This is a genomic window from Cohnella hongkongensis (genome assembly GCF_042654645.1).
In the GTDB taxonomy this organism is placed as follows: domain Bacteria; phylum Bacillota; class Bacilli; order Paenibacillales; family Paenibacillaceae; genus Cohnella; species Cohnella hongkongensis.
The window spans coordinates 115,025-230,367 of sequence record NZ_JBHSEP010000007.1 but is presented as its reverse complement, the minus strand read 5'-3'; the positions used below and the strand labels follow the sequence as shown (position 1 = coordinate 230,367).

The 115,343-nt window shown below is 58.6% G+C and carries 110 protein-coding genes and 1 pseudogene (2 of these 111 running past the window's edge); 4 read left to right on the top strand and 107 right to left on the bottom strand.

Annotation, left to right across the window (positions count from 1 at the left end; translation table 11 throughout):
• The 29 genes from miaB to dpsA form a co-directional block, all read right to left on the bottom strand.
• Positions 1 to 918: the 5' portion of a tRNA (N6-isopentenyl adenosine(37)-C2)-methylthiotransferase MiaB gene (gene miaB / locus ACFO3S_RS12305; RefSeq protein WP_378096004.1), read on the bottom strand. The gene continues 675 nt to the left of window position 1, outside the view; only the first 918 of its 1,593 coding nucleotides appear in the window; it begins with the start codon at positions 916 to 918; the stop codon falls past the left edge of the window.
• 178 nt (positions 919 to 1,096) lie between these two features.
• Positions 1,097 to 1,687, bottom strand: coding sequence for a phosphate propanoyltransferase (pduL, locus tag ACFO3S_RS12300; protein ID WP_378096001.1), 591 nt, complete (start codon positions 1,685 to 1,687; stop codon positions 1,097 to 1,099).
• A gap of 103 nt (positions 1,688 to 1,790) precedes the next feature.
• Positions 1,791 to 2,657 (bottom strand): 2-oxoacid:ferredoxin oxidoreductase subunit beta, encoded by an 867-nt coding sequence (locus ACFO3S_RS12295; protein WP_378095998.1) that lies wholly within the window; start codon positions 2,655 to 2,657, stop codon positions 1,791 to 1,793.
• A gap of 1 nt (position 2,658) precedes the next feature.
• Positions 2,659 to 4,395 carry a 2-oxoacid:acceptor oxidoreductase subunit alpha gene (locus ACFO3S_RS12290; RefSeq protein WP_378095995.1) on the bottom strand — a complete coding sequence of 579 codons (1,737 nt, stop codon included), beginning with the start codon at positions 4,393 to 4,395 and terminating at the stop codon, positions 2,659 to 2,661.
• A gap of 182 nt (positions 4,396 to 4,577) precedes the next feature.
• On the bottom strand, positions 4,578 to 5,525 hold the full coding sequence (locus tag ACFO3S_RS12285; protein WP_378095992.1) for a dipeptidase: 948 nt from the start codon (positions 5,523 to 5,525) through the stop codon (positions 4,578 to 4,580).
• A gap of 145 nt (positions 5,526 to 5,670) precedes the next feature.
• Positions 5,671 to 5,931: a stage V sporulation protein SpoVS gene (gene spoVS / locus ACFO3S_RS12280; RefSeq protein WP_027084382.1), complete on the bottom strand. Its 261-nt coding sequence runs from the start codon at positions 5,929 to 5,931 to the stop codon at positions 5,671 to 5,673.
• 173 nt (positions 5,932 to 6,104) lie between these two features.
• Entirely contained in the window at positions 6,105 to 6,899 is a 795-nt protein-coding gene (locus tag ACFO3S_RS12275; RefSeq protein WP_378095989.1) for a TIGR00282 family metallophosphoesterase, read from the bottom strand.
• A 96-nt stretch (positions 6,900 to 6,995) separates the two neighbouring features.
• Entirely contained in the window at positions 6,996 to 8,537 is a 1,542-nt protein-coding gene (gene rny / locus ACFO3S_RS12270) for a ribonuclease Y (RefSeq protein ID WP_378096091.1), read from the bottom strand.
• Positions 8,538 to 8,784: 247 nt separating this feature from the next.
• Positions 8,785 to 9,720 carry a regulatory protein RecX gene (locus tag ACFO3S_RS12265; RefSeq protein ID WP_378095986.1) on the bottom strand — a complete coding sequence of 312 codons (936 nt, stop codon included), beginning with the start codon at positions 9,718 to 9,720 and terminating at the stop codon, positions 8,785 to 8,787.
• A gap of 89 nt (positions 9,721 to 9,809) precedes the next feature.
• Positions 9,810 to 10,868 (bottom strand): recombinase RecA, encoded by a 1,059-nt coding sequence (gene recA, locus ACFO3S_RS12260; RefSeq protein WP_378095983.1) that lies wholly within the window; start codon positions 10,866 to 10,868, stop codon positions 9,810 to 9,812.
• Positions 10,869 to 11,596: 728 nt separating this feature from the next.
• Positions 11,597 to 12,856: a competence/damage-inducible protein A gene (locus ACFO3S_RS12255; protein WP_378095981.1), complete on the bottom strand. Its 1,260-nt coding sequence runs from the start codon at positions 12,854 to 12,856 to the stop codon at positions 11,597 to 11,599.
• Positions 12,857 to 12,912: 56 nt separating this feature from the next.
• A complete protein-coding gene (gene pgsA / locus ACFO3S_RS12250; RefSeq protein ID WP_378095978.1) occupies positions 12,913 to 13,491 on the bottom strand; it encodes a CDP-diacylglycerol--glycerol-3-phosphate 3-phosphatidyltransferase in 579 nt (192 codons plus the stop codon).
• Positions 13,488 to 14,816: a 30S ribosomal protein S12 methylthiotransferase RimO gene (rimO, locus tag ACFO3S_RS12245; protein ID WP_378095975.1), complete on the bottom strand. Its 1,329-nt coding sequence runs from the start codon at positions 14,814 to 14,816 to the stop codon at positions 13,488 to 13,490. The genes pgsA and rimO overlap by 4 nt, the downstream gene beginning before the upstream one ends.
• Before the next feature lie 85 nt (positions 14,817 to 14,901).
• Positions 14,902 to 15,393 (bottom strand): YajQ family cyclic di-GMP-binding protein, encoded by a 492-nt coding sequence (locus ACFO3S_RS12240; RefSeq protein WP_378095972.1) that lies wholly within the window; start codon positions 15,391 to 15,393, stop codon positions 14,902 to 14,904.
• 127 nt (positions 15,394 to 15,520) lie between these two features.
• Positions 15,521 to 16,381 (bottom strand): helix-turn-helix domain-containing protein, encoded by an 861-nt coding sequence (locus ACFO3S_RS12235; RefSeq protein WP_378095970.1) that lies wholly within the window; start codon positions 16,379 to 16,381, stop codon positions 15,521 to 15,523.
• A 55-nt stretch (positions 16,382 to 16,436) separates the two neighbouring features.
• Positions 16,437 to 17,207 carry a DUF3388 domain-containing protein gene (locus tag ACFO3S_RS12230; protein WP_378095967.1) on the bottom strand — a complete coding sequence of 257 codons (771 nt, stop codon included), beginning with the start codon at positions 17,205 to 17,207 and terminating at the stop codon, positions 16,437 to 16,439.
• 225 nt (positions 17,208 to 17,432) lie between these two features.
• A complete protein-coding gene (locus ACFO3S_RS12225) occupies positions 17,433 to 17,687 on the bottom strand; it encodes a DUF3243 domain-containing protein (protein ID WP_378095964.1) in 255 nt (84 codons plus the stop codon).
• A 112-nt stretch (positions 17,688 to 17,799) separates the two neighbouring features.
• The gene (ymfI, locus tag ACFO3S_RS12220; protein WP_378095962.1) at positions 17,800 to 18,534 is read right to left on the bottom strand and encodes an elongation factor P 5-aminopentanone reductase; all 735 of its coding nucleotides are present in this window, start codon (positions 18,532 to 18,534) and stop codon (positions 17,800 to 17,802) included.
• Positions 18,531 to 19,814 (bottom strand): EF-P 5-aminopentanol modification-associated protein YfmH, encoded by a 1,284-nt coding sequence (yfmH, locus tag ACFO3S_RS12215; RefSeq protein ID WP_378095959.1) that lies wholly within the window; start codon positions 19,812 to 19,814, stop codon positions 18,531 to 18,533. Before yfmH ends, ymfI begins: the two co-directional genes overlap by 4 nt.
• Positions 19,815 to 19,816: 2 nt before the next feature.
• Positions 19,817 to 21,097, bottom strand: a complete 1,281-nt coding sequence (gene yfmF / locus ACFO3S_RS12210) for an EF-P 5-aminopentanol modification-associated protein YfmF (RefSeq protein WP_378095956.1) — start codon at positions 21,095 to 21,097, stop codon at positions 19,817 to 19,819.
• Positions 21,098 to 21,280: 183 nt separating this feature from the next.
• Complete coding sequence (sleB, locus tag ACFO3S_RS12205; protein WP_378095953.1) at positions 21,281 to 22,063, bottom strand: spore cortex-lytic enzyme; 783 nt, start codon at positions 22,061 to 22,063, stop codon at positions 21,281 to 21,283.
• A 96-nt stretch (positions 22,064 to 22,159) separates the two neighbouring features.
• The gene (locus ACFO3S_RS12200; RefSeq protein WP_417286506.1) at positions 22,160 to 24,961 is read right to left on the bottom strand and encodes an FtsK/SpoIIIE family DNA translocase; all 2,802 of its coding nucleotides are present in this window, start codon (positions 24,959 to 24,961) and stop codon (positions 22,160 to 22,162) included.
• Between the two features lie 64 nt (positions 24,962 to 25,025).
• Complete coding sequence (locus tag ACFO3S_RS12195) at positions 25,026 to 25,298, bottom strand: YlzJ-like family protein (protein ID WP_378095947.1); 273 nt, start codon at positions 25,296 to 25,298, stop codon at positions 25,026 to 25,028.
• Positions 25,295 to 26,041, bottom strand: coding sequence for a ClpP family protease (locus tag ACFO3S_RS12190; protein ID WP_378095944.1), 747 nt, complete (start codon positions 26,039 to 26,041; stop codon positions 25,295 to 25,297). Before ACFO3S_RS12190 ends, ACFO3S_RS12195 begins: the two co-directional genes overlap by 4 nt.
• 128 nt (positions 26,042 to 26,169) lie before the next feature.
• Positions 26,170 to 27,849: a ribonuclease J gene (locus tag ACFO3S_RS12185; RefSeq protein ID WP_378095941.1), complete on the bottom strand. Its 1,680-nt coding sequence runs from the start codon at positions 27,847 to 27,849 to the stop codon at positions 26,170 to 26,172.
• Positions 27,850 to 28,050: 201 nt separating this feature from the next.
• Entirely contained in the window at positions 28,051 to 28,929 is an 879-nt protein-coding gene (gene dapA, locus ACFO3S_RS12180; protein WP_378095938.1) for a 4-hydroxy-tetrahydrodipicolinate synthase, read from the bottom strand.
• A gap of 14 nt (positions 28,930 to 28,943) precedes the next feature.
• Positions 28,944 to 30,176, bottom strand: a complete 1,233-nt coding sequence (gene dapG, locus ACFO3S_RS12175; RefSeq protein WP_378095935.1) for an aspartate kinase — start codon at positions 30,174 to 30,176, stop codon at positions 28,944 to 28,946.
• Between the two features lie 71 nt (positions 30,177 to 30,247).
• On the bottom strand, positions 30,248 to 30,844 hold the full coding sequence (locus ACFO3S_RS12170) for a dipicolinate synthase subunit B (RefSeq protein ID WP_378095932.1): 597 nt from the start codon (positions 30,842 to 30,844) through the stop codon (positions 30,248 to 30,250).
• Positions 30,841 to 31,740, bottom strand: a complete 900-nt coding sequence (dpsA, locus tag ACFO3S_RS12165) for a dipicolinate synthase subunit DpsA (protein ID WP_378096088.1) — start codon at positions 31,738 to 31,740, stop codon at positions 30,841 to 30,843. The genes ACFO3S_RS12170 and dpsA overlap by 4 nt, the downstream gene beginning before the upstream one ends.
• A gap of 365 nt (positions 31,741 to 32,105) precedes the next feature.
• On the opposite strand from dpsA, the pseudogene ACFO3S_RS12160 reads away from it, so the two are divergent.
• Both ACFO3S_RS12160 and ACFO3S_RS12155 read left to right on the top strand, forming a co-directional pair.
• Positions 32,106 to 32,276: pseudogene (locus ACFO3S_RS12160) on the top strand (transposase); the annotation flags it as partial.
• A gap of 36 nt (positions 32,277 to 32,312) precedes the next feature.
• Positions 32,313 to 33,035 carry a hypothetical protein gene (locus ACFO3S_RS12155; RefSeq protein ID WP_378096093.1) on the top strand — a complete coding sequence of 241 codons (723 nt, stop codon included), beginning with the start codon at positions 32,313 to 32,315 and terminating at the stop codon, positions 33,033 to 33,035.
• Between the two features lie 439 nt (positions 33,036 to 33,474).
• Here the strand turns inward: ACFO3S_RS12155 and dut are convergent, their stop codons facing one another.
• From dut to sucC, 69 genes are all read right to left on the bottom strand, one after another.
• On the bottom strand, positions 33,475 to 33,918 hold the full coding sequence (gene dut, locus ACFO3S_RS12150; RefSeq protein ID WP_378095929.1) for a dUTP diphosphatase: 444 nt from the start codon (positions 33,916 to 33,918) through the stop codon (positions 33,475 to 33,477).
• Positions 33,881 to 35,161, bottom strand: coding sequence for a M16 family metallopeptidase (locus ACFO3S_RS12145; RefSeq protein ID WP_378095926.1), 1,281 nt, complete (start codon positions 35,159 to 35,161; stop codon positions 33,881 to 33,883). Before ACFO3S_RS12145 ends, dut begins: the two co-directional genes overlap by 38 nt.
• A 65-nt stretch (positions 35,162 to 35,226) precedes the next feature.
• Complete coding sequence (locus ACFO3S_RS12140) at positions 35,227 to 36,222, bottom strand: polysaccharide deacetylase family protein (protein ID WP_378095924.1); 996 nt, start codon at positions 36,220 to 36,222, stop codon at positions 35,227 to 35,229.
• A gap of 160 nt (positions 36,223 to 36,382) precedes the next feature.
• On the bottom strand, positions 36,383 to 38,482 hold the full coding sequence (locus ACFO3S_RS12135; protein WP_378095921.1) for a polyribonucleotide nucleotidyltransferase: 2,100 nt from the start codon (positions 38,480 to 38,482) through the stop codon (positions 36,383 to 36,385).
• A gap of 210 nt (positions 38,483 to 38,692) precedes the next feature.
• The gene (gene rpsO / locus ACFO3S_RS12130) at positions 38,693 to 38,962 is read right to left on the bottom strand and encodes a 30S ribosomal protein S15 (RefSeq protein WP_378095918.1); all 270 of its coding nucleotides are present in this window, start codon (positions 38,960 to 38,962) and stop codon (positions 38,693 to 38,695) included.
• A gap of 155 nt (positions 38,963 to 39,117) precedes the next feature.
• Positions 39,118 to 40,098, bottom strand: coding sequence for a bifunctional riboflavin kinase/FAD synthetase (locus ACFO3S_RS12125; RefSeq protein WP_378095915.1), 981 nt, complete (start codon positions 40,096 to 40,098; stop codon positions 39,118 to 39,120).
• A 15-nt stretch (positions 40,099 to 40,113) separates the two neighbouring features.
• Entirely contained in the window at positions 40,114 to 41,073 is a 960-nt protein-coding gene (truB, locus tag ACFO3S_RS12120) for a tRNA pseudouridine(55) synthase TruB (protein ID WP_378095912.1), read from the bottom strand.
• Positions 41,070 to 42,068 carry a DHH family phosphoesterase gene (locus tag ACFO3S_RS12115; RefSeq protein WP_378095910.1) on the bottom strand — a complete coding sequence of 333 codons (999 nt, stop codon included), beginning with the start codon at positions 42,066 to 42,068 and terminating at the stop codon, positions 41,070 to 41,072. The genes truB and ACFO3S_RS12115 overlap by 4 nt, the downstream gene beginning before the upstream one ends.
• Before the next feature lie 22 nt (positions 42,069 to 42,090).
• Complete coding sequence (gene rbfA / locus ACFO3S_RS12110; protein WP_378095907.1) at positions 42,091 to 42,447, bottom strand: 30S ribosome-binding factor RbfA; 357 nt, start codon at positions 42,445 to 42,447, stop codon at positions 42,091 to 42,093.
• Between the two features lie 30 nt (positions 42,448 to 42,477).
• Positions 42,478 to 45,381 carry a translation initiation factor IF-2 gene (gene infB, locus ACFO3S_RS12105; protein WP_378095904.1) on the bottom strand — a complete coding sequence of 968 codons (2,904 nt, stop codon included), beginning with the start codon at positions 45,379 to 45,381 and terminating at the stop codon, positions 42,478 to 42,480.
• On the bottom strand, positions 45,374 to 45,706 hold the full coding sequence (locus tag ACFO3S_RS12100) for a YlxQ family RNA-binding protein (RefSeq protein ID WP_378095901.1): 333 nt from the start codon (positions 45,704 to 45,706) through the stop codon (positions 45,374 to 45,376). The genes infB and ACFO3S_RS12100 overlap by 8 nt, the downstream gene beginning before the upstream one ends.
• Positions 45,690 to 46,007: an RNase P modulator RnpM gene (gene rnpM / locus ACFO3S_RS12095; RefSeq protein ID WP_378095898.1), complete on the bottom strand. Its 318-nt coding sequence runs from the start codon at positions 46,005 to 46,007 to the stop codon at positions 45,690 to 45,692. The genes ACFO3S_RS12100 and rnpM overlap by 17 nt, the downstream gene beginning before the upstream one ends.
• 11 nt (positions 46,008 to 46,018) lie before the next feature.
• Complete coding sequence (nusA, locus tag ACFO3S_RS12090; protein WP_378095895.1) at positions 46,019 to 47,116, bottom strand: transcription termination factor NusA; 1,098 nt, start codon at positions 47,114 to 47,116, stop codon at positions 46,019 to 46,021.
• 70 nt (positions 47,117 to 47,186) lie between these two features.
• Entirely contained in the window at positions 47,187 to 47,648 is a 462-nt protein-coding gene (gene rimP, locus ACFO3S_RS12085) for a ribosome maturation factor RimP (RefSeq protein ID WP_378095893.1), read from the bottom strand.
• Positions 47,649 to 47,852: 204 nt separating this feature from the next.
• The gene (locus tag ACFO3S_RS12080) at positions 47,853 to 52,166 is read right to left on the bottom strand and encodes a PolC-type DNA polymerase III (protein WP_378095890.1); all 4,314 of its coding nucleotides are present in this window, start codon (positions 52,164 to 52,166) and stop codon (positions 47,853 to 47,855) included.
• Between the two features lie 223 nt (positions 52,167 to 52,389).
• Positions 52,390 to 53,838: a proline--tRNA ligase gene (proS, locus tag ACFO3S_RS12075; protein ID WP_378095888.1), complete on the bottom strand. Its 1,449-nt coding sequence runs from the start codon at positions 53,836 to 53,838 to the stop codon at positions 52,390 to 52,392.
• A gap of 64 nt (positions 53,839 to 53,902) precedes the next feature.
• Positions 53,903 to 55,165 carry an RIP metalloprotease RseP gene (gene rseP, locus ACFO3S_RS12070; protein WP_378095885.1) on the bottom strand — a complete coding sequence of 421 codons (1,263 nt, stop codon included), beginning with the start codon at positions 55,163 to 55,165 and terminating at the stop codon, positions 53,903 to 53,905.
• A 136-nt stretch (positions 55,166 to 55,301) separates the two neighbouring features.
• Positions 55,302 to 56,444 carry a 1-deoxy-D-xylulose-5-phosphate reductoisomerase gene (locus tag ACFO3S_RS12065; protein WP_378095882.1) on the bottom strand — a complete coding sequence of 381 codons (1,143 nt, stop codon included), beginning with the start codon at positions 56,442 to 56,444 and terminating at the stop codon, positions 55,302 to 55,304.
• 47 nt (positions 56,445 to 56,491) lie between these two features.
• A complete protein-coding gene (locus ACFO3S_RS12060; protein ID WP_378095880.1) occupies positions 56,492 to 57,283 on the bottom strand; it encodes a phosphatidate cytidylyltransferase in 792 nt (263 codons plus the stop codon).
• 4 nt (positions 57,284 to 57,287) lie between these two features.
• Positions 57,288 to 58,085: an isoprenyl transferase gene (locus tag ACFO3S_RS12055; protein WP_378095877.1), complete on the bottom strand. Its 798-nt coding sequence runs from the start codon at positions 58,083 to 58,085 to the stop codon at positions 57,288 to 57,290.
• 92 nt (positions 58,086 to 58,177) lie between these two features.
• Positions 58,178 to 58,732, bottom strand: coding sequence for a ribosome recycling factor (gene frr, locus ACFO3S_RS12050; RefSeq protein WP_378095875.1), 555 nt, complete (start codon positions 58,730 to 58,732; stop codon positions 58,178 to 58,180).
• Positions 58,732 to 59,460 carry a UMP kinase gene (pyrH, locus tag ACFO3S_RS12045; RefSeq protein WP_378095870.1) on the bottom strand — a complete coding sequence of 243 codons (729 nt, stop codon included), beginning with the start codon at positions 59,458 to 59,460 and terminating at the stop codon, positions 58,732 to 58,734. Before pyrH ends, frr begins: the two co-directional genes overlap by 1 nt.
• Positions 59,461 to 59,529: 69 nt before the next feature.
• Positions 59,530 to 60,180, bottom strand: a complete 651-nt coding sequence (tsf, locus tag ACFO3S_RS12040; RefSeq protein WP_378095867.1) for a translation elongation factor Ts — start codon at positions 60,178 to 60,180, stop codon at positions 59,530 to 59,532.
• Between the two features lie 143 nt (positions 60,181 to 60,323).
• A complete protein-coding gene (rpsB, locus tag ACFO3S_RS12035) occupies positions 60,324 to 61,022 on the bottom strand; it encodes a 30S ribosomal protein S2 (protein ID WP_378095862.1) in 699 nt (232 codons plus the stop codon).
• 205 nt (positions 61,023 to 61,227) lie between these two features.
• Positions 61,228 to 61,815: a hypothetical protein gene (locus ACFO3S_RS12030; RefSeq protein WP_378095860.1), complete on the bottom strand. Its 588-nt coding sequence runs from the start codon at positions 61,813 to 61,815 to the stop codon at positions 61,228 to 61,230.
• Positions 61,808 to 62,413, bottom strand: a complete 606-nt coding sequence (locus ACFO3S_RS12025; RefSeq protein WP_378095858.1) for a hypothetical protein — start codon at positions 62,411 to 62,413, stop codon at positions 61,808 to 61,810. The genes ACFO3S_RS12030 and ACFO3S_RS12025 overlap by 8 nt, the downstream gene beginning before the upstream one ends.
• A gap of 37 nt (positions 62,414 to 62,450) precedes the next feature.
• Complete coding sequence (locus ACFO3S_RS12020; RefSeq protein WP_378095855.1) at positions 62,451 to 62,765, bottom strand: hypothetical protein; 315 nt, start codon at positions 62,763 to 62,765, stop codon at positions 62,451 to 62,453.
• Positions 62,766 to 62,787: 22 nt separating this feature from the next.
• Positions 62,788 to 64,203, bottom strand: coding sequence for a DUF342 domain-containing protein (locus ACFO3S_RS12015; RefSeq protein ID WP_378095852.1), 1,416 nt, complete (start codon positions 64,201 to 64,203; stop codon positions 62,788 to 62,790).
• Positions 64,204 to 64,216: 13 nt separating this feature from the next.
• Positions 64,217 to 65,005, bottom strand: a complete 789-nt coding sequence (locus ACFO3S_RS12010; protein WP_378095849.1) for a FliA/WhiG family RNA polymerase sigma factor — start codon at positions 65,003 to 65,005, stop codon at positions 64,217 to 64,219.
• Between the two features lie 16 nt (positions 65,006 to 65,021).
• The gene (locus ACFO3S_RS12005) at positions 65,022 to 65,450 is read right to left on the bottom strand and encodes a hypothetical protein (protein ID WP_378095846.1); all 429 of its coding nucleotides are present in this window, start codon (positions 65,448 to 65,450) and stop codon (positions 65,022 to 65,024) included.
• Position 65,451: 1 nt separating this feature from the next.
• Positions 65,452 to 65,949, bottom strand: a complete 498-nt coding sequence (locus ACFO3S_RS12000; protein WP_378096085.1) for a chemotaxis protein CheD — start codon at positions 65,947 to 65,949, stop codon at positions 65,452 to 65,454.
• Positions 65,946 to 66,563 (bottom strand): chemotaxis protein CheC, encoded by a 618-nt coding sequence (locus ACFO3S_RS11995; RefSeq protein WP_378095843.1) that lies wholly within the window; start codon positions 66,561 to 66,563, stop codon positions 65,946 to 65,948. The genes ACFO3S_RS12000 and ACFO3S_RS11995 overlap by 4 nt, the downstream gene beginning before the upstream one ends.
• A gap of 3 nt (positions 66,564 to 66,566) precedes the next feature.
• The gene (locus tag ACFO3S_RS11990) at positions 66,567 to 67,028 is read right to left on the bottom strand and encodes a chemotaxis protein CheW (RefSeq protein ID WP_378095840.1); all 462 of its coding nucleotides are present in this window, start codon (positions 67,026 to 67,028) and stop codon (positions 66,567 to 66,569) included.
• 29 nt (positions 67,029 to 67,057) lie between these two features.
• Positions 67,058 to 69,145 carry a chemotaxis protein CheW gene (locus ACFO3S_RS11985; protein ID WP_378095837.1) on the bottom strand — a complete coding sequence of 696 codons (2,088 nt, stop codon included), beginning with the start codon at positions 69,143 to 69,145 and terminating at the stop codon, positions 67,058 to 67,060.
• Positions 69,146 to 69,182: 37 nt separating this feature from the next.
• Complete coding sequence (locus ACFO3S_RS11980) at positions 69,183 to 70,718, bottom strand: protein-glutamate methylesterase/protein-glutamine glutaminase (RefSeq protein WP_378095835.1); 1,536 nt, start codon at positions 70,716 to 70,718, stop codon at positions 69,183 to 69,185.
• Positions 70,719 to 70,788: 70 nt separating this feature from the next.
• Complete coding sequence (locus tag ACFO3S_RS11975; protein ID WP_378095832.1) at positions 70,789 to 71,655, bottom strand: MinD/ParA family protein; 867 nt, start codon at positions 71,653 to 71,655, stop codon at positions 70,789 to 70,791.
• Positions 71,648 to 73,099: a flagellar biosynthesis protein FlhF gene (gene flhF, locus ACFO3S_RS11970; protein ID WP_378095829.1), complete on the bottom strand. Its 1,452-nt coding sequence runs from the start codon at positions 73,097 to 73,099 to the stop codon at positions 71,648 to 71,650. The genes ACFO3S_RS11975 and flhF overlap by 8 nt, the downstream gene beginning before the upstream one ends.
• Positions 73,096 to 75,129 (bottom strand): flagellar biosynthesis protein FlhA, encoded by a 2,034-nt coding sequence (flhA, locus tag ACFO3S_RS11965; protein WP_378095826.1) that lies wholly within the window; start codon positions 75,127 to 75,129, stop codon positions 73,096 to 73,098. The genes flhF and flhA overlap by 4 nt, the downstream gene beginning before the upstream one ends.
• A 43-nt stretch (positions 75,130 to 75,172) precedes the next feature.
• The gene (gene flhB, locus ACFO3S_RS11960) at positions 75,173 to 76,261 is read right to left on the bottom strand and encodes a flagellar biosynthesis protein FlhB (RefSeq protein ID WP_378095823.1); all 1,089 of its coding nucleotides are present in this window, start codon (positions 76,259 to 76,261) and stop codon (positions 75,173 to 75,175) included.
• A 35-nt stretch (positions 76,262 to 76,296) separates the two neighbouring features.
• Positions 76,297 to 77,076 (bottom strand): flagellar biosynthetic protein FliR, encoded by a 780-nt coding sequence (gene fliR, locus ACFO3S_RS11955; RefSeq protein WP_378095820.1) that lies wholly within the window; start codon positions 77,074 to 77,076, stop codon positions 76,297 to 76,299.
• A gap of 6 nt (positions 77,077 to 77,082) precedes the next feature.
• Complete coding sequence (gene fliQ, locus ACFO3S_RS11950) at positions 77,083 to 77,352, bottom strand: flagellar biosynthesis protein FliQ (protein ID WP_378095817.1); 270 nt, start codon at positions 77,350 to 77,352, stop codon at positions 77,083 to 77,085.
• A 31-nt stretch (positions 77,353 to 77,383) separates the two neighbouring features.
• Complete coding sequence (fliP, locus tag ACFO3S_RS11945; protein ID WP_378095814.1) at positions 77,384 to 78,130, bottom strand: flagellar type III secretion system pore protein FliP; 747 nt, start codon at positions 78,128 to 78,130, stop codon at positions 77,384 to 77,386.
• Positions 78,127 to 78,672: a flagellar biosynthetic protein FliO gene (locus ACFO3S_RS11940; RefSeq protein ID WP_378095811.1), complete on the bottom strand. Its 546-nt coding sequence runs from the start codon at positions 78,670 to 78,672 to the stop codon at positions 78,127 to 78,129. Before ACFO3S_RS11940 ends, fliP begins: the two co-directional genes overlap by 4 nt.
• Before the next feature lie 20 nt (positions 78,673 to 78,692).
• Positions 78,693 to 79,055: a response regulator gene (locus ACFO3S_RS11935; RefSeq protein ID WP_094043389.1), complete on the bottom strand. Its 363-nt coding sequence runs from the start codon at positions 79,053 to 79,055 to the stop codon at positions 78,693 to 78,695.
• A gap of 21 nt (positions 79,056 to 79,076) precedes the next feature.
• Positions 79,077 to 80,306: a flagellar motor switch phosphatase FliY gene (fliY, locus tag ACFO3S_RS11930; protein WP_378095808.1), complete on the bottom strand. Its 1,230-nt coding sequence runs from the start codon at positions 80,304 to 80,306 to the stop codon at positions 79,077 to 79,079.
• Positions 80,296 to 81,297, bottom strand: coding sequence for a flagellar motor switch protein FliM (gene fliM, locus ACFO3S_RS11925; RefSeq protein ID WP_378095804.1), 1,002 nt, complete (start codon positions 81,295 to 81,297; stop codon positions 80,296 to 80,298). The genes fliY and fliM overlap by 11 nt, the downstream gene beginning before the upstream one ends.
• Before the next feature lie 80 nt (positions 81,298 to 81,377).
• Positions 81,378 to 81,857, bottom strand: a complete 480-nt coding sequence (locus ACFO3S_RS11920; protein ID WP_378095801.1) for a flagellar basal body-associated FliL family protein — start codon at positions 81,855 to 81,857, stop codon at positions 81,378 to 81,380.
• Positions 81,854 to 82,087: a flagellar FlbD family protein gene (locus ACFO3S_RS11915; protein ID WP_378095798.1), complete on the bottom strand. Its 234-nt coding sequence runs from the start codon at positions 82,085 to 82,087 to the stop codon at positions 81,854 to 81,856. The genes ACFO3S_RS11920 and ACFO3S_RS11915 overlap by 4 nt, the downstream gene beginning before the upstream one ends.
• Before the next feature lie 61 nt (positions 82,088 to 82,148).
• Positions 82,149 to 82,973 carry a flagellar basal body rod protein FlgG gene (gene flgG, locus ACFO3S_RS11910; RefSeq protein WP_378095795.1) on the bottom strand — a complete coding sequence of 275 codons (825 nt, stop codon included), beginning with the start codon at positions 82,971 to 82,973 and terminating at the stop codon, positions 82,149 to 82,151.
• Positions 82,974 to 83,061: 88 nt separating this feature from the next.
• Positions 83,062 to 83,448 carry a TIGR02530 family flagellar biosynthesis protein gene (locus ACFO3S_RS11905; RefSeq protein ID WP_378095792.1) on the bottom strand — a complete coding sequence of 129 codons (387 nt, stop codon included), beginning with the start codon at positions 83,446 to 83,448 and terminating at the stop codon, positions 83,062 to 83,064.
• Entirely contained in the window at positions 83,441 to 83,932 is a 492-nt protein-coding gene (locus ACFO3S_RS11900) for a flagellar hook capping FlgD N-terminal domain-containing protein (protein ID WP_378095789.1), read from the bottom strand. The genes ACFO3S_RS11905 and ACFO3S_RS11900 overlap by 8 nt, the downstream gene beginning before the upstream one ends.
• Before the next feature lie 26 nt (positions 83,933 to 83,958).
• Entirely contained in the window at positions 83,959 to 85,383 is a 1,425-nt protein-coding gene (locus tag ACFO3S_RS11895; RefSeq protein WP_378095784.1) for a flagellar hook-length control protein FliK, read from the bottom strand.
• A 33-nt stretch (positions 85,384 to 85,416) separates the two neighbouring features.
• On the bottom strand, positions 85,417 to 86,328 hold the full coding sequence (locus ACFO3S_RS11890) for a MotE family protein (RefSeq protein WP_378095779.1): 912 nt from the start codon (positions 86,326 to 86,328) through the stop codon (positions 85,417 to 85,419).
• Positions 86,329 to 86,365: 37 nt separating this feature from the next.
• Positions 86,366 to 86,812 (bottom strand): flagellar export protein FliJ, encoded by a 447-nt coding sequence (gene fliJ / locus ACFO3S_RS11885; protein WP_378095774.1) that lies wholly within the window; start codon positions 86,810 to 86,812, stop codon positions 86,366 to 86,368.
• 12 nt (positions 86,813 to 86,824) lie between these two features.
• On the bottom strand, positions 86,825 to 88,126 hold the full coding sequence (gene fliI / locus ACFO3S_RS11880) for a flagellar protein export ATPase FliI (RefSeq protein WP_378095770.1): 1,302 nt from the start codon (positions 88,124 to 88,126) through the stop codon (positions 86,825 to 86,827).
• Positions 88,113 to 88,955, bottom strand: a complete 843-nt coding sequence (gene fliH, locus ACFO3S_RS11875) for a flagellar assembly protein FliH (protein ID WP_378095768.1) — start codon at positions 88,953 to 88,955, stop codon at positions 88,113 to 88,115. Before fliH ends, fliI begins: the two co-directional genes overlap by 14 nt.
• On the bottom strand, positions 88,948 to 89,958 hold the full coding sequence (fliG, locus tag ACFO3S_RS11870) for a flagellar motor switch protein FliG (protein WP_378095765.1): 1,011 nt from the start codon (positions 89,956 to 89,958) through the stop codon (positions 88,948 to 88,950). Before fliG ends, fliH begins: the two co-directional genes overlap by 8 nt.
• 11 nt (positions 89,959 to 89,969) lie before the next feature.
• Positions 89,970 to 91,538, bottom strand: a complete 1,569-nt coding sequence (gene fliF / locus ACFO3S_RS11865) for a flagellar basal-body MS-ring/collar protein FliF (protein WP_378095762.1) — start codon at positions 91,536 to 91,538, stop codon at positions 89,970 to 89,972.
• Positions 91,539 to 91,639: 101 nt separating this feature from the next.
• On the bottom strand, positions 91,640 to 91,948 hold the full coding sequence (gene fliE, locus ACFO3S_RS11860) for a flagellar hook-basal body complex protein FliE (RefSeq protein WP_378095759.1): 309 nt from the start codon (positions 91,946 to 91,948) through the stop codon (positions 91,640 to 91,642).
• A gap of 58 nt (positions 91,949 to 92,006) precedes the next feature.
• Positions 92,007 to 92,450, bottom strand: coding sequence for a flagellar basal body rod protein FlgC (flgC, locus tag ACFO3S_RS11855; protein ID WP_378095756.1), 444 nt, complete (start codon positions 92,448 to 92,450; stop codon positions 92,007 to 92,009).
• A 3-nt stretch (positions 92,451 to 92,453) separates the two neighbouring features.
• On the bottom strand, positions 92,454 to 92,867 hold the full coding sequence (flgB, locus tag ACFO3S_RS11850) for a flagellar basal body rod protein FlgB (RefSeq protein ID WP_378095754.1): 414 nt from the start codon (positions 92,865 to 92,867) through the stop codon (positions 92,454 to 92,456).
• Positions 92,868 to 93,135: 268 nt separating this feature from the next.
• Positions 93,136 to 93,909: a GTP-sensing pleiotropic transcriptional regulator CodY gene (gene codY / locus ACFO3S_RS11845; RefSeq protein ID WP_378095750.1), complete on the bottom strand. Its 774-nt coding sequence runs from the start codon at positions 93,907 to 93,909 to the stop codon at positions 93,136 to 93,138.
• Positions 93,910 to 93,990: 81 nt separating this feature from the next.
• Complete coding sequence (gene hslU, locus ACFO3S_RS11840) at positions 93,991 to 95,415, bottom strand: ATP-dependent protease ATPase subunit HslU (protein WP_378095747.1); 1,425 nt, start codon at positions 95,413 to 95,415, stop codon at positions 93,991 to 93,993.
• Positions 95,412 to 95,957 carry an ATP-dependent protease subunit HslV gene (gene hslV, locus ACFO3S_RS11835; RefSeq protein ID WP_378095744.1) on the bottom strand — a complete coding sequence of 182 codons (546 nt, stop codon included), beginning with the start codon at positions 95,955 to 95,957 and terminating at the stop codon, positions 95,412 to 95,414. The genes hslU and hslV overlap by 4 nt, the downstream gene beginning before the upstream one ends.
• Positions 95,958 to 96,122: 165 nt before the next feature.
• Positions 96,123 to 97,454 (bottom strand): FADH(2)-oxidizing methylenetetrahydrofolate--tRNA-(uracil(54)-C(5))-methyltransferase TrmFO, encoded by a 1,332-nt coding sequence (trmFO, locus tag ACFO3S_RS11830; protein ID WP_378095742.1) that lies wholly within the window; start codon positions 97,452 to 97,454, stop codon positions 96,123 to 96,125.
• Between the two features lie 91 nt (positions 97,455 to 97,545).
• Positions 97,546 to 99,639, bottom strand: a complete 2,094-nt coding sequence (gene topA / locus ACFO3S_RS11825) for a type I DNA topoisomerase (protein WP_378096082.1) — start codon at positions 99,637 to 99,639, stop codon at positions 97,546 to 97,548.
• Between the two features lie 61 nt (positions 99,640 to 99,700).
• Positions 99,701 to 100,900, bottom strand: a complete 1,200-nt coding sequence (dprA, locus tag ACFO3S_RS11820; RefSeq protein WP_378095739.1) for a DNA-processing protein DprA — start codon at positions 100,898 to 100,900, stop codon at positions 99,701 to 99,703.
• A 137-nt stretch (positions 100,901 to 101,037) separates the two neighbouring features.
• Complete coding sequence (gene sucD / locus ACFO3S_RS11815) at positions 101,038 to 101,964, bottom strand: succinate--CoA ligase subunit alpha (protein WP_378095736.1); 927 nt, start codon at positions 101,962 to 101,964, stop codon at positions 101,038 to 101,040.
• A 32-nt stretch (positions 101,965 to 101,996) separates the two neighbouring features.
• A complete protein-coding gene (sucC, locus tag ACFO3S_RS11810) occupies positions 101,997 to 103,157 on the bottom strand; it encodes an ADP-forming succinate--CoA ligase subunit beta (protein WP_378095733.1) in 1,161 nt (386 codons plus the stop codon).
• A gap of 471 nt (positions 103,158 to 103,628) precedes the next feature.
• Here sucC and ACFO3S_RS11805 point away from each other — a divergent pair, with 471 nt between their 5' ends.
• Positions 103,629 to 105,173, top strand: coding sequence for a YifB family Mg chelatase-like AAA ATPase (locus tag ACFO3S_RS11805; RefSeq protein WP_378095730.1), 1,545 nt, complete (start codon positions 103,629 to 103,631; stop codon positions 105,171 to 105,173).
• Here ACFO3S_RS11805 and ACFO3S_RS11800 read toward each other — a convergent pair.
• Genes ACFO3S_RS11800 through ACFO3S_RS11790 form a run of 3 tightly spaced genes read right to left on the bottom strand, consistent with a single transcriptional unit; the run spans position 105,136 to position 107,076 of the window.
• Entirely contained in the window at positions 105,136 to 105,630 is a 495-nt protein-coding gene (locus ACFO3S_RS11800; protein WP_378095727.1) for a YhjD family protein, read from the bottom strand. The two genes, ACFO3S_RS11805 and ACFO3S_RS11800, sit on opposite strands and share 38 nt — an antisense overlap.
• On the bottom strand, positions 105,627 to 106,886 hold the full coding sequence (locus tag ACFO3S_RS11795) for a DNA polymerase IV (RefSeq protein WP_378095724.1): 1,260 nt from the start codon (positions 106,884 to 106,886) through the stop codon (positions 105,627 to 105,629). The genes ACFO3S_RS11800 and ACFO3S_RS11795 overlap by 4 nt, the downstream gene beginning before the upstream one ends.
• Positions 106,876 to 107,076: a hypothetical protein gene (locus ACFO3S_RS11790; protein WP_378095721.1), complete on the bottom strand. Its 201-nt coding sequence runs from the start codon at positions 107,074 to 107,076 to the stop codon at positions 106,876 to 106,878. Before ACFO3S_RS11790 ends, ACFO3S_RS11795 begins: the two co-directional genes overlap by 11 nt.
• A gap of 382 nt (positions 107,077 to 107,458) precedes the next feature.
• Here ACFO3S_RS11790 and ACFO3S_RS11785 point away from each other — a divergent pair, with 382 nt between their 5' ends.
• Positions 107,459 to 108,706, top strand: a complete 1,248-nt coding sequence (locus ACFO3S_RS11785; RefSeq protein WP_378095718.1) for an RICIN domain-containing protein — start codon at positions 107,459 to 107,461, stop codon at positions 108,704 to 108,706.
• A 209-nt stretch (positions 108,707 to 108,915) separates the two neighbouring features.
• Here ACFO3S_RS11785 and ACFO3S_RS11780 read toward each other — a convergent pair whose 3' ends face one another.
• The 6 genes from ACFO3S_RS11780 to ACFO3S_RS11755 all read right to left on the bottom strand — a co-directional run.
• Complete coding sequence (locus tag ACFO3S_RS11780) at positions 108,916 to 109,611, bottom strand: GTP pyrophosphokinase (protein ID WP_378096079.1); 696 nt, start codon at positions 109,609 to 109,611, stop codon at positions 108,916 to 108,918.
• Positions 109,612 to 109,711: 100 nt separating this feature from the next.
• On the bottom strand, positions 109,712 to 110,578 hold the full coding sequence (gene hflC, locus ACFO3S_RS11775) for a protease modulator HflC (protein ID WP_378095715.1): 867 nt from the start codon (positions 110,576 to 110,578) through the stop codon (positions 109,712 to 109,714).
• Positions 110,575 to 111,609, bottom strand: coding sequence for an FtsH protease activity modulator HflK (gene hflK, locus ACFO3S_RS11770; protein WP_378095712.1), 1,035 nt, complete (start codon positions 111,607 to 111,609; stop codon positions 110,575 to 110,577). The genes hflC and hflK overlap by 4 nt, the downstream gene beginning before the upstream one ends.
• Positions 111,610 to 112,048: 439 nt before the next feature.
• Complete coding sequence (locus tag ACFO3S_RS11765; RefSeq protein WP_378095709.1) at positions 112,049 to 113,458, bottom strand: extracellular solute-binding protein; 1,410 nt, start codon at positions 113,456 to 113,458, stop codon at positions 112,049 to 112,051.
• 42 nt (positions 113,459 to 113,500) lie between these two features.
• Positions 113,501 to 114,328, bottom strand: a complete 828-nt coding sequence (locus tag ACFO3S_RS11760) for a DUF4367 domain-containing protein (RefSeq protein WP_378095706.1) — start codon at positions 114,326 to 114,328, stop codon at positions 113,501 to 113,503.
• Positions 114,329 to 114,440: 112 nt separating this feature from the next.
• A protein-coding gene (locus tag ACFO3S_RS11755; RefSeq protein WP_378095703.1) for a hypothetical protein crosses the window boundary here: on the bottom strand, positions 114,441 to 115,343 show its 3' portion. Its footprint extends 99 nt past the window's final position; only the last 903 of its 1,002 coding nucleotides appear in the window; the start codon falls outside the window, past its right edge; it ends in the stop codon at positions 114,441 to 114,443.

Below are 115,343 nucleotides of genomic sequence, written 5' to 3'. Positions count from 1 at the left end.
GATATCGTCCATCAAATCCCCGAAGCGGTAATTCCGGTCGGTGAAATCTTTCCCGTAGGCGTTCACGTTCTGCCCGAGCAGCGTAATCTCCTTAAAGCCTTGACGCGCGAGATCCCGGACCTCGGCAATGACGTCCTCCGGCAGCCGGCTTCGCTCCTTGCCCCGCGTGTAGGGCACGATGCAGTACGTGCAGAACTTGTCGCAGCCGTACATAATGTTCACCCAGGCTCGCAGCCCTTCGGTCCGCTTCTTGGGCAGATTCTCGATGATGTCGCCTTCCTTGGACCAGACGTCAATGACCATCTCCTTACCGAAGTGCGCTTCCTGCAGCAAATGCGGCAGACGATGAATGTTGTGCGTGCCGAAAATCAGATCCACGTGCGCATGCTTCTGCATCAGCCGATTCACGACCGACGCTTCCTGCGACATGCAGCCGCATACGCCGAGAATCAGTTCGGGACGCTGCTGCTTCAGCACCTTCAGATGCCCGAGCTCGCCGAACACCTTGTCCTCCGCATTCTCGCGCACCGCGCACGTATTCAGCAGAATGACGTCAGCGTCCGTCCGGTCTTCCGTCGGCTCGTAGCCCATCTCCTCGAACAGGCCGCGCATCACTTCCGTGTCGTGCTCGTTCATCTGGCAGCCGTACGTATAAATCAAATATTTCCTCCCGAGCCCCAGCGTCTTCAGCTCGGCGGGCACGGCATTGTCGTAGAGGACTTTGACCTCCTCCTTGCCGCGCTGCTTCTCCTGCCGGTAGTTCGGTTCGGAGACGATATGAATATCCCGTCCGTTCAGACGGATCGTTCTGCCGCTGGCATCCTCGGAAATGACTTTGGCGCCGGAGAAGTCGAAGTATTTGCTGTAATCCTTGGCCTGATCCGCCGGCTTCGATCGATTGGAGGCCTCCTGCGTCATTCGGATCCCACTTCCTTCTATGATTAATTCCTTAATCGGTTCATTATGCAAGAGGAATGCATCAATAAAAAATTATAGCACAATCGCCCGACCTAATCCATGATCGAACTGCGATGACGGTCAATGTGAAGCAGAATCAAAGAAAGGCCGTCCCGAAGACGGCCCATGACTTGATGCTTCAACGCTCGTCGAGAATTTCCGCATAGTCGCCGGTGCTTACGCCTGCCGCATTGCCTTCGTCGGTGTCGATGTGCATGTCGAGCGCGAAAGCGTCGGAGACCCGGGCGACCACCTGCTCGAAGACGACGCCGCGTTCGCCGCCGACTCTCACCTTCAGCAGCTGTTTATCGCGAATCCCCCACCGTTCTGCATCGGTCGTATGAAAATGAATATGGCGGGCGGCGACGATGACGCCCTTGTCCACGGTCACTTCTCCTGCCGGACCGACGATGCGGATGCCGGGCGTTCCCTCGATGCTGCCGGATTCCCGAACGGGCGGATTCAGGCCAAGCGCGAACGCGTCCGTGCGGGACACTTCCAGCTGCGTCGCCTTGCGGGCCGGCCCAAGAATGCGTACTTTAGGAAAAGAACCTTTCGGTCCGAACACGGCAACGGTTTCGTTGGCTGCGAACTGTCCCGGCTGCGACAGCGGTTTGAACTCCGTCAGCCTCGCCCCCGCGCCGAACAGCGCCTCCACGTGCTCCTGGGACAGATGAATATGGCGGGCCGATACGCCTACGGGAACTTTTCTGCTCTCCGCTCCACTCATGAACAACCCAACCTTTCTAAGAATCTAGCGTCTCTCCCCAGTATAACGCAAGAAGCGCACGGGACAAACCCGCGCGCTTCCTTTCGGCGGCCCGAATCGGGCCTTATTTGAATTCCGCCAACAATTTGTCAAAGTCTTCGCGGGGCAGCGTCAAATCCTGCTTCACGATCGCTTCCTCCTTAAAGCCCACCGCGAGCTCCTCGTACGACTTGCGCTCTTTGTTCTGATAGATAAGGCCGGTCAGCATGCCGCCCGTCTCCATAATTTTGTTCATCGCCGCGATCCGGTTGGATGGATCGTAATCCGGGAACTGATCCAGATTCACGATGTTCTCCTTAAACCAGTCGTACGTGTTCACCTTGTTGAACGTGACGCACGGGCTGAACACGTTAATCAGCGAAAAGCCTTTATGCGCAATGCCTTGCTCGATCAGCGAAGTCAGCTGCTTCAGATCGCTTGAGAACGACTGGGCGACGAACGTCGCGCCCGCCGAGAGCGCGATCTCCAGCGGAGACAGCGTCGATTCGATCGAGCCCTCGGGCGTCGACTTCGTCTTGAAGCCCTCCGCGCTGCGCGGAGAAGTCTGCCCCTTCGTCAAGCCGTAGATCTGGTTATCCATCACGATGTACGTAATGTCGAGATTGCGGCGAATCGCATGAACCGTATGGCCCATCCCGATCGCGAAGCCGTCCCCGTCGCCCCCGGATGCGATGACCGTCAGCTCGCGGTTCGCCAGCTTTACGCCCTGCGCGATCGGCAGAGCTCGGCCGTGAATGCCGTGCAAGCCGTAAGCGTTAATGTAACCGGAAATCCGTCCCGAGCAGCCGATACCCGAGATGACCGCAAGCTGTTCGGGCTCCAAGCCGACGTTCGCAGCCGCGCGCTGAATCGCCGCCTGTACGGAGAAGTCTCCGCAGCCGGGGCACCAGTTCGGCTTTACGTTGTTGCGAAAGTCTTTAAATGTGGCCATCTTAGTTCAGCTCCTTGCAAGCTTTGTGAATTTCCGAAGGCAGGAACGGCGTCCCGTCGTATTTCAGCACATTGCGGATTTTGCCGTGATACCCGAGATGAAGCTTGATCAGGTTGGCCAGCTGTCCTGTCGCATTGTTTTCCAGCACGACGATTTGCTTGGCAGCATCGAGATGAGGCTTGAGCAGTTCGCTTGGGAACGGATGCATCTGGCGAACCATCATCTGGTTCGTCGTCATTCCGTCCGCGGTCAACCGGGCGCGAGCCTCCTCGATCGTGCCGCCCGTCGACCCCATCGAGACGATCAGCAAATCCGGGCTCGCGTGCGGCGCATCGACCTTTACCGCATCCGTAATGCGCATATTCTCGATTTTGCCGAGGCGTTTGTCCATCATTTTCTCGCGGTTAAGCGCGTTCTCCGACGGACGCCCCTCCTGATCGTGCTCGACCCCCGTCACATGATGAATGCCGTGCTTCACGCCCGGCAGCACGCGAGGCGAGATGCCGTCCTCGGTAAACTCGTAGCGCTTGAACAGACGGTTGTCCTCGTTAGGAGGCAGATCTTCCGTCACGAGCTTGCCCCGCTTGATGGCGATTCGATCGTAGTCGAGCGGTTCCGAAGTCTGCTTGCCGAGCGACAGCTGCAAATCTGTTGCGACGATGACGGGAATTTGATATTCCTCCGCCAGATTGAACGCTTCGATCATATCGTAGAAGCATTCCTCGATCGTGCTCGGGGCGACGACCAGCTTCGGAATTTCGCCGTGCGTTCCGTTGATCAGCGCATTGATGTCGGATTGCTCCTGCTTGGTCGGCAAGCCGGTGGACGGGCCGCCGCGCTGCGTATCGACAATGACGAGCGGCGTCTCCGTCATGCCGGACAGGCCGATCGCCTCCATCATGAGCGATAGTCCCGGACCCGCTGAGGCCGTCATCGTGCGGGCTCCGGCATAGTTCGCTCCGATCGCCATCGTTACCGCGGCGATCTCGTCCTCCGTCTGTACGACCGTGCCGCCGAACTTCGGCAGCTTCTTGATCAAATATTCCATAATCTCGGACGCCGGCGTAATCGGGTACGCCGACATCAGACGGCAGCCTGCCGCGATCGATCCGAGCGCCAACGCTTCGTTGCCGATCATGAACAGCTTCATTTTGCCGTCCGCATCCTCCAGCTTGAACTCGTCAAGCGGACCTCCGGCCTGCTCCAGAATAAATTCCGCGCCGCGGCGTACCGCCTCCACGTTTTTCTCGACGATGGCCGGACCTTTGCGTCCGAATTCTTCTTCTACCGCTTTATTGAATACTTCCATGGGCAAACCAAGCAGCCCCCAGGATGCCCCGGAAGCGACCATGTTTTTCATGAGGGAAGTGCCTAGCTCTTCTGCGATGGCTGTAATCGGTACTGCGAATAATCGCGCTTGCACGCCTTCGGGAATCGTCGGCGAGAACTTCGCGTCCGCGATCACGACACCTCCTGGACGAAGCTCGCCTGCGTTCAGGTCGATGCTCTCCTGGTCGAAAGCGACCAGAATGTCCAAGTCATCAGAGATTGCCCGAATCGGTTTCGTGCTGATACGGATTTTGTTGTTCGTGTGTCCGCCCTTGATCCGCGAGGAAAAATGCCGGTACCCATACAGGTAATAACCCAGACGGTTGAGGGCTGTAGAGAAGATTCGGTCCGTGCTTTCCACGCCTTCCCCTTGCTGGCCGCCAATTTTCCATGACAGTTGACTGATCACAGTGCCCATCTCCTCTTAATCTCTGGTTCGTCCATTTTCGACAGATTTACCCAATATTATTTTATTACCCGTATAAATCTTATGTTTTACGAACGTAAAATGCAAGACATATTCGCTTGGTGAACGCATAACAGTTTGCGATGAAAACGTTCCCAAATAGAGATCGATTTTCCTCATACAGTTCAATTAGGTAGATTTGTTACCAGAAAACGAGTCGCGTTGTCCCCCATAATATCATGTACGAACGTGGCCGGATAGCGTTTCAGCATCTCCTCCATTAAGTCCGGATAACGTCCGGGGTGCTCGAGCCCGTGCACATGCGTGGAGATGCCGTCGAAGTCGGAGCCGAACGCCACCTGCTTCTCCCCGCCAAGCGCGCAGACGTGATCGACATGCCGAAGAACGTCCGCGATCCGGGCCGGCCTGGAGGCCGCCGCGAACCATGGAACGAATGTGATTCCGATCAGCCCGCCGGCCTCGATAATTGCCTTGATCTGCTCGTCCGTCAAATTCCGCGGATGGTCGACGATCGACCGCGCGTTGGAGTGGGACGCCAGAAACGGGCGGGTCGCCTTCTCCGCCAGCTCCCAGAAGCCCCGATCGGACAGATGCGACACATCCAGCAGAATGCCCATCCTTTCGCATTCCGCCACCAGCTGCCGGCCGGCCTTCGTAAACCCGCCGCCGCGCGGCTCCGTCGCGCCGTCGCAAGCCCAGTTCGCATGATTCCAGGTCGGTCCGAGAAGCCGCAGCCCCAGCCGATGCAGCAGCCGCAGCGCCCACATCTCTCCTTGCAGCGCGCCCGCGCCCTCCAGGGCAAACAATGCGCCGATCCGGCCTTCCTTCCGGGCCGCCTCCAGATCGGCGGAGAAGCGAATCAGCTTAAAGCCTTTTGCCGTCAAGACGTCGTTCCAGAACAATTCCGCGCCGCGAAATACCGTCTCCACATTTTGCGGCAGCTCCTCAGGCAAAAACAATGGAAAGACCTGCAGTCCGACCCCGGCTTGCCGCAGCCTCTCCGGCGTCGCGTCGAACGGCGAGCTTTCGCCCGCCCTCGGTTCCCGCCATCGGGTTCCCGGGTTTTCGAGCAGCTTGCAAAGCACATCGGCATGCAAATCCACGATTCTCATTCGCCGTTCCTCCCGACATACCTGATCTTTCGGCCGCCGCTTTCAGACACAAAAAAACCTGTCGAATCGATCATGCTCCGCCCGGCGCCCCTCGCGCCAACGCCCGCATCATCAAACAACAGGTCAACCACATACTCTCCGCCGATTATCTCGGCTCTACGATCAGCTTAATCGCCGTCCGGTCTTCTCCGTCGATCACAATATCCGTGAATGCCGGGATGCAGATCAGGTCTACTCCGCTCGGCGCCACAAAACCGCGGGCGATCGCCACTGCTTTAACCGCCTGGTTAAGCGCTCCGGCCCCGATCGCCTGCAGTTCGGCTGCGCCCCGTTCGCGAAGTACGCCTGCCAGTGCGCCTGCTACGGAATTTGGATTGGACTTTGCGGAAACCTTTAATACTTCCATGACCAGTACCTCCTCTTATGACAACCCGCCTAAGTCGGCACATCGGTTGCATCGGGAATTCATCGGAAATGAAGGCTGGGCCCACTAAGGCATACTTATTCGGTAACCCGCCCGATAATTCCTTCTTTTCCCCAAAGGCACGGCCTCAAAAAGTCCGACAATTCTGACAACGGCTATACAGCGATCCAGCTATCCTCGTCCACGCTAATCTTCTGCACTTGGACCGCCTTCCCCGTCGCTTCGTCGATGTCCACGAACACGCCGTTCAGCGTCCATTTGCCCTCGGCCACCGTGAAGCGACCCGGCATTCCGGTAATGAACCGGCGCAGCACCGTCTCCTTCTCCATGCCGAGTACGCCGTCCCGAGGCCCGGTCATGCCCGCGTCCGTCAGGTAAGCCGTTCCTTCCGGCAAAATCCGCGCATCGTTCGTCTGCACGTGCGTATGCGTTCCGACGACAAGCGATGCATAACCGTCGAGATGCCAGCCCATCGCGATCTTCTCGCTCGTCGCCTCTGCATGAAAGTCGACAAGCACGCACTTCGTCTGACGGCGAAGCGCTTCGATCTCCTCCTCCGCCGTCCGGAACGGACAGTCTGACGGCGGCAGGAACGTGCGGCCGATCAGATTGACGACGCCGAGCTCCTTGCCGCCGACTTTGACGATCATGCTGCCTCGACCGGGCGTGCCCGGCGGCAAATTCGCCGGCCGGACCATGCGCGGCTCGTCGTCGATGAATTCGAAGATGTCGCGGTTGTCCCAAGTGTGGTTGCCCATCGTAATGCCGTGAACGCCCCATTCGAACAGCTCGCGGGTGATCGACGCATTAATGCCCCGCCCGCCCGCCGCGTTTTCTCCGTTGGCGATAATGATGTGCGGCTGATATTTGTCCTTGATCCAGGGCAGCAGCCTTTTCACTGCGTCTCTGCCTATATTGCCGACGATATCGCCGATAAAGACGATCTTCATCCTCTTCACGCTCTCTTTCCGTATCCCTTTCATAAAAGGGAAGAAGCGGCTGCGTGTTGCCGCAGCCACTTCTCAGCCTTCCCTGCTTTGCGTACCTTATTTCGCGTATTCGACCGCCCGGGTTTCGCGAATGACCGTTACCTTGATGTGTCCCGGGTAGTCCAACTCGCCTTCGATCTTCTTCGTAATGTCGCGAGCGAGGCGGAACGCCTCCGTATCGTCGATCTTCTCCGGTTGAACCATGACGCGCACTTCGCGCCCGGCTTGAATCGCGTAAGACTTCTCGACGCCCTCGAACGATTCCGAGATCGCCTCCAGCTTCTCGAGCCGGCGAATGTACGTCTCGAGCGTCTCGCGCCGCGCGCCCGGTCTCGCGGCGCTGAGCGCATCCGCGGCCCCTACGAGCATCGCGATAACCGAAGTCGCTTCCTCGTCTCCATGGTGAGACGCGATACTGTTAATGACAACGGGATGTTCCTTGTATTTCTTGCCCAATTCCACTCCGATCTCGACATGCGAGCCTTCCACTTCGTGGTCGAGCGCTTTGCCGATATCATGAAGCAAACCCGCGCGCTTGGCAAGCGTGATGTCTTCTCCCAGCTCTCCGGCCATTAGACCGGTCAAGTAGGCGACTTCCATCGAATGCTTGAGCACGTTCTGTCCGTAGCTCGTCCGGAACTTCAGACGGCCGAGAATTTTGATCAAATCCGGGTGCAGGCCGTGAACGCCCACCTCGAATGTCGCTTGCTCTCCGTATTCCCGAATCCGTTCGTCCACTTCCTTGCGAGATTTCTCGACCATTTCCTCGATGCGGGCCGGATGAATCCGTCCGTCCGCGACAAGCTTTTCGAGCGCGGTTCTGGCAATCTCCCGGCGAATCGGATCGAAGCCCGACAGGATGACCGCTTCCGGCGTATCGTCGATAATGAGATCGATACCCGTCAACGTCTCCAGCGCGCGGATGTTGCGGCCTTCCCGACCGATAATCCGCCCCTTCATCTCCTCGTTAGGCAGCGCGACGACGGATACCGTCGTCTCCGCCACGTGATCCGCGGCGCAGCGCTGGATGGCGAGCGAAATGATGTCACGCGCTTTTTTGTCGCCTTCTTCCTTCGCCTGCTGCTCGATTTCCTTGATCATCTGAGCGGTCTCGTGACGCACTTCCTGCTCCACGCTCGACAGAATCAACTGCTTGGCGTCTTCGGTCGTCAGATTGGAAATCCGCTCCAACTCGGCAATTTGCTGCTTATGCAGCACTTCGATCTGGTCTTGAATCTCTTCGACTCGCTTCTCTTTGTTGGCGACTTGCTCCTCTTTGCGTTCCAACGCTTCGAGCTTGCGATCCAGCGACTCTTCCTTCTGCAACAGCCGCCTTTCCAGGCGTTGAATTTCGTTGCGGCGCTCGCGAATATCGCGTTCCGCTTCGTTACGGAGTTTGTGCACCTCGTCTTTGGCTTCCAGCACCGTTTCCTTGCGTACCGCTTCCGCTTCCTTCTTGGCCGCTTCCACGATCTGTACCGCAGCCGCTTCGGCGCTGGAGATTTTGGCTTCCGCAATGGATTTGCGTACGACATAACCGATCCCAAAGCAAAGGACGCCAACAACGAGAACGATCAAGAACCAGATCCATGTGTCCATCATGGTCTCTCACCTCCTCGTTGCATCACCAAGGCAACCGCTTGGGGATACTTATTCAATTGATTTTCCGGTTTCCAAACCGTTTAATTACGTGTAAACAAAGCAAAAAGTGTCGTAAAAACGCGCTCCGAATCGCTTCTTGGAAGGAAAAAGCGCCCGGAGTGGGAAGATGGAATACAAAATCATTTTATCTTTTGCGAAATTAGATTGTCAAGCAACGTCCGTAAGCGGATTCGCGATCGCTCCTTCAATCCTCCATATCATAAAGATCATGGAAAGACCGTTCTCCGTCCGTTTCCTCTCCTTCCGGTTCGCCGGATTCCTCCGCAGCCTGCTGTACCGCCATTCTCGCGACGCCGGAAGGGAAGCCTCTGCGCAGCAGCATGCCCATCAGCTTCATTTTCCGTTCCCTGTCATTCCCTTTCGTCGAAGGCCAGCGCTTGCGGGCGAGCGCAAGCGCGGATTCCTTCTCGACGTCCCCGTCCAGCTCGCCGAGCGCCTGCTCCACGTCCCGGCGATCGACGCCGCGCTGCAGCAGCTCCTGCCGGATCAGCATCCGTCCCTTGCGCTGCCCCGTCGCCCGCTGCTCCGTAAACCGCTTGGCGTACGCGGAGTCGTCCAGCATCCTTCTCTCCCGCAGACGCTTCACGCACGCCTCCACGACCTCCGGGCCGTACCCTTTGCGCTTCAGCGCAAGCGACAGCTCCGCCGTCGTCCGCGGCTTTCTCTCCAGCATGAGCAGCGCCGCTCGATAGGCGTCCTCCTTCAGCTCATCTTGCCGGAGCGTCTCGACCTCCGCTGCCGTCAGTCTTCTCCCCTTCAGCAGGCGCCAGCTCACGATCGTATCCTCATGAACGGTGAACACCGTCTCCTCGGCCTGCTTTGCCGTCTTCGCCCCGGCAATCAGCGCGTCGACCTCCGCGTTCCAGTCCGCCCCGCCAGCCTGCTCGCCGACCTTCGCGTTCCAGTCCGCCCCATCCTCGCTTTCTGAAGCCGCGCCGTCCCGCCCGTCCGCGTCGGCGTCCCTTGGATCAGCATTCCCTCGGTCTGCAGCTATCCTTAGCGCCACCCGATACATGTGCGGTTTCTTCGGATGAGCCTCTATGCCAACAACAACCGCTCCCCCGATTGGCTGCTTCCTCATCGATTCCTTGAGCCTGTCTTCTTTGCGGATTCGTTCCATTCGTTTCGTCTATCCCCTTTCTCAAACGCAAAGGGCGGCATCGCTTATGCCGCCCCTCGCTTATTTGGATGATTTGGCCTGCTTCGCGGTTAAATCTCTTCGGCGAATTCGGCATCTTCCTCGTCCTCATCGGAAGAGAAGGAAGCCGGATTGGCTGTCGTCGAAGAAGTAAGCAGAAGCTCGCGAATTTGCTTTTCGATCTTGTCCGAAATTTCCGGATTGTCCTTCAAGTACTGCTTCGCATTTTCCCGCCCTTGGCCCAGCCGTTCGTTGTTATAGGAGAACCAGGCGCCGCTCTTCTGTATAATATCCTGTTCGGTGCCGATGTCCACGATGCTGCCGACCTTGGAGATCCCTTCACCGTACATAATGTCCACCTCCGCCTGCTTGAACGGAGGGGCCACCTTGTTCTTCACGACCTTGATCTTCGTCCGGTTGCCGACCACGTCGTTGCCCTGCTTGATCGACTCCACGCGGCGCACGTCAAGACGCACGCTGGCGTAGAACTTCAAAGCCCGTCCGCCCGGCGTGACCTCCGGGTTGCCGAACATGACGCCCACCTTCTCGCGCAGCTGGTTGATGAAGATCGCCAAGCACTTCGACTTGCTGATCGCGCCGGAAAGCTTGCGCATCGCCTGCGACATAAGCCGCGCCTGCAAGCCGACGAACGAGTCGCCCATGTCTCCCTCGATTTCCGCCTTCGGAACGAGCGCGGCCACCGAGTCGACGACGATAATGTCGACCGCACCGCTGCGAACGAGCGCTTCCGCAATCTCCAGCGCCTGCTCGCCCGTATCCGGCTGAGACAGCAGCAGCTCGTCGATATTGACGCCCAAGCTTCGCGCGTATGTCGGGTCAAGCGCGTGCTCCGCGTCGATGAAGGCGGCCGTGCCGCCCGTACGCTGCACCTCCGCGATGGCGTGCAGGGACACGGTCGTTTTACCGGACGATTCCGGTCCGTATACTTCTATAATCCGTCCGCGGGGGTAGCCGCCGATTCCAAGCGCGATATCGAGCGCCAGCACGCCGCTGGACACCGTCTCAACCGTACGCTGGGCGCTCTCTCCCAACTTCATTACCGAACCTTTACCGAATTGCTTCTCGATCTGGCGCAAGGCCATGTCTAATGCGGCGCGACGATCCGACAACACACCCACATCCTTATCTCTTTTGATAGTTTAATCATACCGCGTTTCCATTCGTTTGCCAAGCATTTTAGGAACATTTGTTCGATTTTTTTATAAAAAAGAACCGCAGCAAAGTAATCTTCGCTACGGTTCTTCCGCAACTTTCTAGTAAACTTTAACACACTGCCGCGCCGCTTGACAAGCCTTGACAAACTTCTGTCACAATTAAGCAGGGGCCATTATCCCCGCTGCTCAAGCGGCTCCGTACCGCTCACGATCCGACTTCCGCCCGCCTCCGCCCATTATCCCTTTCATTCAGGAAAGGATTCACTCTTTTAACGGATTGCCGCAGATGACGCCATAGGATACGAAAATTCATGCCGCCACCGTTTCGTTCGCTCTCACTCCTGATCCGAAGGGATAATGACCATACACCCGCCACGTCCGCGTCCGTCATGCAAGCATCAGTCGTCCTCCTGGTCCCACTGAGCAAACGGGATAATGGCCGCAGCCACCCAAGCGCTTCCCCTCAACTCTCCTGACTCAAGGGGATAATGACCATACACCCGCCACGTCTGCGTCCGTCATGCAAGCATCAGCCGTCCTCCTGGTCCCACTGAGCAAACGGGATAATGGCCGCAGCCACCCAAGCGCTTCCCCTCAACTCTCCTGACTCAAGGGGATAATGGCCATACACGCCAAAAACCGCAAAGTCCGCGCCATCCCCGCTCAGCCCGCAGAAAAGAGGACTATACCGTCCGCTGCCCCGACAGAGACTGCCACAGCATGTAAAGAGCGCGTTTCGCCGCCCGCAGCCGGATGCCCTCGCGATCTCCGGACAGCTGCAGCTTCTCCACTCTCGTCTCGCGCCCGCGTTCGGCCAAGCCGACATAGACCAAGCCGACGGGCTTATCCTCCGCCGCGCCCGGTCCCGCGTTGCCGGTTACCGACAGAGCGAAATCGGCGTCCATGGCCGCCCGCGCGCCCTCCGCCATCGCCTGAGCCGTCTCGGCGCTGATCGCCCCGGGCGCCTCCGCTCCTTCCAGCAGCCGGCTCGGCACGCCGAGCTGGCGCATCTTCGCCTCGTTGCTATAGGAGACGAGGCCGCCCCGGTAGACGACCGCGCTGCCCGGGATCGTCGTAATAAGCTCCGAGACCATCCCGCCGGTGCAGCTTTCCGCGAGCGAAAGCGTCATTCGGTGCTCGGTCAGCTGACGAACGACTGCCGCCTCGATCGGCACGTCTTCTTCGGCGTACAGATAGGCTTTCGTCCGGGCGCGAATTTCCGTTAACGTCGCCTCCAGCTTCCTGACGGCTTGCTCGGCGTTCTCGGCTTTGGTCGATACGCGAACCGCAACCTCTCCTTCCTTGGCGTAAGGAGCGATCGTAGGGTCCTGCTGAGCCTCGATCAGATCGAGCAGCAGATCTTCGAGCATCGACTCGCCGATGCCGGCGAACTTGAGCATGACGGAATGAAGCGAATAAGCCGGTCCCAGCCGCTCCCTCAGCCAAGAAGCGCCGTCGTTGTCGAACATCGGCTTCATCTCGCGCGGCGGACCCGGCAGCAGCATATAGCTTGTTCCGTCGACGCTGAGCGCGTTGCCGACGGCCAGTCCCGTATCGTTGCGAAGCGGCGTTGCCCCCTCGATCAGCATCGCCTGACGGCGGTTGCTCTCGATGAAGTCGCCTCCCCGACCGGCGAACATCTTCATGATTTTGGCCATCGTCGGCTCGTGAAGGCCAATCTCCCTGCCTAAATACTCGGCAAGCGCATCCCTCGTCAGATCGTCCTGAGTCGGTCCCAGTCCGCCTGTGAAGACAAGGAGATCCGCTCGTCCCCGGGCAATGCCGATCGTCTCTATCAATCTTTGCTTGTTGTCTCCCACCACGGTCTGGTAATAAACATCAATGCCCAGCTCTGCCAACCCGCGCGACAGATACTGGGCGTTCGTGTTTACGATCTGACCGAGGAGCAGCTCCGTGCCAACGGCAATAATCTCTGCTCTCATGAAACCGCACCCCATGCGGTCCGGAAGGAACGGAAGGCTCTTCGCCCGCAGCCCGTTCAGTCCGAGACCGGAATCAGATTTTTGTTCTTCAGGAAATAGTCGACGCCCGAATAAACGGTAATGAGCACCGCCGCCCATACGACGACCAGATCGATGCGCAGGTCGATGAAGTTAAACGGAAAGTTGTTCAGCAGCAGCACGATAATCATCGTGATCTGGATCGCCGTTTTCCACTTGCCCCACTTGCTCGCGGCCAGCACCGCGCCTTCGAGAAGCGCGACCTGCCGGAGTCCCGTTACCGCCCATTCGCGGCTGATGATAATAATCGCCACCCATGCGCCCAGCTTCTCCATCTCGACCAGGGCGATCAGAACGGCGGCCATTAGAAGTTTGTCTGCGAGCGGATCCAACAGCTTGCCGAGATTCGTCACGATTTTGCGCTTGCGCGCGATATAACCATCCAATCCGTCGGTGCTTGCCGCGATAATGAAAAGCAGCAGCGCGCACACTTGATTGTAAGAAATGGAATATTCGCCGATCGTGAGCGTTCCGAGGTTCACTCTGACCAACAGAAAGATCGCGACGATCGGCACGAGAAAGATTCTGACAAGCGTGATCCGGTTCGCGAGGTTCACGCGATTCCCTCCCCCGACAAATCATACTCGTATGCATGGGTAATCCGAACCTTGCTCATCTGACCAATCTCCACGGGACAATTCGTAATGAAGACTTCCCCGTCGACTTCCGGCGCATCGTACTGGCTGCGGCCGATGTAGACGTCGCTGCGGCCGTCATAACGCTCGACCAGCACGTCGAGCGTCCGGCCGACATACTTCGCCGAATTCTCCGTGGCAACCTGCCGCTGAATTTCCATCAGCGTATTGGCGCGAAACTGCTTCACTTCATCCGGCACCTGGTTCGGCAGCCGATTCGCCGGCGTGTCCTCCTCCTGCGAGTATGTAAACACGCCCAGGCGGTCGAACTTCATCTCCCGGACGAAATCGCACAGCCTCTCGAACTCTTCCTCGGTCTCTCCGGGAAAGCCGACGATCATGGACGTGCGAAGGGCCACGTTCGGTATGCGCGCGCGGATCTTGCCAATCAGCTCGCGCACGTCGCGCTGCCGGCCCGGTCTGCGCATTCTTTTCAAGATCGTGTCCTCGCTGTGCTGCAAAGGCATGTCGATATAATCGCACACTTTCGAATTCGCCGCGATCGTCTCTATCAGTTCGTCCGTGAAGAAGCCCGGATACGCATAATGCAGCCGCACCCACTGAATGCCCGGCACCTCGCTCACCCGATTCAACAGTTCCGGCAGCTTGAAGCCTTCGTACAGGTCGGTGCCGTAGTTCGTGGAGTCCTGAGCGATCAGGCTGACCTCCTTGACCCCTTGCTTCGCCAGATTTTCTACCTCAGATACGATCGATTCAATAGAACGGCTGCGGAATTTCCCTCGCATAATCGGAATGCTGCAGAACGTGCATGCGTTATCGCAGCCTTCGGCGATTTTAACGAAAGCCGTGTGGCGCGCCGTGCTGAGGATTCGCGGCATCGCCTCTTCGTAGTTGAACACGGGGTTGCCCACGTAGACCGGCTTCGCTCCGCGAAGCGCCTCGTCGATAATGTCGTTAATCCGGTGGAAATCGCCGGTTCCGACGATTCCGTCGATCTCCGGCATTTCGTCCATCAGTTCCTTCTTATAGCGCTGCGTCAAACAGCCCGACACGATAAGCGCCTTCAGGCGGGACGTCTCCTTCAGCTCTGCGAGATTCAGAATCGTATTCACAGACTCCTCTTTCGCCGCGTCGATGAACCCGCACGTATTAACGATAACGACCGTCGCGTCTTCGGGCTTCTCTACCAGCTTGAAGCCTCTCTGGTGCACGAGTCCCGACATAATCTCGGAGTCGACCAGGTTCTTCTCGCAGCCCAGCGTAACGACGCTGACTTTCTCTATCATGGATGACTTCCCCCAAACGTTGCTCCGTTGTAATATCCACAACAGTATAAACGAACCCGCCAAACGGTGTCAAAAACAAGCGCCGTCAACGATAATTCGTAAATTGCAGCTCCAGCGGCAATCCCGCTCCCTTGAGCAGCGACATGACCGCTTGCAGGTCGTCCTTGCTCTTGCCGGTAACTCTAAGCTGATCGCCCTGGATTTGACTTTTGACCTTCAGCTTCGAATCCCGGATCAGCAGGTTCATTTTTTTCGCATTCTCCTGATCGATGCCCTGCTTCAGCTTGATCACCTGGCGGACCGTTCCGCCGGAAGCCGGCTCGATCTTGCCGTAGTCCAGGTTGAGAATCGGCACGCCTCTCTTGATCATTTTCGACTGAAGGATATCGACGACGCTTTGCAGCTTGAAGTCGCTGTCGGAGATGACGGTAAGCTGGTCGTTCTCGAGCTTGATGTCGCTTTTGCTCCCCTTGAAATCGAATCGGGTCTCGATTTCCTTCATCGCCTGATGAACGGCGTTGTTCATCTCCTGCATGTCCACTTTCGATACGACGTCGAACGAGTATTCCGATGCCATTTGCATTCCTTCCTTTCATTTTCTTATTGCCCATTTATGGCCTTATTATAGCACGAGTGCTCCATGGGATTAAAACAAAAAGCCCTCCGCAGAGAGCTTTCGCTTTCTTAGCCGGTTCCGGCCCGCTTTATGGCGTTCCTCCCTGCTCGGGTGTCACCGGGGTAAAGATGTATTTCGTCGATCCAGCAGCGTTGCCGTCGTCGAAAGTCGCATCGTCCACGTAGAAATCGACCAGATCGGTTCGGCCTACGTTAACGTACAGCGGTATCGTCAAATCGAACGTCAGCGTATCCGGGCCGGATACGTTCGCGGAGTACAGCACCTTCCCGTTCCGGCTGTTCTCGCGCACCTCGATCCAGGCCCGTCCGGTCACCTCAAGCTTGAGCTTGTGTCCCGTTCCCGGCGTCACTTCGTAATGGTTGATGTTGCCGACCTTCTCCACGAACGTCAATGCGACGGGCTCGGACGAAGGCGTCTCGACCGGGGGCGTCTCTGACGGCGTTATGATCGGCGAAGAATCCCCCGTGTTCGGAGATGCCGTCTCCGTCGAGATCGGCGGCGGATTAGGATTCAGTTCCTTCGTGTCCGGCTCCTTATTGTTGGACCAATAGACGTAGATCACCGCCACGATCAGAATCGGAAAGGCCCACATCAGCAGCGATACGGCGACTTTCCCCCATCGATCGTTATGTTGTATGCTTCTGCGTCTCGGCTTGATCATCGGCTCGGGAATGGCCGTCTCCGACGAAGGCGGCTGAGGCAGTTCCTTCTGGTAGAGTCGGAGCACCTCTTCCGCATCCAGACCGACCGTCTCTGCGTACGTTTTCACGAAGGCCCTAACGTAAAAAGAACCCGGGAGCACTTTATACTCGCCCGTTTCGATCGCTTCCAAATATCTTTTGCGGATTTTCGTGTATTCTTGAATATCGTCCAGCGTATACCCGTGCTGCTCGCGCGCTTTACGCAGCAGAGCGCCCAAATCGGACATGCATCTCACCTCCCGGCATTCATGGTTCGTTTTCCGTGATCGGGACTACCTCGTCCTAGAAATCGTCGTTTAATCCGGCTGTCGTAAATTTCTCGTATGTAATTTCTTCATCCGGGGTGTTGCGCAGCTCCACGATGCAGTCGAACACGTCGTAATCGAACTGGGATTCCCTTACGAAAATGTCCGGATGCTCAATCACCTTCGTGGAAGGCATCGACATAATTTCCTGCAGCAGCGCGTAATGCTTCTCGTTCGAACGAATCGTGCTGACGATACCGTCGATGATAAAGACGTTGTTTGGCTGCATCTCGTCTTCGGACAGCTGGCTTCTGACCGTCTGTCTGAGCAGCGTCGAAGAGACGAACGCCCAATGCTTGTTCGCGCACACGCTTCCGGCGATGATCGACTCCGTCTTCCCGACGCGCGGCATGCCGCGGAGCCCGATCGTCTGATTGCCCTCTCTCTTGAACAGCTCCCCGAGAAAATCCACCAGAAGTCCCAGTTCGTCCCGGGTAAACCGGAACGTCTTCTTATCGTCGGAGTCCCGCTCGATGTAACGGCCGTGACGAACGGCCAAAATGTCGGTCAGCTTAGGCTGCCGCAGCTTGTTCACGGTGATGTTGTCGACTTTGCGAAGCATCTTGCCGAGCAGCTCAATTTTCTCTTCGTCGTCGGTTTGCAGCAGCATTCCCCGGGTGCGGTCTTCCACGCCGTTGATCGTCAAAATGTTCACTTCAAGCATCCCAAGCAATGAAGCGATATCGCCGAGCAATCCGGGGCGATTTTTGTGAATTTTGTATTCCATGTACCATTGTTTGGGTTCCATCTTGCACCTCATTTGAATGACAGAAAATAAAGCCTTACATGGAAATATCTGCAACCGACCATTCCGTTTTATCCGCCCTTTTCCTTTATTCTACAACGGTCCTCATTATCCTGCAAAATAAAACGGATTATTACTCCGAAAGACCTAGAAAATTCGAAAATTCGACGAAACCCCCTATGTACAGAAAAGCCTCCACGCGGAGGCTTTCCCGAGCTATGAATCTGCTTAATTGCTGCTGTCCGCCAATTTCACCATCAATCGGGCCATCGTTTTGCGTTCCGAATCGTCGCCTACGTCCCAGAGCTGTTTCAGCACCCGCTCCTCGTCGTTTTTCGGATCGACCTTCTGGTCCAGAAACTCTCCGATCTCGAAAGCGAGCTTGGAGATGGCATCCTCGCTGATCCCGAGCCGTTTAGCCGCTTCTACGCGATCGCCCAAAAACTTCTTCCACGTGTCGAAATTGCTGAGTACGGTTGACATTGAGCAGCCTCCTTGCGGGTTGGAATAATCATTGCCCATCGCTAATTTGCCCGTCAACTCGCTCGTTTATTCGCTGCCTGTCATCCCCGCCGCTCAGGCGGGCTCTTCGCTCCTACATGCGCCAGCCGCCGTTCAGGCCGAGCGTCTGCCCCGTCACATAACCGGCTTCGTCCGACACCAGATACCGGACAAGCTGCGCAACCTCCTCCGGACGGCCAAGCCTTCCCGCCGGAATGTCCTCGACGAGCGCCCGCTTATCCTCGGGATCGAGCGCACTCAGCATGTCCGTCTCGATCGCCCCCGGACTGATTGCGTTGACGGTGACGCCGGCCTGAGCCCATTCCCGGGCCAACGATTTCGCGAAGGCGTTCAGGCCGCCTTTGGTCGCTGCGTATATCGCTTCTCCGGCGGCCCCGCTTTCGCCCCAAATACTCGAGAGCAGCACGAATCTCCCCCAGCGGCTCCATCTCATGGAAGGACCGAAAAACCGGGCCAGATCGTATGCGCCCCTCAAGTTCACGTTCATCAGATCGTCCCACATTCGCTCATCCGCGTCGTCCAGCAGACCGTAGTAGGTCAACCCGGCGCAGTGTACGACAACGTTCGGCGTCCAGCCCCGCCGATCCAGCTCGGCCTTCAGCGCCGCGACCGCCGTAGGCGACCGCAGATCGGCCTGCAAAGCCACCGCTTCGACGCCGCCGCTGCGGCACTCGTCCGCCACTCTCTCCGCGGCTTTCGCAGAGGAATAATACTGCAGGACGACGTCCGCTCCGTCCGCCGCCAATTGACGGGCGACCGCGGCTCCGATGCCGCGGGAAGCGCCCGTCACGAGCGCGATTCGCTTCAAGGCGTGCCGCTCCGTACGACCGAGACGGCGCGACGATCGGGACGAGCGTGCTCTCTGGCCCTCTCGTTAATCTCCTCGGCCGTCAGACTCTCGTACGTTTCGACGACGGTGAACAGGTCGCCGCCCCTATGGCGATAACGGGTAAATTCGCCGGCGATCGCTTCGGGGCTGTTCATCATTCGCAGAAACGCTCCGATCTTTTTCCGGCGCGCCCGCTCGATGACAGCCGGCGGTATTCCGTCCCGTGCGGCCGCGTACAGCGCCTCGCTGACCCGGGACACCAGCTGGTCGGGATCGGGGGTCTCCCCTCCGATCATCGAGAATGCGTAGCCGGGGCCGGTATTGTACTCATGGCCGAAACCGTCGGAAATCAGCTGATCGTCATACAGCTGCTGATACAGCGTCGTGCTGGAGCCGATCGCCGCTTCGAGCATCAGCTTGGTCGCCAGCTCGCGGCGAACGGCATTCTCGCCACTGTCCGGCGGCGTTTCCTTAAAGCCGAACAGGCACTTCGGCAGAGAGACCGGGAGCTGCAGCTCTTTCCGCTCCTGCTTCACCTGCGAAGGCTCTTGCTCGAAGTGCCGCTTGATTTCTCCGCCGGGTGGGAACGATTTGGCGGCCTGGTCCTTCCGGATGCGCGCCAGCGTCTCTTCCGGATCCACCCCGCCGACGACGAACAGCGTCATATTCGAAGGATGATAGAACGTGTTGTAACAGTCGTACAGCATATCCTTCGTAATCGAACGAACCGACTCGGCTGTGCCGGCGATATCGATATGCACCGGATGCTTGTCGTACATTGCCTCGATCAGACCGAAATAGACGCGCCAATCGGAATTGTCCCGGTACATGTCGATTTCCTGCACGATAATGCCTTTCTCCTTCTCCACGTTCTCTTCCGTGAAGTACGGATTTTGCACGAAGTGCAGCAGCGTATCCAGATTGGCCTCGACTTCCCCGGTTGCCGTAAACAGATACACCGTCCGGTCGAAGCTCGTGTACGCATTGGCGGAAGCGCCCTGCGAAGCGAATTTGGAGAAAATGTCGCCGTCCGGCTCCTCGAACATCTTGTGCTCGAGGAAGTGCGCAATGCCGTCGGGCACCCGAATCGTATGTCCGTCCGGACGTGTGAAGTGATTGTCCACCGAGCCGTACTTCGTCGTGAACGTCGCGTACGTCTTCGTAAAGCCGATCTTGGGCAGCACGAACACTTCCAGACCGTTGTCCAGCTTCTCGTGCCATAGCGTCTCCTGCAGCTTCGGATAAGCTCGCGTCGCCATGCTCAGTCCTCCCCCTTCCGGTCTCTCAGGAAGTATATCGTGTCCAGCGCGACGTCTTGCGCCGCCTGCGTCACCAGTTCGGGCGTCACCGCTTTAATCTCAGCGATAAAGCTGTCGCCCGTGCGTTCCGCGCCGGAGATGACGTTGCTGAAATCGAAGGCGATCCGCTCGAACGCCGAATCCTGCAGCTCGCGCAGCTGGCCGGCGATCATCGCTTGCGTCCGACGCAAATCTTCCTCCGCGAAGTCGCCCCGCTTCATCGCCTCCAGTTGCTCTTGAATAATCTGCACCGCCTTCTCGTAGTTGGCGATCTCGATGCCCGATTGCAGCGTCAGAATGCCTTTGTGGCCGTCGAGACGAGAGGAGGCGTAGTAAGCGAGACTGGCCTTTTCGCGGACGTTCACGAACAGCTTCGAATGCGGAAACCCGCCGAGAATTCCGTTATAGACGAGCAGCGAAGCGTATTGATCGCTGCCGTACGTCGTTCCGACGCGCAGCCCCATATTCAGCTTGCCTTGGCCGACGTCCAGCCGCTCGACGATCGTCTGCACGTTCGGACGCGCCGCTCTGAGGACGGGCTTCGCATAAGAAGACGGAGGCCCTTCCGGCAGGCGGAACGATTTTTCGGCAAGCGCCCGAACCTCCTCCAGCGTCGTGTCTCCCGACACGTACAAGTCGAAGGAGGCTTCCTTCAGCCAGCTTTGGTAAGCGTCGTACAGCTTGGCGGCGTCATACTCGCCCAGCTGCTCCTTCCTGCCCAGAGCGAGCAGCCGATACGGTTCGTCCTTGCACATCTCCTCGACGCAGCGTTCCGCCGCATAGCGGATCTTGTCGTTGATGATCGCGTCGATTCGTTTGGCGACCGTCGTTTTCTCCGCTTCCACGAACTTCGACTTGAAGCGGCCGTCCTCCAGCGCCGGCGCCGTCAGCACCTCGCCCAGAAAAGCCAGCGCCTCGCCCAGCAGAGGCTGCGATGACGAGACGAACCGATCGTTGATCATATCCAGCCGGAACTGAACGATCTGATGGTCTCCCCTCTTGTACAGATCGAATCCGAAACCCGCTCCGTACAGATCGTCCAGCCGTTCCCGGAATGAGATCGTCTCCGGATAAGAACGCGTTCCGCGCCGGAGCACGAATGGGGTCAGGGCGACGGAAGTGACCCGGTCTTCCGATAATGGAACGCCCGCGAACAAGGACAGCGCGAACGTTTTGAAGCGTTTCGTCGGCAGCACATGCAGCCGCAATCGCCCCAATTGGCTTCTTTGGAACTGTTCGGACATGATCTCATGCTCCTTTAATCGTAATCGCGACTCGCCGAGTCCGCAGCATTTCAGCCCCATTCTACCCGATTGGACGAACAGGAAGCAAATTCCTGATCGGGATATGCGCCTGAAAAAACAACAACCAACCGCGTCGCTGGGAACGCGGGTTGGTTGCATGTTCTCGTATCGGCGAAGTTTCGTTCAGCGGCAGAAAATATGCTTGCCGATCGTCTTGTACTGCGGCCGCGTCCAGATCCATTTGGAGGTCGCCGTGACGGGGTTGAAATAATAGAGGCAGCCGTCGCTGGGATCCCAGCCGCTCACCGCGTCCTTCACCGCCTTATATGCCTTCTCGTTCGGCTCCAGGTAAATCTGGCCGTCGGCTACCGCCGTGAACGCGCCTGGTTGAAAAATGACGCCCGAGGCCGTATTCGGAAACTCCGAAGCTCGAACCCGGTTGAGGATCACCGCCGCTACGGCCACCTGGCCTTCGTACGGCTCGCCGCGAGCCTCCCCGTACACCGCGTTGGCCATCAGCTTCAGATCCTTCTCGGTTAAACCGAGGTTGTTGGAGGCCGGAAGGTTGTTGCCTCCCGAGGAACCTCCGCCGCCCCCACCGGTTCCGCCGCCTCCGGTCGTCCCCTGAGGCAGCTCTTCGGCAGTCGGCCTCCAGTCCTTCGTCGCCTGCCACAGCTTCAGCTTCGTCTTCGGACCGACGACGCCGTCCGATTTCAGACCGAACTTCCACTGGAACCAGGTTACGGCATTTTTCGTTTTCGGTCCGAAATCGCCGTCCACCTTGCCGTTGTAGTAGCCGATAGCCTTCAGCCTTCCCTGCAGCTCGTAAATGTCCTTGCCGGAGGAGCCTTGCTTAAGGATCGCATTGCTGAACGTTTCCTTCGTTTGGGTTTGGTGCTGCAATGTATATAACCCCAGCAAACCGAATACGACGCATACGGTTACGATCACGAGACGATAACTCACTTAAAGTCACGCCTTTCTGCATACAGGTTAGTCTTCGACCGTTAGTATGAGAAAGGCGTCAGCCTCTTATACCCATTTTTGCTGTTTCGCTTCGGATTAGGAAGGGATGCGCTGCTGGTACTGCTCCATTGTCATCAGCACCTCGCGCGGCTTGCTGCCCTCGTACGGGCCGACAACGCCTTTGGCTTCCATTGTATCGATCAGCCTCGCGGCGCGCGTATAGCCGATGCGCATGCGCCTTTGCAGCAGCGAGACGGATGCCTGCTTCGCCTCCAGCACGATCTGCACCGCCTGGTCGAACAGCTCGTCCACGATTTCGTCGGAGTCTTCCCCGGCGCTTTCGTCGACCTCCGGCACCAGCTCTTCGTTGTACTCCGCTTCCGCTTGCCCGCGGCAGTATCCGACGACCGCCTCCACCTCGTTGTCCGACAGAAACGCGCCCTGCACGCGGATCGGCTTGGACGCTCCCATCGGGAGGAACAGCATATCCCCGCGACCGAGCAGCTTCTCCGCTCCGACCATATCGAGAATCGTTCGCGAGTCTACCTGAGACGACACCCCGAACGCGATCCGGCTCGGAATATTCGCCTTGATGACGCCGGTGATGACGTCGACGGACGGGCGCTGCGTCGCGATGATCAAGTGGATGCCCGACGCCCGCGCCATCTGCGCCAACCGGCAGATCGCGTCCTCGACGTCTCCGGCGGCCACCATCATCAGATCGGCAAGCTCGTCCACGATCACCACGATGTACGGAAGCACCGCGTCCGGGTTGTTGCCGCTCATCATCAGCGCATTGTAGCCCTCGATGTTGCGCGTTCCGGATTTGGAAAACTTCTCGTAGCGCTTCTCCATTTCCACGACGATTTTTTTCAGCGCGAGCGAAGCTCTGCGCGGATCGGTGACAACCGGAGCGAGCAAATGCGGAATGCCGTTATAGACGTTGAGCTCGACCATCTTCGGATCGATCATCAGAAACTTGACTTCCTCCGGCTTCGCCTTATAGAGCAAGCTTGTAATGATGCCGTTAATACAAACCGACTTCCCGGAGCCCGTCGCTCCGGCGACGAGAAGATGGGGCATTCTCGCCAGATTGCCGACGATCGGCTGGCCCGAGATGTCGCGGCCGAAAGCGATCGTCAGCTTCGCCGGCGACTCCTGGAACGGCTGCGTTTCCAGTACTTCGCGCAGCGTGACGACGCTGACCTCGTTATTCGGCACCTCGATGCCGATCGCCGACTTGCCGGGGATCGGCGCTTCCATCCGAATATCCTTCGCGGCGAGCGCCAGCGCGATGTCGTCGGTCAGACTGACAATCCGGCTGACCTTGACCCCGGTGTCCGGCTGCAGCTCGTACCGCGTAACCGCAGGCCCTCTCGCTACGTCGAGCACCTTCGCTCTGACGCCGAAGCTTTCGAGCGTCGCTTCCAGCTTGCGCGCGGTGTTCATATAATCCGACGGATTTCCCGACTTGCCTCCGCCGCTCGGCTTGTCCAGCAGGCTTACGGAAGGCAGCCTGTAAGGCTTGGGCGCCTTCTTGACCGGAGCCGCCGCCATTCGAGAATCGGCAGAGGCCGATGAGGCTGATCCGGTCGACTCGCCGCGAACGGGGAGCGCTTCATCGTTTTCTTCGTCTAACCCTTCATCGATTCCGTCGTCCGCAATGTCAGCGCGGCTCTCCGCCGCGTCCGCGGCTGCGTTCTCGGAAGGCAGGTCCGCCGCCGCTCCCGGGAACGTATAGGACTCCATTTCCTCCACAGCATCCTCGTCTGCATACGAGCCGGACAAAGGCGAATGCCCGTCATCCTCTTCTCCGTCCGGATCGATATCCGGATAATGAGCCGTGAAGTCGGTAAAGCGCGGCATATCGGACGGTTCCTCCATCCGAGCTTCTTCCGCCGGATCCGTCTCGGCTTCCGCACTCGAGAACGAAGGCTCGTTTGCCGGAATCCCTTCATCGCGGCGGACGCCCGTGCGAATTTTTATCGTCGCGCGGCCGGGCGTTTCCTTCCTTGCGAACGGAATCGGCTCCTCTTCGGCCCAATACTCCTCCTGCGAGGCGTCGTATTCTTTCTCCGATTTGCCGTGAAACAGCTGGAAGAACAGCGGCGTTTTCCTCGGGGTCGGGATAAGCGACGGCTCTTCCATGCCGTCGTCCGCGACGGCCGGCTCCGGCGCGGATGCTTCAACAGCGGCCGCGGCGCCGCCTCTCCCTCTGCGTCCCGGTCCGCGAACCGGGACTGCCTTAATCGACAGCAGCTTGCGTCCCGACGAGAATCGGGCCGCCACAAGCGGCATCGCCCTCGCGAGAAACAAGCGAACCGACCGTCCGATCTCTACGTACGAACGATTCGTCACAAGCATGAACGCGATAGCGATTTCGATAATGAGCACGAACTTCGCCCCGTAATAGCCGAACAGCCAATAAAGGACGGAATATTGCAGGGCCCCGACCATGCCGCCGCCGACATCGGCGTTGAACACCTTGATATCGTTCAGCGCCGGAGCCTGCCATAGAAGCTCTCTTAGTTGATTCATCGTTTGGTTCACGATGCCGGAGGGCGTAATGGCGTCGAGCGTCCCGAGACTGTTGTCGATAGACGCCATCGCGCTCCACAGCGTCATGATCAGGGAGACGAGAACGAATCCGGAACGTCTGGCCGTCCACCCTCTGGGCCATGCTCGTTTCACCATCACGTATAAGCCGAACCAGATGCCGGCCAGAGCGAGCAAATAATAATGCTTGCCGAGAATGAATCCGAACAGCTTGGACAGAGACCGGCCTACCGCGGCTTCGCCGGAGATGGCAATAACGGATAAGGTAATCAGTACGATGCCGTAAATTTCATATTTCAAGCTTGCCGCGAACGAAGGCCGCTTCTTCTTGCGCTTGGCCAATTTTGCCACCTCCCGGTTCAACATTATATCACAGTTGACGGGAGGTTGGCATGACCGCTCCGACCTACGCTCCGAAGCCCGCAGCGTCGGAGCGGCTCGAAGCCGGGGGAAACGGCTCGCTCTGCGGCTGATAGCCGATCAGTTGTCCGGGCGCATACTCCGCCATCAAATAACAGTCCAGCGGAGCCGACAGCAGCCGGACGATCCGGCCCACTCCCGGTGCCACGGGAACGAGCTGCATCGTGATACCGTTCACCGTCGTTTCCAGAAACGGGCCCGGCTCGTTCTGATGGCCGTCCAGCACCAATTCCAGAGGCATCGCCGTATAGATCGTCATTCCCCATTCGCTCCTTCCCCGGACAACCTGCGTTCCCGGATGCGCCGGTTTAATTCGCCCAGCGCCTCGCCTACGCCTCCTACGGCATCGATCAGGCCGTGCTTCACCGCGTCCTGGCCGATGACCGTCGTGCCGATGTCCCGGGTCAGCTCGCCCGTTTTGAACATCAGCTCCTTAAAGGTCTGCTCCGATACGTTCGAATGCCGAGTAACGAAGCGCGTCACCCGCTCCTGCATTTTCTCCAAATAATCAAACGTCTGCGGGACGCCAATGACCAGCCCGTTCATCCGAATCGGATGGATCGTCATCGTCGCCGTCTCGGCGATAAACGAAGCGTTCGCCGACACCGCGATCGGCACCCCGATTGAATGCCCGCCGCCAAGCACGAGCGTTACGGTCGGCTTCGACAGAGACGAGATCATCTCCGCGATCGCCAACCCCGCTTCCACGTCTCCGCCAACCGTATTAAGCACGACCAGCAGCCCTTCGATTTTGGGATTCTGCTCGGCCGCGATCAGTTGGGGAATGACATGCTCGTACTTGGTCGTCTTGTTCTGCGGAGGAAGAATCAGATGTCCTTCAATCTGTCCGATAATCGTCAAGCAGAAAATATGGCTCTCGGCCGAAGGAACCGACGTCTGGCCGAGCTGCACGACCGCCTCCGTCGCCGACGGCTTGTTCGCTTCCTCGGACGGCGGACCCGGCTTCTCCGACGTCTGTGCCGACTTTTCCCTTTCGCTCATTTCATCAGCCTCCTGCTTGGTTAACGGCTGGACATAGTATAAGGCTTTTCGCACAAAAAAAACCGTCCTCCTTCCGTCCTTGTTCGGACGGTGGAAAACGGTTTTTAGACGAGTGTGGGTTTGTTTTTCTAGACTTCCATGATGATCGGCAGGATCATCGGTCTTCTTCTGGTTTGGTCGTACAGGAAACGACCGAGCGCGTCCTTGACGTTCGTCTTGAGCGACGCCCATTCGTTCACATTGTCGTTCATCAGCTTGTGCAGCGTGCTCGTCACGATGCGATTCGCTTCTTCCAGCAAACCTTCCGACTCGCGCACGTAAACGAAGCCGCGGGAGATGATGTCCGGCCCGGACAGGATGGTCCCGTCCTGCTTGCTCAGCGTCACGACGACGACGAGTATGCCGTCCTGCGACAAAAGCTTGCGGTCGCGAAGCACGATGTTCCCGACATCGCCTACGCCGAGTCCGTCGATCAGCACGTTGCCGGACGGAATTTTGCTGCCTTTCCGCGCGACCCCGTTCTGAATTTCGACCGTATCGCCGATATCGATCAGGAAAATATTGTCCTTCGGAATGCCGACTTGCTCGCCCAGCAGTCCGTGGTGGCGAAGCATTCTGTATTCCCCGTGAATCGGAATGAAATATTCCGGCTTCATCAGGTTCAGCATCAGCTTCAGCTCTTCCTGGCTGCCGTGTCCGGAGACGTGAACGCCCGAGATCGAGCCCGGTCCGTAGATGACGTGGGCACCGAGTCTCATCAGCTCGTCGACCGTTCTTCCGACGTACTTCTCGTTGCCCGGAATCGGCGTCGCCGCGATGATAACCGTATCTCCCGGAAGGATATCCACCTTACGGTGCGTGGAACGCGCCATCCGCGTAAGCGCAGACATCGGTTCGCCTTGGCTTCCCGTCGACAGAATGACGACGCGATCGGCCGGCAGCTTGTTCACTTCCTCCGGCTCGATCAGCATGCCTTCCGGAATGTTCAAGTAGCCAAGCTCGGATGCGATGCCGACGACGTTCACCATGCTTCGGCCGATGACCGTCATCTTGCGGCGCGTCTCCGCGGCTGCGTTAATCACCTGCTGAATGCGGTGAACGTTCGATGCGAACGTGGCCACGACGACGCGCTGCTTCGCGCTGCGGAACAGCGACTCGAATTCCTTGCCGATATTGCTCTCGGAAGGCGTATATCCAGCCCTCTCCGCGTTGGTGCTGTCGGACAGAAGGGCCAGAACGCCCCGGCTGCCGATCTCGGCCATTCTTTGCAAGTCGGCGAACTGATCGTTCACCGGCGTGTGGTCGAATTTGAAATCGCCCGTATGGACAACGTTTCCTTCCGGCGTCTCCAAGCATACGCCGACGGAGTCGGGGATGCTGTGGTTTGTCCGGAAGAAGCTCGCTTTCATCGCTCCTAACGTCAGCACCGTATCCTCGTTAATCAGGTGGCGCTTCGTATCTCCAAGCAGTCCCGCTTCCTTCAGCTTGTTTTCGACCAAGCCGAGCGTCAGCTTCGTGCCGTAGATCGGTACGTTCAGCTGCTTCAGCACGTAAGGAAGCCCGCCGATATGATCCTCGTGGCCATGCGTCAGCAGAATGGCCCGCACTTTGTCCCGATTTTCGAGCAGATAAGCGATATCCGGAATAACGACGTCGATTCCGAGCATTTCCTCTTCGGGGAATTTCAAGCCGGCGTCAACAACTACAATGTCATTGCCATACTGGATGCAATACATGTTTTTGCCGATTTCGCCGACGCCGCCGAGCGCGAAAATCAGTAATTTGTCCTGGTTGTTTTTCTTTGACACTACACTAGTACCTCCTAGATCATTCGACGCACCCGATCGATATGAAGTTTTCAATTTGCTTAATTATTTGCCGCACCCAATCACTCTCAATCATTATACATGAAGCAATTCAGGAAAAACAAGAAGCATATGTAACGCAAAAACCGATGCCCGGAGGACATCGGTTCCCTAGCAAAATCCAAGCGACCGAAAACCTCGTTATTATGCGTTCAGCAAGTTGTGCAGGAACTTCGCTTCCGCTTCGTTCATCGGCACGAGAGGCAAGCGAACTCCGCCGACCGGCAACCCGCGCAGGGAGAGGGCATGCTTGACCGCGACCGGGTTCGGCACCGGATGCGGGCAGTTGAACAAGCCTTTAAAGACGGGGAACAGCTTCGCGTTTAACGTCTGCGCCTCTTTCACTCGGCCATCCGTATAAGCCGCGATCAGTTCCTTCATCTCCGCGCCGACAATATGGCTGGCTACGCTTACGATGCCGTAACCGCCGACCGACAGCGTCGGCAGCGTGACTCCGTCGTCTCCGCTGTACAGCAAGAAACCGTCTGGAGCGTTCGCGACAATCTCCGTCATCTGCTCCAGGGATGCGCATTCCTTCGTGGCGACGATATTCGGAATTTCCGCCAGACGAAGCGTCGTTTCCACCGACAGGCTCACGACCGTGCGCGACGGCACATTATACAGAATCACCGGCAGCGTCGTCGCTTCTGCGATCGTGCGAAAATGCTGGTACATGCCCTCTTGGCTCGGTTTGTTATAGTAAGGGGCGACGAGCAGGATGCCGTCTACGCCGGCCTCCTCGGCCTTTCGCGTCAGATGAATGGAGTGGGCTGTCTCGTTGCTTCCCGTTCCGGCGATAATTTTGCAGCGGCCGGCGGCGTGCTTGACCGCAAATCGGAACAGCTCGACTTTCTCGTCATCCGATAAAGTCGGGGATTCGCCGGTCGTTCCGGAGACGACAAGGCTGTCGGATTTTTGCTCCTCGATCAGATAATCGATCAATTTCGCCGTCGTGTCCCAATCGATGTTCAAGTTTTCGTCAAAAGGAGTTACCATTGCTGTAATCAAACGACCGAAACTCATTCCCATTTCCTCCTCTAATGTCCTCCGGCAGGGGAGAGATGAAGCGCGAATGCCGTGTGCAGCGCCTGCAGCGCGACCGCCAAATCCTTCTGGGCGATGAGCACCCAGATCGTGGTATTGGAGTCCGCGGATTGCAGGATCGGGATGCCCGCCTCGGTCAAAGCCTCGACAATGACGGCCATCACTCCCGGCTGACCGTTCATCCCGCCTCCGATGACCGACACTTTGGCGCACTCCCCGCGAACTTGCGGCTCGAAGCCGAGGTCCCGCAGCAATTCCACCGCCAGCGTCGCATCCTTCTCGGACACGGTATAGTGCACGCCTGTCGGCATGACGCTGATGAAGTCCACGCTAATGCCGTGCGTCGCCATCGCTCGAAAGACGCGCAGCTGCAAATCGGCCGGTCCCTTCGGATCGCTCACTGCCAGCTGCGTCACGTCGCGGACGTGCGCCAGCCCTGTTACGGTTTTGTCGTACAGGATGCCTTGGCTTCGCAAAGCCTCGGCGTGCGTGACCAGCGTGCCCTCTCCGTCCGAGAACGTCGAGCGGACGCGCACGGGAATGCCCGCTTTCATCGCGATTTCGACGGCGCGGGGGTGGATGACTTTGGCCCCGTTATGCGCCATGTTGCATATTTCCTCATAGCTGACGGCGGCCAGCGGCCTCGCGTCCGCTACCCAGCGCGGATCGGCGGTCAGAATGCCGTCGACATCGGTATAGATGTCGACGACGTCCGCCTTCAGCGCCGCGCCAAGCGCCGTGGCCGATGTGTCGCTTCCGCCCCGTCCGAGCGTCGTCACTTCCCCGTCTCGGGTCATTCCCTGGAAGCCCGCGACCACCACGACTTGCTTGTCGGACAAGTGCTTCAGTATGCGGTCCCCGTCAATCTGCAAAATTCTGGCCGAGCCGTAATGACCGTCCGTCACAATGCCGGCCTGTCCTCCCGTCAAGGCGACGGAGCGTATTCCTTCGCTCTGGAGAAGACTGCATAGGACGGCAGCCGATATAAGCTCGCCGCACGAGAGCAGCAGATCCTTCTCCCGATCCGGCAGCGAGTCGCCGTTCAGTCGAATCAGCTCCAGCAGAGAGTCGGTCGCGTAGGCGTCTCCGCTCCTCCCCATCGCCGATACGACGACGACAACTTGGCTTCCCGCTTCGTACTCGCGGATAATATGACGGAGGACGCGGCTCCGACTTTGCTTGTCGGTCAGCGACGTCCCGCCGAATTTCTGCACGACCAGTTCCATCCCGTTTCCTCCGCTCTGCTAGGCAATGGGAGATCAGAGAAAGACAGACCAGACGTTGCGGTAATTCTATCTCAAGCGTGTGTGAAACGCTCAATGAGCATAGGTTGCAGTTGCTTGCCTTCCATCGCGGCCTCGCAAGTCTCCATCACGAGATCCATTCTCGCGACGAGAGAGTTCGGCTTGGCAGCCGGATTGTCCTGCCCGAACGGCACGAAGTACACGTGCTTCATAATCAGAAGCTTGGCGATATTGGCGGCGTTAAGTCCCAGCCCGTCATTCGTAGAGATCGCCAGCACGAGCGGGCGCTGGTTGCGCATCTGCGCCTTCGCGGCCATCAGCACCGGACCGTCGGTCATAGCGTTCGCCAGCTTGCTCGTCGTGTTGCCCGTGCAAGGCGCGATCGCCAAAATGTCCAGTCGCTTGGAGGGTCCGAGCGGCTCGGCGTCTACAATAGAAGATATGATCTCGTTGCCCGTAATTTGACCCAAAGTTTCCTGCCAGTGGCTCGAGGTGCCGAACCTCGTATCCGTCGTCATAATCGTCGTCGAGACGATCGGAACGACGTTGGCGCCCGCATCGACGAAGCGCTTGATCTGCGGCATAATTTCCTCAAGCGTGCAATGGGAACCGGACAGCGCATACCCAACCGTGATTCCTTCCCAATTCATGGTTGATTCCCCCGTATTCGGTTGTCTTCCAGAATGATCTGGGTCAGACTGTTCGCGATGATCCGACCGGCCGTCTTCGGTGCCACGATTCCGGGCAATCCGGGAGCCAGCAGAGCCTTGATTCCGCGCTTCTCCGCGAAGCGAAAATCGGTGCCGCCAGGCTTCGAGGCCAGGTCGATAATGCATGCGCGTTGGGGGAGTTGGGCGATCACTTGCGCTGTGACTATCATAGTCGGAATCGTGTTAAAAATCAAGTCGATATTCCCCGCATGACGCGCCAAATCGGGCATATAGAAGGGCTCGAATCCCATCTCGAATGCACGGGCGAACGTCTCGTCCCGGCGCACTCCGACCTTGACTTTGGCCCCGAGCGCCTGGAGCGTTCTCGCCATCGTAAAGCCCGTTCTTCCCAGTCCGAGAACGATGCAATTCGAACCGTGAATCGTAATATCCGTATTCTGAATCGCCATCATCAACGCGCCCTCGGCGGTCGGAATCGAGTTGTAGATGGCAACGTCGTCCCTCTCGAACAATTCGACAAGCCCGATTCTGTGCTTCTCGCAAAGCTTGCGGAGATAAGGCTTCGCCATGCCCGTAATCACCTTGCTTGCCCTTGGCAGCGCGGCCATATGCGCGTCCGCAAGCTTCAGCTCCAGATCGGTGAACAACGCTGGGATAACTCCTTCCTCATCCGTGCCGACAGCCGGCAAGACCAGTGCGTCCGCCTCCGCCAGCAGCTCGGGAGACCATTCTCCCTTGACCGCTCCGCTAAAAGGAGTGTCCAGCCTGTCGAAGCCGACGATCGTCACCGAGGCGTCCTTCTCCGTCAGCTGGCGGATCACTTCCAGTTGCCGGGCATCCCCGCCCGCAAGCACGACTTGAACTCCCGTAAGTATCGCTGCCCCCTCCTCTCGACATTCCCTTCGCATAGCACATCGTATGCATGCGCCCATTCGGGGGTGCCGACCATTTTCCCCTTCGCTGGGAACCTCTTCTCTGACTTCATCCGCTATTCGCTATTTTCGAACCCTGCCGCCATTATCCCCTTGACTCAGCCCGTCTTCGCTGCATACCTGCACCTCTATCTGGTCGGCTTATCCTTCCCTCGGGCCATTATCCCGTCCATTCAGGAGATTCTCCTCTCGCATTCAGGAGATTCTTCTCCCCCCGTTCTCTCTCCATTTTTTAGAAAAAACTCTTTAAATAAGAACATATGTTTGGTATAATGGAACCAGAAAATAACTGAGCGGAGGTCGCCCACGTGAACCAAACCGATTTCCAGGCGTTTTGTCTCTCGGGCTCCAACGAACAAGCCTGCATACAGCTCTTCCACCAAGCGAGGTGGCCTGACGGTTTTCGCTGCCCGCACTGCGGAAGCCGCCGCGCTTACGCCATTCGCACCCGGAAAATTCCCTTATACGAATGCAGCTCGTGTCGAACCCAAACGTCTCTTACCTCCGGGACCATATTGGAAAAAAGCCGGACCCCGATCCGGCTATGGCTGCTTGCTCTGTTCCTTCACTCGACCCCGCAAGGAATCAGCGCGGTTCGTCTTGCTTCCATTATAGGGACGACTTATAAAACCGCCTGGCTCATATGCCACAAGATCCGCCACGCCATGTCCCATGCCGACAAGGACAAGCTACTGACCGGCCTGGTCCGGATCAACTTTGCCCAATATGGACGCCCCTATAATCCGACCGTGTATCGCCATCCTCAGGAGCAACCGCTGCTGATCGGTGCAAGTATGAGCGGCCAGGGGGAATTTACTTATATTAAAATCAAGCAGGCCGTCGAAGAGTGCTCCTACCCGCATTTGACTTGTCCCTTGAACAAGCATCCTTTTCTGAAAAAGCATGTCTCTCCGGATGCCCCGGAGGTCATTGCCGTCACCCTCAAATTCAGCAAGGACAGAAACATTCGTCTCCTTCAGCTCTGCCAACGCGCTTCCAACTGGATCAACTATACGTTCAACGGGATCGGACCTAAGCATCTCCAAGCCTACATGGACCAGTTTTGCTTCCAATATAACTACGCCGCCCGGCAGCACCAGCAACCATCGGCCTTCGAATCTCTCTTGCGGATGGCCTCGTCGGCTCCTGTTCTTACTTACCCCAATCTCATCCGCAGGCCGAACATCCAACCTAAGCTTCGCGCCCAGTACCGCAACCTATTAAAAGAGGCTTCCTAAGCCAGGTCAGCTTCCCGATCCCCGCAGTTACGCTTGAATGTTTAGCGCCATCATCGCCCTATAGTTGGTTTGTCGCCATCCTGAGTTGCAGGGATAAAATCGCGAGCCTTCCCATCTCCACTGTGCGACTTTGCGACCTGCACGACCTGTGCGACCTGCACAACTGCCCACTCCCGGTCAACCCACATTCGCAGCCCTGAGCTGCGGGGATATTGGCCATCCAGCTGAAGCGGACGAGCGGGCTCGACTATGTTGAAGGCCAAACCGGGCCACCGGCTACCGGCCACCGAACCACAAGCGCCGAGCAACCAAGCCTCAAACGACCTGACTCAACGGGATAATGGCTCCAGAAGATAGAAAAGGCCACCCTGGAGCCGCCCCCTTAAGGAGAGGGGCGACGCCGGCTGGCGTGGTTGAAGAAACTGAAAAGAACGATTCGTTACTTGCCGGTATGGCCGAAGCCGCCTTCTCCGCGAGAGGTGTCGGAAAGCTCGGACACTTCTTCGAGAACGACTTGAGGAACGCGCTGGAACACCATTTGGGCGATACGCTCCCCGCGCTCAATCGTGAACGGCTCCTGCCCAAGGTTAATAAGCAGAACCTTCACTTCACCGCGATAATCGGCGTCGATCGTCCCGGGAGAATTCAAGCAAGTAATACCGTGCTTATAGGCAAGACCGCTGCGAGGCCGAATTTGCGCCTCCAGCTCTCTCGGCATCGCCATCGCGAAACCGGTCGGAATCAACGCTCTCTCCCCCGGAGCCAGAACGACAGGGTCCGCAACTGCAGCATGCAGATCGAAGCCGGCCGCCCATTCGGACATTTGGCGGGGCAGCGAGACATCCTCATTTCCCGGCAGTCGCTTCAGTTGAATTGGATACAATGAATTCCCTCCCGATTCCGGACAATACCTGATGATCGGCTCCGACCAACGCAACCGCGCAGGGCTGAGCCATCATGGAAGCCATAATTTCATTTAAGTCGGACAGCTCGACCTGATCGATGCGCGCCAGCATTTCGTCAAGCGTGTAGTGGCGCCCGAGCATCAGCTCGTTTTTCCCCAAACGATTCATGCGGCTGCTGGTGCTTTCCAGGCTAAGGATCAAATTGCCCTTCAGCTGTTCCTTGCCTCTATGCAGCTCGGCCTCGCTTAGCCCTTTCACTGCGATCTCGCCAAGCAGGTCCATCGTAATATCGTATACTTCCTTCGTCTGCTTGGGGGCAGTTCCCGCATATACGGTAAACAAGCCGCTGTCCGCATAAGAGGTATGGTAGGAGTAGACCGAATAAGCCAAGCCGCGCTTCTCGCGAACTTCCTGGAACAGCCGCGAGCTCATTCCACCGCCAATCGTATTGTTAAGAAGAATCATCGCATACAGATTGGGCGCCTTGCTGGAATAACCCGGAAAAGTCAGACAAAGATGGTTCTGTTCCGTTTTCTTGCGATGAAAGAGCGACTGAGAATGAAATACCGGAGGCTCGATCGCCGGATCCTTGCCGACGACGTCAAATCGCCCGAAATGCCGCTCCAGCAGCTCCAGCACTTCCTCTCCGACGTTGCCGGCGATGCTGATCACCGTATTGTCGATCCGATATCTATCCTTCATATATCGGCGCAAGTGGTCCGGTCCCATCGGCTGGAGACGTTCGGCTGTCCCCAATATGGAATAAGCGAGCGGATGGTCGAGGTAGGCGGCCCGGGACGCCAGATCGTGAACCGTATCGTCCGGCGTATCCTCGTACATGGCAATTTCTTCGAGGATAACGTTTTTCTCCTTCTCCAATTCGCCCTCGGCCATTTGGGATTCGAAAAACATATCCGACAGAACGTCGACTGCGATCGGCAGATGCTGGTCCAGCACTTTGGCATAATAGCACGTATATTCTTTGGATGTAAAGGCGTTCACATTGCCGCCGATGCCGTCGAAGAGATCCGCGATATCTTTAGCGTTGTGACGATTCGTCCCTTTGAACAGCATATGTTCGATAAAATGGGAAATCCCGTTCGTATCGGTATTCTCGTATCGGGAACCGGCCTTGACCCAGATGCCGAACGAAACCGAACGATAAGTCGGAATCGATTCGATCATGACGCGAAGACCGTTCTTCAGCGTATACTTGTTCATTCGACTTCCCCCCTTTGCTAATGGTAAATGAACAGTGATACCACTATAACAAATTCCGACATTCGTCACAACCGAACATCGATACGTTCGGGAGACAGCGTCTCGGATACGGTTCCGGGAAAATAGCCCCTCGTCTTGATCGCAGCGATCATTCCTTCCAGCGCACCGGCCGTCGTGGAAGTCGGATGCATCAAAATCAAGGCGCCCGGTCCGACCTTTCTCGACACCTTAAGGACGACGGAAGACGGATCGGGCTTCTGCCAGTCTATCGTATCCAGCGTCCACAGCACCGTCCGAAGTCCGTACTCCGCAGCGACTTTGATCGTATTCTCGTTGTAATAGCCGGAAGGCGGCGCGAACCAGACGTTGTTCACGCCCAGTTGTTTCAACAGCTGCTCCGTTCTGCCGATCTCCTGTCTTTGTCGCTCGGCTCCGAGCTTGCTCATGTCGGGATGCGTATACGCATGATTGGAAGCCTCGTGTCCCTGTTCGATAATTTTCCGGGCCGTTTCCCTATTTTTGGACAGCCATGTGCCATCGAAGAAAAAGGTCGCCTTCACGTTCTGCTCCTTCAGGACGTCGAGAATGGCGGGCAAGTACTCGTCTCCCCACGCCACGTTGATCATTAGCCCGACGGCCGGTTTGGCGGCATTGCCCCTGTAGATCGGTTGAACGGGCAAATCCTGCAAGGAGACCTTCGGTTTAACCGTCTTGTACACCCAAGGAAAGCTGTCCCCCGAGCTCGCCGTGGAGCCGAGCAGCTTGGCCTTCAAATACGTGGCTTTAATGTCCACGACTCGTCCGTCGTAGCCGGGAATCGCTTTCCATACCCGGTCGATGACCGCGTTGATGGGCGGCTGACTCCGCTTGGGCGCTTCCGACCGGATCCAACTCAGCAGCTCGTCCTCCCGCTTGTCTTCCGTCAGCGCCGTAATGGAGGTCTCCTGCAGCTTCACGGTCTGCACGAACGGTCGAATCGGGCCGTACGTTCCCGCGAGCAGTACGGCAGCCAAACTGGCCGTCATCGCCGCCAGCAGCCCTACCGGGATTTTCCTTGCCATGTTTCGCTCACCCCGTCTTGTCCGATTCCCTGCCTTCATCCTATGCCATGGAATCGGTCTTTATGAGTGAGCATCCCATAGTAACAGCCAATTTATGCAAACAAAAAGAGACCTTCGCATTGGAGTCTCTTTTGTCCATCTTATTTCGTTGGGAATGCGTTTATACCGATACTTGCTCGGAGTTGAGCAAAGCTTTGCGCGACAGGTTGATCCGCCCCATGTTGTCGATCTCGGTCACCTTAACCTCGATCTGGTCGCCGATATTGACCACGTCTTCGACTTTCGCCACGCGCTCGTTGGCCAACTGGCTGATATGGATCAGACCGTCCTTGTTCGGCAAAATTTCCACGAAGCAGCCGAACTTCTCGATCCGCTTGACCGTTCCGGTATAGACTTCGCCGACGACGACTTCCCGGACGATGCCTTCGATAATGGCGCGGGCGCGTTGGTTCGCCGCTTCGTCTGCCGAAGCGATGTACACGGTGCCGTCCTGCTCGATATCGATTTTGACGCCGGTGTCCTCGATGATTTTGTTGATGATTTTGCCGCCGGAGCCGATAACGTCGCGGATTTTGTCCGGGTTGATCTTGAGAGACAAAATTTTCGGCGCGTACTTGCTCAGCTCTTGGCGCGGCTCCTTGATCGTCTCGAGCATTTTGCCGAGAATGAACAGGCGGCCTTCTTTGGCCTGATCCAGCGCTTCGGTCAAAATCTGGCGATCGATGCCGTCGATTTTAATGTCCATCTGGATTGCCGTTATCCCGGCGGACGTCCCAGCCACCTTAAAGTCCATATCTCCAAGGTGGTCTTCCATCCCCTGGATATCGGTCAGGATCGACGTATGCTGTCCGTCCTTAATTAATCCCATCGCAACGCCGGCTACCGGCGCTTTGATCGGGACGCCCGCATCCATCATCGCCAACGTGCTGGCGCAGATGCTCGCTTGGGAGGTGGAGCCGTTCGATTCCAATACCTCCGATACGAGACGGATCGTATACGGAAATTCCGCTTCCGAAGGAAGCACCTTGAGCAGCGCGCGTTCGCCCAGCGCGCCATGGCCGATCTCGCGGCGTCCAGGCGGACGGAGCGGACGGGCTTCTCCGACGGAAAACGGCGGGAAGTTGTAATGATGCATGAAGCGCTTGGATTCCTGCGGGCTGATGCCGTCGAGAATCTGAACTTCTCCAAGCGGCCCGAGCGTGCATACGCTAAGCGCTTGCGTCTGTCCGCGCGTAAACAGCCCGGAGCCGTGCGTGCGCGGCAGAATGGAAATATCCGAAGAAATCGGGCGGATCTCCGACAGCCCGCGGCCGTCCGGACGCACCTTGTCGTGCGTAATGAGCCGGCGGACTTCGTTCTTGACGATGTCGTACAGCACTTCCTTCACGTCGCCGAGCTTCTCCGGAGCATCCCCATACACTTCGGAGAAGTGCTCGACGGTCTCTCCGTTAATCGCGTCGATCGCGTCTTGGCGCGCGTGCTTCTCGGAGATGCGCACCGCTTCGACCAGTCTTTCCTGCGCGTACGCCTTGACCGCCGCTTCGACTTCGGCATCGACGCTGTGCAGCTTGACTTCCATCTTCGGCTGACCGGCGACCTCGACCAGACGGTCGATCGTATCGACGATCTTCTTGATCTCGTCGTGACCGAACATGATCGCTTCCAGCATGTCGCTCTCGGAAACTTCGTTGGCTTCCGCCTCGACCATCATGATCGCGTCGCGCGTTCCCGCTACGACGACGTACATGTCGCTGATCTCTTCCTGCTCCTGTGTCGGATTCACGATGAACTGTCCGTTAATTCTTCCGACGATAACGCCTCCGACCGGTCCGCTGAACGGAACGTTGGAGATTGACAGCGCTGCGGAGGTTCCGATCATCGCCGCGATTTCCGGAGAGCAGTCCTGATCCACGCTAAGCACGAGATTGACGATCTGAACGTCGTTCCGGAAGCCTTCCGGGAACAGCGGACGAATCGGACGGTCCGTCAGCCGGCTGGCTAATATCGCTTTCTCGCTCGGACGCCCTTCCCGTTTGATGAATCCTCCGGGAATTTTGCCCACCGCATACAACCGCTCTTCATAATTGACGGTCAGCGGGAAGAAATCCAGATCCTTCGGCTCGCTGGAAGCCGTCACGGTAGACAGCACGACCGTCTCGCCATAGCGCACAACGACCGCGCCGTTCGCTTGCTTCGCCAATCGCCCGGTTTCCAAGGAAAACGGTCGACCGCCCAGCTGCATTTCCACGCTTTGTTCCAAACGATTTCCCTCCTTTAAGCGCGAGCTGTTGCTCGTCGCTTTGCATCCTATGTAGTTTCGACACTGTTCCCATTATTTCCTGCCGCTCGGGAACTTAGGCATGTCTTTTCGTGATTTCCCCGCTCCTATATAGGGAAAAAGCAACCTGAGCGCCTGTTAGGGCGGTATGCCCCGTACGACACGGCCAGGTTGCTTTCATGCGAATCCAAATTAACGGCGCAGGCCCAATTTGGCAATCAGAGCGCTGTAGCGGCTAACATCTTTTTCTTTCAAGTATGCCAGCAGCTTACGACGTTGACCAACCATCTTGAGCAAACCGCGACGGGAGTGATGATCTTTCTTGTGCTCCCTGAAGTGTGCCGTCAGATTGTTGATGTTCTGCGTAAGGATAGCAATTTGAACCTCCGGGGATCCGGTGTCCGTTGCATGCAGCTTATGCTCTTCGATCAATTCTTGCTTGCGTTCTTGAGTCAATGCCATCCTTGTTCACCTCCTTCTTCGAAATCGCCGTTAGCCGAGCTGGCGCCGGTGAGAACGCTTCGCCAAGCTAAGGTTCTGCGTGCCGCGGCGCAGGCGACCGCCTTGCGCGACAACGTTGTATAGTATAACACAACTTAGAGCCGATACACAATGGATTAGTCCCGCGCCTTTACGGAGAAAATTTCGCGGGCTCGCGCCGAGTCGCTTGCGATCTGCTCGACCAGCTGATCGATTGACTCGAACTTCTTCTCCGCGCGGAGAAACGAATGGAATCTCATCGCCAACCGGCGGCCGTATAAATCTCCGTCGAAGTCAAACAGATGCGCCTCCAGCTTCAGCGCGCCTCCCGGGGCGTCGAAGGTAGGCCGATGGCCGATATTCAGCACGCCGCTATGACGGCTCTCCGCCGTACCCGCCTCCGACAGCACATCGATCTCGACCGCGTAGACGCCGGTACGGGGAATGACATACGGCTGGTCGAGCCGGAGATTGGCCGTCGGGTAGCCCAGCTGGCGGCCTCTCGCGTCCCCGTGAATGACCGTTCCTTTCAGGAGATAGGATCTGCCTGTCAGCCGCTTCACTTCGGCGCATTCGCCCTGTTCCAGCCGCTGGCGAATCCGCGTGCTGCTCACCTTGCTGTCGTCCAGAAATACCGGAGAGACGACTTGAACCTGCAGCCCTCCGCCTCCGAACTCTTTCAGCGCTTCGGCATTGCCCTGTCCGCGATGTCCGAACGAGAAATCGAACCCGACCGTGACCGTCCGGACGCCGAGAGGCACAATCAGCGACTGAACGAATCGCTCTGCGGTTACCTCGGAGAATTCGCGGTCGAACCGAATGACGTAGGCTGCGTCCACGCCCAGTTCGGCGAACAGCCCCAGCTTGTCCTCCAACGGAGTCAGCACCCCGTCGTACTGCGAGCCGTGGCCGAGAACGACCCGCGGATGCGGATCGAACGTCATGACGGCCGAAACCAGATCCTGCTCCCGCGCCGACGCGACGGCCCGGCGAATGACTTCCTGATGTCCCAGGTGCACGCCGTCGAAGAAGCCGATCGCAAGCGAAAGGCCTTTCCTCTCCGCGGCTTGCGCAAGCCCCCCCGTTACATTCGCAACTGATAAATGAATCCGTTCCACCTGATGCCCTCCTGCTTAGTCGGACTGACTGTCGTTTGGCCGATCTTCCGACGGATGAAACACCTTCACGGGACGAACCCGCTCCGCCGCCTCGTCCACCGAGAACAAGCCGAGAAAAACGCCGTCCGACCGATAAAGCTTCCAGAGTCCGCGACGGTCGGGAGGCGGCTGCAGCTTGGCGGCCTGAACGGTTTTGCCCTGAAGCAGATGCCGCGATTCCGGCTCGGAAGCGACGGCGGCGGGAAACTGCGTCAGCAGCTTGTCTGCCGCCAACAGCCTCCGCCCCAGCTCTCCCTGCTCAAGCAGCTCCGGAATCTCTTCAAGCGTCACACAGCTCTCCTGCCCGATGCCTGCGCTTTCGGTGCGTACGAGCTCGGCCATTACGGCGGGCACGCCCAGCTTCCGCCCGATGTCCGCGCACAACGTGCGGATGTATGTGCCTTTCGAGCAAGTTACCGTAAAAGCCAGCTCAGGCTCGTCTACACCGGCGGTTACCTCTTCGACTTCCAAGCGATGAATCGTGATCCGCCGAGCTTGCCGCTCGACGGTAACGCCCTGCCGGGCCAGCTCGTACAACCGCTTGCCGTTCACCTTGACGGCCGACACCATCGGTGGAATCTGATCGATCTCGCCGACGAAGGAAAGCGCGGACTCTCTGATCATCGGCTCCGTCAGGTGAGTAGCGTCCTTGCGCTCGATCACTTCGCCGTCCAAGTCTTCCGTATCGGTCGCGATGCCGAATTTAAGCTTTGCGCGATACGTTTTGGGCGCTTCCTGCAAATATTCGACCAGACGGGTCGCGCGGCCGACGCATAACGGAAGCACGCCGGTAACCGACGGATCCAGCGTTCCCGTATGGCCGATCCGGCGCTCTCGCAGCAATCTTCTCGCCCGGGCGACAACGTCGTGAGACGTCCAGCCAGCAGGCTTCCAGATCGCCAGCACGCCTTCCCATGTCGAGCTGCCGTCCTTCATAGCGCATCCAACGCTTTCCGCACTTGTCCGATCACCTGGCGGATCGTCTCCGCCAGCGGCTCCGCGAATCGGCATCCCGCCGCGCGAACGTGGCCGCCCCCGCCGAATGCTTGGGCCACCTCCGCGACGTTCACGCGCCCCGCCGATCTCATGCTGACTTTCACTGACTGCTCTCCGTTCTGCTTAAAAAGCAGACCGACTTCGACGCCTTCGATATTGCGAGGATAGTTGACGAGACCTTCGAGATCCTCGTTCGTCGCTCCCGTATCCTCCAGATCGTCGGAGGTGACCCAGAGCCAGGCGATCCGCTGGTCCTCGCTTAACTCAAGCCTGGACAGGCCGCGCTGGAGAATGCGCAGCTGCCCGGGCGTCATCCGCTCCAGCAGATGCTCCGCCAGCTCCGGACCGTTCACGCCCGCTTGCAGAAGCCGCGAAGCCATCGCCATCACGAGCGGAGACGTGCTCGAATACCGGAAGCCTCCCGTATCGGTCAGCAGCCCGGTATAGATCGCGGTGGCTACATCCGTGTCCAACTCCAGTCCGAGCTCGTCCAGCAGCTCGAACAAAATCTCGGCCGTAGCGGCCGCATGGGTCTTCATCAGATTCACGCGACCGAAGCCGTTATTCGTCGGGTGATGATCGATGTTGAGCAGCTCCGCGTCCGGCGCGAACCATTGCTCAGTCCGCCCGACTCGCGCGTAATCGGCGCAGTCGACGCAGATGACGTTCCGATACGTTCTGGCCTGCGGTTGTCCGTCCGCCGCACCGGCTTCGTCCATCGAACGAATCTCCGAACTCTTCCACAGAAACCGCAGCCGGGAGGGCACGGGGCCCTCGTTCAGCATCGTATACTGCTTGCCCAGCTTATCCAGCAGCCAGGCTACGGTCACTGTCGAGCTAATCGCATCGCCGTCGGGCTGCACGTGAGAAACGATCAGGAAGTCGTCTCTGTCGCGAATGAAAGCGGCCGCTTCCTTCAATTGTTCGGTCCACATGCCGGTTCCCTCCCTGCGAACTTTACGGCTCCAAAGCTTGTTGATTGACTTGCTGCAGCAGCTCCTCGATGTGGCTGCCGTACGCGATAGAGCTGTCGAAACGGAACTCGATCGCCGGCGTGTGACGAAGCTTCACCCGCCGTCCCAGTTCCGAACGCAAAAACCCGTTCGCGCGTCCGAGCGCCTTGAGCGTCTCTTCCTTCTGCTCGTCGCTGCCCAGAATGCTTAAATACACTCTGGCCAACGAAAGGTCGTTCGTCAAATCCACGCCCGTGACCGTTATAAAACCGATGCGCGGGTCCTTCAGCTCCGTCTGTATGATCTGGCTGATTTCTTTCTTGATTTGCTCGCCGACCCGTCCGACTCGAAATTTGGCCATTCACAATCCCACCTTCGCATGCTGCTGGGATTAGCGCTCGACGGTCTCCATGACGAAGGCTTCAATAATGTCGCCTTGTTGAATGTCATTGAACTTATCCAGCGTAATTCCGCACTCATAGCCTTCCGATACTTCCTTCGCGTCATCCTTGAACCGCTTGAGAGAATCGATTTTGCCGGTGTAGACGACGATGCCGCCGCGCGTCAGGCGCGCTTCCGCATTGCGGACGATTTTGCCGTCGAGGACCATGCAGCCGGCGATCGTGCCGACCTTCGTCACCTTGAACGTCTCGCGAACTTCCGCATGTCCGACGACCTTCTCCTTGAACACCGGATCGAGCATCCCTTTCATGGCGTGTTCGATCTCTTCGATCACCTTGTAAATAATCGAATGCAGACGAACGTCGACCTTCTCCTGCTCGGCGATCGCTTGCGCGCGAGGCTCCGGACGCACGTTAAAGCCGATTACGATCGCCGACGATGCCGACGCCAAAATAATATCGGACTCCGTCACCGCGCCTACGCCGCTGTAGATCGTACGCACGCGAACGCCTTCGATGTCGATTTTCTCCAACGAGCCCCGAAGAGCTTCCAGGGAGCCTTGAACGTCGGCCTTGAGAATGACGTTCAGTTCCTTCATATCGCCTTCCTTGATTTTGCTGAACAGATCCTCCAGCGTTACCGCCTGGTTCGCCTTCATCTGCGATTGGCGGGTTTTGATCGAACGCTTCTCGGAAATTTCCCGCGCCTTGCGCTCGTCCTCGAACACCATGAACGGATCGCCGGCCTGCGGCACCTCCGTCAATCCGGTAATTTCCACCGGCGTCGACGGTCCCGCCTCCTTGATCCGGCGTCCGCGATCGTTCGTCATCGCCCGAATCCGGCCGAAGCAGTCGCCCGCGACGAACGCGTCGCCAACCTTCAGCGTACCGTTCTGGACGAGAATGCGGGCTACCGGGCCCTTGCCTTTGTCCAGCTCGGCTTCCATAACGGTGCCACGCGCCCGTTTATCCGGATTCGCCTTGTAATCGTTCACCTCGGCGACAAGCAAAATCATCTCCAGCAAGCCGTCCAGGTTCAGCCGCTGCTTGGCGGACACTTCGACGAAAATCGTGTCTCCGCCCCATTCCTCTTGCACAAGGCCGTACTCGGTCAGCTCTTGCTTGACCTTGTCGGGGTTGGCGCTCGGCTTGTCGATCTTGTTAACCGCGACGATAATCGGCACGTTGGCCGCTTTCGCGTGAGCGATCGCCTCGACCGTCTGCGGCATGACGCCGTCGTCCGCCGCGACGACCAGAATCGTAATATCGGTAACCTGCGCTCCTCGGGCACGCATCGTCGTGAACGCTTCGTGGCCCGGCGTATCGAGGAACGTAATTTTCTTGCCGTTGATTTCGACTTGATAGGCGCCGATATGCTGCGTAATTCCGCCGGCCTCTCCGCTGGCGACCTTCGTCTCGCGAATCGCGTCGAGCAGCGTCGTTTTGCCGTGGTCGACGTGGCCCATGATCGTCACGACCGGAGGACGAGTGACGAGATCGTCCGGATCGTCGTTCTCTTCAATCGTCTCGAACTGCGTATCCTCGACGACGATTTTCACCTCGGCTTCGACGCCGTACTCGGAAATGACGAGCAGAACGGTGTCGAGGTCCAGATCCTGATTGATCGTGGCCATCACGCCCATCATCAGCAGCTTCTTGATCACTTCGGAGGCGTCCTTATGAAGCAGCTTCGCCAGCTCGCCGACCGTCATGTTTCCGCGGACGATGACCTTTTTAGGCGTATTGTCGATTTTCTCGCGCGGAGGCTGGTTGTTGTTCTTGCGGCCGTTTTTGCCGCCCTTGCCTCTGCCGCTCTTGAAGCTCGATCTGCCGTCGTCGAACCGGCTGTCCTTCCGCTTGCCGCCCGGACCGCCGTTGCGGTTGAAGTCGTCTCCCGTACGCGCTTTGCCGTCGCGTCCGGCCGGACGCCCGCTGTCGCCGGGACGGCCGCCTCTGGCGCTCGCGGCTGCCGGAGCGGGGCTGCGCCCTGCGCCGGCGCCTGAACCCGGACGGGCAGCCGCCGAACCTCCCGATCCGCCCTGCGGACGGTTGCCGTAACCGCCTTGGCCTCCGCCGCCCTGCGGACGGTTGCCGTAGCCGCCTTGGCCTCCGCCGCCTTGCGGACGGCTGCCGGGACCGCCTTGGCCTCCGCCGCCCTGCGGACGGCTGCCGGGACCGCCTTGGCCTCCGCCACCTTGCGGACGGTTGCCGTAGCCGCCTTGGCCTCCGCCTTGCGGACGGTTGCCGTCCCGGTTGCCGTAGCCTCCCTGACCTCCGCCTTGCGGACGATTGCCGTCCCGGTTGCCGTAGCCGCCTTGGCCTCCGCCTTGCGGACGATTGCCGTCCCGGTTGCCGTAGCCTCCCTGGCCTCCGCCCTGCGGACGATTGCCGTCCCGGTTGCCGTAGCCTCCCTGGCCTCCGCCCTGCGGGCGATTGCCGTCCCGGCCGCCGCTGCCGCCCTGGCCTCCGCCCTGCGGGCGGCCGCCTTGCCCTTGCGGACGCGAGGCGGGCTGCGTCGAAGACGCTCCGGCGCTTGCCGCCGGAGCCGACTCCGGCGCCGCGGACGACGGTGCCTGCTGAGGCGCCGGACGAGACTGCTGCTGCGCGCCGGAAGCCGCCTGCCCGACCGCTTGAGGACGGCGTTCCCGCTCCGGAGCGGCCGCAGGCTTCGCCGAGGCTTGGGCCATTTTCGCAGCCGCGTTCGCTTTAACGTCGCGGAAGAACTTCTCCACCGCGTTCGTCATGCCGTCTTCCATCACGCTCATATGGTTGTTGACGGGCATGTTCATTCTTTTGAGAATCGTAATGACTTCCTTACTGCTCATGTTGAGCTGCTTCGCGTATTCGTAAACCCTAAGCTTATCTTTGTTATCCGTTTGATCTTGTTTACTCAATATTCTCCACCTCCGAGTGTTGATTCCAACCGGCGGACAGCATATCGGCAAAGCCCCGATCCGTTACCGCGAACAGAACGCGTTCGGGTTTGCCTACGGCCGACCCCAGTTCGAACCGCGTAAAACCGACTAGCAATGGCACATCGTAACTGCTGCATTTATCCTTGATTTTCTTCCTCGTATTCTCCGAAGCGTCTCCGGCCAAGATCACCAGCTTGGCCTCGCCCGATCTAATCGCCTTGAGCACGACTTCTTCCCCGCTGATCAGCTTGCCTGCTCTCGTCGCCAGACCGAGCCGCGACAACGCCTTATTCGCCGTCTTCATCGTCCGCCAGCTCCTTGCTCGTCTGGAACTCCTCTTCGACTTGAATGAAGTCGGCCTCCAGGCGATCGTAGATATCGGCGCTTACCGGCGTCTTCAAGGCCCGCTCGAAAGCTTTGGACTTCTTCGCCAGCCGGAAGCACGCCACCTTGCCGCACAGATAGGCTCCGCGTCCCGGCTTCTTGCCGGTCAGATCGATATGAATCTCCCCTTCGGGAGAGCGCACGATCCGGATCAGCTCCTTCTTCGCCATCATTTCCTGGCAGGCGACGCATTTGCGCTGCGGAATTTTCCTCGTTCTCACGGCCATCCCCCTCAGTCGATGGATACGCTGTCCTGATGCATCGTAGCCCCGGTCGACTTCGGACGTCCGTATTCCTGCTCCGCCTGCGTCTCGCTCTTGATGTCGATTTTCCAACCGGTCAGCTTCGCAGCCAAACGAGCGTTCTGGCCCTTAATGCCGATCGCGAGGGAAAGCTGATAGTCCGGCACGATGACGCGCGCCATTTTCTCCGCTTCGAAGACGATCACCTCCAGCACTTTGGAAGGGCTGAGGGCGTTCGCCACGTACTCGTCGATCGCTTCGGACCAGCGGACGATGTCGATCTTCTCGCCCTTCAGCTCGGTGACGATCGATTGAACCCGAGTGCCGCGCTGCCCGACGCAGGAGCCGACCGGATCGACCTCCTCGTTGCGGGAGTATACGGCGATCTTCGAGCGGAAGCCCGCCTCTCGCGCCACCGAGCGAATCTCGACGGTGCCGTCGAAAATCTCGGGAACCTCGAGCTCGAACAGCCGCTTCAGCAGCCCCGGATGGGTGCGCGACAAAATGATCTGCGGGCCCTTGCTCGTATTTTCCACCTTCGTAATGAAGGATTTGACGCGGTCGCCCTGCTTGAACTTGTCGGTCGGCATCAGCTCGGTCAGCGGCAGCGCCGCTTCGACCTTGCCGAGATCGACGTACAGGTTGCGCAGATCCATTCGCTGCACGATTCCCGTAACGATGTCCTGCTCCTTGTCGACGAACGCGTGATAGATCAGGCCGCGCTCCGCTTCGCGGATGCGCTGCGTAACGACCTGCTTCGCCGTCTGCGCCGCGATCCGTCCAAAATCGCGAGGCGTCACTTCGATCTCGGCGATGTCCTCGATCTGATAGTGCGGATTAATCGCTCTGGCCGCCTCCAGCGAAATTTCCAAGCGGGGGTCCAGCACTTCCTCCACGATCGTCTTGCGGGCATACACTTTAATCAGACCCGTTACCCGGTTAATGTCGACGCGAACATTCTGTGCTGTATTAAAGTTACGTTTGTAGCTGGAGATAAGTGCCGCTTCGATAGCTTCGATCAGAACATCTTTACTGATGCCCTTCTCTCGCTCGATTTCGGACAGCGCCTCGATAAACTCCATGCTCATGGCTACCTAATTCCTCCTCATATACGCGTCTGCCGCAGCTTGCCGCCGCCGTCCGCGCCTTCGTTAATAATTAGAAAACGATGGCCAACCTTGCGGAAGCCACTTTATCGTAAGGGATCGACTGCTTGCGGCTTCCGACCGTCACGACAAGCGTCGTGCCGTCGAATTCCTCCAGACGTCCTTCAAACTCCTTGGCTCCGCCGATCTTCTCGTACGTCGTCACGAACACGTGCTTGCCGACCGCCTTCGCGACGTCCTCCGCTTTCTTGAGCGGACGCTCCGCGCCAGGCGAGCTGACCTCCAGGAAATACGCGTCCTCGATCGGGTCCAGTTCATCCAGCTTTACGCTAATGAATTCGGAGAAACGGCCGCAATCGTCGATGTCGATGCCGCCTTCCTTATCCACGAAAATACGCAAAAACCAGTTGCTTCCCTCTTTCACGTATTCCACGTCCACCAGCTCCAACCCGTTGTCCTCCAAATAGGAGGCCGCGCAGTTTTCCACGATGGATTTGATTTGCGGTGAATTCAATAAGGTATACCTCCCGATGTTTCAAATGGATGACCGCAGCCCGGCATGCCTTCGCAGCCCTAAAGGTCCGCAGACAAAACGGAAAGAGTGGGTTTCCCCACTCTTCTGCAGACAGTGTTATCCACATGATTACCAAAGTTAATATAACATAACCTTACAGGCTCTGGCAACCACAACTTTCCTTGCCGCCGGGACGCGCCGACCTTAGAACAGCATCAGTTGGTTCGATTCGGGAAGTCCGCGGAACGCGCCGAGTCCGGCCAGCACCTCGACGATCGTCTTGCTCGCGCGCGAGCGCTGCTGGAAGTCCTCGATCGACAGGAAGTCTCCCTCTTCCCGAGAGGCGGCGATATTGCGGGCCGCGTTCTCCCCGACGCCCGGAATGGCGCCGAAGGGGGGAATCAGACTATCTCCGTCGACGATGAAGCGGGTCGCTTCGGAGCGGTACAGATCGACGGATTTGAACTTGAAGCCCCGCGCCGTCATCTCCAGTCCCATCTCCAGAATCGAGATCATATTCTTTTCCTTCGTCGTCGCCTGGAAGCCCTTCTCCTCGATCTCTATCAGCGTCTTCAAGATCGCGTCGTAGCCTTGGCAGAACAGCTCGACGTCGAAGTCGCCCGCCCGCACCGAGAAGTAAGTGGCATAAAATTCGATCGGATAATACAATTTGAAGAAGGCCGTCCGCACGGCGGAAATGACGTAGGCTGCGGCGTGCGCTTTCGGGAACATGTACTCGATGCGCAGACACGAATCGATGTACCATTGCGGCACCTTGCAGCGCTTCATCTCTTCGATCCATTCGGGCGTCAGCCCTTTGCCCTTACGCACGCTTTCCGTAATTTTGAACGCTAGCGACGCGTCCATGCCCGCCTTGTAGATAAGAAAAAGCATAATATCGTCGCGACAGCCGATAACCGTCTTGATCGTGCACGTATTGTTCTTGATCAGCTCCTGCGCGTTGCCGAGCCATACGCCCGTTCCGTGGGACAAGCCGGAAATCTGCAGCAGGTCGGCGAACGAGGAAGGCTTCGTCTCCTCCAGCATCTGCCGCACGAAGCGCGTTCCCATCTCCGGCACGCCGAACGTCGCCACCGGGGAACGAATCTGCTGCGGCGTTACGCCAAGCGCTTCGACCGAATTGAACAGGCTCATCACCTTCGGATCGTTCATCGGAATCGTCGTCGGATCGACGCCGGTCAAGTCCTGCAGCATCCGCATCATCGTCGGATCGTCGTGTCCGAGAATATCGAGCTTGAGCAGGTTCGCGTCGAAGGCGTGGTAATCGAAGTGCGTCGTCTTCCAGTCGGCGCTCGTATCGTCGGCCGGATATTGAACCGGCGTAATGTCTTCCACTTCCATATAGTCCGGGACGACGACGATGCCGCCCGGATGCTGTCCGGTGCTTCTTTTGACCCCGGTGCATCCCGCCGCGAGCCGGCTCAGCTCCGCTCCGCGCCACGACTTTCCGTGCTCCTCCTCGTACTTCTTCGTAAAGCCGTACGCGGTTTTCTCGGCGACCGTGCCGATCGTCCCGGCGCGGAACACGCTTTTCTCGCCGAACATCACCTTCGTGTAATTGTGCGCGTGAGGCTGATATTCGCCCGAGAAGTTCAAATCGATATCGGGAACCTTGTCCCCCTTGAAGCCAAGGAACGTCTCGAACGGAATGTCCTGCCCTTCTCCGCGCATCGTCGTGCCGCAGTTCGGGCACGCTTTGTCCGGCAGGTCGAAGCCGCTCGGCACGCTGCCGTCGAGAAACCATTCGCTGTGCTTGCAGTCCGGCTTGCGGCACAGATAATGGGCCGGAAGCGGATTAACCTCGGAGATGCCGAGGAACGTCGCGACGATCGACGAGCCGACGGAGCCCCGCGAGCCGACGAGATAGCCGTCCTCGTTCGACTTTTTGACGAGCCGGGCGGAGATGAGATAGTTGGCCGAGAACCCGTACTTGATAATCGGCACGAGCTCCTTCTCGAGCCGGGCCGTCACCACCTCCGGCAGCTCGTCGCCGTACAGGCTGCGCGCCGTCGCGTAACAGGTGCTGCGGATTTCGTCGTCCGCCCCTTCGATGATCGGCGTGAACAGCTCTTCCGGGAACAGCTTGATCTCCTCGAAGCGGTCGGCCAGCTCGGACGTGTTCTTCACGACGACCTCGTACGCCTTCTCGGCCCCGAGAAAGCGAAACTCCTCCAGCATCTCGCTGGTCGTGCGGAAGTGGGCGTCCGGCTTGCGCTGGTCCTTGAGCGGACTGAAGCCGGTAATGCCGTGAATCGTAATGTCGCGGAAGATTTTGTCCCGCGGCTGCAAATAGTGGACGTTGCCCGTGGCGATGACCGGCTTCGACAGCTTCTCGCCGAGCCGCACGATGCGGCGCAGCGCTTCCTCCAGCGAGGCTCGGCTGCCGACGAGCCCTTTCTCCAGCAGATGGAGGTAGAAATCGATCGGCTGAATCTCCAGCACGTCGTAGAAGGCCGCAACCTCTTCGGCATCCTCGATCGACTTGTTCAGCGTCGTCTCGAACAGCTCGCCCTTCTCGCAGCCCGAGACGACGAGCAGCCCTTCGCGGAGCTCCGTCAGCTTGCTCTTCGGAATGCACGCCACCCGGTGAAAATAGTCGGTATGAGAAAGAGAAATCAGCTTGTACAAGTTCTTCTTGCCGACCGCGTTCAGCGCGTAGATGCCGCAGTGGAACGGTCGCGTCGTCTTCCAGCCGTTCTCGTTCAGGCCGTTGAGCAGATTCAGCTCGTTCACGCCGCGATCCTGCAAATCCTTCAGCAAGCCGTTCAGAATGCCCCCGAGCGCGACCGTGTCGTCGATCGCCCGGTGATGGTTCTCCAGCGACACCTTGTACAGCGCGGCGAGCGTGTTCAGTCGGTGGTTTTTCATCGTCGGGTGCAGGTAGCGGGCCACCTCGAGCGTATCGAGCACGGGGTTGTCCACCGGCGGCAATCCGAACCGCTTGCAGGCGTGCTGGATGAAGCCGATATCGAAGCCCGCGTTATGGGCGACGAGCACCGCGTCTCCGACGAAGGCGATGAACTCCTTCAGCTTCGGCTCCAGCTCCGGCGCGTCTCGGACCATATCGTCGGTAATGTTCGTTAGCTGCTGAATGTTGTACGGAATCGGCTCGTGCGGATTGATGAACGTCTCGAAACGGTCGATCTCCTGGCCGTTCTTCATCTTGACGCCCGCCAGCTCGATGATCTTGTTGTCGGTCACCGAGAGGCCGGTCGTCTCGATGTCGAATACGACGTATTCCGCGTCCGCCAGCGTCTGCTCCCTCGGCTGGATAACCATGCCGACCGAGTCGTTGACGACGTTGGCTTCTACGCCGTAAATCACTTTAATGCCGTGCTTCTTGCCGGCCTTGGCGGCGTCGGGGAAGCTCTGCACGTTCCCGTGGTCGGTTACGGCGATCGCCTTGTGCCCCCACTTGGCCGCCGTCTTGACGTAGACGTCCACGGGCGTCACCGCGTCCATCGTGCTCATCGTCGTATGGAGATGGAACTCCACCCGCTTCTCCTCGGCCGTATCCTTCGGCTCCGGCGGAGCGGGAATTTCCCGGATGTCGTTCGGGAACATGACCAGCTCCGGCGGGTTCAGGAAGCGGTCGTACTCGACCTTCCCGCGCATTTTCACCCATTTGCCGTTGGCCAGCAGACCGAGCATTTTAATATCCTCTTTGTTCTTGCCGAAAATCTTGATCGACAGCGAATCGGTAAAATCGGTAATCGAGCAGGTGAACAGCGTGCTGCCCGTCCGCAGCTCCTTCGTCTCCAGGCCGAAGACGACGCCCTGGACGGTGACCTTCTTCTCCTCCTCGCGAATGTCCTGAATCGGGACCGGAGGCTCCTTGATCTCGTAGCCGTGCTGCAGCACCTGAGGCGCTTCGCCCTCCTCGGCCGGAGGCGCTTCCTCCCTGGCGCTCGCCATAATCTGCTCGATCGCGGCGCGGTTCTCCTCCTCGATCTTCTGCGTAAACTCCGTGTACGTGTCCGGGCTTGGCGCTCCGACCGTCATCTTCACGCGCAGCGGGCGCAGGAAGCGCATATCGAAGTATCGCCCCGCATACCCGTCGATCTCCTTCTTCCGGGCAAGCCCGAGGTTCGTCTCGTTGAGCAGCGCGATCGTGAGCACGTCGCCGTCTACGCTTACGTCGGCCTTCGCAAGCCAGCCGTTGACGGACGCGACCTCCTTCTGCATCCCGTCCACGAACGCCTGCCAATACTCCTTGACGATCGCGTCCGAGGAGATCTCCGGTCCGTAGCGGATGACGATGTCGACGTCCGCGATATGTTGAAGCTTCGACCTGACCCTGTCCAGCAAACCTATGTATATCGTTCTCGGAAGCAATACGTCCTTGCCGATCGTAATCGTCCATCGCTTGCGGGACCGGCTGATTTCCACCTTCTCGATCTGCCCGTCCCGAAAATGCTGCCCCAGCCATTCCGTCGGGAGCTCCGCCTGCTGCAGCAGCACTTCGAACCGCCTGCGCCTATCATCCGTCGGCTGCATTCCACGTTCCTCTCCTTACCTGTTCGCCTTGAAAAATAAAAGCTTCCGTGAAAAAGGCCGACGCGGAGGAACCGCATCCGGACACCGTCTTCCATCAGAAGCTGACGTTGCTTTCTATTATTCTACTAAAAGGCTGGCGAACCGGCAACCTGCTCCTGTCGAAAAAAGCCGCGACTTGTCCTCTGCTGCCGGTTGCTGCCGGGACGGCTTGCCCGGCCCGTTCTCAATACGCCCGCGCGAACACGACGGTATGCTCGGCCGCATCGCCGCATACGAGACATCGGCTTTTCCTCTCGGAGGGCTCGAACGGGATGTTCCGGCTCGTGGCGCCGGTCTCGTCCTTCACCTGCTTCTCGCAAGCGTCCGAGCCGCACCAGCCGGCCAGCGCGAAGCCGCGCTTCTCCTCCATCGCCGCCTTGTACTCGTCCAGCGTGTCGACCGAGAAGAAGTTGTCCTCGCGGAAAGCTCGCGCGCGCTCGAACATGTCCGCATGAATCTGCTCCAGCAGCGCCTGCACCTCGGCGACCAGGTTGTCCAGCGCCACCGCCTTCTTCTCGCCCGTGACGCGGGAGACGAGCACGCACTGGCCGTTCTCCAGATCGCGAGGGCCGAGCTCCAGACGGATCGGAATGCCGCGCATCTCGTATTCATTGAACTTCCAGCCCGGAGAGACGTCTGCGCGATCGTCCACGCGCACGCGGATTCCCGCAGCCTTCAGCTGCGCAAACAGCTCGTCCGTCTTGCCGATGACGACTTCGCGCGTCTTCGGAGGGCCGATCGGAATCATGACGACTTGAGTCGGCGCGACCTTCGGCGGCAGCACGAGTCCGCGATCGTCTCCGTGAACCATGATCAGGGCGCCGATCAGACGGGTGCTGACCCCCCACGAGGTCGTATGGCAGTATTGCTGCGTATTCTCGCGGTCCAAATACTTGATGTCGAAGGCGACGGAGAACTTCGTGCCCAGATAGTGGGACGTCCCGGCCTGAACGGCTCGTCCGTCCTTCATCATCGCTTCGATCGAATACGTGTCGACCGCTCCCGCGAACCTCTCCGACGGCGTCTTCTGGCCCTTGATGACCGGAATCGCCAATACGTTCTCCACGAAGTCGGTATAGACGTCCAGCATCTGCATCGTTTCTCTGCGGGCGTCCGCTTCGTCCTCGTGAGCCGTATGGCCTTCCTGCCACAGAAACTCGCTCGTCCGCAAAAACGGCAGCGTCCTTTTCTCCCAGCGTACGACGTTCGCCCACTGGTTAATCAGCAGGGGAAGATCCCGGTAGGAGTTGATCCACTTCGCGTACATGTGGCCGAACATCGTCTCCGACGTCGGACGGATGGCCAGCTTCTCTTCGAGCTGCTCGCCTCCCGCTTCGGTCACGAAGGGCAGCTCGGGGTTAAACCCTTCGACGTGCTCCTTCTCCTTCGTGAAGAAGCTTTCCGGAATGAACAGCGGAAAATAAGCGTTGCGGTGGCCCGTCTCCTTGAACCTGCCGTCCAGCTCGCGCTGCATGTTCTCCCACAGCTCGTAGCCGTCGGGGCGGAACACGATGCAGCCGCGCACCGGCGAATAGTCCATCAGCTCCGCCTTCTTGATGACATCGATGTACCAGCGGGAGAAATCCTCGCCTTGAGGCGTAATCTCCGTTACGAAACCTTTATCCTTCGACATGACGTTCCTCCAACTTTATCCTAGGCTTGCGAAGCGCTTCATCTTGCGAAAAGCCGTATACGGCTCAGTTTCTGACCAATCCCACGATATCGTTATACGTCACGACAATCATGAGCAGCATGAGCATGGCGAATCCGACGAGGTGCACCATGCTCTCCCGGTTCGGATCGACCGGCTTGCCGCGGATCGCCTCCAGACCGAGGAAGAGCAGCCGGCTTCCGTCCAGCGCCGGAATCGGCAGCAGGTTGAAGATGCCCAGATACAGACTGAGAATGCCCGCCCACAGCGTCAAGTCCGGCAGCCCCCGCTGCGCGATCTCCACCGTCACCTGCGTCGTCTTGACCGGTCCTCCGATATCGTCGAGCTTGAATTCTCCGAAGATCAGCTTGCGGAAGCCTTCGAAGATCATTTCGGTCATCTCCACCATGTTCGTTCCCGCGAAGCGGATCGTCTCCGCGACGCTCGGGCTTCGCATCTCCCCGATCGGGTAGATGCCGATCTTGCCCGTCTCCGGATCGGGCGTCACCTTGATCGGCAGCTCCACGCCGTTCCGGTCGACGACGATCGAAAGCTGTTGGCCCGCCGAGGCGTTGATTTTCTCGACCATGCCGTTCAGATCGCCGCCGACGGGCTCCCCGTTGATCGATTTTACCCAGTCGCCCTTCTCTATGCCGGATTGAGCGGCCGGCGCGTCCGCCACCACGTCCGAGATGAACACCTTCGAAGAGTTCTCGATTGGAACGCCCTGCAGCACCAAATAAAGCGCGAACAGAGCGAAGGCGAGAACGAAGTTCATGACCGGACCGGCGAAAATCGCCAGCGCCCGCTGGCCGACCGTCTTATGCCCGAACTGGCGGTCCAGCGGCGCGATCTGCGTCTCCCGCCCTTTGGCGATGACGAGCGCTTGAGGATGCACAGAGTAGCGTTCGATGTCGCCGTCGATATCCAGCGCGATGTGCAGCCCCTTCTCCAAATCCAGCGACTTGACCTCTCCGCGCATGACGTTCGACCGTTCGTCCAGTCTGTCCAGGTAAATGCGCGTCACCTTGTCGTCCTTCAAGCGAACGGCCAGCGTCTGACCCGGCTGCACCTCGACGATCTCCGGGTCCTCCCCGGCCATTCGGACGAAGCCTCCGATCGGCAGCAGGCGCAGCGTATAACGCGTCTCGCCCTTCTTGACCGAGAACAGCTTGGGGCCGAAGCCGATGGCGAACTCGCGCACGAGAATGCCCGCTCTGCGGGCAAAATAGTAATGGCCCCATTCATGCAGGGAGACGAGCAAGAAAAACATCAATATCGTCAGCAGCGCTACCTGTAAGTTTCCCATCTGTCCAACCCCTTTGCGATTCGAAGACCACCGTCCGGATTGGCTTTCCGGCTCGGCTGATTCTTAGATTACATGATTGTCCGAGCCGATACAAGCGCGGCCGAGCTTTCCTGCCTTCAGCGCTCTCGGGTAGAGGTCAGATCAACGAAACCGCCTCCCGGCGGGCCCAGGCGTCAGCCTCGAGAATGTCCTCCAGCCCGGGGGACGGAACCGGCGCGTGCTTGGCGAGCGTTCGTTCGATCGTCTCCTCGATCGCGAGAAAGGAAATCTCGCCCTTCAGAAACCGGGCGACGGCGATCTCGTTCGCCGCATTAAAAACGGTCGTCGCCGTGCCGCCCGCGCGCCCTGCTTCGTAAGCCAGACGAAGGCACGGATAACGCTCGAAGCTCATCGGCTTGAAGTGCAGCGTCCCCTGCTGGAGCAGATCGAGCGGAGAAGCCGGGGAAGCTGCGCGTTCCGGGTAGGTCAGCGCGTACTGAATCGGCACGCGCATATCCGGGTTGCCGAGCTGCGCCATGACGCTCGTATCGACGAACTCGACCATGGAATGAACGATGCTCTCCGGATGCAGCACGACGTCGATCTGGTCGTAGGGGAGATCGAACAGCCAGCGAGCCTCGATCACCTCGAGGCCTTTGTTGGCCATCGTCGCCGAATCGATCGTCACCTTGGCTCCCATGCTCCAGTTCGGATGCTTTAACGCATCCTCGACCGTCACGTTCCGAAGCTGCTCCCTTCCGAGATCTCGGAAGCTTCCGCCCGAAGCGGTCAGCATCAGCCGCTTGACCGCCTTGGCCGGCTCGCCGTTTAAGCATTGAAAGATGGCGGAATGCTCGCTGTCGACCGGCAAAATCGAGACCCCCTTGGCCTTCGCCCGGCTCATGACGAGATGCCCCGCCGTTACGAGCGTCTCCTTGTTGGCCAAGCCGATGTCGGCGCCCGCCTCGATCGCAGCCAGCGTCGATGTCAGTCCCAGACTGCCGACGAGCGCGCAGACGACGTAATTCGCGCCCGACTCGCCGGCGATCTGCCGCAAGCCCTGCTCCCCGTGCACGACCCGCACGCCGGCCGGAGCCTCGGCTCTCACTTGCGCCGCCAGCTCTTCGGTGCCGGCGGACACCCACTTCGGCTTGAACGCCCGCACCTGTTCCAGCAGCAAGCTCACATTGGCCCCCGCCGCCAGCCCCACGACCTCGTATTCGCCGGGACGGCGAGAGATCACATCAAGCGTCTGCGTTCCGATGGATCCGGTGCTGCCGAGTACGGCTATTTTTTTCATAGTCAACCTCCGCTGTCCACTCTATGTTTATGTCGTCCCCCGCCAGATTATCCTGCCAGCAGGCCAAGCAAATGGACGAACGGGAAAACGATCAGCCAGCTGTCCGTTCGGTCCAGCACGCCGCCGTGTCCCGGCAGCAGCCCGCCGGAATCCTTCACCCCGCGGAACCGCTTGTACGCGGATTGAATGAGATCGCCCAGCTGTCCGGCTATCGCCGCCGTCAGGCCGATCAGCGCCGCCCGGCCGTAGCCGAGCCATTCCGGCTGCGCGTAGGCGAAGACCAGGGCGATCCCTACCGCGATCGCAAGCCCCCCGATCGCGCCCTCAACCGTCTTGTTCGGGCTGATCGACGGCCACAGCTTCGTCCGGCCGATCGCCTTGCCGACGAAATAAGCGCCGGCGTCCGAGGCCCAGATGCAGGCGAACAGGAGCGCCGACCAGAAGACGCCCTGTTCAAGCTCCCTTGTCGCCGCCATATAATGAAAGCCCATGCCGATATAGACCGCTCCCAGAAACAGGACGCCGGCGTTTTCCAGCTGGATGCGGTTTTTGCTGATTACGGTTGCGGCCAGCAAAGCGAACAGGAGCAGCCAGACGACGGCCTCGAACGAAGGGAGCTTCCCTTCGAACGGCAGGCCCGGCAGGGCGATCAACAGGACCGCCGCGAATCCGAACAGCACGTCGGGCCGCGTCCAGGCTTGTCCGTTCAGCCTGGCGAATTCCCAGTATCCGATAAGCGCCATGATCAGCAGAAGGCTGTTGTAATACCAGCCTCCCGCAACCAGTAATCCGATGAATATCGCTCCGGCGACGACGCCGGTAACGATCCGCTGACCCATGCCGTCACAGCCCTCCGTAGCGGCGCGCGCGCCGTTGATATTCTCTGATCGCTTCGTACAGATGCCGTTCTCCGAATTCCGGCCAATACACGTCGGTGAACCAGAACTCGCTGTAGGCCAGCTGCCACAGCATGAAGTTGCTCAGCCGAAGCTCGCCGCTCGTCCGGATCAGCAGATCCGGGTCCGGCAGACCGCTGCTCAACAGCCGTTTCTCGAAGTCGTCCTCCTTCAGCGCATCCGGATCCAGCTGCCCGGCGGCGGCCTGCCTGGCGACCTCCTTGACCGCTTCCAGCATTTCGTGCCGGCTCCCGTAATTCAGGGCGAAGTTCAGAATAAGGCCGGTATTGTTCGCCGTTTGCCGCACCGCTTCCTCGACGGCTTCCACCGTATGCGGAGGGAGCTGCTCCCGATGGCCCATCATCCGGACCTGAACGTTGTTATCGATCAATTCCTCCAGCTCGATCGACAGAAACTCCTGAGGCAGCTTCATCAGAAACTCCACCTCCGCCTTCGGCCTTTTCCAGTTTTCCGTGGAGAAGGCGTACAGCGTAAGCACCTCGACGCCGACGCGGTCCGCGGCTTTCGTAATGCGCTTCACGGCTTTCATGCCGCTGTGGTGGCCGGCAATGCGGGGCAGTCCTCTCGTCTTCGCCCAGCGGCCGTTGCCGTCCATAATGATCGCGACATGCCTCGGAATATTGTCGCCGGTCGGAAGCTCTTCCTCTCCCGCCTGCGCCTGTTCGATGTCGTCTGCCGTTAACGCCCCGCCACGTCTGCGGAACCATTTTCCGAACAAACCCATGATTGCATCCCCCTAGTAGCGGCAACGCTCACCCTGCTGCAAGTCAAAAGAGAATAAACCCCACCTTGCGGAGGGGTCGTGCGCCTTACCCTTTAGACTTCCATGATCTCTTTTTCTTTGGCAGCCAAAATTTTGTCGACTTCGGCGACGAACCGGTCCGTCAGCTTCTGTACGTCGTCTTGGTGGCGGCGGGACTCGTCCTCGGAAATTTCGCCCTTTTCCTTCTTCTTGATCTCGTCGTTGGCGTCGCGGCGGATGTTGCGGATGGCGACCTTCGCTTCCTCGCCGAATTTCTTCGTCGATTTGGCCAGCTCCGCCCGGCGCTCCTCCGTCAGCGGAGGAATGTTCAGACGGATGATCGAACCGTCGTTAGCCGGCGTCAGTCCGAGATCCGATTTCTGGATCGCTTTCTCGATGGCGGGCAGCGCCGTCTTGTCCCATGGGGTAATGACGATGGTGCGGGAATCCGGCGTATTGATCGCGCCCATCTGGTTGATCGGCGTAAGCGTCCCGTAGTATTCGGCTTGCACCCGATCCAGCATCGCGGCGGACGCGCGCCCCGCCCTCAGGGTCGCAAGATCGCGCTTCAACGCGCCCAACGCTTTCTCCATACGTTCTTCGGCGTCTTTCTTAATCGCTTGCGGCATTAGTCCATGCTCCCCTTTACGATCGTGCCGATTTTCTCGCCCATGACGGCACGTTTAATATTGCCTTGCTCAGTAATTGCGAACACGAGAAGCGGAATATTGTTATCCATGCATAAGGAGGATGCGGTCGAATCCATGACGCCAAGATTTTTGTTGAGCACGTCCATGTAGGTGAGCTGCTCGTACTTCTCCGCGCCCGGATCCTTGAACGGATCGGCGCTGTAGACGCCGTCGACCTTGTTCTTGGCCATCAGAATGACTTCGGCCTCGATCTCCGCCGCCCGAAGCGCCGCAGTCGTATCCGTCGAGAAAAACGGATTTCCCGTTCCCGCCGCGAAAATGACGACCCGTCCCTTCTCCAGATGCCGAATCGCGCGTCTGCGGATGTAAGGCTCCGCGATCTGCTGCATCGCGATCGACGTCTGCACCCGGCTTGGCACGTCCATCTGCTCCAGAGCGTCCTGCAGAGCGAGCGAGTTCATGACCGTCGCGAGCATCCCCATATAGTCCGCCGTCGCGCGATCGATCCCCTTCTGGCTGCCCGCGATGCCCCGCCAGATGTTGCCCCCGCCGCAGACGATCGCCACCTCGACGCCAAGCTCGATCACTTCCTTGACCTGCTCCGCGATCGACAGAATCGTCGTAGCGTCGATGCCGTAGCCGTTGTTGCCAGATAGAGACTCGCCGCTCACCTTTAATACCACGCGTTTATATACGGGACGTTCCAACGTTTTGTACCTCCAGCATGCATATTTAAAAAAGAGGGAACACGCCGTGTTCCCGGATGGGTAGATCTCTTATTGGTTGACTTGCGCCATAACCTCTTCTACGAAGTTGTCCGTCTTCTTCTCCAAGCCTTCGCCCAGCTCGTAGCGAGCAAAACGGCGGATGGAGATTTTCTCGCCGATGGCGGCGATTTTTTCGTTCAGCAGCTGAGTGATCGTTTTGTCCTGATCCTTGACGAACACTTGCTCCATCAGACAGTTTTCTTCGTAAAACTTGTTCATGCGGCCTTCGACCATCTTGTCGACGATTTTCTCCGGCTTGCCTTCGTTCAGCGCCTGGTTGCGGAGAATTTCCTTCTCCTTGTCCAGCTCGGCCTGGGACACTTCTTCGCGGCTCAGGAACTTCGGATTGGCCGCGGCGATCTGCATCGCGATGTCCTTCACGAACGCGCGGAATTGATCGGTCTTCGCCACGAAGTCGGTCTCGCAGTTGACTTCGACGAGAACGCCGATCCGTCCGCCGGCGTGGATGTAGGATTCCACGATTCCCTCCGTCGCGACCCGGTCGCCCTTCTTGGCTGCCGCCGCAAGGCCCTTCTCGCGGAGAAGCTCGGACGCCTTCGTCAGATCGCCGCCCGCTTCCTCCAACGCTTTTTTGCAATCCAACATGCCTGCTCCGGTTCTTTCGCGGAGCGTTTTAACGTCTGCTGCATTTATTGCCATGGGGACTCCTCCTAAATGTATGCTTTCCCGCGCTCTCAAGCGCGAGTCAGGCTGATCGTTTTTGGAAAAAAAGGGCGGTGAGAAGTTCCCTTCTGACCACCCTTCGATCGTAACTGTATGTTCGAACCGGAAGCTCCGTCGAATTAAGCGGTCGTCTCTTCGCCTTGGCGGGATTCGACGATAGCGTCGGCCATCTTGGCCGTCAGCAGCTTAACCGCGCGGATCGCGTCATCGTTGCCGGGGATGACGTAGTCGATCTCGTCCGGATCGCAGTTCGTGTCGACGATGCCGACGATCGGGATGCCGAGCTTGCGAGCTTCCGCAACCGCGATGCGCTCTTTGCGAGGGTCGATAATGAACAGAGCGTCCGGCAGCTTGCGCATGTTCTTGATGCCGCCGAGGAACTTCTCGAGGCGTTCTTTTTCTTTGCGAAGGATAATTACTTCCTTCTTGGGCAGCACGTCGAACGTGCCGTCCTGCTCCCATTTGTCCAGCTGGTGAAGACGGTCCGTACGCTTCTGAATCGTAGAGAAGTTCGTCAGCGTACCGCCGAGCCAGCGCTGGTTGATGTAGTATTGACCGCTGCGCTCCGCTTCTTCCTTAACGGAATCCTGAGCTTGCTTTTTCGTGCCTACGAACAGCATCGTGCCGCCGTTCTCTCCGAGCTGACGCACGAAGTTGTATGCCTCGTCGACTTTCTTAACCGTTTTTTGCAGATCGATAATGTAAATGCCGTTCCGTTCAGTAAAGATGTACTTATCCATTTTCGGGTTCCAACGACGTGTTTGGTGACCGAAATGCACGCCTGCTTCAAGCAGCTGCTTCATGGAAATGACTGCCATCTTCCTGCACCTCCTAGTGGTTTTTGGTGAATCTCCGCCGCTTCTCGCGCTTCCCGCCAAAACTCGTCCGAATTTCCGAACAAGCACCGTTGACGGAATTGAAAAGCGTGTGTTTTTTGCACCGAGAAATAATATACCATATCGGGTATGTTCGCGCAATGGCCCGCCTGCAATATTCTCAAGTTCGTCAACTTTCGAGCTCGACTTATTTAGGGCGCACCAATTCGTCCATAATCTCCTGATAGGTCGGCTTGCCCGTAAACACGGCCGTCCCGACTCTCATCTTGTTGGCCACCGGTCTCGTTCCTTCGATAAAAGCTTTAAGGTCGTCGATGACGCCCTGCTTCAGCAGCTCCTCGCCGACCTCGGTCAGACTCATTCCGTAGCTGATGTTCACCGAAACCTGCCGCTGCTCCGCCTCTTCGGTCTCTTGCCGTTCCGTCTCGGAAGGTTCCGGCTCCTCATCCGCCGCCGCATTCGCCGCCGAGCCGGAGTCGGCCGGCTCCCCGGACGTCCCGGTCGAGCCGGCGGCGCCTTCCTCGCCGGCCGCCTCGCCGCCGCTCTCCCGCTCCAGCTGCGCAAGTCGATCCGCGACAAGCGCGTCCAGCTGCTCCTGCGAGAGCAGCAGCAGATTGGCCTTCTTCGCTTCGTCGCTCAGCTGCTCCGCCGTCAGCGGTTCTGCCGGCAAGGGGGCTTCGCCCTGCTTTTCCGCGAACAGCATCATCTGCAGCATGACCGCGCCGACGATCAGCCCGATCCCGAACCCCATCCACCAGCTTCGATGTTTACGCATGCTGCTGTTCCTCCCGTTTGGCGAGCTGCAGAATTAGCTGGACTTCGCCCTTGTTCATGCCTGCCGCTTTCGCGATCTGCTCGACGGATTTGCCCTTCTCGTACATCCCGAGAAGCTCCGCGTATCTGCCGCGAATCGTCGTCGGAACGGTATCCGGCTCCGGGCGCTCAGAGCGTTCCGGGAATGCTTCTCCGGCCTTCTCGCCAGTTGGGATCGGATGGACTTCCGGGTCTGGGCTCGCTTCCATAGAGCGGGACGTTCCGCTAGGCTCGACGGGTGCAGGGGGGAGTGGCGAAGCCGTGGATGGGGGTTCCGTTGGGGTCGCGGACATACGAGGCTGTTCCGACAGCGACTTCATCTGCTGCTCCAGTTCGACGATTCTGCGGCCGAGCGTCTCAACCGTACCGTCGTGCTCTTGCTTAAACTTGGCGACGGCGTCCAGCAGCTCGCGATTTTCCGCTTCCAGATCCTCCATCAGCCGCTGGTACGCCTCTTCGCTAACCGCTTCCTGCTCGGGACCGCTGACAGACTTCGGCTTCATCCATGCGAATCCGAATATCGCGGCCCCGAGCGCTACCATGTAAAACCAAGGATCCACCCCGAACTCTCCTCTCCAGCTTGCCGTTCATGATGTCTTAGCCTATAAAGTCGATATGCTTCCCTTTATACGGATGCTCCGGAGGCTTGCTCTCTTCCTCGGCCTGCTCCTGGGCTTTTCTCGCCGATTGACGCTGGTTGTTCCGCTCGCGGGGCTGACGGTCCGAGATCGTCCCGCCTTCCGCCGACTCGGCTTTCGTGCTTCTCGTCGCGTCCTGCTCCGCGGCCTTCACGGCCTGCTGGCCGAGCAAGCCCTGCTCCGTAGCCGAGCGCTGCTGCTGCTGGTGCTGCAGCGGCGTTACCTCCACGGTCCGCGGAAGAGAAAACTGCAAATCGACCGGTCTGTAGCTCATGTCGCATCACCTCGATTGGGGATCAATTGAACGGAATCATCACGATGTCTCCGTCCGAGAACCGCAAAGAGACTCTTTGCGAAGCTTCCTTTACAAATCGCGTATAGCGTCCGATGACGATCTTCGTGCCGCCCCACAGCGTATGAACCGCGTCTACGCGCGCCGTTGTCGCATCCTCCAGCGTCTTCTCGATCTCCAGCATTCGGTCCTTGGCCGCCTTAAGCTCCTCTGTCGTCTGGCGCTTCGTAGTCGTCAGCTTCACCCGCAGCGCCAGCTTGTCCCCGCTCAGCTGCCCGGCGGCGGCCATCTGATCCAGCATCGACAGCGCTTTCTCGGTCTTGTCCAAGCTCTCGGACAGCTCGCGCATCGACGTTTTCAAATGTCCGAGCTCCAGTCGCAGCTCGGGACGAACGCCGACCTCGACGACGGTCGCCGTCGACATCGAATTTCCGATCATCCTCGCCGTGACCCGTTCTCCCGCCTGAATCGTGCCGCCTACGATCAGTCCTTTGGCGCCCATGCATTTAACCGATTTGCCGGCGCGGACGTTCGAGTGCATAATGCTCTGGGTCACCAGCACGTCCTCGCCGGCAACGACGTTCCCCTCTTGGACAAACGAGCAGCGAACGTTGCGGCCGGCCTTCACATATCCTTTGTTCGTTCCGATAATTCCGCCGGTAATTTCGATCGATCCCTCCGACTCCACCTCGGCGCCCTCAATTCCGCCCGTAACCCGGATATCCCCCGATGCCCGGACCCGGAACCCGGTCAGAATATTGCCGCGGACGACGACGGTGCCGACAAAATCGATGTTCCCGATATTGTAGTCGACGTCTCCGTTCACTTCGAAAACGGGGAAGACGTTAAGCTTGTCCTTGTCGGTTTTCGTTACGAGGCCGTCGATCGCCGCGTACATCGCGACTTTCTCGGGATTCACGACGACGTTTTTACCGATCTTGAACTGCACGTCCTTGCCTTCCTTCGGAGGAATATCCTCCCCTGTGACGGCTTTGCCCGGCTCGCCCGGCTCCGCGGGCACCCTCTCGGCGATCAGTTGGCCCGCCTTCACGTTCGCCAGCTTCGTCACTTGCTTGTAATCGACGCTGCCGTCCTCGCGCTCGACCGGGCCGCGGCTCTCCTCCTCGTCCTCGCCGTAGAGCAGCTTGATGTAGCCGTCCTTGCCGGGTTTAGGCGGAGTGCCGACAGCCACGATGTTCTGCGTGAAATAGAAGTCCTGAGGTTTCTGCGCAATGAGGTAGATCGCGTCCGACTGCAGGCCCGCCTCGACTCCTTTCGACAACAAAAATTGCTCCAACTCGCGGGCCGAAAACTTCGGCTCTCCCTCCACTCTCTTAAATACGAGGTAAGCATACATCTTGTCGTCGGATATCGTAACCTGCAGACCATCCTCCATGGAGAAGCTTCCATTGTCAGGCATCGTTAACGCCCCCTTATCCGTTTTGAAGCAGCTGTTCCTTTTGTTTCGCCAGCGCCCCGCGGAGTCTCAAAATCGCTTTGGAATGCAGTTGGGAGATTCTCGAAGGCGACAGACACATCACTTCCGCAATCTCGCTAAGCGATAAATCTTCGTAGTAGAACAAAGAGATGACGGTGCGCTCCTTCTCCGTCAGCTTCGTGATGCCGTATTTCAGAGAGTCTTTCAAATACGTCTCGTGAACTTTGGACTCCGGACTGACGGCTTTGTCGTCCACGAGCAGCGAAAGACGGGTCTCGGACTCTTCCTCGCGGATCGGGTCTTCCAGGGAAAATACGGCCGCCACCGCCACCTCTTGAAGCATTTGTTGAAATTCCTTGTTGCTAATATTCAAATAGTCGCATATCTCGTCATCCGAAGCAGATCTTAAATGCTTCTGCTCCAGAACCGTATAGGCGTCCTCGATTTTTTTCGCTTTGTCTCGAACCGAGCGGGGCACCCAATCTCCTTGCCTAAGCCCGTCGATAATAGCCCCCCGGATTCTCCATGAAGCATACGTTTCGAACTGGAGGCCGCGCCGATAGTCGAACTTCTCGATCGCATCGATCAGTCCCATGGCGCCGTTGCTGGCCAGATCGTCCTTCGTCACATTTTTCGGCAAACCTACCGCCATACGGCTGGAGACGTAATCTACAAGCGGCAAATAGTGTTCGATCAGCCGTTTTCTTGCATCCGGATCCTCGTCGTCTTTCCATCGCTGCCATAAATCCTGATGAGATAGCCGGGAACGTGTTTGATCGACCATTCTGTCCTCACCATCCTTATTCGTCCGTCAGGCGCCGTATCGCCTGAGCCACTTCCTCCGGATTCGGATTGTCGAGTGACACCACCCGCTTAGGCTGCAAAGGCTGGAAGCCTTTGACCTCCTCGTCTGCTGTCGCTTCGGGCCTGCCGTCGGTCCACTGCTCCTTCAGCATCTCCGACAAGGCCTCGCCTTCGTCCGGGGTCGTCAGATCGAGCACGCTCCCCCGATCCGGTCCGCTCTCGGCCGCTGCCGCGGCCGGCTTGCCGGGCGCGAGCAATTGCCCGAGGACGAAGCTGAGCGCAAGCGCCAAAGCGGCAAAGGCCAGAAAGGCATACAAGCTTCTGAGCAATGTCGTTCCCAGCGGATTGTTCGACAGGGAGATCACGCACGTCAACAACGCTCCGAAAACTCCGAATCCGATTGTGAATCGCCAGGAACCTTTCATCTTAAATCTCCTTTACTCCGTGCTGCACGCTGCGAATGAGAAATACGCCGTTCTGACTGTACAATTCCACCGTTCGGCCGTAGTTGCCCCCGGTATCCTCCGCCACGAGACGGATCGAAAACCGTTCCAGCTCGTGCTTCGTCGCTTCCACGTTGCGCGGCCCGATCCGCATCGTATCCGCCCCGCCCATGAAAGCGAACATCTGCGCTCCGCCGGCCATCTTGGCGACGAGGCGATGGATCGACGCGCCCCTGCTCTTCAGTCTGTTCACGAGCTCCGGGACGGCCGTATCCGCGTATTTGGCGATATTCAGCTGGCCTTCGCGGGCAATCTCGGAGGACGGCAGCATAATGTGCGCCATTCCGCCGATGCGCAAATCGGGATCGAACAGAGTCAGTCCGACGCACGAGCCCAATCCGGTCGTCTTCAGCACCGCTCCGCCCTCTCCGATATTGAGGTCCGCCATTCCGACTTTAATCAGAGTTCCTTCGGTCATCAGAACGGCACTCCTAACGCGCGAAAGAGCTTCTCGAACGAGTCCGGATCCGGTATGAGGAAAAAATGGCCTTCGGCGTCCTGCTGCCCTTCCAGAAAAGTCGTATCGATGAGCAATGCGTCGTCGCCCATCGTCCCGAACTGAAGCAGACCGTAGCTCAAAATCGCCCCCGCCATGTCCACCGCCAGGGAAGGCACCGTCGGCGACATCCGCAGTCCGGTGAAATCCGCCAGCGCCGACAAATACGAACCGGCCAGAATGTTGCCGATCTCGTTCAGAGCCGACAGTTCAAGCTCGCTGTAGGGATCGTTCTCCGCCGCGCTGAAGCCCAGCAGCCCTTGCAGAATCCGGCGGGCCGGGCCTTGCTTGATGATGAAGAACATGTTGCCGGGCGCATCCCCTTCGACGCGAAGGAAGATGGCAATCACGACCGCTTCCGAGCCGCCGACCCGCTCGGCAATCTCCTCGAACGGGAGCAGATTGACGGTAGGCACCGCCATATCCACCGGCTTGTTCAGAAGCGTCGACAGCGCGGTCGTCGCATTGCCCGCGCCGATATTGCCGACCTCCCGCAGCACGTCCAGCTTGAAATCCGCATTGTTTCTGAACAGATTCACGGTTTATTCCCCGAACTGTTCCAGCTGAATAATCTCGCTGCGGTTCAGAACCTCGGACAGATTGAGCAGGATCAGCAGGCGATCCTCCCCGATCTTGGCCACACCGCTTAAGTATTTGGCCTTCACTCCGCCGACCACTTCCGGCGGGTTCTCGATGGCGTCGCTCATGACATCCAGCACGTCGTTCGCCGAATCGACGATAAAGCCGACCTCCAAGTCGTTCGCGGCGACGATGATGATTCGGGAGTTCTCCGTATACTCCGATTCGACAAGGCCGAAACGGCCGCGCAAGTCGATGACCGGAATGACGACGCCGCGGAGATTGATAACGCCCTTGACGAATCCCGGCGTTTTCGGCACGCGGGTAATCGGCAGCATCCGCTCGATCGTGCGAACCTTGTCGACCTCGATTCCGTACTCTTCCTGCGCCAGCGTGAAGACGATCACTTTCATTTCCTCTGCCATGAATGATTCCTCCCTTAGAGTCCGGACTGTTATTTAATAATCGCGTTTGGATCCACGATCAAGGCGACTTGCCCGTCTCCGAGTATCGTCGCTCCCGAGACGACGCCCTTCACGCCCGCCAAATATTTTCCGAGAGGCTTGAGCACGATCTCGCTCTGTCCGATGAATTCGTCGACGAGAACGGCGGCCAGCTTGTCTCCTTTGCGAACGACGAGCATTTCGGTTTCGCTTTCCTCGTCATCGCGATAATCCGGCGAATCGATCAATTGGGCCAGAGAGATGACGGGAATGATCGATTGCCGATAGTCGATCATGCGATTGCCGTGCAAGGTGCGGATTTCGGCCCGCTTGATCGAGCCCGTCTCCACGATCGAGGAGAGCGGGAACGCATACTTCTCGGAGCCTTGCTTGATAAGCATCGCCGCGATGATCGACAGCGTCAGAGGAAGCTGGATCGAGAACTTCGTCCCTTGTCCAAGCGTCGACGTGACGGTCACGTTGCCGCCGAGGGAAGTGATCTTCGACTTGACGACGTCGAGGCCGACGCCGCGTCCGGAGATGTCCGACACTTTGTCTGCCGTGCTGAAGCCCGGAGCGAACAGCAGCATGTTCACTTCGTCGTCGCTCAGCGTCTTCGCTTCCTCCGGCGTGACGACGCCCCGCTTGATCGCCGTCTCCAGCACCTTCGGGCGATTGATCCCCTTGCCGTCGTCCTCGATCTCGATAAACACGTGGTTGCCGCTGTGGAACGCCCGCAGCACGACCGTTCCGGACTCCTGCTTGCCCTGCGCGACCCGGTCGGCGATCGATTCGACGCCGTGGTCGACCGAATTGCGAATCAGATGGACAAGCGGATCGCCGATCTCGTCGATAACGGTGCGGTCGAGCTCGGTCTCGGCCCCGACGATCACCAGCTCCACCTTTTTGTCCAGCGATTTGGCCAAGTCTCTGACCATGCGCGGGAACCGGTTAAAGACGCTCTCTACGGGAACCATCCGCAGCTTCAGCACGATGTTCTGCAGATCGGCGCTGACCCGCGCCATATGCTCCACCGTTTCCGTCAAGTCGTTGCGGCGAATTTCGAAAGCCAGCTGCTCCAGACGGACGCGGTCGATCAGCATCTCGCTGAACAGGTTCATCAGCGTATCGAGCCGCTCGATATCGACCCGGATCGTGCGGGGAGCGGCCGATCCTCCGGAAGCCGCGGCAGCCGCAGGCCGGGCGGGGCCCTTGTCGGCCGCCGGGGCTTGCGGAGTCGAAGCGGGGGCCTGCGCGGGCGCGGACGCCGCGGCGACTTCCTTCTCCGCCGATCCGCTCTTCCGGGAAGAGCGGAAGTTGTCTTCCATCTCTTGCAGGGAAGCTTTGTCCACCGCGTTCATCGTGACGGATTCGATCTCGGACACCTTCGAGAGCTGTTCGTGCAGCGTCTGCTCCGGCGTCTGAGTAATATAGTAGACGGAGAAGCTGCGGTCGAACTGCTCCTGCTCAATCTCCTGGACGGACGGATACGATTTGACGACTTCCCCGTTTCTCTCGAGAACGTCGAACACCATGTAGGCCCGAGCCGCCTTCAGCAGACAATCCTCGCGGACTCTCACTTCGATATAGTAGGCCGAGTGGCCGCCCTCTATCGATTGTGCCAGAATGGACAGCTGATACTGATCGAGCACCAGCGACGCAGGCAACGCCTCCGCTGCGCCGGCTGCCGCGGAAGAAGCGGCAGCCGGAGAGCCGCTATCGCCCTTGACGATTCCTTTCAGACGCTCGACGAGCTCGCCGACCTCGCCTTTCCCCGTTCCTCCGCCGATGATGTCCTGAACCATCGCCTCCAGCGCGTCCAAGCATTTGAACAGCGTATCGAAAATATGGCCGTTCATGCTAAGCTTTTCGTTGCGGACGAGATCCAGGACGTTCTCCATTTCATGGGTGAGCGAAGCGAGATCCTCGAACCCCATCGTTGCGGACATCCCTTTTAGCGTGTGAGCGGAGCGGAAGATCACCTGCACGATGCCGATATCCTCCGGCTGCTGCTCCAACCGAAGCATATTCTCGTTTAGCGCTTGCAAGTGATCGTTGGACTCGTCGATAAACATGGACATGTACTGATTCATTTCCATGGCCGGACACCTCCTTGTGGGCTGAGCTTTCAGCGCGTTAGGTTTTGCGCGTTTTCATTTCCTGCACGAGAACCGGAGCGATGCCTTGCAGCGGCACCTGATGCGTTGCGGCTCCGAGCTCGACCGCCGAACGGGGCATTCCGTATACGATGCAGGTCTGCTCGGATTCGGCGATCGTCGTCAGGGCGCCGTCGTCGAGCAGCGCCTTCATCCCTTTGGCGCCGTCGCTGCCCATGCCGGTCATCAGCACCGCATGCCGCTTTAACTGCCGATGACCGACGAGAGACTCGAACAACACGTCGACGGAAGGCATATGGCCGCTGCGGGGGCCTTCGTTCGAAAGCCTGATCCGGTACTTGCCGGCCTCATCCTTCGCCAGCGACATATGCTTGCCTCCCGGCGCGATGTACGCGGTTGCCGTTTCGATCGGCTCTCCGTCCGTCGCCTCGCGGACATGGATGCTGCAGAACGAGTCCAGCCGCTGCGCCAGAGAATGCGTGAATTTCGGCGGCATATGCTGTACGACCAGAATCGGGGCGGGGAAATCCGCGGGAATGCCGGTCAACACTTCATGCAGCGCCCTCGGTCCGCCTGTCGAGGTGCCGATCGCGACGATCTGCGTAAACGAAGTCGTCGGCTTCGGCCCGATAACTGGCGCGGCGGGCGGCGAAGCGGCAGGCGCCGGCTGCGGGGCGGCGGGCGCTTGCGGAAGCTCTCGGCGAGCGGAGGGCCTCCTCTCCTCCTTCTTGACGACGGCGGTCGGTTCGCCGCCGTCCGCCGCCCTGCCCGGCTTTAACGGCTTGCGCTCGCCCGCCGCAGGCTCCGGGGGCTTCCTCGCTCCAGGCAGCGCCGTCCCTGCGGCGGACTCGGCCTTGCGAATTTCCGGCTCCCGCCGGGGAAGCTTCTCCGGCTTCTCCGGCTTACCCGACTGATCCGGTTTATCCGGCTTTACCGACTTCTCCGGCTTCGGCTTCTCCGCTCCGGGGAGCGGCGGTGCCGCCGGCCTCCCCTTGCCGGCGCTTCTCGGGGCTGACGGCGCGTCCTCGGACGCCGGCGGCTCCTTCCCCTTCTCCTCTCGGGGTTCAGAGTCGACCGGCGGAGGAGCCGGCGGAGGAACGATCGGCGCCGCCTTCTCTTCCACTGCGGGCAGCAAGCGCATCGGACCGCTGTGAATCGTCTCCGCCACGATGCGGAGCTTCTCCAGCAACTGCTCTCCGACCTGGCGAATGTCCAGCTTCACCGCGCCGTCCGGCTTGCGAATAAAGTCGATCGCTCCGAACTGAAGCGCCCGTATCGTATCCCGTGTGCCGTTGTCCGTCACTGCGGACAGCATAATGACGGGAGTCGGTCTCACCGCCATAATTTTCTGCAACGCCTCAAGCCCGTTCATGCGCGGCATTTCCAAGTCCATCGTAATGATGTCCGGCTTAAGCTCCTGCGTCAGTTGTACCGCTTCTTCGCCGTCGCTTGCCGTTGCCAATACTTTGAAAGCGGCGTCTGTGTCGATGACATCGCTGAACACCTTGCGCATGAAAGGAGAATCGTCAACGATGAGCACTTTGAACGCTGTCACAGGGCATCCTCCTTGTCGATCTAGATGTTTTGATGGCCTCGCTCTCGCCTACCGCCGAACCTGGAACCGATCAACTCCACAATCTTTTCATTTTCTGCATAAATCCGGTCAGCCCCCGGCTGGCCGGCTCTGCCCTGTCCTCGAGCAAAAACCGGGAAGCGATCCGATCGATGCCGCGCATCGCCTCGCTTTTGGGGAACGCGACAGACAGCGGAGTCTGCCGCCTGACCGCCTTCGAGACGCTGGCATCGTCGGGGATAAAGCCGAGCACCGGGATATCGATGCCGATGTACTTGCCGGCCACCTGGCGAATATTCTCCGCCGTCCGGGCGCCCTCCCGATCGTCCTCGACCCGGTTGACGACGAGCCGAAACGGCACCTGGTGGCCCATGGAGCTCACCATCTTGATGAGCGCGTACGCATCGGTAATCGACGTCGGCTCGGGCGTCGTCACGATGATCGTCTCCTCGGACGCGGCGATGAACCTCGCCGTCTCCTTGGACAGTCCGGCGCCCGTGTCGAACAGTATAAAGTCGACATGGCCGTGCAGCTTGCCGATCTGATCGGCGAAATATTCCAGCTCATGTTCCCGGAGCCGAACCAGATCCTGAAACCCCGAGCCTCCGGCGATGAACTGCAATCCGCTCGGTCCGACCTGGATAATCTCCCAGATCGACTTCTCGCCCTTCAGCAGATGGATGAGGTTGTACTTCGCCGGCGTCCCCATCAGCACGTCGATGTTCGCAAAGCTGATGTCCGCATCGAAGAGCAGCACGCTGTAGCCTCGATTTTGCAGCGCCATTGCGAAATTCAGACTGAAATTGGACTTGCCGACCCCTCCTTTGCCGCTCGTGACCGTGACGACCTTGGTCGTCTTCGCCGACTGCAAATCCTTCGAGTGGACCAAATGACGCAGCGCCTGCGCTTGATCAATCATCGCCCGGTTCCCCCAGCAGCTTGCGAACCAGCTCTTCCGGATCGAACGTCCTGATGTCGTCCGGCACCGTCTGCCCGCAAGTATAATAGGAAATGCGGAAATCGAACTCCTTAACGAGGTTGACGATGGCGCCGTACGACTCCGTCTCGTCGAATTTGGTCAGCAGCAGCTGGCGGACTCCGTATTTCGAGAATTGAGAGGCAACCGCCTTCAAGTCGGAATATTTGCTCGTCATGCTCAGAACGAGAATCGTCTCCGCTCCCTCCGCCCCCGAGAGAAGGCTGTTCACCTCGGAGACGAACAATTCGTTGCGGTAGTTCCGGCCGGCAGTATCCATGAACAGCAAGTCCCGATCGCTTAATTTGTGATAAGCGCGAGTTAATTCTCCGGGCGAGAACACCACTTCGAGCGGCACGTTCAGAATGTCCGCATACGTTCTGAGCTGATCCACCGCGGCGATCCGGTACGTGTCCGCAGTAATGAATCCGACGCTCCGCTGTCCGCCGAACGCCTGGTCGGCCGCCAGCTTGGCGATCGTCGTCGTCTTGCCGACGCCTGTCGGTCCGACGAAATGAACGATGCGCGTCGCTTGGTCGATGCCTGCTCCCTTGGCGCCGCTCAGCCAGTCCAGCAGCACGCCGCGCGCCGCTTCGTAATCGTCCCGGCCTTCCTCCTCGCCTTCCTTCAGCCGGCCCCCGACCGCTTCGGCGAACTGCTCCACGTACACGGGCTCTACGCCCTGCTCGGCCAGCCGCTTGCTCCAGTTCAGAACGGAATCGGGAATGGAGCGATGCGTCTGCGGCTTCGTCATTATCGGCTTCGTGATTTGGGCCATCATTTCCCGCAGGGTGCGGAGCTCCTGCAGAACGGCTGCCGTCTCGTCCCGGGACTCGCCGTCGCGCGGCTCCTCCGGCTTCTGGCCGGTTGCCGCCAGCGCGTCCGAGCGGAGCCGGTCGGCAATTCCCGTTCGGAGGCGATCCAGCGGGTCGCCCTCCGCCTGCTCCTCGGCCGGCGGCGGTTCGACGCGCGGAAGCGGACCTTCCGGCGGAACCGGGATCCGCGGGAGCGGATCGGCCGGCGGCGCCTTCGCTGCGGGAAGCGGACTTCCGGCCGGCTGGCGGCCGCTGTCGGCAAATGGCGGCTGCATGTACTTCTCCCTAACGGCGTTCGACGGAAGCGGCGCAGCCGCCGCCGGCTCCATAGCCGGAGCCGGAGCCGGCGCTTCGACCGGCTTTCTGAGCGGTACGGCGGCCCGCGGGGGAGCTTTGCGCGCGGTCTCGTCGACGGCGGCGATCACTTCCATCCGTTTTTGGCGGAACATGCCAAGAAATCCGCCTACGCGGATTTCTTTCGTATTCAAAATAACGGCATCGGAACCGAGCTCGGAACGGATCATCTGCACCGCTTCCGGCAAGTCGTCGACTATGTACCGTTTGACCTTCATGCGCTCACCACCCCAACGCTCTGCACTTCAATGCTAGGTTCCAATTCGCTGTACGAGATGACGGGAATATCCTGCAGGCTTCTTTCCAGCAGCTGGCGCAAATACATCCGGATCGTCGGCGATGTCAGGATGATCGGCTGCTGACCCGCCTGCACCAACCGATTGACTTGCTCGGTCAACCGCTGGTAGATCGCCTGGGAAGAAGCCGGATCGAGAGCCAGGTAGCTCCCCTGGTCGGACTGCTGCACCGCCTCCGCGATTTTCTTCTCTACGGCCGGGCTGACCGTAATGACCTTAAGCGGCTCCGCCGGATTCGCGTACTGCTGGGTAATTTGTCTGGACAGGCTCTGTCTGGCGTACTCCGTCAGCACGTCCGGGTCTTTCGTATACTTGCCGTAATCCGCCAGCGTCTCGAAGATGGTGACCAGGTCCCGGATCGAGATTTTTTCCTTCAGCAGCTTGGACAGCACCTTCTGCACGTCTCCGACGCTGAGAATCGACGGAATGAGCTCCTCGACGAGCGCCGGATACGTCTCCTTGACGCTGTCGATGAGCGCCTTCGTCTCCTGGCGGCCGATCAGCTCGTGCGCATACTTCTTGATCACTTCGGTCAGATGGGTGGCCACGACCGAAGGCGGATCGACGACCGTATAGCCGGCCATCTCCGCGCGTTCCTTCGTCGCTTCGTCGATCCAGAGCGCCGGCAGCCCGAACGCAGGTTCCTGAGTCTCGATGCCCGTTATGGAATCGTCTTCGAACCCGGGACTCATGGCCAAGTAGTGATGTATCAGTAATTCGCCACGAGCTACCGTATTTCCTTTCATTTTGATCACATATTCGTTCGGTTTTAGTTGAATATTGTCGCGAATTCGGATCACGGGGACGATAAGCCCCATCTCAAGCGCGCATTGCCGCCGGATCATAATAATTCTGTCGAGCAGATCCCCGCCCTGCTGCGTGTCCGCAAGGGGAATAAGCCCGTAGCCGAATTCGAATTCGATCGGATCGACCTGCAGCAGGCTGATGACGCTCTCCGGACTGCGCACCTCTTCGATCTGCTTTTCCTCGACGAGCATCTCCGCTTCCTGCTGCTCCCGGTTCAGATTTTTCTGCAGCCGGTATCCGGCGAATCCTAATATCGCGGCGTACGGCAGCGTGCTGAGCAGCGGAATAGGAGTGGCAATGCCGAGCAGCGCCACCGTACCGCCCACGATGTACAGAAGCCTCGGATACCGAAGCAGCTGCTTGCTCATATCGTCGGCCATATTGCCTTCGGAGGCGGCTCTCGTCACGATGATGCCGGCAGCCGTACTGATCAGCAGCGCCGGAATCTGGCTGACGAGCCCGTCGCCGATCGACAGCACGGAATAGGTTTCAAGCGCCGTCATGACGTCCATGCCGTGTATAGCCATGCCGACGATGAAGCCGGCGATCAGGTTAATCAGCACGATAATAATGGAGGCGATCGCATCCCCCTTGACGAATTTGCTGGCGCCGTCCATCGCGCCGTAGAAATCGGCTTCCTTCTCGATTTTCTCGCGGCGCTCGCGCGCCTGCTGCTCGTTGATCAATCCCGCGTTCAAGTCGGCGTCGATGCTCATCTGCTTGCCGGGCATCGCGTCGAGCGTGAACCTCGCTCCGACCTCGGCGACGCGCTCGGAGCCCTTCGTAATGACGATAAACTGCACGACGATAAGAATCAGGAAAACGACAAAGCCGACGGCCAACTGCCCACCGGCTACGAACCGGCCGAACGTATCTACGACGTGGCCGGCTTCCGCCTCGGACAAGATCAGCCTTGTCGTGGACACGTTAAGCGCCAGTCGGAATACGGTCGTAATGAGCAGCAGCGTCGGAAAGATGGAGAAATGCAACGCATCCTGTGTATTCATTGCAATGAGCAAAATCATGATGGCTATGGAAATGTTGATGATGAGCAGGACGTCCAGCAGCCCGGTGGGAATCGGAACGACCATCATCAGGACGATGCCGATGACGCCGATTAATATGCTCAGGTCCTTTATCTTCATGACGCCACCCCACTCCTAATCCATCTCGTCTGATCTCTTCGCCTTACCTCCGGCCCTTCAGCCGGTATACGTATGCCAGCACTTCCGCGACCGCCTGGAACAGATCGGCGGGAACGCTTTGTCCCACTTCCGTTCTCTCGAATAACGCGCGGGCGAGCGGCTTGTTTTCCATCGTTATGACGTCGTTCTGCTTGGCGATCTCCCGAATTCTCAAGGCGATGTAATCCTGGCCTTTGGCCACCACCGTCGGGGCGTCCATCTTGGCCGCGTCGTATTTGAGCGCGACCGCGAAGTGAGTCGGGTTCGTAATGACGACGTCCGCGCCCGGCACTTCCTGCATCATCCGCATGAGCGCCATTCTGCGCTGGCGTTCCCGGATCTTCGCCTTGATCAGCGGGTTGCCCTCCACGTTTTTGTGCTCGTCCTTGATGTCTTGCTTGCTCATTCTCAAGTTTTTTTCATATTCGTAACGCTGGTACATCATATCGCCGATCGCGAGAATGAAGAGAAGAACCGCGATAAACAGGCCCAGACGCACCGTCAAGCTGGTAACGAATGCGAAAATGTCCGGTATCGGCAAAAAGGCGAGGTCGAGCAGCCGTTTCCTCTCCGACCACAGCACCATAAACACGATAACCGCAACGCAGACGAGCTTAAGTCCGCTCTTCAGGAATTCGACCAGCGACCGCATTCCGAACAGATTTTTGGCCCCGCTGATCGGATTGAGCTTCTCCAGCTTGGGCTGGAGCGGCTCGAAGGTGAACAGCCAGCCGATCTGAACGTAATTGGCGGCGAATGCGATGACAACGACGATGATGAACACCGGCGCCATCAGAATCAGCATCTGGATCGCGTAGTGGTTAAACAGCGCAAGAACGTTGCTGTCCGTGACCTGCATGTTCAAGCGATGCAGGAAGGCGTCGCCGATCAAGGAAAGCAGCTGCTTTTCCAGGAACGGTCCGACCATGACGAGAAAGCAAATGCAGGCAAGCAGGATCAGCGTGCTCGGAATTTCTACGCTTTTGGCGACTTGGCCCTTTTTCCGGCTCTCCTGGCGCTTCTTCGGCGTCGCCTTCTCCGTCTTCTCGCCGGCGAACAGCTGCAAATCCATCCTCAGGCGATTGCGGAGCATGACTTCACCTCCTGAACTGCGCGCCATGGATTCGGCTAGCTCCTTATCATCACAAACAATTGCTCAAGCGCCTGGAACATCCGATCGAAAATGATCTGAAACAGCGTGCCGAAGCCGGGAATCAGCAGAACGAGCAGCGCAAGTCCAAGCAAAATTTTCAGCGGAAAGCCGATCACGAATACGTTGTATTGCGGAGCCGCGCGCGCCAGCAGAGCCAGTCCGAAATCGGTCAGGAACATCGCCACGACGATCGGAGCGGCAATCTGCAGCGCAAGCAGGAACGTCGCCGCGAACGTATGGGTCAAAAACTCCGTCACGCTTCCGCCGTAGTAAATCCGAAACAGATCGTTGTCGAGCGGCAGCCACCGGTAGCTGTCCATGATGGCCGACAGCAAGTAGTGGTGGCCGTTCATGGCGAGAAATACGAGAATCAGCACCATATATTTCAGGTTCCCGAGAATCGGAGAAGACACTCCGGTCACCGGGTCCACGATGTTCGCCATCGCCAGTCCCATCTGCATATCCATCAGCGATCCCGCAGTCTGAACGATCGCAAAAAACAAATAGGCTACGAATCCGATCAGCAGGCCGGCGAACACCTCGCGAAAAATGGCCAGTATGTAGGTCGCGTCCGCCGTCACCTTCACGTCGAAGCCGATGCTCAGGAAGACGATCAGAGAGACGAAAAAGCCGAGTCCGATCTTGAGCGTGGCCGGAAAGTTCCGGGAAGAGAAGACCGGAGCCACTACAAAAAACGCTGTAATTCGACAAAAGACAAGCAGAAAGGCAGGGAAGACCTGCATGAGAATATTCATATCAAGTCACCCAATGTACTTCTCCAAATTTCCTAGCAGACGCGCCGTGAAATCGACCATGATATTCAGAATCCATGGACCGAAAATCAGAAGCGCGAGGAAAACGGCGATGATCTTGGGGACGAAAGCAAGCGTCTGCTCCTGAATTTGGGTCGTCGCCTGAAAGATGCTGACGCTAAGGCCGACGACCAGAGCGACGATCAGCAACGGCGCGCTCACTTTCAATACGGTAAACAGCGCTTGGCCCGCAAGGCCGATAATAAACTCGGTTGTCATTGGCTTTCCCTCCCGCCTTCGAGTGCCCGATTCAAGGACTAAAGCTGGTCAACAGAGACTTCACGACAAGATACCAGCCGTCGACGAGCACGAAGAGCAAAATCTTGAAGGGCAGCGAAATCATGACGGGCGGAAGCATCATCATCCCCATTGACATTAGCGTACTGGCCACGACCATATCGATGACGAGAAACGGAATAAAGATCATGAAGCCCATCTGGAATGCCGTTTTTAGCTCGCTGATGGCGTAGGCCGGTACAAGAACGGTCATCGGAATGTCTTGAAAAGTGGCCGGCTTCTCGGTTTTCGTGTACTTCATGAACAGGAGCAGATCTTTCTCCCGCGTATGCTTGTACATGAATTCCTTCATCGGTACGGAGGCTTGCTCCAAAGCTTCCGTCTGACTGATTTCGCCAGCCAGATACGGCTTGAGCGCCGTTTCGTTCACTTGCGATAATGTAGGAGCCATAATGAACAGCGTCATGAACAGGGCCAGACCGATCAACACTTGATTGGGCGGCATCTGCTGCGTTCCCAGCGACGTTCGAACGAAGCCGAGAACGATGACGATGCGCGTGAAGCTCGTCATCAGCACGAGAATGGCCGGGGCCAGGCTCAGCACGGTAATGAGCAGGAGCAAGGACAGCGCCGATGCGCCGACGGGCTCCGAGCCGTCGCCGAGCGTCACCCCAATAATGGGGTCGGCGTAGGCGGACGCTTGATAGCCGAGCAGCAAAGTCTGCAGCGTCAGGAAACTATATAAGATTTTTTTTCTCATCGCTCATCTGTCCGATCTTCAGCACGGTTGTCCTCCAGCAGCTGCTCCGCCCTCAGCCTTCTCTCGGAAAGCTGGCGGAGCCGGTCCTCCAGCGACTTCTCGAAGCTGGGGTCCGTGCCGGAAGAGTTGGAGACGACGTCCTCGCTCCGAGGTTGATTGCGCTCCGTCCACTTGCGAAGCCATCCAGGCAGCGCCGGTCCCGTGCTGGCCATATCGGCTTCGTGCTCCGCCAGCAAAACATCGACGACTTCCGGGTCGGTAATCGACTCGAGCAGCGTAATGTTCTCTCCGACGCCAAGCACGTAGATTCGCCCGTTCCATTCCACGACCTGCATCGACTTGTTCGTGCCCAGCGGGAACCCCCCGAGCGAACGCAGCGACCGGTTCATTCCCCAGCCGCGATTGCGCCTCGCGAGATACCTCAAAACGAACACGATCAAGCCGATGATCAGACCGAGAACAGCGAGCACCTTGATCAATTCCCAAGCCGAGCCCCACGACGACGTATCCGGCAGTTCATCGGCAAGCCCGTATGTTCGCATGAATCTTCGACGCTCCCGACTTAGCCCAACGTTTTCTTGATCGCTTCAATGACGCGGTCCGCCTGGAACGGCTTGACGATAAAGTCCTTGGCGCCGGCTTGAATGGCGTCGATAACCATCGCTTGCTGGCCCATTGCGGAGCACATAATGACTTTGGCGTTGGAGTCGAGCTTGCGGATCTCCTTGAGCGCCGCAATGCCGTCCATCTCCGGCATCGTAATGTCCATAGTGATCAAGTCCGGATTCAAATCCTTATATTTTTCGATCGCTTGGGCGCCGTCCTGCGCTTCCCCTACGACCTCGTACCCGTTTTTCGTTAGAATATCGCGGATCATCATGCGCATGAATGCTGCGTCGTCAACGATGAGAATGCGGTTTGCCATTTCTGTTTCCTCCCGATTAGCTTATTGGATTTTTTGGACGCGATCCCATTGACTGACGATATCGGTAACGCGCACCCCGAAATTCTCGTCAATGACGACGACCTCGCCTTTAGCTATCAACTTGTTGTTTACAAAGATGTCGACGGGTTCGCCGGCCAGCTTGTCCAGCTCGATAATCGAGCCCTGAGACAGCTCCAAAATATCCTTAATCTGCTTTTTCGTACGTCCGAGCTCTACCGTCACCTTCAACGGAATGTCGAGCAGCAGATTAAGATTCGTTTCATCCGCTTGGGCATAGCCGCCGCCCTGGAAGCTGGCGAATTGAACCGGGTTGACGTTAACGTTTCGGTTCATGCCGCCTCCGCCGAGCGACTGCGGATAGCCCGGCGGGGGCGCGCCGTATCCGGGCGGCACGGCTGCCATCGGCGGCGCCTGATGCGCCGGAGGAGGCGTCTGGGCCGGCTGAGCGGCGTAAGCGGCAGGCTGGGCCGGAGACGCGGCCGCAGGAGGCGGCGTCGGCTGAGCGGCGGGCTGCGGCTCTGCAGACGGCTCGGACACGCCCCCCATCAAGGAGCTTACCAGCTCTTTGGCGAACGGCACCGTGAGCAGCTGCATGATCGAGGAATCGATCAAGTCCCCGATTTTCAGACGGAAGGAAATTTTGACGAAGATGTCCTCTTGCGGCAGATTGCCGACTCCGGAATTGTTCTTCACGTCCATAATATCGATGCCCGGAGGCGAAATGTTGACCATCCGGTTGAAGATCGTCGACATCGAGGTGGCGGAGGAGCCCATCATCTGGTTCATCGCTTCCTGGACGGCGCTAATATGAATCTCGTTCAGCTCTTCCGTCGTCACATTGCCTTCGCCGCCCAGCATCAGGTCGGCAATGACCTGCGCGTCATGCGATTTGATGACGAGCGAGTTAATGCCCTCGAAGCCTTCGACGTAGCTGACGTGAACCGCGACGTGAGGCTTCGGAAACTCCGCCTCGAAATGCTCTCTGGCGATCGCGGACACGGTAGGCGTCGTAATATCGACTTTCCGGCCAAGCAAGGTCGAGAGGGCCGTAGCCGCGCTCCCGAACGTAATGTTGCCGATTTCTCCAAGCGCGTCCCGCTCGAGCGGAGTCAGATAGTTATCGATCGAAATGGCGCCGCCCTCGGCCGCCGGAGCCTCGTCCCCTCCGCCGGAGGATTGGTTCAACAGAGCGTCGATCTCCTCCTGGGATAAGTAATCTTTACTCGTCATTAATCTCATCTACTCCTTCGCTGACGATTTCTTGGATCTGAATCGCCATTCTCTCTCGCAGCATGCCCGGACTCGCAATAAACTTCACATTGTCGCCGACCTTGACTTCAAGGCCGTCCGAAGTCCCGCGATTTAAGGTAATGACGTCCCCTACCGCCAAATTCAGAAACTCCTGCACGGAAATGTACGAGTGGCCCAGCTCCGCGATAATCGGCAGCTTGGCTTTGTGCACGCGCTGCTCGAGAATTTGCTGTTCTTCCGGCGCGCGCGTCTTTTTCTGCGACACGAACCAATGGTGGACAGACAATCTCGGCATGATCGGTTCAATGACGACATGAGGAATACATAGATTGATCATCCCTGTCGTCTCGCCGATTTTCGTGCTGAGCGAGATGAGCGCGATCGTCTCGTTCGGGGACACGATCTGCATAAACTGGGGATTCGTCTCCAGCCCCTCCATACGCGGCTGCGTATCGATGATCGTCTTCCAGGCCTCCTGAAGGCTGTCGAGCGCGCGGCTGAATATTTTCTCCATAATGATCGTTTCGATCTCCGTCAGGCTGCCGATCTTGCTCGGAGCGCTCCCGCCTCCGCCCAGCAGCCTGTCCAGCATCGCGAAAGCGACATTGGGATGTACCTCCAGAACCATGCGGCCTTCCAGCGGCTCCGCCTCGAAGATGTTCAATATCGTCATCTTGGGAATGGAGCGGATAAATTCGTCGTAAGGCAGCTGCTCGACTTGGACGACGCTGATCTGGACGAACGTTCGAAGCTGCGCCGAGAAGTACGTCGTTAAGTATCTGGCGAAGTTCTCGTGAATACGGGTCAAGCTGCGTATGTGGTCCTTCGAAAAGCGGGTCGCGCGCTTGAAATCGTAAGCGCGAACCTTCTTCTGCGTATCTTCTTTCTTCAGTTCCTCCGCATCCATCTCGCCCGACGACAGCGCCGCGAGCAACGCGTCAATCTCATTCTGCGACAGTACATCTACCAAATCTCTCACCCCTTTCTCGAGCCTCTGCGGCAAGATCGCTCGAACCGCCGGCCATACGCTTGCTCCGGATTTCTTCTCTATTAAATAGGAGTCATGACAAATCCTTTGATTCCGACTTTAAGCAGCGTGCCCTCGGTAATGACGGAATTGATCGAATTGATCAGCCCCGCGGCCAGCTGGTCCTTCCCTTTCGTTCCGCTCATCTCTTCCGGGGTCATCACCCAGAGCGCCCGGTTAACGATCGGTTTGATTTCGTTTTCCTTGATCTTGTCGAACTCTTCCTTCGCCTTCTCGCTGTCGAACTGGAACGACAAGCTGACTTTGACCACGTAGTCCGTGTCCGCAAGATTCGTACTAATATCAATCAATTCGGATGTGACCTTAACCATTTCATCCGCAGATATTGGCTCCAACTGCACGTTCTCCGCCACTTCCTTCGCCGCAAGTTCGGGATCCTTCTTGTTGTCTCCGAACAGGTTGTTCCAGAAGTAGAACGTAACAACGACAATCAACGTAATCGCCAATAATAGCGAAACGAGCCATGGCAACAATTTTCTCATGACGTAGCTCCCTCCGATTGCGAGTCCGCGGGACTGGTTACCGCCGCCAACACGCCGATACTGCGTAAGTAATGCCGGATTGCCCGGATTACATCCGAAGAATTTTCGATCACAATGAACTTTCTTCCTGTCGTAAGCGTAATGATCGTATCCGGCGTCTCTTCCACCGTCTCGATCAGCAGAGCGTTGAGATGCAGCTTCGTGCCGTTCAATCGCGTCACTTGAATCATAACTGGGCCTCCCCCAGACTGCCGGGAGAAGGGCCGCGGCCCTTCCCCGACAGGAGATCAATTACCGTTTCAGGTTCACGACTTCCTGCAGGATTTCGTCGGATGTCGTAATGATTCTCGAGTTCGACTGGAAGCCGCGCTGCGCGACGATCATTTCCGTGAACTCGTTCGTCAGATCGACGTTGGACATTTCAAGCTGTCCGGAGATGATGGCGCCGGAGCCGGTTTCTTCGTTGGCAGCAAGTCCTACAACCAATTCATCCGCATCAGCGTTCGGCGTCATTCGGTACAGATTGCCGCCGACCTTCTCAAGACCTCCCGGGTTGGAGACGACCGCGACTCCGATGAAAATCCCGGTCGGTTCGGCCGTTCCGTCCGCTCCGATCGAGATGATCTCTCCAGTCTGAGAGATCGAGAAGGCAGTTACTCCTTCATCTAGTTGAATAAGAGCCCCCTCTCCATCATCACCAGCCAAAACAAACATCCCGTCTGCATTGACCAGTTGACGGTTGGCATCCAATGTGAAGTTACCCGCACGAGTCAAGTATCTCGGACCTCCATCCGCAGGGGTAACTACGAAAAATCCGTCACCATCTATACGCAAATCAGTAGATTGACCAGTCGTCATGGCACTGCCACCTGTGTGGATCGTATCAATGGATGCGACGGTAACACCAAGACCGACTTGCTTGGCGTTGACGCCGCCCTGCTCGCCTTCGATCGAAGCGGTTACGCCCGCCATCGACTGGCTCAGAATGTCCTTGAACATGACGCGGCCCGCTTTGAACCCGACGGTGTTGACGTTGGCGATATTGTTGCCGATGACGTCAAGCTTCGTCTGAAATCCTCTCATTCCGGATACGCCGGAATACATAGAACGCAACATAGAGTGCCTACCTCCATTAAGGTGGATTAAGCCGCTTCAATCGGTCGGCGGCCTCGGGCTTCCTTCGCAGGACCGGCCCGGTTGTTCTTTAGCTGACGACGACGGCGCTGTCGATTTGCGTAAAAATATGCTCTTTTATCGAAGGGCCGTCCATCGCGGTAACGACGGTCCGATTCGGAACGCTGACGATCATGGCAATGTCCCGGTATAAGACCAAGGAATCCTTGGCTCCTTTGGCTGCAGCCTGCTCTACGGCGCTGGCGATTCGTTCGATCTGGTCCGGCTGCAATCGGATGCCTCTCTGCTCCAGGCGCTGCTCGGCATGATGGCTGAATTTCAGCTGCTGCCGACTGAGCAGTTCCTTGAAGGTGGTCCCTTCGGCGTGAATCTCCTTGTTCCGATCCGGCGGCCGATGGCCTTGCAACGGTCCCGTACGCCCTGTCGTCAGGTGCCCGACGAGCAACGGGTTATTCATTCTCCGTCACCTCCGGCTGCTCCTCGCCGGTCCCGGGGTCTTCCGCGGATGGCTCAGAGATGGAGATGACCTTATCGATCGGAACCGCTAGATCGCCGACCTGCGCGTACTGCACGCCGCCCGTCCAGATGATCGAGCTGACCGTGCCTCTCTGCACGACGTTTTCTCCGCTCGAATCCACTTTTTCCGCGTACCATTCGATCTGCTTGCCGATGAGGCCCGTAGCCATGCCGGCCGACTGCTTAAGCGCCGTAATTTCCTTGGTCATGTTCACCATCTGCTCCAAGGAAGAGAACTGCGCCATCTGTGCGATAAATTCCTTGTCCTGCATCGGCTGCATCGGGTCCTGATGGCGAAGCTGCGTCACCAGAATTTGCAGAAACTCGTCCTTGCCGAGCTGCTTGACCGGTTCTCTGGCTGCGGCCTGCACGTTCTGGGAGGAATAGTACGGCCAGATGTTCTTCGTGCTGACGTTGTCAGCCACATCACTCACCTCCTCATGCCTCGCCGTTAAGCGGTGACGTTAATCGAGCTTCCGTAACCGATCTCCTTCAGCGAGGAGCTGCGTTCGAGCTCGGCCGAGAATACGGCGGATTCCTCGTTTCCTTCGTCGCTTCCGCGTCCTTTGGAGCCGCCCTCTCTGCCGGAATTCGAATTCCGGTGCTCCTGCTGCTGAAGCGTCGCGCCTTCGGAAGCCGAAGATTGCTGAACGACCTCGAGACGTTCGACCTGCAGCCCCTGTCCGCTCAGCGAAGCTCTAAGCTGCGCCATCTGATTTTCCAGAAGCTCCTTGGCTGCCGGATTGTCCGCAATGAATTGCGCGGTCAGAACGCCATTGTTCATGACGATGCGGATATCGACTTGACCGAGATGCTGCGGTGTCAGCGTCAGCTTCGCTTCGGATATGCCGTTGCCCTGCGTCAGCTGAAACTGCTTGACCAAGTACTTGCCCATCTGCTCGGCGAACTGCTGGATCGGAACCGGGGTCGGCATCGGCGTCGGCGCTTTAGCCGCCGGGGCCTCCGCATTCAGCAGTCGATCGTTCTGCATCAGCGTCCATACCGGCCGGGACTCCGAAGCGGCTGTCGGTTCCGGCGCATCAACGGTCTGAGCGCCCGTATTCGCCGTTTCGGCTGCGGCGGTCACTTGGAACCGCCATACCGGATCGCGCAGCGCTTGCACCGGGCGCCGCGCTTCTTGCGAAGACGACGACGTCTGCGCTGCCGCCTCTTTAGCGACCGCTGCGCCGGCATTCAGAGCGTTATCGGCTTTTCCGGTCGATCTGGCGAGCTCGGCTTCTCCCGCTTTGGCTTCTTTCGCTGCCGAGGATGCTGCCGTGATCGAGACCAGAGTGTCCAGCGCCGCCTTGATCGGCCCGGTCGCCGCCGCCGCTTGCTCCGGCGTCTCCTTGCCCGACGCGATCGCTTCGGTCAGCTGAGCGACGACGTCGCGCAGCGTCTGGACGAGCGGCTTGGACAGCGTCGTGTTCAAGGCAATGTCGACCGTATGCCCGGCGTCGGCCGCGTTCATAAGCGCGGTATCCGCCGTCGGCTGAGCCTGGCGAAGCTGATCGAGCAGTCCTTGCAGCACCGCCAGCATAGCTGCGAGCTGTTCCTGCGCCTCTGCCGAGAGCTCCGTTCCCGGCTGCTCCAGCAGCGTCAGCTGCTCGGCGAGGTTCTCCAGCAGCGCCAGCAGATCCTGCGTTTCGCTGAGGCTGTCCAGAGCGCCGGCCGTTCCGATCAGACCGGTCAGTCCTACGGGAAGAGACATGCCGCCGCCGCTTTCGCCGGTCTGAGCGGAAGCGCCGCCGTCGATCGCTTGCACCAATGCGCCCGCGAATCCGCTGCCGCCTTGCGAAGCGCCTTGCGCGCCGCCCGCGGCGGGTGTCGTCGTTTGTGCGACTGTTGTCGGTGCGGATGTAATCACCATGTTCATCTTGTTTTCACCTCCTTTCCCAAGGGAGTGGCGTTACGGATTGGCCGGCATCAGTCGGCTGATCAGATTAGCGGCCGCTTTGTTGTCGATCGTCGACAACTCGTTCAGCACCTTGGCCCGCGCATCGTTATCCATCGCGTGCAGTATCCTTAGCGCTTTGCTCTGCGCGGTCGTCGACATCTGCAGAAGCAGCTCGGCCGCCTTCTTCGGATCCATGCCGGAGAAGGTGCGGTTTAATTCCGCCGTGTCCAGCGCGGTAGCCGTGTCTCCCGGACTGTTCTCGAGTTCCTTGATCCGGGATTGGAGCGCCGCGATCTCCCGGTCTTCGACCGTTTCCGCATCTTTCAGCTTCATCGTAACGTCGGCCGCTCTTTTCGGAGTCATTCGCTCCAGTACGCGTCCGCGTTCGTTCTCCGACATCGCGCCGAGCACGAGTGCGGACTCTTCCAGCGTCATGCTTTCCAGAATCGGAGCCGCCTTGCTGGGAGTCATCTTCCCGTACATGTTCGCGAGCCCCTTGATGCGGGACTGATAAGCCTCGCTGGAAATCGTCTGCTCCTCGCCCGCCTTCGCCAACTCGTCCAGCTGCAGCTGGAGCTCCTCCAGCTTTTTCTTCTGATCCTCGTTAAGCGCGGTCGCTTGCTTCAAGGCGGTCTCGCGATCAGCCAGAAGGGCGTTCAGCTCGTCGATCTTGGCCTTGGCGTTGCTGACCGACAGCACTTCGTCCGACTGCGCTTCCGGCGCTTGCGGACTTTCCGGATTCGGCAGGATCGATCGGATCACCGGTATTTTGTTGCCGATCTCCAGCGCCGCATTGCGCCATTCCGCATTGAACATCAGCAGCAGCACGCCAAGCAGCACCGCAGTAAACAAGATCGGGGTAATAAAAAAGAGAAATCGCTCGAACCCGCTGTAACTGCTTTTTTCCACGTCCGCGCCCGCCACGAATTCTCCTCCCTTCTCCTGCGACCGAGAGTCTCCGTTACCTTCTCGAGGAGGAGGCCGCTCTTACGATCGCGATTTCATCCAGTTCGTTTTGTTCCTTGGCCATCCGATCGCGCCTGAACCGCTCCAGCGCGCGATCCCGCGCGTTCAGCCACACTTTCTCGTCCACCATCTTGTCCGTCAGCTGACTTTGGCGCTTGCGCACCTGGTCCTCCGCGGAACGAACGCCTTCATGCTGCTTGCGAATTCTTTCGTCCACAATCTGTATGTATCGCTCGGTCGCCAGCAGCTCGGTCAGAGGCGTCGGCCGACCGGCGGTCGACATCATTTCCTCCTCCAGCCCTTGACGCTCCTCGTACAGCTTCCTTAACCGCTCTTCCTCGGTTCTCAGCTTGCCGAGCGAAGAGGCGTATTCCCATTCGGCCATCGATTTCTCGCTGCCCTTCAGGTCTACGATTTTCTGCAAAGGATATCGGAATGCCATAATCGCTTATCCTCATCTCCTGTAAAAATCGATAATGAGCCGTTCCTGCGCTTCCTGCAGCGTCACTTTTTCGTTCGTTCTTTGCTGCGTGTACGTTCGAATCAGATCGTAATACTGAATGGCTTTGTCGATCTCGGCGTTGGAGCCTCTCTGGTACGCGCCGATATTGATCAGGTCCTCGGAATCCCGGTACACGGCCAGCAGCTTCTTCAGCTGCTCCTCGCTGACGATATCCTTCATCACCCGGCTGACGCTCGACAGCACGTCGATCGCGGGAAAATGCCCTTTGTTCGCCAGGCTGCGGTGCAAAACGATATGACCGTCCAGTATGCCGCGCACGGCGTCGGCGATCGGTTCGTTCATATCGTCCCCGTCGACGAGGACGGTATAGAAAGCGGTGATCGAGCCCGCAGGTCCCGTGCCCGCACGTTCCAGCAGCTTGGGCAGCGCCGCGAATACGGAAGGGGTGTAGCCCCTCGTCGCCGGCGGCTCGCCAATCGCCAGTCCCACTTCGCGCAAAGCCATCGCATAGCGTGTGACCGAATCCATCATCAGCATGACGTTCATCCCGCGATCGCGAAAATATTCGGCGATCGTCGTGGCGATGAGCGCCCCCTTCATCCGGATCAATGCCGGCTGGTCGGAAGTCGCGACGATGACGACGGACCGCGCCAGCCCTTCCGGTCCGAGATCCTTCTCGACGAACTCCAGCACCTCGCGTCCGCGTTCCCCGATCAGGGCGATCACGTTGACGTCGGCCGAAGTATTCCTCGCGATCATGCCGAGCAGCGTGCTCTTCCCTACGCCCGATCCGGCAAAAATCCCGATCCGCTGCCCCTGCCCGACGGTCAGCAGGCCGTCGATCGTCCGGACGCCGACGCCGAGAGGCGTCGTCACTCGCGGACGACTCAGCGGGTTGCCGGGCGTATTGTTCGTCGAATAGTGCGGCATGCGCACCGACAGGCGGGTGCCGTCCAGCGGCCTGCCCAGCCCGTCCAGCACTTTGCCCAGCAGCTCGGAGCCGACCTGCACCGTCAGCGGGTTGCCCGTCGCGACGACGTCGCAGCCCGGGCCGACCGAATGCAGTTCGCCAAGCGGCATCAGCAGCACCCGGTTGTTGCGAAAGCCGACGACTTCGGCCAGCACGGGCTTGCCGCCCTTCATCGGATGAATCGTGCAGACGTCTCCGATGCTGGCGTCCGGGCCTTCGGATTCCACGGTAAGACCGATGATCTGAATGACTTTGCCGTTCACCCGCATCGGATCGATGTCCCGAAGCGTCTCCGTATACCGGCCGATATCAAGGAGCGCCATCCGGTTCTCCCCCTTCGCTGCGATGGGCCGCTACCCGAAGCAGCTGCTCCCGGATCGATTGCAGCTGCGTATCGACGGTCGCATCGATGCTGCCGAAAGCCGATCTCACGATACATCCGCCGTCTTGAATGGAAGCGTCGGGCACGACCTGCAGCTCCGCTTGGGCGTCGAGCACGAGCGCGAGCTCGTCCTTGGCCGCTTGCACGTAAGAGAATTGGGAGGGAGACACGCAAAGCACGATGACGCCTTGCTCCTTCCTTCTCGCCAAAGCCTTCTCGAACAGCTTCATCGCCATCTCCGGAGACTTGGCCAGCTTGCGCTGCACGATCTTCTCCGCGATCGAGCAGCTAAGCTCCACGAGGAACGACTCGCCCTCGGTAATGATCGACTCTTTGGCCGTATAGGCCTGACGGACGATCTCTTCCGCTTGGCGGAGCTGTTCCTCGTACTGCCTTCGCAGCTGCTCCTCGGCTTCGGCCGCCCCTTTGCGATAGCCTTCTTCGTAGCCTTCTCGGCTCGCTTCCTCGCGAACGCGGCCGTCCTCCTCGCGCCGGGACTGCCACCAGGCTTCCGCGTCCCGCTCGGCGGCCGCCTTCAGCTCCTCCGCATCCGCCTTCGCCTGCCTTACGATCTGCTCGGCCGCCGCCTCGGCGTCGGCAATGATGCGTTCCTTTAACGATTGTGTTTCGACATCCGGCTCTTGATTTCCTTCGCCATCCTTGCCGGAATCCGAAATATTTTGCGGAACGGCCGCGATTCTCTGGATCAGTTCCAATCTCTTCAGATCGTCCAGCGACACGACATTCGAGGATTTGATCAGATTAGACAATGATATCGTCTCCTCCGCCGCGAGCGATAATGATCTCTCCGGCCTCTTCCAGTCTGCGAATCGTCGCTACGATGCGGGTCTGCGCCTCCTCTACGTCGCGCAGGCGCACCGGACCCATATACTCCATCTCTTCCTTGAACGTCTCGGCCATCCGTTTCGACATATTTCTGAAGATCGATTCGCGCACCTCTTCGCTCGCGACTTTGAGCGCAAGCTGCAGATCCGCATTCTCGATATCGCGAATGATGCGCTGGATGGAACGGTTGTCGAGATTGACGATGTCCTCGAATACGAACATCCGCTTCTTGATTTCCTCCGCCAATTCGGGATCCTGGATCTCGAGAGAATCCAGAATCGTCCTCTCCGTCCCGCGGTCTACGCCGTTCAGGATTTGAACGATCGCTTCGATGCCTCCGGCGTTCGTGTAATCCTGGGTTACGGTGGAGCTGAGCTTCTGCTCGAGAACCCGCTCGACCTGAGCGATCACGTCGGGAGACGTGCTGTCCATCAGCGCGATTCTCCGCGCCACCTCGGCCTGCTTCTCCTGCGGCAAGGACGAGAGCACCGCGGACGATTGATCGGGCTGCAAGTAGGAAAGCACGAGCGCGATCGTCTGCGAGTTTTCGTTCTGGATAAAGTTCAAGATTTGCGAGGGCTCGGCCTTCCGAGCGAAATCGAACGGGCGCACCTGCAGCGTCGCCGTCAGACGATTCAGAATGTCCAACGCCTTCTGCGAGCCGAGCGCCTTCTCCAGAATTTCTTTGGCGTACGTGATGCCGCCCTGCGTTATGTACTCCTGTGCGACGCAGATTTGATGGAATTCGCTGAGAATCTGATCCTTCTCTCCGGCGTCCACCTTGCGCACGTTGGCGATTTCGAGCGTCAGCTGCTCGATCTCGTCATCGCGCAAGTGCTTGAACACTTGCGCGGACACTTCCGGTCCGAGGGTAATGAGCAGAATGGCCGCTTTCTGCCTCCCGGACAATTGAAATCCTTTCGCCACCGCTGCCACCTCTATTCATCCACCAGCCAAGTCCGGAGAAGATTGACGAATTCATCCGGCTTGCGCTTGGCCAGGCCTTCCAATTGCTTGCGAACTTGGCTCTCGTTCGTAACGTTCTCGATATCGATCGTCGGCATCTCCGGGCGCGGAGCTTCCGCAATCGCGACCTCTTCCTGCGCCGCTTTGCGACGGCGGTAGATATAATAGCCTCCGCCTCCGAGCAGGGCAAGCGCGAGCAGTCCCGCTCCGGCCAGCCAATACGTCGAGCTCGACAAGCCTCCCGACGGCTCCGCCGCGCCACCGAAGGATTGCGCGATAACCGACACCCGCTGCATCAACGCTTCCTCGGACAAGTCCAGTCCGGACTCGGCCAGAAGCACTCTTGCGCTCCTCAGGAGAACCCCCTGGATCTCGTCCAATTGCTCCTGAGTCATGTTGGCAGAATTTACACCAACATTTATCGATAAATCCTTAACTTTATACGGTCCGTAGTCGATATTATTAGTAATGCGGTTCACTTCGTAGTTGACGGTGCTGCTTACCCTCTCCGAAGACGAGGAGCCCGCGCTGCCCGCCGCAGGGTAATTGGTCACGTCGGTCTCGCCCGTGCCCGCAACCCCGCCTGCTTGCCCGTCTTCGCCTTGGAACGTTTCGCTGGAGTCCTGACGGCTGATCTCAATGCCTCTGTTGTCGTTGTCCGGCAAAGGCTGAACAAGCTGCTCCTGAGACGTTTTTTTGTCGAAGTTCAAAGAGGACACGACGCTGACGACTATGTTGTCCATCCCCACGATCGGATACAGGAACTGCTGGATGTTTCTCTTCAGCGTGTTCTCGAACTCGCTCTGGATGGCAAACTGCGTTTCATAAAGCGCCCCGCCGATCCCGGTCCCTCCGCCCAGCTTGGCGGACGGCGTCAAATCGCCGGTGCTGCTGCTGATCGTAATGTCGTTGATGTCCAGGTTGGGAACGGCCGACTTGACGAGATTGTAGTAGCTGTCGATCTCGTCCTGCTTGGGACGGAAGCCCGGCTTAAACGTAATGACGACAGCCGCGATCGCCTTCTCCCGGTCCGATTCGTTCAGAAACACCGAATCTTCGGGCAGCGTAACGAGCGCTTTTACCTGTGCAACGCCCTGCTTTCTCAGCAGCAATTGCTGAACTTCTCCGTTGAGCGCATTACGAAACTTGACGTTAAACTCCTGATCCGTCGTTCCGATCGCCGATGAACCTTTGCTCAGTTCCGGAAATCCGATCGACCCATTCTCAATAAGTCCTTGCGATCCGACTGCCACCTTGACCTTGGAGGCGGAAGCACTCGGCACGTAGATGCTCGTTCCCGCGTCGCCTAGCTGGTAGCTGATGCCGCTGCCGTCCAAGTATTCCATAATCGCGGCGGCATCGGCGCTGTCCAAATTCTGAAAAGCGAGTTCGTACTGCGTTCTGGTGAATAAATAAGTCAGTAATATAATGGCAAAAAGCAACAAGGCCGCTGTTGAGGCGAGCACCCACTTTTGCGTCCTGCTATACTGGTTCCAGAAACCGAGCAGCTTTTCTCGAACCTGTGCCCACTTCTCGTTCACAATTTCACCTCGCCTGCGGTTATGAAGAACGGAGAAGGCGGAATAAGCATGCGCGCCTTCATCCTTGGATTGAGTCCGCTTCGATCGTCTCGATCAAAAGATTAAACCTGCATGCGCATAATTTCCTGATAGGCCTCGATGACCTTGTTGCGAATTTGCCCGGTCAGAGAGAGGCTGAGCTCCGCTTGCGAAGCGGCGATTATCACTTGGTTCTCGTCGACTTCCCCGATTAGAAATAGATCGTTCATCTTATGTACGTTCTGCTCTTGGGCCGCCACGCCGTCAATGGCGTTCTTCAGATACGAGGCGAAGCTTTCCGTCGCCTCGGCCGGCGTCGCCTTCGTCTGGTTCAAGCCCAGCTGATTCGCTGCGCTTACGGGACTGATCGTCGAAATCGAGTTCGTAATCAAGCTAACACCCCTCCAACGTTATTTGGGAATTCATCGCCAAGCCCCGGATCGGCCCGCCTTACCGGCCCATCTCCAGCGCCTTCATAAACATCGCTTTTCTGGCGTTCAGAGCGGTCACGTTAGCGTCGTAAGACCGGGTGGCCGCAAGCAGATCGACCTGCTCCTTCAGCATATCCACGTTAGGCATATAAACCATTCCGTTGGCGTCCGCATCGGGATGCGTCGGATTGTAGACCTGCTTGAAAGGCGCCGAATCTTCGCGAATGGACGTTACCCTGACGCCCTGCGCGGACGAGCCGTTCATCTGCTGGCTGAGCACGTCCTGAAACCTGGGCTGAACGGCCTCCATGACGACCATCTTGCGGCGATAAGGGACGAACTTGCCGTCGACGTACCCGGCTCGCGTCGTCTCCGCATTGGCGATGTTCGCCGCGATGACGTCCATGCGAAGCCTTTGAGCCGTTAATGCGGAAGCGGTGATATCGAATCCTCCAAGCTTCATCCGTTATACACTCCCTCGAATCCCGATTCTCATCATCTTGACCTCGTGGTTCACCTGCTGCGACATCAGATTGTATCTAAGCTGGTTCTCCGCGAGGAGAGCCATTTCTTTTTCGATATCCACGTTGTTCTTGTTGTTGTTCATCGCCGTCGACTCGTCCGTGACCACCTTCGGAGCCGGGGCCGGGTAAGAGCCGTTAATCGGAATATGACGGCTGTCCGTCAGCCGGCCCCCGAGCGCGCGGGTGCTCTGCGAGCCGATCGCTTGCGCCAGCATCTCTTCGAAAACGACGTCGGATCTTTTGAAATACGGCGTCTCTTGATTCGCAATATTGTTAGACAGCACGCGATATCTCATCCCAGCAGCGTGAATGGCATTCTCCAGCCGCTGAAACGATGCGCCGCTTAACAATTCCATCATTGTCGCCCCTTTCCGCTCGTTACATGTCGCAACATGAGATAATCTTCATTTTCGCTTCCAGCCCAGATCTTCGCTTGTGTAATTCCACGCCAATCCCCTAAATTCCTGCTTGAAACGACAAGACTTTTGCCGTTTTTACAAAAAAAACAACACAATACGACAAATTAGAATTTTCTAAGATCCATCATCTCCGACATGCGTTCACGTGACAATAAGAAAAAAGCCCTAATCTTCCCAAGGAAGACCGGGGCTTGGATGGGGCTGTTCAGCTGTCTCGACGGCGCTCCAATTCCTGAAGCAGCTGGGCGTTAAGAATGCGGATATACGTGCCTTTCATGCCGAGCGAGCGGGTCTCGATCACCCCGGCGCTCTCCAGCTTCCTCAGCGCGTTGACGATGACAGATCTTGTAATGCCGGCTCTGTCCGCGATCTTGGAAGCGACGAGAAGACCCTCCTTCCCTTCCAGCTCCTCGAAGATCTGCTCGACGGCCTCCATCTCGCTGAAGGAAAGGGAGTTGACCGCGACCGTGACGATCGCCTTGCTTCTGGCCTCGGCTTCCCGCTCGTCGATCCTTTCTCTCAGAATCTCCGTTCCTATAATTGTGGAGCCGTATTCCGCCAGAATTAGATCGTCGTCCCCAAAGGCCTCCCGTTCGCGGGATAGGACTAAAGTACCTAATCTGTCGCCGCCTCCGATAATAGGCACGATGGTGACCATCCCGTTGCCGAACGCCGCTTCTATCGGGGTTAAAATTTCCTCATTTGAAGAGACGTTCGCCGCCGTCTCCGAAATCCGCAGCAGGCGGTCGTTCGTCTCGGACGGAAATCGGGGGCCGCCCGATTCCTCCCTGTGCAGCCACATCTCTGGAAATCCCGCCGAATGCGCCATGCCGAGCACTTTTCCCTTCCTGCTCAGCACGAATACGTCGCCCTGCATCGTCTCGCGCAGCCTTTCCGCCATCTCGCGGAAATTGAGCGGTTTGCCCGCCGCCTCCTGCAGCAGCCGGTTCAGCGTTCGGGTTTTCATCAACAGCGTCATGAATGTGCTTCCTCCTAATGCGACAAGCAAGTACAACGACACCGCCGTCCGGGACGGCGGCATACGTTAGGCACAGAGCCGTTATAAAATATATTGACTCAAATCCCGATTGCTTGCAATCGTAGATAATTTCTCTCGAACATACTCCGGCGTTATGGACATTTCCTCCAGCTGCAGCTCCGGCGCCTCGAAGCTCAAATCCTCAAGCAGCTTCTCGAGCAGCGTATGCAGCCGCCGAGCGCCGATATTTTCCGTGTTCCGGTTAACCTCCTGCGCCATCCTCGCCAGCTCGGAGATGGCCGCCTCCGTGAAGACGACGTTGATGCCCTCCGTCTGCAGCAGAGCCGTATACTGCTTCGTCAGCGCGTTCTCCGGCTCGGTCAGAATGCGAATGAAATCCTCGTCCGTCAGACTGCTCAGCTCGACTCGGATCGGGAACCGGCCTTGAAGCTCGGGAATCAGATCCGACGGCTTGGCGATATGGAACGCTCCGGCGGCCACGAACAGAATGTAATCGGTTTTGACCGGACCGTACTTGGTCACGACCGTCGAGCCCTCGACGATCGGAAGAATGTCCCTCTGCACGCCCTCCCGCGAGACGTCCGGTCCCTGCCCGCGCCCCTGGCTGGCGATTTTGTCGATCTCGTCGATGAAAATAATGCCCGATTGCTCCGCCCGGCGAAGCGATTCGGAGGTGACGTCGTCCATATCGATCAGCTTGTTCGCTTCCTCCACGATCAGCACCTTACGCGCTTCCTTCACGGTCAGCCGCCGCTTCTTGCGGCGCTTCGGCAGAAACTGGCCGAGCATCTCCTGCATGTTGCCGAACTGCTCCTGGCCCGGTCCGCCCAGCATATCGAGCATCGTCGGAGAATGGTCCTCCACTTCGATCTCGACCATCTCGTTCTCGAGAAGTCCGGCCTCCAGCCGCGCTCTCGTGTCCCGCCTTCTGTCCTGCAGGCCGGGATCGACCGGCTCCGGCTCGTCGGCGGGCGTCGCGCTGCCTCCGAACAGCATCTCGAGCGGATTTTTTTGCGGCTTCGGCCGCGAGGGGGAGGGCGCGAGCAGAGAAACCAGCCGCTCGTTGGCCGCTCTCTCCGCCTTGTCCTTGACCTTCTCCGTCCGCTCCTCCTTCACCATCCGGATCGCCGTCTCGACCAGGTCTCTCACCATCGACTCCACGTCCCGGCCGACGTAGCCGACCTCCGTGAACTTGGTCGCTTCGACCTTAACGAAGGGAGCTTGCACGAGCTTGGCCAGCCGCCTCGCGATCTCGGTTTTCCCTACGCCCGTCGGCCCGATCATCAGAATGTTCTTGGGCACGACCTCGTCGCGGATCTCCTCGGGCAGGCGGCTGCGGCGGTAACGATTGCGGAGCGCAACGGCTACCGAACGCTTGGCGGACTTCTGACCGACGATGTATTTGTCTAGCTCGGCTACGATCTGGCGGGGCGTCAGTGCGTCGTTCATGCGATCCTCTCCCTTGCGCTTATCGAATGTAATCATTCTATCTCCTCGACAATCAAGTTATTGTTGGTGAATACGCAGATTTCCGCGGCCGTCTCCAGCGCCGCGCGCGCGATGTCGCGGGCTTCCATATCCGGCGCATGGCGCTTCAGCGCCCGCGCTGCGGCCAGCGCGAAGCTGCCGCCCGAGCCGATCGCCAGAATGCCGTCGTCGGGCTCGATCACCTCGCCGTTGCCGGAAAGCAGCAGCATGCCCGTCGCGTCGACGACGATCATCATCGCCTCCAGCCTGCGCAGCACCCGATCGGAGCGCCAATCCTTGGCCAGCTCGACCGCTGCGCGCTGCAGATTGCCGTGGTGCTCCTCCAGCTTGCCTTCAAACTTCTCGAACAGCGTAATCGCGTCCGCGACCGAGCCTGCGAATCCCGCCAGCACCTGGTTGCGGTACAGTCTGCGAACTTTTTTCGCGGTGTTTTTCATGACCATGCTGTTGCCGAAAGTGACCTGACCGTCTCCCGCGATCGCGCCTTTGCCGTTATGGCGAATCGCGCAGATCGTCGTGGCGTGAAAACTCATATCCATAGGCTGATCCTCCCGATCATTCGATAATTCTGAGGCGTTCGATTTTAGCGCCTCGTCACCCGGTGTTCGTCCAACCTGCCCTGCCGAAAACTGAACATTGCGAATTTTCGCATAGAGCCGCAAAAGCAGCGGCATAAGACATATACGCAGCCGCTGCTTCATCGGTTACAAGACGGAACTTGCCCGGATCTCGGACCGCAGCGCCTCGATCCCTTCCAGGGCGCGCGCGGCGATCGCCTCGTTCTTCTCCTTCTTGCTCTTGGCGCGATAGCCGAGAGGAGGGAACAATCCGAAATTCGCATTCATCGGCTGAAAATGCTTGAAGTCCGCCGTCGTAATATAGTGCGCCATGCTGCCCAGCGTCGTGTCGGCCGGGAGCGTGAGCGGCTCCCTCCCTGCGGCCAGCCTTCCGGCGTTCAGGCCGGCGATCAGACCGGAAGCGGCCGATTCCACATAGCCCTCGACTCCGGTCATCTGCCCGGCGAAAAACAGCGTTTCCCGTCCGCGGAATTGGTACGTCGGCTGCAGCAGCTTGGGCGAATTGATGAACGTATTGCGATGCATGACTCCGTAACGGACGAATTCGGCGTTCTCCAGGCCGGGAATGAGCGAGAACACCCGCTTCTGCTCGCCCCACTTCAGATGGGTCTGAAATCCGACGATGTTGTACAGCGTTCCGGCGGCGTTGTCCTGCCGCAATTGGATCACCGCATGCGACTTCGTCCCCGTGCGCGGATCGACCAGGCCGACCGGCTTCATCGGCCCGAACAGCACCGTCTGCTTCCCGCGCTTCGCCATGACCTCGATCGGCATGCAGCCTTCGAAGTACATCTCTTTCTCGAAATCTTTCACTTCCGCCGTCTCCGCATGGATGAGCGCGTCGTAGAACGCGTCGAACTCGGCTTCCGTCATCGGACAGTTCAAGTAAGCGGCTTCCCCTTTGTCGTACCGGGACGCCAGAAACACCTTGTCGAAATCGATGGAATCCTTCTCCACGATCGGAGCGGCCGCATCGAAGAAATAAAAATATTCCTCGCCCAGCAGGCGCTTGATCGCGTCGGACAGCTCCGGAGAGGTAAGCGGCCCGGTCGCGACGACGACGATGCCTTCTTCCGGAATCGCAGTGACCTCTTCGTTCCGAACGGTAATGAGCGGATGCGCTCTCAGCCGCTTCGTCACCTCGGCGGAGAACCCTTCGCGGTCGACGGCCAGCGCGCCGCCGGCCGGCACCGCATGCTGGTCGGCGCAGGCAAGAATGAGCGAATCGAGCCGCCGCATCTCCTCCTTCAGCACGCCGACGGCATTCGTCAGACCGTTCGCCCGCAAGCTGTTGCTGCAGACGAGCTCGGCAAAGCCGCCCGTATGGTGGGCCGGCGTCTGCCTGACCGGCCGCATCTCGTATAACGTGACGGGGACGCCCTGCGCGGCGATCTGCCAAGCGGCTTCGCTGCCCGCCAGCCCCGCGCCGATGACCGTCACGGATTGTCCTTCTCTCAATGTATTGACCTCCCCCACCCATTCTCCGTTCAGAGGGCGGCGAACGCGCGATCGCTTGCTTCGCGTCGCCCGGACGGCGCCTTTTCGCCGGTTATTCCGCCGCTTCCGCCTCTTCGACCGCCTCCGAATGGCTGCACACGGTGCAGTTCAGCCGAGTCTCTCCTTTGACCCGCTTCTCGACCATGAGGCCGCCGCAGCTCGGACACGGCTTGACGGCCGGCTTATCCCAGGATACGTAGTCACAGCCCGGATACAGGTTGCAGCCGTAGAACACGCGTCCCTTCTTGCTGCGCCTCTCGACGACCTGGCCTTCGGAGCATTTCGGACAGCGGACGCCGGTGTCCTTAATGATCGGCTTCGTATTGCGGCAGTTCGGGAAGCCCGAGCAGGCCAGAAACTTGCCGAAGCGTCCCATCTTGTACACCATCGGGCTGCCGCACTTGTCGCACACCTCGTCCGACGGCTCGTCTTTGATCTCGATCTCCTTCATTTCTTCCTCGGCGACCGCCAGTCTTTCCTGGAACGACTTGTAGAACTCCTCGATGACGTTCACCCAATCCTGGGTGCCTTCCTCGACGTGATCGAGATCGTCCTCCATGTTGGCGGTGAATTCGACGTCCAGAATTTCCGGGAAGAACTCCTCCATCAGCTGGATGACGAGCTCGCCGAGCTCGGTAGGAATAAACTTCTTCTCCTCGAGCGCCACGTAGTTGCGCTTCTGGATCGTCTCCAGCGTCGGCGCGTACGTGCTCGGGCGTCCGATTCCGAGCTCCTCCAGCGCCCTGACGAGACGCGCCTCCGTAAAGCGCGGCGGCGGCTGGGTAAAATGCTGCTTCGGCTCGATGTCCTTGGCTTCCGCCTGATCGCCCGCCGCCAGCGGAGGCAGCAGCCGATCCTCGTCCGTCGTGCCGTCGTCGTTGCCTTCCACGTACACTTTCATGAAGCCGGGAAATTTCAGCTTCGAGCCGTTGGCCCGGAAGACGACCGGACCGTTCTTCAGATCGACGGTCATCGTATCCAGTACGGCGGAAGCCATCTGGCTGGCGACGAACCGCTCCCAGATCAGCTTATACAGCCTGAACTGATCCTTGGTCGTGAACGCCTTGACCGATTCCGGATCGCGCAGCACCGAGGTCGGCCGAATCGCTTCGTGCGCGTCCTGCGCCGAGGCGTTCTTCTTCGCGTATACGCGAGGGGTCTCTGGCAAATAGGCGCTGCCGTATTTCCCCGCGATGTACTCTTTGGCCTCCTCCTGCGCGACCGGAGAGATGCGGGTCGAATCGGTGCGCATGTACGTAATGAGACCGACCGTCCCTTCCTTCCCGAGATCGACGCCCTCGTAGAGCTGCTGGGCGATCTGCATCGTCTTCGAGGCGCGGTAGTTCAGCTTGCGCGCGGCCTCTTGCTGCAGCGAGCTCGTAATGAACGGGGGAGACGGGTTGCGCTGCCGCTCCTTCTCCTTCACTTCCCCGACGACGAACGCTCCGCCGCTCATCAGGGACAGCACTTCCTTCACCTCGGCTTCGCTCTTCAGCTCCTGCTTCTCTCCGCGAACGGAATGGAACTTCGCCTCGAACGTCGATTTTCCATGGGTCAGATGAGCGGTAATGCTCCAATATTCTTCGGGGACGAAGGCGTTGATCTCGATCTCGCGGTCGTTGATCAGCTTCAGGGCGACCGATTGCACGCGGCCGGCGCTGAGTCCCTTTTTGACCTTCTTCCACAGCAGCGGGCTGATCTTGTAGCCGACGAGCCGGTCGAGCACCCTTCTCGCCTGCTGGGCGTTCACCAGGTCCATATCGATCGGTCTGGGCGACTTGAAGGCGTCCTTGACCGCTTGCTTCGTAATTTCGTTAAAAACGACGCGGCACTCTTCCTTTTCGTCCAGCTCCAGATAATGCGCCAAATGCCACGCGATCGCTTCGCCCTCCCTGTCGGGGTCGGCCGCGAGATAAATCTTTTTCACTTTTTTGCTGGCGTCGCGCAGTTCCTTCAGGACGTTGCCTTTGCCCCGGATCGTGATGTACTTCGGCTGAAAGCCGTTCTCCACCTCGACTCCGATCTGGCTTTTCGGCAAATCGCGAATGTGCCCCATGGACGCTTTGACGATAAATTTGCTTCCTAAATATTTGCCGATCGTCTTCGCCTTAGCGGGCGATTCGACGATCACGAGCGAGTCCGCCACGTCCATTCCTCCTCTCCTACGGTCGACAAGTCCTCGTGCCTATGTTCTTATGCCTTCATCCTTAAAGGACATGATATACGGAACCGGGTAGTTGTTGAATTCGTCGTTTCATTAGTAAATTTAGCAGAACGGAGTGTAAATGTCCAAACGTCATCCCGGAAACGGCCGATAATTCGTTAATGGAGGAGGGTCTTTCGAGGATCGCGAGGTAGATCGCCAGTTCGTCCGGATCGAGCTCCTCCGCCGGCTTAGCCTCCCTGGACGCCGCGCCGCTCCCGGGCTCCGGCTCCGGAGCCCGGGGCAGCCGATACTCATAATATTGAAAAATATCCGAAGCGTCCAATACCGGATGAGCCCCTTTTCGAAAATATTCGAGGCCGCCCAGACTGCGAGGGGACGTCACCTGCCCCGGCACGACGAAAACGTCCCGGTCGTAGCCGAGCGCCAGCTCCGCCGTAATCAGCGCTCCGCTCCTGCGGGCGGCCTCCACGACGACCACGCCGTAGGAGAGACCGGCGATGATCCGGTTGCGCAGCGGAAACAAGCCGGGACGAAGAATCGTATCGGGAGGGCTCTCCGCAAGAAGCAGCCCCTGCTCTCCGATCTCGCGATACAGCGCAAGGTTCTCCGGCGGGTAGCATCTGTCGACCCCTCCGGCCAGCACCGCTATCGTTCCGTACGCGGCGGATACGGCGCCTCTGTGCGCCGCCGCGTCGATCCCCTTCGCCAGCCCGCTGACGACCGTCATGCGCCCCGCACAGCCCTCCGCAAGCTCCTCCGCGACCTTGCGCCCGTATCCCGTCGCCAGACGGGTGCCCACGATGGCGATCGCCGGACGGTCCGTCAGCTCCAGGCGTCCCCTGAAATAGAGCACCCACGGCGGATCGGAGATTTCCCTCAGCAGCGCCGGATAATCGTCGTCCAAATAAGTGACGGCTCCCATTCGGCCCGAACGGTGGCGATCCTCCCTCCGCTCCCTCGCCGCGGGCCGAACGCCCCTCTCGGCAGCCAGCGCCTGCCTGGCGCTGAGGCCCATGTCCCGCCAGTCGCCGGCAAGAAAGTCCCGCGTATGCCGCAGGGAGCCCGGCCCCTTCATGACGCCGTACAGGAATACGGACGCGATCGTCACCCTTCCGACCCCTTCCGCCTCGTGTAAGGCGATCAGAACGTCTCTCGGCATGCCCGTCTCCAGCGCCTCCGCATAGGATACGGTTCGGACGTTCTCCCGCGCTTTGTTCTCCTCGTTTTCCAGCATCGCCATTAACCCCTTTCCCAATTCACGCCGATACGGCAAAAAGCCTTCCACACCCTCAAAGAGGGGGCGGAAGGCTGCCTGCCTTGCCGTAAGCGCGGAGGATTTCGTCCTCCGGCGATTATTCGTCTGCTGCTACTGTACCATTAACCTTTGCACTTTTCCAGCAAACCTTTTTCCTCCAGGACGGCGACAAGCGTCGCGCCCATGTCGGAAGGCGTCGGAGCGACGCGGATTCCGTTGGCTTCGAGCACGGCGATTTTCTCCGCTGCCGTTCCCTTGCCGCCGGAAATGATCGCGCCGGCATGACCCATCCGTTTTCCCGGAGGCGCCGTCGCGCCGCCGATGAAGCCGACGACCGGCTTCGTCATGTTCGCCTTGATCCATTCCGCCGCTTCTTCCTCCGCCGTGCCGCCGATCTCGCCGATCATGATGACCGCGTACGTGTCCGGATCTTCGTTGAACAGCTTCAGAATGTCGATGAACTCGGAGCCTTTGACCGGATCTCCGCCGATGCCGACGGCCGACGATTGGCCGATGCCGCGCGTCGTCAGCTGGTGAACCGCCTCGTAGGTGAGCGTCCCGCTGCGCGAGACGACGCCGACGTGGCCCTTCTTATGGATATAGCCCGGCATGATGCCGATTTTGATCTCTTCCGGCGTAATGACGCCCGGGCAGTTCGGCCCGATCAGACGGGTTTTCTTGCCCTCCATAAAGCGCTTGACCTTGACCATGTCCAGCACCGGAATGCCTTCCGTAATGCAGATGACGAGGTCCAGCTCGGCGTCGACCGCTTCCATGATGGAGTCGGCCGCGAACGGAGGCGCGACATAGATGACGGACGCCGTCGCGCCTGTCGCCGCTACCGCTTCTTTCACCGTATTGAAGATCGGGAGCGTCACTTTCGTGCCGTTCTCCAGATCGAAATCGATCGTTTGGCCGCCTTTGCCCGGCGTCACTCCGCCGACCATCTGCGTGCCGTATTCCAAAGCACCTTTGGCGTGGAAAGATCCCGTCGCGCCCGTAATGCCTTGGGTGATCACCTTGGTGTTCTTATCGATCAAGATACTCATGATTTACACACTCCCCGGTAAGTTCTCCCTTGTCATTTCACGAGCGACACGATTTTCTGCGCGCCGTCCGACATCGAATCCGCAGCCACGATGTTCAGGCCGGATCCGTTCAATATTTCTTTGCCCAGCTTGACGTTCGTTCCTTCCAGACGCACGACGAGCGGCTTGTCGAGACCGAGCTCGCGCGCGGCCGCGACGACGCCTTCGGCGATGATGTCGCACTTCATGATGCCGCCGAAGATGTTGACGAAAATCCCCTTGACGTTCGCGTCGGACAGAATGATCTTGAACGCTTCGGTTACTTTCTCCTTCGTCGCGCCGCCGCCCACGTCGAGGAAGTTGGCCGGAGATCCGCCGAAATATTTAATAATGTCCATCGTCGCCATAGCCAGGCCGGCCCCGTTCACCATGCAGCCGATGTTGCCGTCGAGCGCGATGTAGCTCAGATCGAATTTGGAAGCCTGGATTTCCTTCTCGTCTTCCTCGTCCAGATCGCGAAGCTCCACGATGTCCTTATGACGGAACAGCGCGTTGGAGTCGAAGTTCAGCTTCGCGTCCAGCGCCATAACGTCGCCAGCGCCCGTGACGACCAGCGGGTTGATCTCGGCGATGGAGCAGTCCTTGTCCACGAACGCGCTGTACAGCGCGAGCATGAACTTGGCCGCCTTGTTGACGAGCTCTCCCGGAATGTTAATATCGTAAGCCAGCTGACGAGCCTGGAACGTTTGCAGCCCGACAGCCGGATCGATGACCACCTTCACGATCTTCTCGGGCGTATTCGCGGCCACTTCCTCGATGTCCATGCCGCCTTCTTCCGAACCCATCATGACGACGCGGCCGGTTCCCCGGTCGACGACGACGCCGATGTAATATTCCTTCTTGATGTCGCAGCCCTCTTCGATCAGCAGCCGCTTCACTTCTTTGCCTTCCGGACCGGTCTGGTGCGTGACCAGCACTTTGCCGAGCAGCTCTTTCGCGTAGTTTGCGACGTCGTCCAGGCTTTTGGCGATTTTAACGCCGCCCGCTTTGCCGCGTCCGCCCGCATGAATCTGGGCTTTCACGACGGTCACCGAGCTTCCGAGTTCTTTCGCTGCGCTGACGGCTTCGTCGACGGTAAACGCCACTTTGCCGCGCGGCACGTTAACGCCATACTGCCTCAAGACTTCCTTGCCTTGATACTCATGAATATTCATGACTCTGGCATCCTCCCGTTGTGCGCTTAATATCTGGTGCGGCTGTCGCTTCGGCGCGGAAACGCCGGGCGAAGCCCTCACAGCTTGACCCACGTTAGCGATGCGGTCATCGCTAGCAGCCGTTACACATTCCTTAAAATAAAATATGTAACAAAACCTTCATCATTGTATCACTATTTCCCGATGGCTTCCTCACTTTTTCATCAAAATATTAGTCTTCTTTGGCAATGATTTCATCGAATTTTGAGATGGAAACAAGGGGAATACATCTCGAATTTGTGATTGATCCCTCTCCTTGGCTTTTATTCCGCTTTATTTTATCCAAACCCGGCAAACTCATCCGGCCCCGTGAGCTCCGGCCATTGACAGCCGGGCGGTTGACGTGTATGCTTGTATCCATCGCAAGAATATCGGAGAGGAAGCACCTTTCCCGTCGCTATAATTTCGGACGGAGGAGGGTGTTTTTTTGTTATGTACGCGAAACTGATGAGCGCAAGCGTGCTCGGCATCGAGGGACGCTTGATCGAGGTCGAGGTGAACATCAGCTCGGGATTGCCTCAGGTGAACGTCGTCGGGCTGCCCGACTCGGCGGTGCGGGAATCGATCGACCGGGTGAGGGCGGCGATTCAGAACGGGGGAATGAAATTTCCGCTGGACCGGGTGACGATCAATCTCGCTCCGGCGGACCTGCGCAAGGAAGGCAGCGCCTTCGATCTGGCCATCGCCGCGGGCATCCTGTGCGCGAGCGGACAGGTCGGGCCGGAGCGGCTGGCCGACACGCTGTTCATCGGGGAACTGTCGCTGAGCGGCACGATCCGCGGCGTCCCCGGCGTGCTGCCGATGACCGAGCTCGCCCGGCGCTGCGGCATTCGCCGCATCGTCGTTCCCCGCTCCGCCATGGCCGAAGCCTCTCTTCTCTCCGGCATTGAAGTGCTCGGCATCTCTTCTCTCTCGGAATGGATCGACGGAGAAGCCGGAGACGGGCCGGACGAACCGCTCGCCGGCTTCGGCCGGAAGCGGCTGCGAAGCTTGAGGCGGCCGGAGGACTCCCCCGACGGCGACGTCGACCTCGCCGACGTCGTCGGCCAGGAGCAGGGCAAGCGGGCGCTGCTCGTCGCCGCGAGCGGCATGCACAACCTCGTCTTCGTCGGGCCTCCGGGCACCGGGAAGACGATGCTATGCCGCAGATTGCCGACGATTCTTCCCCCTCTGGACGACGAGGAGGCGCTGGCCGTGACGAAAATCTTCAGCGTCTGCGGCAAGCTCGGCGAAGCGCGAACCGGGCTGATCCGCAGCCGTCCGTTCCGCGCTCCGCACCATACGGTCTCGGCCGCCGGCCTGATCGGCGGCGGCTCGGTCCCAAAGCCCGGGGAAGTGACGCTTGCCCACCACGGCGTGCTGTTCCTCGACGAGCTGCCCGAATTTTCCCGGGCCTGCCTGGAGACGCTGCGCCAGCCGCTCGAGGACCGCGAGGTAACGATCGGACGCGCCAGGGCCGTATGCCGCTTCCCGGCCGGATTCATGCTGGCGGCTTCGATGAATCCGTGCCCCTGCGGCGGCGAGCCGAGCGGCAAGCCGTGCGCGTGCTCGCCCGCCGCCGTCGCCAGGTACCGGGCGCGCATATCGGGGCCGCTCGCCGACCGGCTCGACCTTCAAGTCGAGCTCGCGCGGCAGCCGCTGCAAGGCCTCGCCCCCGGCGGCCTCTCCTCCGCGCAAGCGCGGGAGATCGTCGTCGCCGCCGCCGAAAGGCAGCGCGCCCGTTACGCCAGATACGGCTTTCAATGGAACAGCCAGCTTCAAGGAAGCCATCTGCGCAAGTACGCCAAGCTCTCCCCGGAGGCCGAGACGCTTCTTCAGCAGGTGTACGACCGGCTCGGCCTGAGCTTCCGGGCGCACGACCGCATTCTCCGGATTTCCCGCACGATCGCGGATTTGGCCGACAGGGAGGCAATACTCGCCGAAGACGTGGCCGAGGCGATCAGCTATCGCTGCCTGGACCGGGCCGCGCTTCCTTAAGCGGCGGGTGCAGAATATCCGCGCAATACTTCGCCAGCCGCACGCCGATCTCGGTGCGCAGCGCCTCGCGCACGATGGCGAACCGGTCTTCGTACCCGCGGCAGGCGTAACGATGATAAATGATTCCGTCCACGATTTCGTCTTCGAACACTTTGATGTTGCGCCCCCGCATCTCCCGGCGGAGAGCAAACATTTCCCGGCTGATTTTTTCCATGACGATCTCTATGAATTCCCCGAACGGCTGCTTGAACAGATTCGGCGTCCGCCGCACCTCCTGCAGGCTCTTGTCGCACATCGTCAGCATGTGCGGGTACATGATCGAATCGCGGATCATCGTCAGCTCTTCGGGAGTGACGCGGCCTTTCAGCGTTTGGCCGCCGCGGTTTTCGTACTGCTCCTGATGCTCGGTCAGCAGCATTTTCGATTTCCACCTTTCGTTTCCGTGAAGCTTGCTCATTTGTAATGTCCTCCGATCTGGGCGGCCCTCTCGCGCGCTACGGCGGCTTCCAGCAGCGAGGAAGCTCTCAGGATCGCGCCGCTCCCGTACCGGTCCTTGATCCTGTCCGTCGCCCGCTCGATGTCGTATTCGGCCGCCCTGTTCTCGAACAGGGTCAGCTGGTACGCGCTGTCGTCCGTCAGCTCCGTCAGGACGACGTGAAGACGGGTTACCGGCATTCCCTGCCAATAGCTCACGAACAGCTTGTGCGCCGCGGCCGCCACTTCCCGCGTCAACGAGGTCGGCTCCGACAGCGTCGTCTGCCGGTGAAAGCCCGATTGACGCTCCCCGTCCGTCTCCGACGCCCCGACCGACACGACGCGGCCTTGGTAGCCCAGACGGCGGGCTCTGCGGCATATTTCGATGACGAGCTCCAGCAGTACGACTTCGAGATCCTCCAGCTTGCGGTACTGGCCCGCCTTCAGCGCTTTGCCGTGGCTGACCGATTGGAGAGCCCCGCGGATCGTCCGCTCGACCGGGCTCGGATCGATGCCGCGCGCCGTCTGCCAGTAATATTCCGCCTGGATGTCGCTCTGCTTGCCCATTTCGTAGCGCATCCGGCGCTTAAGCTCCCCCAGCTCGAGCCGGGCGACGTCTCCGATCGTCGGCAGCCCCATCCGCTGGAAATGGACGGCCATTCTCGACGCGACCATAAACATCTGATTCACGGGCAGCGGCCACAGCTTCTCCTCGATATTGTCATAGTCCAGCCGGAATATTCCCTCGTCGTTCTTCTTGGCGAAATTGTCCGTCGCCATCTTGGCGAGAATTTTGCTCGGCCCGATCCCGACCCGCGACCAAACGCCCGTCGAAAGCCGGATATGATGCTGGATCAACCGGGCGATCTCCTCCGCCGAGCCATAGCCGCCGATCGATCCCGTCACGTCGACGAACTGCTCGTCGATGCTGTACGGCTCGACCAGATCGGAGACGGATTCGAAAATTTCCGTCATCAGCAAAGAGATCGTAATATACCGCTGCATTCTCGGCCGGATGACGACCAGATCAGGACACTTCGCGCGGGCTTGAAAAATTCTCTCGGCGTTAATGACCCCTCGCCGCTTCGCCAGCGGACACGCGGCCAAAATAATGCCGGCCCGGCGTTCGGGGTCCCCGACCACTACGGGTCTGTTGCGGTATTCGGGATGGGCGGCCTTCTCGATCGAAGCGTAGAACGATTGGCCGTCCACCAGGAAAATCGTTCGCTCAGGAGGCATGCACGATCACCGGCTGCGCCGCCAAAATCCGTTCGGTCGCGAACCTCCTCGGCGCGTTGCGCGACATATCGAACGCGTATAGCGTGCCCGCGTCCACCCGGATCACCCGAACCGTTCTTTTGCTGATCCGCTCCTTTTTGTCCATATACACGATAACGACCGTCCGACCCACGTACTTGGCTATGGACATTTTTCTCGCCTCCCGCAGGGAACGTTTGTTCTTATCATAATACGAACAATTGTTCCCTATCAATACTCAATTTATTCCTGCTCGTCCGGACGAAACGACTCTGTGCGGACTGTCCTTTTTGGCGAGAGGGCTGTCATCCCAATGACCGCGGATCGTTATTCATTCGTTTTCACGTTTTCTCGCGCCCTTTCGACAATCGGCAGCGTACAACAGCCTGCAGAAACTGTTTAAAACAGGAACTAATTACTATTTTTAGCATATCAAAATCATGATAAACTAACATTGTAAGCGCTTTATTATCTACTTGCGAAGGAGGCGAGAAAACGATTGGCGCGCAATCGGGTAGATCGTCCGAAATCGAAAATACCGAGGAGGGATTATGATGATTCGATTGTTCAAAAGCAAACAGTCGTACGTTATTCTTCTGATCGCGGCGCTCGCGGCGGCATTGTTCCCTGCCCCCAACGCGAAAGCGGCCTATACGCTCGTGTGGAGCGACGAATTCAACGGTCCTGGGATCAACGCCAACAACTGGGTATTCGATATCGGCACCGGCAGCGACGGATGGGGCAACAACGAACTGCAGTATTATACGAGCCGCGCGGATAACGCCCGGATCGAGAACGGCAATCTCGTGATCGAGGCGAAGCGGGAATCCTACGGGGGCATGAATTACACTTCGGCCCGCCTGAAAACCCAAGGGAAACAAAGCTTTAAATACGGGAAAATCGAAGCCCGAATCAAGCTGCCGAAGGGTCAGGGCATCTGGCCGGCTTTCTGGATGCTCGGCGCGGACATCGGAACGGTAGGCTGGCCCAGAAGCGGCGAGATCGACATTATGGAACACGTCAATAACGACAACAACACGCACGGATATATCCATTGGGACGCTAACGGACACGCCTCGTACGGCGGGCCCAGCCATTCGTTCGACGTGACCCAGTACCACGTCTATTCCATCGAGTGGACGCCAAGCGCGATCAAATGGTTCGTCGACGGCGTTCAGTTCTGGGAAGCCAATATCGCGAACAACATCAATTCGACGGAAGAGTTCCATAAGGAGCATTTTTTGCTGCTCAACGTGGCCGTCGGAGGAAACTGGCCGGGCTCTCCGAACGCCTCGACCCCGTTCCCGGCGAAAATGGAGGTCGATTACGTCAGGGTTTACCAGGATGTCGCGAATCCGCCCGGCGACATCGTATCCGGCGGCACGTACAAATTGATCAATCCGAACAGCGGCAAAGCCTTGGATGTCTCGGCATCCGGAACGGCGCCCGGAACGAACGTGCAAATCTGGACGGATAACGGCACCGGCGCGCAGAGATGGACGATCTACCGCAACGCGAACGGCACCTACAAATTGATTAACGTGAACAGCGCCCTCGCGCTCGACGTGGCGGGATCCGGAACGGCCAACGGCACGAACGTGCAAGTGTGGACCGATCTGGGCAACGCCGCGCAGACATGGAATATCGTCCGGAACGCGGACGGCACTTACAAGCTCGTTAACCCGAACAGCGGCAAAGCGCTGGACGTCGCCTCTTCGGGTACGGCCAACGGCGCGAACGTGCAAATCTGGACGGACAATGGCACCGGCGCCCAGAAGTGGAATCTGATCCGATTGCAATAAGCAGCGACGCAAAAGCCGAAGAAGCCGCGGCAATCGCGGCTTCTTCGGCTTTATCTGCAACCCTGATCTTCTCCCTCTCGCTCCGGTTGCGGCTGCTGTACGTCGTCCAGGCGAGCGCGTAATTCCGGCGACGACCGCCGGTCTTCCGCTGCTTAACAGCAGGAAGCAGGAAAAAACGGGAAGATTGCCTTCCCGTTCACGCCGCGCATTTACTGTTCGTTGCCCTTCACGCCGTCGATCAGCTCGAGGAATGCCGCCGGTATCGGATACTCCTGATCGCGGATGACGATCCGCTTGGCGCCCGGCGGCGGGGCGTTCTCCATCCGGTTTTCCTTGATCTCGAGCACTTCGTTGTGCAGCCGCTCCATCTGCTTGTCGAGCGCGGCGGCGGAATCCGCCGCCTCCTTGAGCTCGCGAAGCAGTCTGGGCGGCACGGACTCGTTGTACTTGTAAAAAATTTTGTGCTCGAGGCTCGCCCAGAAGTCCATCGCGATCGTGCGAATCTGCACTTCGACGCACACCTGCTCCTGACGATCGGACATGAAGACCGGCACCTCGACGATCAGATGCAAGCTCTGGTACCCGTTCGGCTTCGGATGGCGGATGTAGTCCTTCGTCTCGACGATGTTCAAGTCGCTCTGATTTCTCAGCATATCGGCGATTCGATAGATGTCGGAGACGAACGAGCAAGTGATTCTCAACCCCGCGATGTCCTTGATATTGCTGCGAATGCTTGGAAAGGAGATGTCGCAGCCTTTGCGGTACATTTTGTTGAGGATGCTCTCCGGAGACTTTAACCGCGATTTCGTATGCTCGATCGGATTGTAGTCGTGCAGGAAATGAAACTCTTCCTTCAGGATCTCGATCTTCGTCTCGAGAGAGTCGAGCGCGAATTTATACATCATCAAAAATCGGGTGATCTCGTTCTTGAACCTCTTGAATTGCTCCATTGGTAACGGTAAATTAGTCAGAATAGCTCACCTTCTGCGTCAGGCACAGCAATGTTTACTTGCCCAATAGGATGCGAGTGTACGGCGAATCGATCGGCAGCAGGATGACCGGTTCGTTGTTCAGCGTCGTCACGTAGCTCTGCAAAGTCCGGTAAAAGCTGTAGAACTCCGGATCTTTGCCGTAGGCCTGGTTATAGATTTGCGCGGCTTCCTGCTCCCCTTGCGCCATAATCTTCTTGGCGTCCGCTTCGGCTTGGGCCAGCAGCTCGGTCGCCGTGCGGTCGGCCTTCGACGTGATTTTCCGGGATTCCTCGTCGCCCTCGGACAGATAGCGGGCGGCGATCGCCTGCCGGTCGGAGATCATCCGGTTATAGACGCTCTCCTTGTTGCTTTCCGGCAAGTCCGTCCGCTTGATGCGCACGTCGACGATCTCGATGCCGTAGTTGTCCCGGATAATCGCATCGGCCACGTCCTTCGTGATGTCGTCGTTGATGTTGCCGCGCGCCGTATTCTCACTGATTATATTATCATAATTGATCTCCGAAAGCTTGCGCCGGACGGAGTTATAGACCGCCTCGTCAATCCGCTGGACGCCTCCCGCGACCGTCTGGACGGTTTTCAGGAAGTTTTGCGGATCGGTGATTCTCCATACGGTATAGTTGTCGACGATGATCGGTTTCTTGTCCTTCGTCAGAATCGAAGTCGGGTTGCTCTCGTACGTCATCTGATACTTCGGCAGCGCCGAGACGCTCTCGATGAACGGAATTTTGAAGGCCAGGCCCGGACTGCTCTTGACCCGGACGGCTTCTCCGAACTTCAGCACGACCTTGTATTCCCCTTCTTTAACGATAAAGCACGAGCCGCCGACCAGAATCAGGGCGACGAGGATCGATCCGATCCAGATGACGAGCTTCTTGTTCATGGCGCCGTCCCCCCTTGCTGCTGAGCGCCCGCCGAAGCGCCTGCGGAGCCGGAAGCTTTGCCCGAGTTGCGGAGCAATTCGTTAAGCGGCAAATATTTGACCGTGTCTCCCCCGGCGGCGTCCGAGATGATGATCTGGGCGTTCGGCAAAATTTTCTCCAGCGTCTCGAGGAGCAGTCGGCTCTCGGTAATTCCTTTGTTCTTCGTATATTCTGCATAGATCGCGTTAAACTGGGCGACGTCCCCTTGGGCGTTCAAAATCCGGGACTTCTTCACCGCTTCCGCGTTCTCGATCAGCGCCTGGGCTTCGCCGCGGGCTTTCGGAATTTTGTCGTTCTCGTATTGGGCGGCGTTGTTGATCTTCGTATTTTTCTCCTCGCGGGCGTTCGTTACCGCGCGGAAGGCTTCCTCGACCTGACCGCTCGGCGGCTCGATATCCTGGAACTTGATATCGATGATCTGGATGCCGGTCTGGTATTTGTTCTGCAGCTCCAGCAGCTTCTCCCGGACTTTGTCCTGGATCTCGGTCTTCCCGTCCGTAATCGCGTAATCGAGCTTCTCCGACCCGATGACCGAACGGATGGAAGAACTGGCGGCGTTGCGCAAAAATTGTTCCGGATTGTCGATATTGTACAAATAATCGCGAACGTTGCTAATTCTCCATTGGACAACGGCGTCGGCGGACACGATGTTCTCGTCTCCCGTAATCATCAGCGCTTCCTCTTCGACCGGCGTCTCCGCGTCCCCGCTTACCCGGTAGCCGATGTGAATGCGCTGCGTCAGCTCGGCTGGGACGATAATGACCTGTTGAACGGGATAAGGCCATTTGAAATGCAGCCCTGCCGTCGCTTCTCCCGTGTACTTGCCGAAGGTGAGTATCGCGGCCCGCTCCTGCTCCTGCACCGTGTAGAAGCAGGTAGATCCGATCGCGATGGCAGCGACCGCAATAGCGCCGATAATGATTTTCTTGAGCATTCCCGGCGGCAAGTTCAGCGGATTGTTTTGCCGTTTCGGTATTTGTACCAATTCCATTCAGCTTTGTGCCTCCTCGTCAATTTTCAATCGTGTCTATATCTGTTACGTGCCAAGAGGATGTTGCGTTTCAACAGCTTTTTCCGATCGGGATTCAGGGAGAAAATGAAATGAAGGCGCGGACGCGAGCAAGAGCAGCTCGAGACGGGCCCATTCCTTGGAGGAAGCGCGAGCGCGGCGGATCAGCGATAGGCGGGTTCGACTGCAGGCGGCTCGTTCTCTCCGGCAGGTCGACAAACGGGGCGTCGGCCGACAGGAGGTCGAATGGGGCGCGCGCCCGCGTCGAAAAAAAGCCGCCCGGAGGACGGAAAAGCGCCCCTCCCTAGCGGTAGAGATTTCTCTGGTCGGTTAGAACAAATATAACACGGGAGGGCTCCCGCGACAATGGAGCCGCAGAGCCCCAAGGCCCGCGCGAAGCCCTGTTTTCGAATAACGACGGTTACGGGGACGCGCTTTCCGGATCCGCCGCCCGTCTTGCCTTCGGCCATTCCGCGGCGCCTCTCTCCTGAATCGTCTTCAGCGCTTCGTCCGCCGTCTTCTTATCGCTCAGGACGGCCTCGACTTCCGATTCGATCAGCTCGGAGACCGTTCCGAGGAAGCCGATCGGCGCTTTCGCCTGCTCGTCATTCGCACTGACCTTGGGCTCCAGCTTGTAGAACGGCTCCAAGCTTAGCCCGTCCAAATCCGAATTGTACTTCGTGCGGCTCTGCAGGCTCCCGCGCATCGTTTTGGATTTGAGCCTGGAGAACTCGTCGCTATTGACGTACTTGACGAATTCCCACGCCGCCCGAGGATTCTCGGAGCTGGCGCTTACGGAGAAAACGCTGCCCAACCTGAAGTCGGCGCTCTGATTTCGGTTGCGGGGGTCGACCGGAGCGGTCACGATTCCCCAATTCGCCGCTCCCCCTTGCTTGCGCCGCTCCTTCGCCTGGACCATCTGCTGCGCCTCGTAGCTGTTTTTGACCGTCATAGCCGCTCTGCCCGCGACGAACAACTCCTCTTCTTGATCCCTTTCTTCTATCGTCGCGATTTCGAGCGATTCGTCCCCCCTGGACGGCACGTGCACCGCTCCTGAACTCGCTGCGTCGAGCACCGACAGGAACACCCTTCTCCAGGAATCCGTGTCGATGTTGAATTCGGTGCCTTCCGGGTTTAGCAAGCCTAGGCCCCGGCTCGAACCGACCGTCCGAATCAAGCCGGAGAGCCCGGAATCGGCCCCTAGTTCGAAGCCATAGATTCTGGAGTCTTCGTCTCCGTCCGTCGGGAATCGCTTGGCCAGCTCGAACACTTCCTCCCAGCTCATCGAATCCGTCGGCGGCTCGACTCCATGCTTGTGGAACAAGTCGAGATTGTAGTAAAGCGCCGAGCCGGAGAACTCCGGGGACAACCCGAACAGCTTGCCCCCTCCCGGCTCCCGCAGCAGCTTGAGAACGGCCGGGTGAATGCCCTCCGTATCGAATTCGTCCTGCTTGATTACCGGATCGAGCGGGAGAAGCTTGCCTCCCTCCCGGGCCAGCATCTCATATTGCTCTCCGTAAAGCATTAGAACGTCCGGCCGCTGCTCCTCGAGAAACCTGTTCAGACGCTCCTCCATCGTCCTTCCGGCATTCGGATCGTACATCGCAAGCATATCGGCGATTTCGACCTCGATATGGGGAAACTGCGCCGCGAACAGCTGGCCGTATTCCTGAGAAAAGTAATGGCTGTCTCCGAACATGATCCTGATTTTTGCCTGTTCGTCTTCCCCCAGAGGCGCCAGTTCTCCCTCCCCGAGCTCTCCCCCGCCGCATGCGCCCAGCAAGCCGCACATCAGAGCGAAGCCCAGCAGTTCAGCACAACATTTTCGCACCTCACAACCTCCTATCCTCTTTGCAGCTTACACTGGCGAAAACTAGGCCAGCATACTCTTGGCAATGGCGATCAATTCCTTCTTGTTCTCGGAGCCCTGCCCCTGAATCCGGTACATCACCTTGTTTTTCTTGTCCGTCCAGGAAAGGGCGGCTGGATAAACCTCATCGGATTTAAACGTGTAGACGGCTTCCACGCCCTTGATCTTCACCTTCTCGGTAACGATTTTCGACTTCTGGTCAGGCACGGGCGCTCCTTCGCTTTTCTTGTCGGAATCCGACGAAAGAAGGTTCGCCGATATCATAAGCGTCCGCTTGTTCTTGCCGACGGCTTTCTCGTAAAACATCATTCCGCCTCTCGCCTTGTCCGATGCGATGCGCTTGGCATAGACCTTATCCTTGCCGTCGGCCGCCTTCTTCTTCAACTCTCGCTCCAGACGGGCGTAATCGTCGGATTCCGAATCTGGCGTTGCCAGGTATACGCTAGCGCTTGCCAGCTTGAAGCCTTTCGGCAAGGAACCGGGCTTGGGAAATGCGGGCCCCTTCAGTTTCTTAAGCTTCGCCGCGAAATCGGCGTAGGTGTCGAACGAGTAGCCTCGGGCAACGAAACCGATCTTATCCGCAGGATTCCATGTCGGATCGGATACGTAGTAGGCAAGCGCTTCTCCCGTCTTTAACGCGGCATTCTGCCGATCGATCTCTGCCTGAATCGCGGCGAAGCCTTTGTCTTCGACTGCCTTGGACTTCGGAGCGGAATTCGCCGCGACGGCCGTCTTGGCGGACAATGCGGGCGCCGCCCCGGAAGCGGGCGCGATCGCCGCGCTGGCTAACGCCAGCAACGCAATCATCGACGCTATCGTTTTATTGTACATAGGGAAGATTCTCCTTTCAGCCTCTTGCGACTGTTATTGTTGTGTTCACTCCTATAACGCTCTTCCTCTTCGAATGGGGACATTTTTCGGCTAAGTTATCGAAAAAGCGGCCTCACGGCCGCTCGGTCTGTACGATCATGCTTTCCGCGATGCGGATCAGCTCTTGTTTGTCCAAAGGATGCTTCGGATCGTCGGCAATCACGTAAAATGCCCCTGCTTGCGTTCCGTACCATATCGCCCGATGCCGGAAGTATTTCCTCGCATCGCCTCCCTCTTCGGACTCGTAGATCATCATTTCGGTTCCGCCCGCCACCGCCTTCTCCGCGTTCATCTCCGGCGTCAAGGGCAGCATGGAATTGCCGTTTGATTTGTAGGCGAACAGATTCAATACCGCCTCTCCTTTGTGATACTGAAGGTTCGCGCCGCTAGCTTCCGACCAAGGCAGCACTCTGTAGAAAAGTTTGCGATTGTCCGCAGCAGACTCGGCTTCGGCCAGCAGCTCGTCGACCAACGTCTCGTACTCCGGGCTCGGCGGCAGCGGCCCGTATCGGGCCTGTACGCTTGCGTTCTCGAATACGTAGCCTTCGGGCACATACCCGGGCTGCGGCAGGGCAGGGCCGTTCGTATCCCGCAGTTGGACGAGAAAAGCGTCATAATCGTCGTGGGGAAGCGGAACGTATCCGAAATGGATCCGATTCCAGCGGTCCGCATCCAGTTCGGCGTCCTTCACGTAGTAGGCCGCTAGTTCTCCTGGCTCCAGCAACGGTTGAAGCTTCTCCCACTCCTGTCCGAGCCTGTCAGAGAGCTCCGCCTCGTAAGGATTGTACTTCCCTTGCTCCTTCGTACGGAGGACGACTTCCCCGCGGCTGTTCTTGAGCTGCAAATATTGGTTCGCCGCATAGCCGGTAATTGAGGTCAACAAAGCAACGCCGACAAGGAACGCGACGACAGCCGCGGGACGGCGGACGAATTCGAAATTTCCCCGCCGTCTTCGCGAGCCTTGACGCCCGGCGAT

What these genes read in the sequence shown, in the direction of transcription:
- pduL (WP_378096001.1), bottom strand. Translation starts at nt 1,687, where the DNA reads ATGAGTGGAGCGGAGAGCAGAAAAGTTCCCGTAGGCGTATCGGCCCGC.
- ACFO3S_RS12295 (WP_378095998.1), bottom strand. Translation starts at nt 2,657, where the DNA reads ATGGCCACATTTAAAGACTTTCGCAACAACGTAAAGCCGAACTGGTGC.
- ACFO3S_RS12285 (WP_378095992.1), bottom strand. Translation starts at nt 5,525, where the DNA reads ATGAGAATCGTGGATTTGCATGCCGATGTGCTTTGCAAGCTGCTCGAA.
- spoVS (WP_027084382.1), bottom strand. Translation starts at nt 5,931, where the DNA reads ATGGAAGTATTAAAGGTTTCCGCAAAGTCCAATCCAAATTCCGTAGCA.
- ACFO3S_RS12275 (WP_378095989.1), bottom strand. Translation starts at nt 6,899, where the DNA reads ATGAAGATCGTCTTTATCGGCGATATCGTCGGCAATATAGGCAGAGAC.
- rny (WP_378096091.1), bottom strand. Translation starts at nt 8,537, where the DNA reads ATGGACACATGGATCTGGTTCTTGATCGTTCTCGTTGTTGGCGTCCTT.
- ACFO3S_RS12265 (WP_378095986.1), bottom strand. Translation starts at nt 9,720, where the DNA reads ATGGAACGAATCCGCAAAGAAGACAGGCTCAAGGAATCGATGAGGAAG.
- ACFO3S_RS12255 (WP_378095981.1), bottom strand. Translation starts at nt 12,856, where the DNA reads ATGAGAGCAGAGATTATTGCCGTTGGCACGGAGCTGCTCCTCGGTCAG.
- rimO (WP_378095975.1), bottom strand. Translation starts at nt 14,816, where the DNA reads ATGATAGAGAAAGTCAGCGTCGTTACGCTGGGCTGCGAGAAGAACCTG.
- ACFO3S_RS12240 (WP_378095972.1), bottom strand. Translation starts at nt 15,393, where the DNA reads ATGGCATCGGAATACTCGTTCGACGTCGTATCGAAAGTGGACATGCAG.
- ACFO3S_RS12235 (WP_378095970.1), bottom strand. Translation starts at nt 16,381, where the DNA reads ATGTCCGATTTGGGCGCTCTGCTGCGTAAAGCGCGCGAGCAGCACGGG.
- ACFO3S_RS12230 (WP_378095967.1), bottom strand. Translation starts at nt 17,207, where the DNA reads ATGGAACCCAAACAATGGTACATGGAATACAAAATTCACAAAAATCGC.
- ACFO3S_RS12225 (WP_378095964.1), bottom strand. Translation starts at nt 17,687, where the DNA reads ATGTCAACCGTACTCAGCAATTTCGACACGTGGAAGAAGTTTTTGGGC.
- yfmH (WP_378095959.1), bottom strand. Translation starts at nt 19,814, where the DNA reads ATGGCGACGCGAGCTTATCCGAAGCTGCAGGAGACGCTATGGCACGAG.
- yfmF (WP_378095956.1), bottom strand. Translation starts at nt 21,097, where the DNA reads ATGTCCGAACAGTTCCAAAGAAGCCAATTGGGGCGATTGCGGCTGCAT.
- ACFO3S_RS12195 (WP_378095947.1), bottom strand. Translation starts at nt 25,298, where the DNA reads ATGACGATCTATACGGCGATGCCTCTGGAATTGGTGCTGGACGGCCAT.
- ACFO3S_RS12190 (WP_378095944.1), bottom strand. Translation starts at nt 26,041, where the DNA reads ATGAGCGAAAGGGAAAAGTCGGCACAGACGTCGGAGAAGCCGGGTCCG.
- dapA (WP_378095938.1), bottom strand. Translation starts at nt 28,929, where the DNA reads ATGAGTTTCGGTCGTTTGATTACAGCAATGGTAACTCCTTTTGACGAA.
- dapG (WP_378095935.1), bottom strand. Translation starts at nt 30,176, where the DNA reads ATGGAACTGGTCGTGCAGAAATTCGGCGGGACGTCGCTGACCGACAAG.
- ACFO3S_RS12170 (WP_378095932.1), bottom strand. Translation starts at nt 30,844, where the DNA reads ATGAATTGGGAAGGAATCACGGTTGGGTATGCGCTGTCCGGTTCCCAT.
- ACFO3S_RS12145 (WP_378095926.1), bottom strand. Translation starts at nt 35,161, where the DNA reads ATGAACAAGTATACGCTGAAGAACGGTCTTCGCGTCATGATCGAATCG.
- ACFO3S_RS12140 (WP_378095924.1), bottom strand. Translation starts at nt 36,222, where the DNA reads ATGGCAAGGAAAATCCCGGTAGGGCTGCTGGCGGCGATGACGGCCAGT.
- rpsO (WP_378095918.1), bottom strand. Translation starts at nt 38,962, where the DNA reads ATGGCATTGACTCAAGAACGCAAGCAAGAATTGATCGAAGAGCATAAG.
- truB (WP_378095912.1), bottom strand. Translation starts at nt 41,073, where the DNA reads ATGAAGGACGGCAGCTCGACATGGGAAGGCGTGCTGGCGATCTGGAAG.
- ACFO3S_RS12115 (WP_378095910.1), bottom strand. Translation starts at nt 42,068, where the DNA reads ATGTGGACCGAACAATTGAAGGAAGCGGCCGCTTTCATTCGCGACAGA.
- rbfA (WP_378095907.1), bottom strand. Translation starts at nt 42,447, where the DNA reads ATGGCCAAATTTCGAGTCGGACGGGTCGGCGAGCAAATCAAGAAAGAA.
- ACFO3S_RS12100 (WP_378095901.1), bottom strand. Translation starts at nt 45,706, where the DNA reads ATGAAGACGGCGAATAAGGCGTTGTCGCGGCTCGGTCTGGCGACGAGA.
- nusA (WP_378095895.1), bottom strand. Translation starts at nt 47,116, where the DNA reads ATGAGCATGGAGTTTATCGAGGCGCTGTCCGAAATCGAGCGAGAGAAG.
- ACFO3S_RS12080 (WP_378095890.1), bottom strand. Translation starts at nt 52,166, where the DNA reads ATGCAGCCGACGGATGATAGGCGCAGGCGGTTCGAAGTGCTGCTGCAG.
- proS (WP_378095888.1), bottom strand. Translation starts at nt 53,838, where the DNA reads ATGTCGAAGGATAAAGGTTTCGTAACGGAGATTACGCCTCAAGGCGAG.
- rseP (WP_378095885.1), bottom strand. Translation starts at nt 55,165, where the DNA reads ATGGGAAACTTACAGGTAGCGCTGCTGACGATATTGATGTTTTTCTTG.
- ACFO3S_RS12065 (WP_378095882.1), bottom strand. Translation starts at nt 56,444, where the DNA reads ATGAAAAAAATAGCCGTACTCGGCAGCACCGGATCCATCGGAACGCAG.
- ACFO3S_RS12060 (WP_378095880.1), bottom strand. Translation starts at nt 57,283, where the DNA reads ATGGGTCAGCGGATCGTTACCGGCGTCGTCGCCGGAGCGATATTCATC.
- ACFO3S_RS12055 (WP_378095877.1), bottom strand. Translation starts at nt 58,085, where the DNA reads ATGGGTTTGTTCGGAAAATGGTTCCGCAGACGTGGCGGGGCGTTAACG.
- frr (WP_378095875.1), bottom strand. Translation starts at nt 58,732, where the DNA reads ATGCCGCAAGCGATTAAGAAAGACGCCGAAGAACGTATGGAGAAAGCG.
- tsf (WP_378095867.1), bottom strand. Translation starts at nt 60,180, where the DNA reads ATGGCAATAAATGCAGCAGACGTTAAAACGCTCCGCGAAAGAACCGGA.
- rpsB (WP_378095862.1), bottom strand. Translation starts at nt 61,022, where the DNA reads ATGGCAGTCATTTCCATGAAGCAGCTGCTTGAAGCAGGCGTGCATTTC.
- ACFO3S_RS12030 (WP_378095860.1), bottom strand. Translation starts at nt 61,815, where the DNA reads ATGCGTAAACATCGAAGCTGGTGGATGGGGTTCGGGATCGGGCTGATC.
- ACFO3S_RS12020 (WP_378095855.1), bottom strand. Translation starts at nt 62,765, where the DNA reads ATGAGCTACAGACCGGTCGATTTGCAGTTTTCTCTTCCGCGGACCGTG.
- ACFO3S_RS12015 (WP_378095852.1), bottom strand. Translation starts at nt 64,203, where the DNA reads ATGCCTGACAATGGAAGCTTCTCCATGGAGGATGGTCTGCAGGTTACG.
- ACFO3S_RS12010 (WP_378095849.1), bottom strand. Translation starts at nt 65,005, where the DNA reads ATGGTCGATCAAACACGTTCCCGGCTATCTCATCAGGATTTATGGCAG.
- ACFO3S_RS12005 (WP_378095846.1), bottom strand. Translation starts at nt 65,450, where the DNA reads ATGAAAGGTTCCTGGCGATTCACAATCGGATTCGGAGTTTTCGGAGCG.
- ACFO3S_RS11990 (WP_378095840.1), bottom strand. Translation starts at nt 67,028, where the DNA reads ATGGCAGAGGAAATGAAAGTGATCGTCTTCACGCTGGCGCAGGAAGAG.
- ACFO3S_RS11985 (WP_378095837.1), bottom strand. Translation starts at nt 69,145, where the DNA reads ATGGAAATGAATCAGTACATGTCCATGTTTATCGACGAGTCCAACGAT.
- ACFO3S_RS11975 (WP_378095832.1), bottom strand. Translation starts at nt 71,655, where the DNA reads ATGATTGATCAAGCGCAGGCGCTGCGTCATTTGGTCCACTCGAAGGAT.
- flhF (WP_378095829.1), bottom strand. Translation starts at nt 73,099, where the DNA reads ATGAAGGTCAAACGGTACATAGTCGACGACTTGCCGGAAGCGGTGCAG.
- flhA (WP_378095826.1), bottom strand. Translation starts at nt 75,129, where the DNA reads ATGAAGATAAAGGACCTGAGCATATTAATCGGCGTCATCGGCATCGTC.
- flhB (WP_378095823.1), bottom strand. Translation starts at nt 76,261, where the DNA reads ATGCTCCGCAATCGCCTGAGGATGGATTTGCAGCTGTTCGCCGGCGAG.
- fliR (WP_378095820.1), bottom strand. Translation starts at nt 77,076, where the DNA reads ATGAATATTCTCATGCAGGTCTTCCCTGCCTTTCTGCTTGTCTTTTGT.
- fliQ (WP_378095817.1), bottom strand. Translation starts at nt 77,352, where the DNA reads ATGACAACCGAGTTTATTATCGGCCTTGCGGGCCAAGCGCTGTTTACC.
- fliP (WP_378095814.1), bottom strand. Translation starts at nt 78,130, where the DNA reads ATGAGAAAAAAAATCTTATATAGTTTCCTGACGCTGCAGACTTTGCTG.
- ACFO3S_RS11940 (WP_378095811.1), bottom strand. Translation starts at nt 78,672, where the DNA reads ATGCGAACATACGGGCTTGCCGATGAACTGCCGGATACGTCGTCGTGG.
- ACFO3S_RS11935 (WP_094043389.1), bottom strand. Translation starts at nt 79,055, where the DNA reads ATGGCAAACCGCATTCTCATCGTTGACGACGCAGCATTCATGCGCATG.
- fliY (WP_378095808.1), bottom strand. Translation starts at nt 80,306, where the DNA reads ATGACGAGTAAAGATTACTTATCCCAGGAGGAGATCGACGCTCTGTTG.
- ACFO3S_RS11920 (WP_378095801.1), bottom strand. Translation starts at nt 81,857, where the DNA reads ATGAGAAAATTGTTGCCATGGCTCGTTTCGCTATTATTGGCGATTACG.
- ACFO3S_RS11915 (WP_378095798.1), bottom strand. Translation starts at nt 82,087, where the DNA reads ATGATTCAAGTGACGCGATTGAACGGCACGAAGCTGCATCTCAACGCT.
- flgG (WP_378095795.1), bottom strand. Translation starts at nt 82,973, where the DNA reads ATGTTGCGTTCTATGTATTCCGGCGTATCCGGAATGAGAGGATTTCAG.
- ACFO3S_RS11905 (WP_378095792.1), bottom strand. Translation starts at nt 83,448, where the DNA reads ATGAATAACCCGTTGCTCGTCGGGCACCTGACGACAGGGCGTACGGGA.
- ACFO3S_RS11895 (WP_378095784.1), bottom strand. Translation starts at nt 85,383, where the DNA reads ATGAACATGGTGATTACATCCGCACCGACAACAGTCGCACAAACGACG.
- fliJ (WP_378095774.1), bottom strand. Translation starts at nt 86,812, where the DNA reads ATGGCATTCCGATATCCTTTGCAGAAAATCGTAGACCTGAAGGGCAGC.
- fliI (WP_378095770.1), bottom strand. Translation starts at nt 88,126, where the DNA reads ATGGCGCTCCTTGATATCGGCCGGTATACGGAGACGCTTCGGGACATC.
- flgC (WP_378095756.1), bottom strand. Translation starts at nt 92,450, where the DNA reads ATGAAGCTTGGAGGATTCGATATCACCGCTTCCGCATTAACGGCTCAA.
- flgB (WP_378095754.1), bottom strand. Translation starts at nt 92,867, where the DNA reads ATGGAATTGTTAAGCGGCGCATCGTTTCAGCGGCTGGAGAATGCCATT.
- codY (WP_378095750.1), bottom strand. Translation starts at nt 93,909, where the DNA reads ATGACGCTGTTGATGAAAACCCGAACGCTGAACCGGCTGCTGCAGGAG.
- hslU (WP_378095747.1), bottom strand. Translation starts at nt 95,415, where the DNA reads ATGATTACATTCGATAAGCGCAAGGGAGAGGATCGCATGAACGACGCA.
- hslV (WP_378095744.1), bottom strand. Translation starts at nt 95,957, where the DNA reads ATGGATATGAGTTTTCACGCCACGACGATCTGCGCGATTCGCCATAAC.
- dprA (WP_378095739.1), bottom strand. Translation starts at nt 100,900, where the DNA reads ATGGCGATGCTGGAAAACGAGGAGAACAAAGCGCGGGAGAACGTCCGA.
- sucD (WP_378095736.1), bottom strand. Translation starts at nt 101,964, where the DNA reads ATGAGTATCTTGATCGATAAGAACACCAAGGTGATCACCCAAGGCATT.
- sucC (WP_378095733.1), bottom strand. Translation starts at nt 103,157, where the DNA reads ATGAATATTCATGAGTATCAAGGCAAGGAAGTCTTGAGGCAGTATGGC.
- ACFO3S_RS11805 (WP_378095730.1), top strand. Translation starts at nt 103,629, where the DNA reads ATGTACGCGAAACTGATGAGCGCAAGCGTGCTCGGCATCGAGGGACGC.
- ACFO3S_RS11800 (WP_378095727.1), bottom strand. Translation starts at nt 105,630, where the DNA reads ATGAGCAAGCTTCACGGAAACGAAAGGTGGAAATCGAAAATGCTGCTG.
- ACFO3S_RS11795 (WP_378095724.1), bottom strand. Translation starts at nt 106,886, where the DNA reads ATGCCTCCTGAGCGAACGATTTTCCTGGTGGACGGCCAATCGTTCTAC.
- ACFO3S_RS11790 (WP_378095721.1), bottom strand. Translation starts at nt 107,076, where the DNA reads ATGTCCATAGCCAAGTACGTGGGTCGGACGGTCGTTATCGTGTATATG.
- ACFO3S_RS11785 (WP_378095718.1), top strand. Translation starts at nt 107,459, where the DNA reads ATGATTCGATTGTTCAAAAGCAAACAGTCGTACGTTATTCTTCTGATC.
- ACFO3S_RS11780 (WP_378096079.1), bottom strand. Translation starts at nt 109,611, where the DNA reads ATGATGTATAAATTCGCGCTCGACTCTCTCGAGACGAAGATCGAGATC.
- hflC (WP_378095715.1), bottom strand. Translation starts at nt 110,578, where the DNA reads ATGAACAAGAAGCTCGTCATCTGGATCGGATCGATCCTCGTCGCCCTG.
- hflK (WP_378095712.1), bottom strand. Translation starts at nt 111,609, where the DNA reads ATGGAATTGGTACAAATACCGAAACGGCAAAACAATCCGCTGAACTTG.
- ACFO3S_RS11760 (WP_378095706.1), bottom strand. Translation starts at nt 114,328, where the DNA reads ATGTACAATAAAACGATAGCGTCGATGATTGCGTTGCTGGCGTTAGCC.